The sequence below is a fragment of the Streptomyces sp. NPDC001100 genome (assembly GCF_053598575.1).
Map to the genome: position 1 here is coordinate 192,536 of NZ_JBSFKO010000002.1, position 113,122 is coordinate 305,657.

The 113,122-nt window shown below is 71.1% G+C and carries 102 protein-coding genes, 3 pseudogenes and 1 riboswitch (2 of these 106 cut by a window edge); of the genes and pseudogenes, 50 read left to right on the forward strand and 55 right to left on the reverse strand.

Annotated features, from left to right (window positions below; genetic code table 11):
- On the forward strand, positions 1–659 hold the 3' portion of the coding sequence (locus ACWDEW_RS03145; RefSeq protein WP_450509051.1) for a sigma-70 family RNA polymerase sigma factor. The gene continues 358 nt to the left of window position 1, outside the view; only the last 659 of its 1,017 coding nucleotides appear in the window; its start codon lies off the left edge, out of view; the stop codon is at positions 657–659.
- Here ACWDEW_RS03145 and ACWDEW_RS03150 read toward each other — a convergent pair.
- The gene (locus ACWDEW_RS03150) at positions 543–893 is read right to left on the reverse strand and encodes an STAS domain-containing protein (protein WP_450509053.1); all 351 of its coding nucleotides are present in this window, start codon (positions 891–893) and stop codon (positions 543–545) included. The genes ACWDEW_RS03145 and ACWDEW_RS03150 overlap by 117 nt on opposite strands.
- Positions 894–1,032: 139 nt before the next feature.
- On the opposite strand from ACWDEW_RS03150, the gene ACWDEW_RS03155 reads away from it, so the two are divergent.
- Positions 1,033–1,953, forward strand: coding sequence for an AEC family transporter (locus ACWDEW_RS03155; protein WP_450509055.1), 921 nt, complete (start codon positions 1,033–1,035; stop codon positions 1,951–1,953).
- Positions 1,954–2,149: 196 nt separating this feature from the next.
- Positions 2,150–2,902: an alpha/beta hydrolase gene (locus ACWDEW_RS03160; RefSeq protein WP_450509057.1), complete on the forward strand. Its 753-nt coding sequence runs from the start codon at positions 2,150–2,152 to the stop codon at positions 2,900–2,902.
- Between the two features lie 56 nt (positions 2,903–2,958).
- Here the strand turns inward: ACWDEW_RS03160 and ACWDEW_RS03165 are convergent, their stop codons facing one another.
- From ACWDEW_RS03165 to ACWDEW_RS03200, 8 genes are all read right to left on the reverse strand, one after another.
- Positions 2,959–4,251: a thymidine phosphorylase gene (locus tag ACWDEW_RS03165; RefSeq protein WP_450509059.1), complete on the reverse strand. Its 1,293-nt coding sequence runs from the start codon at positions 4,249–4,251 to the stop codon at positions 2,959–2,961.
- 82 nt (positions 4,252–4,333) lie between these two features.
- Entirely contained in the window at positions 4,334–4,753 is a 420-nt protein-coding gene (locus ACWDEW_RS03170) for a cytidine deaminase (protein WP_431252599.1), read from the reverse strand.
- A complete protein-coding gene (locus ACWDEW_RS03175) occupies positions 4,750–6,012 on the reverse strand; it encodes an ABC transporter permease (protein ID WP_450509061.1) in 1,263 nt (420 codons plus the stop codon). Before ACWDEW_RS03175 ends, ACWDEW_RS03170 begins: the two co-directional genes overlap by 4 nt.
- Positions 6,012–7,136 (reverse strand): ABC transporter permease, encoded by a 1,125-nt coding sequence (locus ACWDEW_RS03180; protein ID WP_450509063.1) that lies wholly within the window; start codon positions 7,134–7,136, stop codon positions 6,012–6,014. The genes ACWDEW_RS03175 and ACWDEW_RS03180 overlap by 1 nt, the downstream gene beginning before the upstream one ends.
- Positions 7,133–8,767, reverse strand: coding sequence for an ABC transporter ATP-binding protein (locus ACWDEW_RS03185; RefSeq protein ID WP_450509481.1), 1,635 nt, complete (start codon positions 8,765–8,767; stop codon positions 7,133–7,135). Before ACWDEW_RS03185 ends, ACWDEW_RS03180 begins: the two co-directional genes overlap by 4 nt.
- Positions 8,768–9,201: 434 nt before the next feature.
- Positions 9,202–10,260 carry a BMP family lipoprotein gene (locus ACWDEW_RS03190; protein WP_450509065.1) on the reverse strand — a complete coding sequence of 353 codons (1,059 nt, stop codon included), beginning with the start codon at positions 10,258–10,260 and terminating at the stop codon, positions 9,202–9,204.
- 228 nt (positions 10,261–10,488) lie between these two features.
- Positions 10,489–11,529: a BMP family lipoprotein gene (locus tag ACWDEW_RS03195; RefSeq protein WP_450509483.1), complete on the reverse strand. Its 1,041-nt coding sequence runs from the start codon at positions 11,527–11,529 to the stop codon at positions 10,489–10,491.
- Between the two features lie 278 nt (positions 11,530–11,807).
- On the reverse strand, positions 11,808–13,046 hold the full coding sequence (locus ACWDEW_RS03200) for an amidohydrolase (protein ID WP_450509067.1): 1,239 nt from the start codon (positions 13,044–13,046) through the stop codon (positions 11,808–11,810).
- Positions 13,047–13,339: 293 nt separating this feature from the next.
- Here ACWDEW_RS03200 and ACWDEW_RS03205 point away from each other — a divergent pair, with 293 nt between their 5' ends.
- Positions 13,340–14,029, forward strand: a complete 690-nt coding sequence (locus ACWDEW_RS03205) for a class I SAM-dependent DNA methyltransferase (RefSeq protein WP_450509069.1) — start codon at positions 13,340–13,342, stop codon at positions 14,027–14,029.
- Between the two features lie 241 nt (positions 14,030–14,270).
- Entirely contained in the window at positions 14,271–14,576 is a 306-nt protein-coding gene (locus ACWDEW_RS03210; RefSeq protein WP_450509071.1) for a hypothetical protein, read from the forward strand.
- Between the two features lie 21 nt (positions 14,577–14,597).
- Here the strand turns inward: ACWDEW_RS03210 and ACWDEW_RS03215 are convergent, their stop codons facing one another.
- The 4 genes from ACWDEW_RS03215 to ACWDEW_RS03230 form a co-directional block, all read right to left on the reverse strand.
- Positions 14,598–15,695 carry a hypothetical protein gene (locus ACWDEW_RS03215; RefSeq protein WP_450509073.1) on the reverse strand — a complete coding sequence of 366 codons (1,098 nt, stop codon included), beginning with the start codon at positions 15,693–15,695 and terminating at the stop codon, positions 14,598–14,600.
- 75 nt (positions 15,696–15,770) lie between these two features.
- A complete protein-coding gene (locus ACWDEW_RS03220) occupies positions 15,771–16,709 on the reverse strand; it encodes an N-acetylneuraminate synthase family protein (protein ID WP_450509075.1) in 939 nt (312 codons plus the stop codon).
- A gap of 14 nt (positions 16,710–16,723) precedes the next feature.
- The gene (locus ACWDEW_RS03225) at positions 16,724–18,025 is read right to left on the reverse strand and encodes a cytidylyltransferase domain-containing protein (RefSeq protein WP_450509076.1); all 1,302 of its coding nucleotides are present in this window, start codon (positions 18,023–18,025) and stop codon (positions 16,724–16,726) included.
- A gap of 32 nt (positions 18,026–18,057) precedes the next feature.
- On the reverse strand, positions 18,058–19,368 hold the full coding sequence (locus tag ACWDEW_RS03230; protein ID WP_450509078.1) for a DUF6716 putative glycosyltransferase: 1,311 nt from the start codon (positions 19,366–19,368) through the stop codon (positions 18,058–18,060).
- Between the two features lie 198 nt (positions 19,369–19,566).
- Here ACWDEW_RS03230 and ACWDEW_RS03235 point away from each other — a divergent pair, with 198 nt between their 5' ends.
- From ACWDEW_RS03235 to ACWDEW_RS03250, 4 genes are all read left to right on the forward strand, one after another.
- Positions 19,567–20,544 (forward strand): glycosyltransferase family 2 protein, encoded by a 978-nt coding sequence (locus tag ACWDEW_RS03235; RefSeq protein WP_450509080.1) that lies wholly within the window; start codon positions 19,567–19,569, stop codon positions 20,542–20,544.
- Positions 20,541–21,878 (forward strand): alpha-2,8-polysialyltransferase family protein, encoded by a 1,338-nt coding sequence (locus ACWDEW_RS03240; RefSeq protein ID WP_450509082.1) that lies wholly within the window; start codon positions 20,541–20,543, stop codon positions 21,876–21,878. The genes ACWDEW_RS03235 and ACWDEW_RS03240 overlap by 4 nt, the downstream gene beginning before the upstream one ends.
- 233 nt (positions 21,879–22,111) lie before the next feature.
- Positions 22,112–23,287 (forward strand): acyltransferase family protein, encoded by a 1,176-nt coding sequence (locus ACWDEW_RS03245; RefSeq protein WP_450509084.1) that lies wholly within the window; start codon positions 22,112–22,114, stop codon positions 23,285–23,287.
- A gap of 146 nt (positions 23,288–23,433) precedes the next feature.
- Complete coding sequence (locus ACWDEW_RS03250) at positions 23,434–24,330, forward strand: class I SAM-dependent methyltransferase (protein ID WP_450509086.1); 897 nt, start codon at positions 23,434–23,436, stop codon at positions 24,328–24,330.
- Here ACWDEW_RS03250 and ACWDEW_RS03255 read toward each other — a convergent pair.
- Positions 24,317–24,694, reverse strand: a pseudogene (locus ACWDEW_RS03255) (TetR/AcrR family transcriptional regulator C-terminal domain-containing protein); the annotation flags it as partial. The gene ACWDEW_RS03250 and the pseudogene ACWDEW_RS03255 sit on opposite strands and share 14 nt — an antisense overlap.
- Here ACWDEW_RS03255 and ACWDEW_RS03260 point away from each other — a divergent pair.
- Positions 24,667–25,587, forward strand: a pseudogene (locus ACWDEW_RS03260) (FAD-dependent monooxygenase); the annotation flags it as partial. The pseudogenes ACWDEW_RS03255 and ACWDEW_RS03260 overlap by 28 nt on opposite strands.
- Here ACWDEW_RS03260 and leuE read toward each other — a convergent pair.
- Both leuE and ACWDEW_RS03270 read right to left on the reverse strand, forming a co-directional pair.
- On the reverse strand, positions 25,584–26,240 hold the full coding sequence (gene leuE / locus ACWDEW_RS03265; RefSeq protein WP_450509088.1) for a leucine efflux protein LeuE: 657 nt from the start codon (positions 26,238–26,240) through the stop codon (positions 25,584–25,586). The pseudogene ACWDEW_RS03260 and the gene leuE sit on opposite strands and share 4 nt — an antisense overlap.
- Positions 26,241–26,270: 30 nt before the next feature.
- Positions 26,271–27,851 carry an acyl-CoA mutase large subunit family protein gene (locus tag ACWDEW_RS03270; RefSeq protein WP_450509090.1) on the reverse strand — a complete coding sequence of 527 codons (1,581 nt, stop codon included), beginning with the start codon at positions 27,849–27,851 and terminating at the stop codon, positions 26,271–26,273.
- A gap of 112 nt (positions 27,852–27,963) precedes the next feature.
- Here ACWDEW_RS03270 and ACWDEW_RS03275 point away from each other — a divergent pair, with 112 nt between their 5' ends.
- Positions 27,964–28,779 carry a L,D-transpeptidase family protein gene (locus ACWDEW_RS03275; RefSeq protein WP_450509092.1) on the forward strand — a complete coding sequence of 272 codons (816 nt, stop codon included), beginning with the start codon at positions 27,964–27,966 and terminating at the stop codon, positions 28,777–28,779.
- A 209-nt stretch (positions 28,780–28,988) separates the two neighbouring features.
- Here ACWDEW_RS03275 and ACWDEW_RS03280 read toward each other — a convergent pair whose 3' ends face one another.
- Complete coding sequence (locus ACWDEW_RS03280; protein ID WP_450509093.1) at positions 28,989–30,125, reverse strand: hypothetical protein; 1,137 nt, start codon at positions 30,123–30,125, stop codon at positions 28,989–28,991.
- Positions 30,125–30,787 (reverse strand): RNA polymerase sigma factor, encoded by a 663-nt coding sequence (locus tag ACWDEW_RS03285; RefSeq protein WP_431252576.1) that lies wholly within the window; start codon positions 30,785–30,787, stop codon positions 30,125–30,127. The genes ACWDEW_RS03280 and ACWDEW_RS03285 overlap by 1 nt, the downstream gene beginning before the upstream one ends.
- A 778-nt stretch (positions 30,788–31,565) precedes the next feature.
- On the opposite strand from ACWDEW_RS03285, the gene ACWDEW_RS03290 reads away from it, so the two are divergent.
- From ACWDEW_RS03290 to ACWDEW_RS03325, 8 genes and pseudogenes are all read left to right on the forward strand, one after another.
- Positions 31,566–32,672 (forward strand): ATP-binding protein, encoded by a 1,107-nt coding sequence (locus tag ACWDEW_RS03290; RefSeq protein ID WP_450509485.1) that lies wholly within the window; start codon positions 31,566–31,568, stop codon positions 32,670–32,672.
- A 20-nt stretch (positions 32,673–32,692) separates the two neighbouring features.
- Complete coding sequence (locus ACWDEW_RS03295; RefSeq protein ID WP_450509487.1) at positions 32,693–33,520, forward strand: roadblock/LC7 domain-containing protein; 828 nt, start codon at positions 32,693–32,695, stop codon at positions 33,518–33,520.
- Positions 33,513–33,899 (forward strand): DUF742 domain-containing protein, encoded by a 387-nt coding sequence (locus ACWDEW_RS03300; protein WP_019055714.1) that lies wholly within the window; start codon positions 33,513–33,515, stop codon positions 33,897–33,899. The genes ACWDEW_RS03295 and ACWDEW_RS03300 overlap by 8 nt, the downstream gene beginning before the upstream one ends.
- A 4-nt stretch (positions 33,900–33,903) precedes the next feature.
- Positions 33,904–34,464 carry a GTP-binding protein gene (locus tag ACWDEW_RS03305; RefSeq protein ID WP_431252575.1) on the forward strand — a complete coding sequence of 187 codons (561 nt, stop codon included), beginning with the start codon at positions 33,904–33,906 and terminating at the stop codon, positions 34,462–34,464.
- An 8-nt stretch (positions 34,465–34,472) separates the two neighbouring features.
- Positions 34,473–35,849, forward strand: a complete 1,377-nt coding sequence (locus ACWDEW_RS03310; protein WP_450509096.1) for a cytochrome P450 — start codon at positions 34,473–34,475, stop codon at positions 35,847–35,849.
- Positions 35,850–35,938: 89 nt separating this feature from the next.
- Positions 35,939–37,186, forward strand: a complete 1,248-nt coding sequence (locus ACWDEW_RS03315; protein WP_450509098.1) for a cytochrome P450 — start codon at positions 35,939–35,941, stop codon at positions 37,184–37,186.
- A complete protein-coding gene (locus ACWDEW_RS03320) occupies positions 37,183–38,004 on the forward strand; it encodes an enoyl-CoA hydratase/isomerase family protein (RefSeq protein ID WP_450509100.1) in 822 nt (273 codons plus the stop codon). The genes ACWDEW_RS03315 and ACWDEW_RS03320 overlap by 4 nt, the downstream gene beginning before the upstream one ends.
- 370 nt (positions 38,005–38,374) lie before the next feature.
- Positions 38,375–39,313: pseudogene (locus tag ACWDEW_RS03325) on the forward strand (metal-dependent hydrolase family protein); the annotation flags it as partial.
- Positions 39,314–39,615: 302 nt separating this feature from the next.
- Here the strand turns inward: ACWDEW_RS03325 and ACWDEW_RS03330 are convergent.
- From ACWDEW_RS03330 to ACWDEW_RS03350, 5 genes are all read right to left on the reverse strand, one after another.
- On the reverse strand, positions 39,616–40,266 hold the full coding sequence (locus ACWDEW_RS03330; RefSeq protein WP_450509101.1) for an RNA polymerase sigma factor: 651 nt from the start codon (positions 40,264–40,266) through the stop codon (positions 39,616–39,618).
- A gap of 161 nt (positions 40,267–40,427) precedes the next feature.
- Positions 40,428–41,903 carry an MFS transporter gene (locus ACWDEW_RS03335; protein WP_450509103.1) on the reverse strand — a complete coding sequence of 492 codons (1,476 nt, stop codon included), beginning with the start codon at positions 41,901–41,903 and terminating at the stop codon, positions 40,428–40,430.
- A gap of 126 nt (positions 41,904–42,029) precedes the next feature.
- Positions 42,030–42,416, reverse strand: a complete 387-nt coding sequence (locus ACWDEW_RS03340) for a hypothetical protein (protein ID WP_362975045.1) — start codon at positions 42,414–42,416, stop codon at positions 42,030–42,032.
- A gap of 147 nt (positions 42,417–42,563) precedes the next feature.
- Positions 42,564–43,124 (reverse strand): hypothetical protein, encoded by a 561-nt coding sequence (locus ACWDEW_RS03345; protein ID WP_450509105.1) that lies wholly within the window; start codon positions 43,122–43,124, stop codon positions 42,564–42,566.
- A 166-nt stretch (positions 43,125–43,290) separates the two neighbouring features.
- Positions 43,291–44,973, reverse strand: coding sequence for a beta-N-acetylhexosaminidase (locus tag ACWDEW_RS03350; RefSeq protein WP_450509107.1), 1,683 nt, complete (start codon positions 44,971–44,973; stop codon positions 43,291–43,293).
- A gap of 167 nt (positions 44,974–45,140) precedes the next feature.
- Here ACWDEW_RS03350 and ACWDEW_RS03355 point away from each other — a divergent pair, with 167 nt between their 5' ends.
- The 10 genes from ACWDEW_RS03355 to ACWDEW_RS03400 all read left to right on the forward strand — a co-directional run bounded on the left by ACWDEW_RS03355 (position 45,141) and on the right by ACWDEW_RS03400 (position 58,096).
- The gene (locus ACWDEW_RS03355) at positions 45,141–45,692 is read left to right on the forward strand and encodes a 2-oxo-4-hydroxy-4-carboxy-5-ureidoimidazoline decarboxylase (protein ID WP_450509109.1); all 552 of its coding nucleotides are present in this window, start codon (positions 45,141–45,143) and stop codon (positions 45,690–45,692) included.
- Between the two features lie 241 nt (positions 45,693–45,933).
- Positions 45,934–46,314 carry a succinate dehydrogenase, cytochrome b556 subunit gene (gene sdhC, locus ACWDEW_RS03360; protein ID WP_037750247.1) on the forward strand — a complete coding sequence of 127 codons (381 nt, stop codon included), beginning with the start codon at positions 45,934–45,936 and terminating at the stop codon, positions 46,312–46,314.
- A gap of 5 nt (positions 46,315–46,319) precedes the next feature.
- Complete coding sequence (locus ACWDEW_RS03365) at positions 46,320–46,799, forward strand: succinate dehydrogenase hydrophobic membrane anchor subunit (protein ID WP_450509112.1); 480 nt, start codon at positions 46,320–46,322, stop codon at positions 46,797–46,799.
- A gap of 30 nt (positions 46,800–46,829) precedes the next feature.
- Positions 46,830–48,584, forward strand: coding sequence for a succinate dehydrogenase flavoprotein subunit (gene sdhA, locus ACWDEW_RS03370; protein ID WP_450509113.1), 1,755 nt, complete (start codon positions 46,830–46,832; stop codon positions 48,582–48,584).
- Complete coding sequence (locus tag ACWDEW_RS03375) at positions 48,584–49,363, forward strand: succinate dehydrogenase iron-sulfur subunit (RefSeq protein WP_362975035.1); 780 nt, start codon at positions 48,584–48,586, stop codon at positions 49,361–49,363. Before sdhA ends, ACWDEW_RS03375 begins: the two co-directional genes overlap by 1 nt.
- Before the next feature lie 230 nt (positions 49,364–49,593).
- Positions 49,594–50,682, forward strand: a complete 1,089-nt coding sequence (locus tag ACWDEW_RS03380; protein WP_450509116.1) for a hypothetical protein — start codon at positions 49,594–49,596, stop codon at positions 50,680–50,682.
- Positions 50,683–50,687: 5 nt separating this feature from the next.
- Entirely contained in the window at positions 50,688–52,055 is a 1,368-nt protein-coding gene (locus tag ACWDEW_RS03385; RefSeq protein ID WP_450509117.1) for a hypothetical protein, read from the forward strand.
- Between the two features lie 10 nt (positions 52,056–52,065).
- Positions 52,066–54,012 carry a hypothetical protein gene (locus ACWDEW_RS03390; protein WP_450509119.1) on the forward strand — a complete coding sequence of 649 codons (1,947 nt, stop codon included), beginning with the start codon at positions 52,066–52,068 and terminating at the stop codon, positions 54,010–54,012.
- A gap of 4 nt (positions 54,013–54,016) precedes the next feature.
- On the forward strand, positions 54,017–55,237 hold the full coding sequence (locus ACWDEW_RS03395; RefSeq protein ID WP_450509121.1) for a penicillin-insensitive murein endopeptidase: 1,221 nt from the start codon (positions 54,017–54,019) through the stop codon (positions 55,235–55,237).
- Positions 55,238–55,348: 111 nt separating this feature from the next.
- Entirely contained in the window at positions 55,349–58,096 is a 2,748-nt protein-coding gene (locus ACWDEW_RS03400; RefSeq protein ID WP_450509123.1) for an AAA family ATPase, read from the forward strand.
- A gap of 34 nt (positions 58,097–58,130) precedes the next feature.
- Here ACWDEW_RS03400 and ACWDEW_RS03405 read toward each other — a convergent pair whose 3' ends face one another.
- Positions 58,131–58,670 carry a Uma2 family endonuclease gene (locus ACWDEW_RS03405; RefSeq protein ID WP_450509125.1) on the reverse strand — a complete coding sequence of 180 codons (540 nt, stop codon included), beginning with the start codon at positions 58,668–58,670 and terminating at the stop codon, positions 58,131–58,133.
- Between the two features lie 131 nt (positions 58,671–58,801).
- Between ACWDEW_RS03405 and ACWDEW_RS03410 the strand changes: the two genes are divergently transcribed.
- From ACWDEW_RS03410 to ACWDEW_RS03425, 4 genes are all read left to right on the forward strand, one after another.
- A complete protein-coding gene (locus ACWDEW_RS03410) occupies positions 58,802–59,212 on the forward strand; it encodes a VOC family protein (RefSeq protein WP_450509127.1) in 411 nt (136 codons plus the stop codon).
- Between the two features lie 94 nt (positions 59,213–59,306).
- Positions 59,307–59,714: a hypothetical protein gene (locus ACWDEW_RS03415; RefSeq protein ID WP_262056093.1), complete on the forward strand. Its 408-nt coding sequence runs from the start codon at positions 59,307–59,309 to the stop codon at positions 59,712–59,714.
- Positions 59,711–60,232, forward strand: coding sequence for a thiol-disulfide oxidoreductase DCC family protein (locus ACWDEW_RS03420; protein WP_450509129.1), 522 nt, complete (start codon positions 59,711–59,713; stop codon positions 60,230–60,232). Before ACWDEW_RS03415 ends, ACWDEW_RS03420 begins: the two co-directional genes overlap by 4 nt.
- Before the next feature lie 11 nt (positions 60,233–60,243).
- Positions 60,244–61,041, forward strand: coding sequence for a TetR family transcriptional regulator (locus ACWDEW_RS03425; RefSeq protein ID WP_450509131.1), 798 nt, complete (start codon positions 60,244–60,246; stop codon positions 61,039–61,041).
- Positions 61,042–61,050: 9 nt separating this feature from the next.
- On the opposite strand, the gene ACWDEW_RS03430 is transcribed toward ACWDEW_RS03425, so the two are convergent.
- Positions 61,051–63,453: an MMPL family transporter gene (locus ACWDEW_RS03430; RefSeq protein ID WP_450509489.1), complete on the reverse strand. Its 2,403-nt coding sequence runs from the start codon at positions 63,451–63,453 to the stop codon at positions 61,051–61,053.
- A 187-nt stretch (positions 63,454–63,640) separates the two neighbouring features.
- On the opposite strand from ACWDEW_RS03430, the gene ACWDEW_RS03435 reads away from it, so the two are divergent.
- Together ACWDEW_RS03435 and ACWDEW_RS03440 are read left to right on the forward strand one after the other, a co-directional pair.
- Positions 63,641–64,327, forward strand: coding sequence for a response regulator transcription factor (locus ACWDEW_RS03435; protein ID WP_450509133.1), 687 nt, complete (start codon positions 63,641–63,643; stop codon positions 64,325–64,327).
- Entirely contained in the window at positions 64,324–65,781 is a 1,458-nt protein-coding gene (locus ACWDEW_RS03440) for a sensor histidine kinase (protein WP_450509135.1), read from the forward strand. The genes ACWDEW_RS03435 and ACWDEW_RS03440 overlap by 4 nt, the downstream gene beginning before the upstream one ends.
- A gap of 52 nt (positions 65,782–65,833) precedes the next feature.
- On the opposite strand, the gene ACWDEW_RS03445 is transcribed toward ACWDEW_RS03440, so the two are convergent.
- The 4 genes from ACWDEW_RS03445 to ACWDEW_RS03460 form a co-directional block, all read right to left on the reverse strand.
- Positions 65,834–66,238: an ATP-binding protein gene (locus tag ACWDEW_RS03445; RefSeq protein WP_450509137.1), complete on the reverse strand. Its 405-nt coding sequence runs from the start codon at positions 66,236–66,238 to the stop codon at positions 65,834–65,836.
- Positions 66,239–66,334: 96 nt separating this feature from the next.
- The gene (locus ACWDEW_RS03450; RefSeq protein ID WP_450509139.1) at positions 66,335–67,891 is read right to left on the reverse strand and encodes an ABC transporter substrate-binding protein; all 1,557 of its coding nucleotides are present in this window, start codon (positions 67,889–67,891) and stop codon (positions 66,335–66,337) included.
- Between the two features lie 195 nt (positions 67,892–68,086).
- Positions 68,087–69,319: a metallophosphoesterase gene (locus tag ACWDEW_RS03455; protein WP_450509141.1), complete on the reverse strand. Its 1,233-nt coding sequence runs from the start codon at positions 69,317–69,319 to the stop codon at positions 68,087–68,089.
- Between the two features lie 4 nt (positions 69,320–69,323).
- On the reverse strand, positions 69,324–69,563 hold the full coding sequence (locus tag ACWDEW_RS03460; protein WP_450509143.1) for an SCO4848 family membrane protein: 240 nt from the start codon (positions 69,561–69,563) through the stop codon (positions 69,324–69,326).
- Positions 69,564–69,654: 91 nt separating this feature from the next.
- Here ACWDEW_RS03460 and ACWDEW_RS03465 point away from each other — a divergent pair, with 91 nt between their 5' ends.
- Positions 69,655–70,983 (forward strand): D-alanyl-D-alanine carboxypeptidase family protein, encoded by a 1,329-nt coding sequence (locus ACWDEW_RS03465; protein WP_450509145.1) that lies wholly within the window; start codon positions 69,655–69,657, stop codon positions 70,981–70,983.
- Here the strand turns inward: ACWDEW_RS03465 and ACWDEW_RS03470 are convergent.
- Positions 70,931–71,881 (reverse strand): YihY/virulence factor BrkB family protein, encoded by a 951-nt coding sequence (locus tag ACWDEW_RS03470; protein ID WP_450509147.1) that lies wholly within the window; start codon positions 71,879–71,881, stop codon positions 70,931–70,933. The genes ACWDEW_RS03465 and ACWDEW_RS03470 overlap by 53 nt on opposite strands.
- A gap of 172 nt (positions 71,882–72,053) precedes the next feature.
- Between ACWDEW_RS03470 and ACWDEW_RS03475 the strand changes: the two genes are divergently transcribed.
- The gene (locus ACWDEW_RS03475; protein WP_450509149.1) at positions 72,054–72,797 is read left to right on the forward strand and encodes a decaprenylphospho-beta-D-erythro-pentofuranosid-2-ulose 2-reductase; all 744 of its coding nucleotides are present in this window, start codon (positions 72,054–72,056) and stop codon (positions 72,795–72,797) included.
- A 6-nt stretch (positions 72,798–72,803) separates the two neighbouring features.
- On the opposite strand, the gene ACWDEW_RS03480 is transcribed toward ACWDEW_RS03475, so the two are convergent.
- Together ACWDEW_RS03480 and trpS are read right to left on the reverse strand one after the other, a co-directional pair.
- On the reverse strand, positions 72,804–73,382 hold the full coding sequence (locus tag ACWDEW_RS03480) for a 2'-5' RNA ligase family protein (protein WP_450509151.1): 579 nt from the start codon (positions 73,380–73,382) through the stop codon (positions 72,804–72,806).
- A gap of 195 nt (positions 73,383–73,577) precedes the next feature.
- Positions 73,578–74,591, reverse strand: coding sequence for a tryptophan--tRNA ligase (trpS, locus tag ACWDEW_RS03485; RefSeq protein WP_450509153.1), 1,014 nt, complete (start codon positions 74,589–74,591; stop codon positions 73,578–73,580).
- Positions 74,592–74,722: 131 nt separating this feature from the next.
- Between trpS and ACWDEW_RS03490 the strand changes: the two genes are divergently transcribed.
- From ACWDEW_RS03490 to ACWDEW_RS03505, 4 genes are all read left to right on the forward strand, one after another.
- Positions 74,723–75,325 (forward strand): RNA polymerase sigma factor, encoded by a 603-nt coding sequence (locus tag ACWDEW_RS03490; protein WP_450509155.1) that lies wholly within the window; start codon positions 74,723–74,725, stop codon positions 75,323–75,325.
- Positions 75,312–76,226 (forward strand): hypothetical protein, encoded by a 915-nt coding sequence (locus ACWDEW_RS03495; RefSeq protein ID WP_450509157.1) that lies wholly within the window; start codon positions 75,312–75,314, stop codon positions 76,224–76,226. The genes ACWDEW_RS03490 and ACWDEW_RS03495 overlap by 14 nt, the downstream gene beginning before the upstream one ends.
- 147 nt (positions 76,227–76,373) lie before the next feature.
- Positions 76,374–77,099, forward strand: a complete 726-nt coding sequence (locus tag ACWDEW_RS03500) for a hypothetical protein (protein WP_450509159.1) — start codon at positions 76,374–76,376, stop codon at positions 77,097–77,099.
- An 18-nt stretch (positions 77,100–77,117) separates the two neighbouring features.
- Entirely contained in the window at positions 77,118–77,813 is a 696-nt protein-coding gene (locus tag ACWDEW_RS03505) for a hypothetical protein (protein WP_450509161.1), read from the forward strand.
- Positions 77,814–77,858: 45 nt separating this feature from the next.
- Here the strand turns inward: ACWDEW_RS03505 and ACWDEW_RS03510 are convergent, their stop codons facing one another.
- Positions 77,859–79,313 carry a glycine hydroxymethyltransferase gene (locus ACWDEW_RS03510; protein WP_450509163.1) on the reverse strand — a complete coding sequence of 485 codons (1,455 nt, stop codon included), beginning with the start codon at positions 79,311–79,313 and terminating at the stop codon, positions 77,859–77,861.
- 31 nt (positions 79,314–79,344) lie between these two features.
- Positions 79,345–79,434, reverse strand: a riboswitch (ZMP/ZTP riboswitch).
- A 153-nt stretch (positions 79,435–79,587) separates the two neighbouring features.
- On the opposite strand from ACWDEW_RS03510, the gene ACWDEW_RS03515 reads away from it, so the two are divergent.
- Positions 79,588–80,433, forward strand: coding sequence for a hypothetical protein (locus ACWDEW_RS03515; RefSeq protein ID WP_450509491.1), 846 nt, complete (start codon positions 79,588–79,590; stop codon positions 80,431–80,433).
- A 1-nt stretch (position 80,434) separates the two neighbouring features.
- On the opposite strand, the gene pdxR is transcribed toward ACWDEW_RS03515, so the two are convergent.
- Entirely contained in the window at positions 80,435–81,838 is a 1,404-nt protein-coding gene (pdxR, locus tag ACWDEW_RS03520; protein WP_450509165.1) for a MocR-like pyridoxine biosynthesis transcription factor PdxR, read from the reverse strand.
- Positions 81,839–81,884: 46 nt separating this feature from the next.
- Between pdxR and ACWDEW_RS03525 the strand changes: the two genes are divergently transcribed.
- On the forward strand, positions 81,885–82,382 hold the full coding sequence (locus tag ACWDEW_RS03525) for a carboxymuconolactone decarboxylase family protein (protein WP_450509167.1): 498 nt from the start codon (positions 81,885–81,887) through the stop codon (positions 82,380–82,382).
- Complete coding sequence (locus ACWDEW_RS03530) at positions 82,379–83,164, forward strand: isocitrate lyase/PEP mutase family protein (protein WP_450509169.1); 786 nt, start codon at positions 82,379–82,381, stop codon at positions 83,162–83,164. Before ACWDEW_RS03525 ends, ACWDEW_RS03530 begins: the two co-directional genes overlap by 4 nt.
- 6 nt (positions 83,165–83,170) lie before the next feature.
- Here ACWDEW_RS03530 and ACWDEW_RS03535 read toward each other — a convergent pair whose 3' ends face one another.
- The 8 genes from ACWDEW_RS03535 to ACWDEW_RS03570 form a co-directional block, all read right to left on the reverse strand.
- Positions 83,171–84,118 carry an ABC transporter substrate-binding protein gene (locus tag ACWDEW_RS03535; protein ID WP_450509171.1) on the reverse strand — a complete coding sequence of 316 codons (948 nt, stop codon included), beginning with the start codon at positions 84,116–84,118 and terminating at the stop codon, positions 83,171–83,173.
- Position 84,119: 1 nt separating this feature from the next.
- The gene (locus ACWDEW_RS03540) at positions 84,120–86,066 is read right to left on the reverse strand and encodes an ABC transporter permease (RefSeq protein ID WP_450509173.1); all 1,947 of its coding nucleotides are present in this window, start codon (positions 86,064–86,066) and stop codon (positions 84,120–84,122) included.
- Entirely contained in the window at positions 86,066–87,127 is a 1,062-nt protein-coding gene (locus tag ACWDEW_RS03545) for a quaternary amine ABC transporter ATP-binding protein (protein ID WP_450509175.1), read from the reverse strand. The genes ACWDEW_RS03540 and ACWDEW_RS03545 overlap by 1 nt, the downstream gene beginning before the upstream one ends.
- Positions 87,127–88,662 (reverse strand): GMC family oxidoreductase, encoded by a 1,536-nt coding sequence (locus ACWDEW_RS03550; protein ID WP_450509177.1) that lies wholly within the window; start codon positions 88,660–88,662, stop codon positions 87,127–87,129. Before ACWDEW_RS03550 ends, ACWDEW_RS03545 begins: the two co-directional genes overlap by 1 nt.
- Positions 88,663–88,732: 70 nt before the next feature.
- Positions 88,733–90,289, reverse strand: a complete 1,557-nt coding sequence (locus ACWDEW_RS03555) for an aldehyde dehydrogenase family protein (protein ID WP_450509179.1) — start codon at positions 90,287–90,289, stop codon at positions 88,733–88,735.
- 151 nt (positions 90,290–90,440) lie between these two features.
- Complete coding sequence (locus ACWDEW_RS03560; RefSeq protein WP_450509181.1) at positions 90,441–91,490, reverse strand: hypothetical protein; 1,050 nt, start codon at positions 91,488–91,490, stop codon at positions 90,441–90,443.
- Between the two features lie 22 nt (positions 91,491–91,512).
- Positions 91,513–91,866 carry a hypothetical protein gene (locus ACWDEW_RS03565; RefSeq protein WP_450509183.1) on the reverse strand — a complete coding sequence of 118 codons (354 nt, stop codon included), beginning with the start codon at positions 91,864–91,866 and terminating at the stop codon, positions 91,513–91,515.
- Positions 91,853–93,646 carry a hypothetical protein gene (locus tag ACWDEW_RS03570; RefSeq protein WP_450509185.1) on the reverse strand — a complete coding sequence of 598 codons (1,794 nt, stop codon included), beginning with the start codon at positions 93,644–93,646 and terminating at the stop codon, positions 91,853–91,855. The genes ACWDEW_RS03565 and ACWDEW_RS03570 overlap by 14 nt, the downstream gene beginning before the upstream one ends.
- 206 nt (positions 93,647–93,852) lie before the next feature.
- Between ACWDEW_RS03570 and ACWDEW_RS03575 the strand changes: the two genes are divergently transcribed.
- Positions 93,853–94,764: a bifunctional helix-turn-helix transcriptional regulator/GNAT family N-acetyltransferase gene (locus tag ACWDEW_RS03575; RefSeq protein ID WP_450509187.1), complete on the forward strand. Its 912-nt coding sequence runs from the start codon at positions 93,853–93,855 to the stop codon at positions 94,762–94,764.
- 313 nt (positions 94,765–95,077) lie between these two features.
- Complete coding sequence (locus ACWDEW_RS03580) at positions 95,078–95,767, forward strand: siderophore-interacting protein (RefSeq protein WP_450509189.1); 690 nt, start codon at positions 95,078–95,080, stop codon at positions 95,765–95,767.
- A 31-nt stretch (positions 95,768–95,798) separates the two neighbouring features.
- Here ACWDEW_RS03580 and ACWDEW_RS03585 read toward each other — a convergent pair whose 3' ends face one another.
- The 6 genes from ACWDEW_RS03585 to ACWDEW_RS03610 all read right to left on the reverse strand — a co-directional run bounded on the left by ACWDEW_RS03585 (position 95,799) and on the right by ACWDEW_RS03610 (position 101,457).
- Positions 95,799–96,617: a hypothetical protein gene (locus ACWDEW_RS03585; RefSeq protein ID WP_450509191.1), complete on the reverse strand. Its 819-nt coding sequence runs from the start codon at positions 96,615–96,617 to the stop codon at positions 95,799–95,801.
- A 151-nt stretch (positions 96,618–96,768) separates the two neighbouring features.
- Positions 96,769–97,758 (reverse strand): malate dehydrogenase, encoded by a 990-nt coding sequence (locus tag ACWDEW_RS03590; RefSeq protein WP_450509193.1) that lies wholly within the window; start codon positions 97,756–97,758, stop codon positions 96,769–96,771.
- Between the two features lie 347 nt (positions 97,759–98,105).
- Positions 98,106–99,272 carry a DUF2690 domain-containing protein gene (locus ACWDEW_RS03595; protein WP_450509195.1) on the reverse strand — a complete coding sequence of 389 codons (1,167 nt, stop codon included), beginning with the start codon at positions 99,270–99,272 and terminating at the stop codon, positions 98,106–98,108.
- Positions 99,273–99,400: 128 nt separating this feature from the next.
- Positions 99,401–99,853: a helix-turn-helix domain-containing protein gene (locus tag ACWDEW_RS03600; RefSeq protein WP_450509197.1), complete on the reverse strand. Its 453-nt coding sequence runs from the start codon at positions 99,851–99,853 to the stop codon at positions 99,401–99,403.
- Positions 99,854–100,115: 262 nt separating this feature from the next.
- Positions 100,116–100,568: a DUF3017 domain-containing protein gene (locus tag ACWDEW_RS03605; protein WP_450509199.1), complete on the reverse strand. Its 453-nt coding sequence runs from the start codon at positions 100,566–100,568 to the stop codon at positions 100,116–100,118.
- A 34-nt stretch (positions 100,569–100,602) separates the two neighbouring features.
- Positions 100,603–101,457: a bifunctional methylenetetrahydrofolate dehydrogenase/methenyltetrahydrofolate cyclohydrolase gene (locus ACWDEW_RS03610; protein ID WP_362974943.1), complete on the reverse strand. Its 855-nt coding sequence runs from the start codon at positions 101,455–101,457 to the stop codon at positions 100,603–100,605.
- A gap of 295 nt (positions 101,458–101,752) precedes the next feature.
- Between ACWDEW_RS03610 and ACWDEW_RS03615 the strand changes: the two genes are divergently transcribed.
- Positions 101,753–102,394, forward strand: a complete 642-nt coding sequence (locus tag ACWDEW_RS03615; RefSeq protein ID WP_450509200.1) for a hypothetical protein — start codon at positions 101,753–101,755, stop codon at positions 102,392–102,394.
- Positions 102,395–102,639: 245 nt separating this feature from the next.
- The gene (locus ACWDEW_RS03620; RefSeq protein ID WP_450509202.1) at positions 102,640–103,308 is read left to right on the forward strand and encodes an RDD family protein; all 669 of its coding nucleotides are present in this window, start codon (positions 102,640–102,642) and stop codon (positions 103,306–103,308) included.
- Positions 103,309–103,392: 84 nt separating this feature from the next.
- Here the strand turns inward: ACWDEW_RS03620 and purH are convergent, their stop codons facing one another.
- Both purH and purN read right to left on the reverse strand, forming a co-directional pair.
- The gene (gene purH, locus ACWDEW_RS03625) at positions 103,393–104,958 is read right to left on the reverse strand and encodes a bifunctional phosphoribosylaminoimidazolecarboxamide formyltransferase/IMP cyclohydrolase (protein WP_450509204.1); all 1,566 of its coding nucleotides are present in this window, start codon (positions 104,956–104,958) and stop codon (positions 103,393–103,395) included.
- The gene (purN, locus tag ACWDEW_RS03630; RefSeq protein WP_450509206.1) at positions 104,955–105,584 is read right to left on the reverse strand and encodes a phosphoribosylglycinamide formyltransferase; all 630 of its coding nucleotides are present in this window, start codon (positions 105,582–105,584) and stop codon (positions 104,955–104,957) included. The genes purH and purN overlap by 4 nt, the downstream gene beginning before the upstream one ends.
- Before the next feature lie 275 nt (positions 105,585–105,859).
- Between purN and ACWDEW_RS03635 the strand changes: the two genes are divergently transcribed.
- Positions 105,860–106,654 carry a hypothetical protein gene (locus ACWDEW_RS03635; protein ID WP_450509208.1) on the forward strand — a complete coding sequence of 265 codons (795 nt, stop codon included), beginning with the start codon at positions 105,860–105,862 and terminating at the stop codon, positions 106,652–106,654.
- Positions 106,655–106,667: 13 nt separating this feature from the next.
- Here the strand turns inward: ACWDEW_RS03635 and ACWDEW_RS03640 are convergent, their stop codons facing one another.
- A complete protein-coding gene (locus tag ACWDEW_RS03640) occupies positions 106,668–108,413 on the reverse strand; it encodes a cell division protein PerM (protein WP_450509210.1) in 1,746 nt (581 codons plus the stop codon).
- Positions 108,414–108,509: 96 nt separating this feature from the next.
- On the opposite strand from ACWDEW_RS03640, the gene ACWDEW_RS03645 reads away from it, so the two are divergent.
- Entirely contained in the window at positions 108,510–109,646 is a 1,137-nt protein-coding gene (locus ACWDEW_RS03645; RefSeq protein WP_450509212.1) for a helix-turn-helix domain-containing protein, read from the forward strand.
- A 201-nt stretch (positions 109,647–109,847) separates the two neighbouring features.
- Here the strand turns inward: ACWDEW_RS03645 and sucD are convergent, their stop codons facing one another.
- The 4 genes from sucD to ACWDEW_RS03665 form a co-directional block, all read right to left on the reverse strand.
- A complete protein-coding gene (gene sucD, locus ACWDEW_RS03650; protein WP_019066811.1) occupies positions 109,848–110,732 on the reverse strand; it encodes a succinate--CoA ligase subunit alpha in 885 nt (294 codons plus the stop codon).
- Positions 110,733–110,753: 21 nt separating this feature from the next.
- A complete protein-coding gene (gene sucC / locus ACWDEW_RS03655) occupies positions 110,754–111,932 on the reverse strand; it encodes an ADP-forming succinate--CoA ligase subunit beta (RefSeq protein WP_450509214.1) in 1,179 nt (392 codons plus the stop codon).
- 363 nt (positions 111,933–112,295) lie between these two features.
- Entirely contained in the window at positions 112,296–112,478 is a 183-nt protein-coding gene (locus tag ACWDEW_RS03660) for a hypothetical protein (protein WP_450509216.1), read from the reverse strand.
- A 79-nt stretch (positions 112,479–112,557) separates the two neighbouring features.
- On the reverse strand, positions 112,558–113,122 hold the 3' portion of the coding sequence (locus ACWDEW_RS03665; protein ID WP_450509218.1) for a hypothetical protein. 305 nt of this gene lie beyond the right edge of the window; 565 of the gene's 870 nt are visible here — the last part of the coding sequence; the start codon falls outside the window, past its right edge; the stop codon is at positions 112,558–112,560.

A 113,122-nucleotide genomic window follows, 5' to 3' on the forward strand; every position in this document is an offset into this window, starting at 1 on the left:
TCGCCGACCCGGCGGAGGCCGCCGTCGCCAAGGAGTCGGTGCGGCTCGCGTTCATGGCCGCCCTGCAGCAACTGCCGCCCAAACAAAGGGCGGTGCTGATCCTGCGCGAGGTGCTGGCCTGGCGGGCCAACGAGGTCGCCGAGCTGCTCGGCACCTCGGTCGCGTCCGTCAACAGCGCGCTGCAGCGGGCCCGCGCCACCCTCGCCGAGCGGGACGAGAAGGCGGCCGACGCGGCTGTCTCCGACCCGCTCGACGAGGAGCAGAAGAAACTCCTGGAGCGGTATGTCGCGGCCTTCGAGGGCTACGACATGGCGGCCCTGACGGCGCTGCTGCACGAGGACGCCATCATGACGATGCCGCCGTTCGACCTGTGGCTGACCGGCCACGACGACATCACGGGCTTCATGACGACGATCGGCGCCGCCTGCGAGGGCTCCCGTCTGATCCCGGTGGAGGTGAACGGCCTGCCGGGCTTCGCCCAGTACAAGCCGGACCCGGAGGCGGGCGGCTTCAGCCCCTGGTCGGTGCAGGTCCTGGAGATCTCAGACGGCAGGCTCACCGGGTTCCACTTCTTCCTGGACACCAAGCGCTGGTTCCCGCTCTTCGACCTGCCCCTCCGTCTCGAAGCGGAGCCCGACCAGATCGAGGAGGGCGCGTAGTCCGGGGCTGGGCCCGCGCAGCCTGATCCGGCCACCGGCCCGCCGTGCGGTCAGCTCCAGGCGGGCCAGGAGATCGACGGTGCCGAGCCCCGGCGGCCCGGGCCCCACGGTCTCGACCGCGACGAGGACCACCCCGGCGCCGGTCGCCTCCAGCAGCCGCCGCACCTCGTCGCAGAGCCGCACCACCTCGTCACGGCTGACGGGGCGGTTCGGCACGAGTACAGCGGGTGTCATGGCGTCCACGATCGGTAGACCGGGTGGGCGGTCGTAATTCATCGGGGGCGACCGCCTAGGTTTGCTGTATGCCCCACGGATCCGCCCCGCCCTGGATACCCGACGCCCTCCCGCGCGCCGCAGCCGCCGAGGAGGCGCCGTGCAGGGGGTGTTGACCGGGTTCGCGGTCATCGGCGTCGTCATCGCTGTCGGCTATCTGCTCGGCCTGCGCGGCTCCCTCGGCGAGAACGGCCGTGACGTACTGACCAGGCTGGCCTTCAACGTGGCGTCCCCGGCCCTGCTGTTCACCACCCTCGCGCGGGCCGACCTCTCGGTGGTCTTCTCCAGCTGGCTGCTCGTGACGGTGCTGAGCACGGCGGCGGTGGCGGGCGTGTTCGTGGCGGTCGGGATGGCCCGCGGCTGGGGAGTGGGCCGTACGACGATCGGCGCGCTCTGTTCCGGCTACGTCAACTCCGGCAACCTCGGCATCCCGATCTCGGTGTACGTCCTGGGCAACGCCTCGCTGGTGGCGCCGGTGATGCTGTTCCAGCTCGTCGTGGTCAGCCCCGTCGCCCTCACGATCCTCGACCTGTCGGACCGGGGCGAGAAGGATCCCTGGTGGCTACGGCTGCTCACGCCCGTACGCAACCCGGTCGCGGTCGGCTCCCTCGCCGGGGTCGCGGTGGCCGCGTCCGGAGTGCACCTGCCCGGCCCGGTGATGGATCCCCTCACCCTGATCGGCAACATGGCGGTCCCGGCCGTACTGCTCGGCTTCGGCATCTCGCTGCGCGGAAGCGCGATGCCGGCGCGCGGTGCCGAGCGGGGGCCGGTGCTGCTGTCGGTCGCCCTGAAGTCGGTGGGACAGCCGGCGATCGCCTGGGCGCTGGCGGCGGGCGTGTTCGGCCTGCACGGGGCGGCGCTGCTCGACGTCGTGGTGACCTCGGCGCTGCCCGGTGCGCAGAACCTGTACACGTACGCGAGCCGCTATCGCGTGGGCGAGGCACTGGCCCGGGACTCGATCCTGCTGTCGACGATTCTGTCGGTGCCGGTACTGGTGGTGATCGCGGCGCTGCTCGGGTGAGCCGACCGGCGAGCCGCCGCGAACAAAACCCGTGGCGGAGGACTACGGCCGCTGCTACCTTGCCCGTGGCCGTGCGAGAGAACGAGGAGGTGGTACCCGTGAACACATCAACGACATGGGTGCTCTCCTCCGGGGTCACGGTCGGGCGATAGGTCGTCCGGGAGCGCCGTTCTGAGCTCTCCCGAAAGGCACGACCATGGACACGACCCCGCGGTTCACTTCCGAGCAGCGCCTCGACGACGGCGTCCTCGAACGCGAATTCACCCTCGGCGAGATCCCCGGCACCCTGTGGACGCCCGACTCCACCGCACCCGCCCCGCTGATCCTGATCGCCCACAACAACGGCCTGCCCAAGGCGGAGCCCCGGCTGGTGGCCCGGGCCCGGGCCACCGCGGCAGCCGGCTACGCGGCGGTCACCATCGACGCCGCCGGCTGCGGCGACCGTCCCCGTTCCGCCGCCGCCGTACAGCTCCGCGCCGACCTCGGCCGGGCGATGCGGGCCGGTGAGCCGGCCGACGAGATCTTCGAGTCCCTGGTCGGCCCGCTGGTCGAGAACGCGGCCCCGGAGTGGCTGACCACCCTGGACGCCGTCCTCGCCCTGCCCGAGATCGGCAGCCCGGTCGGCTACTCGGGCTGGACCGCCCTCGGCATCCGCCTCGCGGTGTCCGAGCCGCGCATCAAGGCGGCCGGCTTCTTCGCCGGAGGCTACGTCCCCCGCGCCCAGCGCGAGGAGGCCAAGCAGGTCGGCATCCCGCTGCTGCTCCTGCTCCAGTGGGACGACGAGGGCAACCCCCGGCAGCGGGCCCTGGACCTGTTCGACGCCTTCGGCACCCAGGAGAAAACCCTGCACGCCAACATGGGCGGGCACACGGGCACTCCGTGGTTCGAGGCGGAGGACGCTTTCCGGTTCTACGCCAGGCACCTGATGCAGGGACCGGCCGCCAAGTAGGCAAGAGGGGCCGGGACTTGAAAGCCCGGCCCCTCCCCCGCTCCCCCGACGACCGATCAGGCGATGCGCTCCAGCACCACAGGCGAAGCCGTGAACGCGGTGTCCTCGGCGCCGATGTCGTACGAGCCCTCGACCGCCTCCAGCGCGTACGCGAAGCGCTCCGGAGTGTCGGTGTGCAGGGTCAGCAGGGGCTGGCCCGCCGCCACCACGTCGCCCGGCTTGGCGTGCATCTCCACTCCCGCGCCCGCCTGGACCGGGTCCTCCTTGCGCGCACGCCCCGCGCCGAGACGCCAGGCGGCGATGCCGATGTCGTAGGCGTCGAGGCGGGTGAGGACACCGGAGGACGCGGCCTTCACCACGTGCTGCTCGCGGGCCACCGGCAGCTCCGCGTCCGGGTCGCCGCCCTGGGCCGCGATCATCCGGCGCCAGACGTCCATCGCCGAACCGTCGGCCAGGGCCTTCGCCGGGTCGGCGTCCTTGATGCCGGCCGCGTCGAGCATCTCGCGGGCCAGCGCGATGGTCAGTTCGACGACGTCGGAGGGGCCGCCGCCCGCCAACACCTCGACGGATTCCCGGACTTCGAGGGCGTTGCCGGCCGTCAGGCCGAGCGGGGTGCTCATGTCCGTCAGGAGCGCGACCGTCTTCACGCCGTGGTCGGTGCCCAACCCGACCATCGTGGACGCCAGTTCACGCGCGTCCTCGATCGTCTTCATGAAGGCGCCCGTGCCGACCTTCACGTCCAGGACCAGGGAACCAGTGCCCTCGGCGATCTTCTTCGACATGATGGACGAGGCGATCAGGGGGATCGCCTCCACCGTGCCGGTGACGTCACGCAGGGCGTACAGCTTCTTGTCGGCGGGGGCCAGGCCGTCGCCCGCCGCGCAGATCACCGCGCCAGTGCCCTCCAGGACCGACAGCATCTCCTCGTTGGAGAGCAGCGCGCGCCAGCCGGGGATCGACTCCAGCTTGTCGAGGGTGCCGCCGGTGTGGCCGAGGCCGCGGCCGGAGAGCTGCGGGACGGCCGCGCCGCAGGCGGCGACGAGGGGGGCCAGCGGGAGGGTGATCTTGTCGCCGACGCCGCCCGTCGAGTGCTTGTCGGCGGTCGGCCGGGAGAGCGAGGAGAAGTCCATGCGCTCGCCGGAGGCGATCATCGCGGCGGTCCAGCGGGCGATCTCGGAACGGTTCATGCCGTTGAGGAGGATCGCCATGTTGAGGGCGGCCATCTGGTAGTCGGCCACCTCCCCGCGGGTGTACGCGTCGATGACCCAGTCGATCTGCTCGTCGCTCAGTTCACCGCGGTCCCGCTTGGTGCGGATGACGGAGATGGCATCCATCGAGACTTGCGCCATGGCTTGGCTTTCCTTCCGAACGTTCAGAAAATGCGCGGCCCCGCTGAGGGAGATGAACCAACTCAGCGGGGCCGCACGGGAGTTACCTGGTGAGATGGTCCGGCCCGAAGGCCTGCGGGAGCATCTCCGAGAGCGGCAGGATGCCCGCCGGTGTCTCCACCAGCAGACCGGGACCGCCGAACTCGTACAGCAGCTGGCGGCAGCGGCCGCACGGGACGAGGATGTCGCCCTTGCCGTCGACGCAGGTGAAGTGCGTCAGCCGGCCCCCGCCGGTGCGCTGGAGGTCGGACACGAGCCCGCACTCCGCGCACAGGCCGAGGCCGTACGACGCGTTCTCCACGTTGCAGCCGGAGACCGTGCGCCCGTCGTCGACCCGGGCGGCCACCCCGACGGGGTAGCCCGAGTACGGCGCGTAGGCGTGGGACATCGCTTCCCGCGCCTCGGACCGCAGTTCGTCCCAGTCCACGGGGGACGCGGCGAACTCGGCGGCGGACGAGGTCACTTGCCCTGTCCCTTCCGGTACGGCAGGCCGTCCGCCTTCGGCATCCGCAGGTGCTGCGCGGAGAGCGAGAGGACCAGCAGGGTGACGATGTACGGGCTGGCGCCGACCAGTTGGGTCGGGACCTGGTCGGTGGTGGCGTACCAGACGAACATCAGGGCCGCGACGGCCGCGGTGATGCCGGCGGGGACGTACCGCTTCTTCCACACCAGGTAGACGCAGCCGGCCACCAGCAGGAAGCCGAGCAGCAGGATCAGCGCGTGGACGTTGGTGGCGCCGCCGCGCAGGTTGAGGCTGTCGGTGTAGCCGAACAGACCCGCGCCGAGGGCGAGTCCGCCCGGCATCCAGTTGCCGAAGATCATCGAGGCGAGACCGATGTAACCCCGGCCGCCGGTCTGGCCGTCGAGGTAGACGTTCGAGGCCACGATCGACAGGAAGGCACCGCCGAGGCCGGCGAAGCCGCCGGAGATGATCACGGCGATGTACTTGTACTTGTAGACGTTGACGCCGAGGGACTCGGCGGCCACCGGGTTCTCGCCGCAGGAGCGCAGGCGCAGGCCGAAGGCGGTGCGCCACAGGATCCACCAGGTGGCCGGTACGAGGGCCACCGCGATGACGGTGAGCGGGGAGAGGTCGGTGATCAGACCGCCGATCAGGCCCGCGATGTCCGAGATCAGGAACCAGTGCTTCTCGTTGAGCGTGTCCAGCCAGCTCGACAGACCGGGGATGTCGAAGGTGCCCAGGGAGTCGATCGGCGGGGACTGCTTGGCGGAGCCCTGCTCGGTGTTGGCGAAGGTGAACTTCGACAGATAGCGGGTGGTGCCCAGCGCCAGGATGTTGATGGCGACACCGGAGACGATGTGGTTGACGTTGAACGTCACCGTGGCGATGGCGTGCAGCAGCGCGCCGAGGCAGCCGCCGACGATGCCGAAGACGACACCGGTCCACGGGCCCCACTGGTAGCCGGCCCAGGCGCCGAACCAGGTGCCGAGGATCATCATGCCTTCGAGGCCGATGTTGACGACGCCCGCGCGCTCGGCCCACAGACCGCCGAGACCGGCGAGCCCGATCGGCACGGCCGCCCGCAGCGCGGTGGACATCTGGCCGGTGGAGGTGATGCCGTCCGCGCCGGTGATCAGACGGACGACCGAGGTGAGGATCAGCGCGCCCGCGATGATCAGCAGGAGCACGGGGAGCGAGAAACGGCGGCCGCCCTTGCCGGGCTGCTGCGCCTTGGGCTTGGCGATGGTCGCGGTGGACATCAGGCCGCCACCTCCTTCTTCTCGGAGTTGTCGATCGCGGCGGCGGCGAGTTCCTCACCGACGCGCTTCTGCTGGCGGCGCAGGCCCCAGGTGCGGACGACCTCGTACGAGATGACGACCGCGAAGACGATCAGGCCCTGCATGATCGTCGCGATCTCCTTCTGGTACGCGACCGGGGTCGCGTAGTCCAGGGCGGGCGACGCCTTGTCGAGGAAGGCCCAGAGGAGGGCCGCGAGGGCGATACCGCCCGGGTTGTTGCGGCCGAGGAGGGCGATGCCGATCGCGGTGAAGCCCAGGCCCTCGGGGAAGGTGAGGCTGTAGGTGTGGCTGTCGCCGAGCAGCAGCGGCAGACCGGCGAGGCCCGCGACACCGCCGGAGATCAGCATCGCGGTGAGGGTCATGCGCTTGGCGTCGACGCCGGAGGCCGCGGCGGCGGTCTCGGAGGCGCCGGTGGCGCGCAGGTCGAAGCCGAAGCGGGTGCGGTTGAGGACGAGCCAGTACAGGACGCCCATGATCACCGCGAGGAAGACCAGGCCGTAGATCTCGCCGACGTCCGAACCCAGGTCGATGCCGGGGATCCAGCCGGACTTCTTCATGATGCCGGTCGTCATGTTGTTGCCGACCTGCACGCCCCAGGTGTTGGTCTGCGTGAGGTAGAGGATCAGGCTCGTGGCGATCGCGTTGAGCATGATCGTCGCGACGACCTCGCTGACCCCGCGGGTGACCTTGAGGACACCCGCGATGCCGGCCCAGAAGGCGCCGGTGAGGATCGCGACGAGGAGCAGCAGCGGCACCTGGAGGACGGCCGGCAGGCCGATGTGCGCGCCGACGACCGCGGTCATCACGGCGCCGAGGCGGTACTGGCCGTCGACGCCGATGTTGAACAGGTTCATCCGGAAGCCGAGGGCGACCGCCAGGGCGGCGATGTAGTACATCGACGCCTGGTTGATGATCAGCACCTGGACGTCCGAGTACCCGATCTGCTGGAGCATCAGGTTGTACGGCTCGATCGGGTTCTTGCCCGAGGCGAGCAGCACGACCGAGGTCAGCAGGATCGCGGCGACAAGCGCCATGACCGGGCCGGCCACGGCGAGGAGCACGCGCTCCTTGTCGAACTTCTTCATCGGGCCTCGTCCTCCGGGGCGGTGTCGTCGGCGCCGTCTTCTGCGGACTCTTCGACGTGTTCGAGGTGACCGGACGCGGCGCCGGTCATGGCCGAGCCGAGCTCCTCCGGTGTGACGGTGGCCGGGTCGGCGTCGGCGACCAGCCTGCCGTCGTAGATCACGCGCAGGGTGTCCGACAGGCCGATCAGCTCGTCGAGGTCGGCGGAGATCAGCAGCACGGCGAGGCCCTCGCGGCGGGCCGCGCGGACGTGGTCCCAGATCGCGGCCTGCGCGCCGACGTCCACACCGCGGGTGGGGTGGGCGGCGATCAGGAACTTCGGCGTGTGGCTCATCTCGCGGCCGACGATCAGCTTCTGCTGGTTGCCGCCGGAGAGGGAGGCGGCGGTGACGTCGATGCCGGGGGTGCGGACGTCGTACTCCTCGACGATCCGGCGGGTGTCGGCCTGGGCGCCCTTGATGTCGAGCCAGACGCCCTTGGAGTTGGGGTCCTCGGTGACGTGGCCGAGGATGCGGTTCTCCCACAGCGGGGCTTCCAGGAGGAGGCCGTGGCGGTGGCGGTCCTCGGGGATGTAGCCGATGCCGTGCTCGCGGCGCCTGCGGGTGGCCCAGGGCGTGATGTCCTCGCCGAGGAAGCTGATGGTGCCGGAGTCGGCGTTCTTCAGGCCGATCAGCGCGTCGATCAGCTCGGTCTGGCCGTTGCCCTCGACGCCCGCGATGCCCATGACCTCGCCGGCGTGGATGGTGAAGGTGACGTCGTCCAGGACGCGCTTGGCGTCGCCTCCGACGGCCGCGTCGCCGACCAGTCCGCCGCCCACGGGCTCCGACTCGGGGCCGAGGGAGGCGCCGGCGGCGTAGACGGTGAGGCCCTTGACCTCGATGACGGGCTTGTCGGTGACCGTCGACTCGGCGGTCTCCGGGGTGGGCAGTTCGCTGCCGACCATCATCTCGGCGAGCTGGCGGGGGGTGGTCGCGGAGGGGACCGCCGTGCCGACCGTGGTGCCGCGCCGGATGACGGTGATCTCGTCGGCGACCGACAGGACCTCGCCCAGCTTGTGCGAGATGAAGATGACCGCGAGGCCCTCGGACTTCAGCTCGCGCAGGTTGCTGAAGAGGGCGTCGACCTCCTGCGGCACCAGGACGGCGGTGGGCTCGTCCAGGATCAGGGTGCGGGCGCCGCGGTAGAGGACCTTGAGGATCTCGACGCGCTGGCGCTCGGCGACACCGAGGCTCTCGACGAGGACGTCCGCGCGGACGTTCAGGCCGTAGCGGTCGGAGATCTCCTTGATCTTCTTGCGGGCGCCGCCGCCGATGCCGTGCAGCTTCTCGCTGCCCAGGACGACGTTCTCCAGGACGGTGAGGTTGTCGGCGAGCATGAAGTGCTGGTGGACCATGCCGATGCCGCGGGCGATGGCGTCGGCCGGCGAGGAGAAGGTGACGTGCTCGCCGTCGACGGCGATGGTGCCCTCGTCCGGCTTCTGCATGCCGTAGAGGATCTTCATCAGGGTCGACTTGCCCGCGCCGTTCTCGCCGACGAGGGCGTGCACGGTGCCTTTTCGGACACTGAAGCGGATGTCGCTGTTGGCGACGACACCCGGGAATCGCTTGGTGATCCCCACCAGCTCGACCGCGATCGTCGACTGATCGCCGAGTGGAGGGTTGCTGGACGCGTCGATGGCGAACTCTCCTCGTGGAAAGGGGCCTCTCTACGCGCGTAGCGCCCCTGCTTTAAATAGTGCCCGGACCCGATCACACTTCGATCCGTTCCGAGCATTCTGCCGCGCGAACAGGGTGCGTCCCTGCCGCCGGTCTCCCGTCGTCCGCCCGAAGGGCGGGCCGCGCGGCGTCTGGTGCGTGCGATCGCAAGGCGCCGAAGCGCCCTCGTGGCGGAGCCACCTGGGCGGTTCGGCAACGCGGCGAGCGTGCGTGCCAGACGCCGCGCGGCAGACGGGAGACCGGCGGCAGGGGCGCGAGTCGGTCATCCTCCCCGCGCCCCGTTCCGTGGCCGTAACGCTGCCATTACAGCGCTCTTTTGGCCATGGTCCTTACGGCCCAAACGACCTCGGGATCAAGAGGTCTTGACCGTGATCGAGCCGTCCTTGATGCCCGCCTCGGCCTTCGCGAGGGCGGCCTGCAGGGTGGCGTTGTTCTTGAAGGTCGGGTTGGAGTCGGCCAGGCCGACGCCGCCGTTGCTCAGCGAGCCGCGGATCTCGCCGCTCAGCGGCTTCTTGTCCTTGATGACGGACTTGGAGAGGTCGTACACCGCGCCCGCGACGTTCTTCAGCGCCGAGGTCAGGATGTAGTTCTTGTACTTCGCCAGCGCCGCCTGGTTGTACTGGTCCGAGTCGACGCCGATCGCCCACACCTTGTGCGCGGCGGCGGACTTGATGACGCCCTGGCCGGAGAGACCGGCGGCCGCGTAGACCACGTCCGCGCCGGCCTCGATCTGGCCGTCGGCGGCGGCCTCGCCCTTGTCGGGGCTGGAGAAGCCACCCTGGGCGGCGGTCTGGGTGAGGTACTGCGCCTTGACCGTGACGCCCTTCTTGGTGTCCTTGACGCCCTGCTCGAAGCCCGCCTCGAACTTGTGGATCAGGGGCACGTCCACGCCGCCGATGAAGCCGACGGTGTTCGACTTCGTGGTCAGCGCGGCGGTGACGCCGGCCAGGTAGGAGGACTGCTCCTCGTGGAAGACCATGTCGGCGACGTTGTCGGCCGTGATGGTGTTGTCGTCGATGATGCCGAAGGTGATCTTCGGGAACTTCGCGGCGGCTTCCTTGACGGCGGGGGCGTAGGCGAAGCCGACACCGATCACCGGGTTGTAGCCGGACCTGGCGAGGGTCTCCAGGCGCTGCACCTTGTCGGCGTCGGACTCGTTGTCCTGCGGCTCGACGTCACGGCCGCCGACGCCGAAGTCCTTCTCGGCCTTCTGCAGACCCGCGTAGGCGGCGTCGTTGAAGGACTGGTCACCCTTGCCGCCGACGTCGTAGGCAAGACCGATGCCCTTGGACGTGCCGGAGGAGCTGCTGCTGGAGCTGGACTCGCTGGACGAGCTGCCGCAGGCGGAGACGGTTACTGCAAGAGCTGCGGTTGCAACGCCTGCAACCGCGATTCGGGACACCCGGCGCATGGAACGAGACTCCTTAGTGCAAGCGCCCAAACCAGGCGCTGGTTCCGCCGCAGCGTAACGCGCGTAGACCAGACGGAAAACCCCATCTGTCCGGTCCGTTATAGAGCTGTGGCCACAGATGGTGGCCAGCGTACGGACAGCCTGGCGCCCCTTGCGGGAGGCAAGGGGCGCCAGGCTGCAACGATGCCCGGAGGGCGTAGTTCTCGCGCGTGGTTCCCGCGCGTCGAACTACTTCGTGTTGACGGTGACCTTGCCGTCGATGATGTCCTGCTTGGCCTTGTCGACGGCCGCCACGGCGGCGGTCATGGCCTTGTACTTCGGGTTGGAGTCGGCGAAGCCGACGCCGTCGTTGTCGAGGCCGTAGCGGATCACGCCGGTCTTGGGCTTGCCCTCGTACACGGACTTCACCAGGTCGTACACGGCGCCGCCGACGTTCTTCAGCGCCGAGCCGAGGATGGAGTCCTTGTACTTGGCGAGCGCCTTCTGGTTGTACTGGTCGGAGTCCACACCGATGGCCCACACGCCCTTGGCGGAGGCCTCGGAGATGACGCCCTGGCCGGAGAGACCGGCGGCGGCGTACAGGACGTCCGCGCCCGCGTCGATCTGGCCGCTCGCGGCGTCCTTGCCCTTGTCGGGGCTGGAGAAGCCGCCCTGGGCCGCGGTCTGCGTCAGGTACTGCGACTCGATCTTGATGCTCGGGTTGACGGACTTGGCGCCCTGGTCGAAGCCGGCCTCGAACTTGTGGATCAGCGGGACGTCCACGCCGCCGATGAAGCCGATGTGGTTCTTCTTGGTCGCCTTGGCCGCGGCGACGCCCGCGAGGTACGAGGACTGCTCCTCGTGGAAGACGAGGTCGGCCACGTTGGCGGCCTTGTCCTGCTCGTCGTCGATGATGCCGAACGTGATGTTCGGGAACTTCGCGGCGGCTTCCTTGACGGCGGGGGCGTAGGCGAAGCCCACGCCGATCACCGGGTTGTAGCCGGCCTGGGCGAGGCTCTCCAGGCGCTGGACCTTGTCCGCGTCGGACTCGTTGTCCTGCGGCTCGATGTCGCGGCCGGTGAGGCCGAAGTCCTTCTCGGCCTTCTGGAAGCCGGCGTAGGCCGCGTCGTTGAAGGACTGGTCGCCCTTGCCGCCGACGTCGTAGGCGAGGCCGATGCCCTTGCCGGTGTACTTGCCGGACGAGGACGACGAACTGTCGCTGGCCTTGTTGGCATCCTTGCTGGAGCTACCGCAGGCGGTAGCCGCGAGGGCGATGACCGTGACGGCCACCGCGGCTTGGGAGAACTTCGTCCTCCGAGATGTATGACGCACAGCAAGCACTCCTTCGTCCTCACGGCACCGTCACCGGACCGCTTCCCCAACGCGCCGCCTCTGGTGGCGATTTCCGCGCACAGTAACGCGCGTAGACGAGGAGGGGAACGGGGTTTCTCCGTGCCGTTACCGGATCGTGCCGCCGCCGCGTTACGTTCACGCGCCGGTGGTTACACCCGGGTGACACAAGGGGACGTAGGGGTACCGAACGGGCACCTCCACGCCCCCCGTCCCGCTCAGAGAGCCGCGTCGATCAGGGCGGCGGCGGTGAACAGCTCCACGCCGGCCGTGATCGCGGACTCGTCGGCGTCGAAGTCGCCCTGGTGGAGATCCCGTACGGTCCGCTCCCCCGGGGTGCGCACGCCCAGCCGGGCCATGGCGCCGGGCACGTGCTCCAGGTACCAGGAGAAGTCCTCGCCGCCCAGGCTCTGCTCGGTGTCCTCGACGGAGAGCGGCCCGCGGCGCGCGACCATCGCGTCCCGCAGCAGCTCGGTGACGAGCGCGTCGTTGACGACGGGCGGGACCCCGCGCACGTAGTCGATCACCGTCTTGGCCCGGTACAGCCCGGCGACCTCGTCGATCGCCGCGTGCACGACGTCGGGCGCCCGCCGCCAGGCGTCGAGATCGAGACACCGTACGGTGCCGGACAGCTCGGCGTGCTGCGGGATGACGTTGGGGGCGTGGCCGGACTCGATCCGCCCCCAGGTCACGGAGACCCCGCTCCGCGCGTCCATACGGCGGGCGACGAGCGCGGGGACATCGGTGGCGACCCGGGCGGCGGCGGTGACCAGGTCGGTGGTGAGGTGCGGCCGGGCGGTGTGACCGCCGGGTCCGTCGAGCGAAACCTCCAGCCGATCACAGGCGGACGTGATGGGCCCCACCCGCAACCCGATCTTCCCGCTGTCCACCTTGGGGTCGCAGTGCACGGCGATGATCCGCCCGACCCCCTCCAGCACCCCGCACTCGATGGCGTCGGCGGCGCCGCCGGGCAGGACCTCCTCGGCGGGCTGGAAGAGCAGCCGCACCGGCCGGGGCAGCAACCCCTGCTCGTGCAGCCGGGCCAGCACGAGACCGGCGCCCAGCACCACGGTGGTGTGCACGTCGTGGCCGCAGGCGTGGGCGCGGTCGGGCACGGTGGATCGGTACGCGCAGTCACTCTTCGTGTCCGGGATGGGCAGGGCGTCGATGTCGGCGCGCAGCGCGAGCATGGGTACGCCGCTCTCGCGCGGACCGATGTCACAGACGAGGCCGGTCCCGGTGGCGAGCACGCGCGGTGCGAGACCTGCCTGCTCCAGCCGGGTCTTGATCGCGGCGGTGGTCCGGAACTCCTGGTTGCCCAGCTCGGGATGCATGTGCAAGTCCCGGCGGAACGCGACGAGTTCGGCCCGCAGGGCCTCCGGCAGGGTGCCCGGAAGCACATTCCCGACGGATTCGGCCTCGGACCCTGCCTCGGATTCCTCGGACTCTGGTGACATCAATTGCTTCACCCTCTGAAGGGTAGGGCGCCCGGGTGGTCAACTGACCCTCGATCAACAAAAGTTCAACCCGTTAGACGAAGAAAATCTGACCGCCGGCCGCATAGCTGCTCGCGGGGATGGGTAAGCTTCCCGCTTCCTCTGGCATACCACGTCCCATCGAGCCCCAGCCTGCCCCGTCCGTATCCCGGAATCCTCACGGCCACGCGACGTTACGGCTACGCAGCGTGGCGTGGCCGGGTCTGGCGGGAAGCGGATCTTGGGGCCGGGAACTCTTGCTAGGGTCCGCCGACGTGACCGACCACTCGCACGCGGCGGACGCCCCCGCGGACTTCATAGAGGCCACCCGTTCCTCCTACGACGCGATCGCCCCCGCGTACAGCGCGGAACACCCCGACGGCCTGGGCGACGGCCCCCTCGAAACGGCCCTGCTGACCGCCTTCGCGGACCTGGCCCGTACGACGGCGCCCGACGCCCCGGTGGCCGACGCGGGCAGCGGCCCCGGCTATGTGACAGCCCGCCTGAACGCCCTCGGCATCCCGGCCTTCGGCATCGACATCTCCCCGCACATGGTGGCACTGGCCCGCGAGGCCCATCCCCGGCTCCGGTTCGAGGTCGGCTCGATGACGTCCCTGGACGTACCCGACGCGACACTGGCCGGCATCATCGCCCTCTACTCCACGATCCACATCCCCGACGCCGAACTCCCCGGCGTCTTCGAGGAGTTCCACCGGGCCCTGCGCCCCGGCGGCCACGTACTCCTCGCCTTCCAGGCCTCGGACGGCGAACACATCCACATGACGGAGCGCTACGGCCTGGACATCTCCCTCGACTACTACTTCCGGACTCCGGCCGAGGTTGCCGGGTTCCTCACGGGAGCGGGCCTGACCCTGGACGCGCAGGTGCGGGTGGAGCCACGGGGGACGCAGAGGCTGGGGCGGGCTTTCGCACTGGCTCACAAGCCGGGGGAGGCGGCCGGGTGACGGTCGCCTCTCAGGGCGTCCACGGAGGCGGAGAAGGCCACGACCGGGAGGACGAGGACGGCGCCGGCCGGGGCCTTGGAGTCCCGGACGGACAGGAGGGAGTGCCGTTGATCAACGACACCAGGATCGTGGGGAGGAAAGCTCGGGTCGGGCGTGCCCCCCCGAGACGGTCGGGTACTTCGCCGAGTTCCTGGAAATCAACCTGGGTAACACCCCTGCCGGGATGCAGTGGAAGGAAATCATGTCGTTCGTCAGCTACTTCCCCGGCCGGGGAACGGTCCGTGAGACGGCCTGCCTTGAGGGCAGGGCCGAAGGCGTGGCCGCAGGCCAGGCAGCGGGCAGGGACGCAGGCGAGGCCAAGGGGATTCTGTTCGTGCTGGAGGTGCGCGGCATCCCCGTACCGGACAGCGTGCGCGAGCGCATCACCACCTGTACCGATCCCGTCCGCATGGACGCCTGGTTGGAGCGTTCCCGCACGGTCGAGCGGGCGGAGGAGCTGTTCGCGGAGGACCCGGAGACTCCGGGGACCGGGCCCGAGGCGGCCTGATCCCCCGCGCCGCCGCCTCCCCTAAGCCGCCGTAACCGCCGACAACCGATGCACGTCCCTCGCCGTCCCCGTAACCCCCGACAGGAACCCCTGAGCCCGGGGCGAGGCGTTCTCCGTCAGCCAGGCGGGGTCGATGTCGCACACGGCGACCCGGACCTCCGTGCCGACCAGAGCCAGCGGCAAGGTGTGCACGACCGTCGACGGGAAGCTGAGGATCGTACGGCCGATGGGACCCCGGCGGGCGATCAGCTCCAGCGGAAGATCCGGGCGGACGATCTCCAGGCCTGTCTCGACGGCCAGCCGGTGGAGTTTCTCGGTGCTCTCCCTCCGATGCGCGAAGTAGCGCGTCGCGCCGTGGGTCTTGGCCAGGGCGGAGACCGCCTCCACATAGCGGTCGACGTCCACCACGCCCGTTTCCACCAGGGACGTGCCGACCATGTCGGCGCCCTTCGTGAGGCGGGGCGGGCCGAAGGTGGCGCGGGTCCAGGCGAACTCGTTCGCGGTGATCGTGACGCCCTTCGGGGGCTCCTCGATCGGCATCGAGGAGAAGATCTCCACTTTGCGGCGGGTGCCGGGGGTCAGGCGGCGGCGGGCCGAGGACGACACCGGGGCGAAGATCAGGTCCCTGGGGCCCTGTCGGCCGCCCTTGCGGTGCCAGCGGACCAGGCGTTCGCCGCTGGCGAGTTGGGCGACGAACTCCATCGTGGCCGTGCCGTCGTCCACCACCACCAGGTCGCGTGCACTGGTGATGGTGAGCAGGAGTTGTACGTAGCGCGAGAACGGGTCGCCCATGACGATCCGGTCCGCCTTGCGGAGGAGTCGGGTGAGACCGCCGATGGTCTGGAAGGGGGCCGCGGGTCCGCCCCGGGCCTCCTCCCAGCGCACGGTGTGGCCCTCGTCGCGGGCGAGGTCGGCCATGCGGCGCAGCTGGCCGCGGGTCATCGGGTCGGTCGGGGACAGGACCACGAGGGTGAGCCCCCCGCCGGGCGCACCGGACGCCTCCTCGGTTCGGAGCGCACTCAGGTGCGCCCACTCCAGCACGTTCAGAAGCTGTACCGGACTCTCCACGAACGCGAGAGTGTGGGGGGTGAGGCCGGCGGTGCCGGCGTGGGGGCTCATTGTCGTACGACCGTCCCGTGACCGTAAGTGACGCTGGCGCTGGCGCTTGATGGTGCAGACTCGGACCGCTGAGACTCAGACTGCGACCGGCTCGCCCGCGGCCGCGGCGATCTCCGCCTCGGCGACCACGCCGGTGACGCGGCGCAGCTTCTTCATCGGGCCCAGCTCCGAGTCGTAGACCTTCTTGACGCCGTCGCCGAGGGAGGCCTCGATGGTGCGGATGTCGCGGACGAGGCGGGTCAGGCCCTGCGGCTCGACGGAGGCGGCCTGGTCCGAGCCCCACATGGCGCGGTCGAGGGTGATGTGGCGCTCGACGAAGGTGGCGCCGAGCGCGACCGCGGCGAGGGTCGTCTGCAGGCCCGTCTCGTGGCCGGAGTAGCCGATCGGGACGTTGGGGTACTCGGCCTGGAGGGTGTTGATGACGCGGAGGTTGAGCTCCTCGGCCTGCGCGGGGTAGGTCGAAGTGGCGTGGCACATCAGGATGTTGTCCGAGCCGAGGACCTCGACCGCGTGGCGGATCTGCTTCGGCGTCGACATGCCGGTGGAGAGGATGACCGTGCGGCCCGTGGCACGGAGGGAGCGGAGCAGCTCGTCGTCCGTGAGGGAGGCGGAGGCGACCTTGTGGGCGGGGACGTCGAACTTCTCCAGGAAGGCGACGGCCTCGGTGTCCCACGGGGAGGCGAACCAGTCGATGTTCTTGGACTTGGCGTAGTCGTCGATCTGGCGGTACTCGTCCTCGCCGAACTCCACGCGGTGGCGGTAGTCGATGTAGGTCATGCGGCCCCAGGGGGTGTCGCGCTCGATGTCCCACTGGTCGCGCGGGGTGCAGATCTCCGGGGTGCGCTTCTGGAACTTGACGGCGTCGCAGCCGGCTTCGGCGGCGGCGTCGATCAGCTTGAACGCGTTCTCCAGCTCACCGTTGTGGTTGATGCCGATCTCGCCGACGACGTAGACGGGGTGGCCGGGGCCTGCGGTCTTCGAACCGAACTGGCGCAGACGGGAGTTGTTGCTCATGACAGCGGGTTTCCTTAACTGGTGAGGGAATCGAGAGAGGGGCCGAGGATCCAGCTGGCGATCTCTCGGACAGCGCCGTCGCCACCGGGCACGGTGGTGACCGCGCGTGCGGCGCCGCGTACGACGTCGTGGGCGCTCGCGACCGCCACGGGCCAGCCCACGAGGGCGAAGCACGGGAGGTCGTTGACGTCGTTGCCGACGTAGAGCACGCGCTCCGGCGCGATGCCCTGCTCCTCGCACCACTGCTTGAGTGCGAGGTCCTTCCGGTCGATGCCGTGCAGGACCGGGAGCTGGAGCTTCCGGGCCCGGGCGGCGACGACCGGGTTCTGCTCCGAGGACAGGATGAGCATCTTCAGGCCGGTCCTGCGCAGGGCCGCGATGCCGAGTCCGTCGCCGCGGTGCACGGAGACGAACTCCCGTCCTTCGGAATCGATCAGCACCCTGTCGTCGGTCTGGGTGCCGTCGAAGTCGAGTACGACCGCGTCGATGTCATCGGCGGTCGGGAGCGAACCGGGGCGGTCCGCGTCGAACAGCGGGGCCAACGCCCGTGCCCTGGCCAGCTCGTGGGGGTCGTCGATCTCCAACACCCGGGCGGGGTCGGTCCGGACGAGTTCCGTGCGGCCGAAGAAGCGGTGGCCGACCTTGCGGAAGCCGGCCGCGTCCATGCCGTAGACGGCGCCGGTCTCCAGGAAGTCCTGGGGGCGGTCCTGGCGGCGCGGGCGGAAGGACTTGTCGTGGTTGACGCCGTAACCGCCGCTGGTGACAGGCGGGTTGGCGACCTTCGTGGCACCGCCGACCTGGCCGGTGGCGGTCGCCTCGACGACCGTGGTCGCCTCGTCGTCGGCGTCGCGCCACACGAAGCCGTGGAAGGGGGCGACGGTGTGCGCGGTGTCGGCGCCGTTCGCGACGATCGCGTTGACGATGCCGTCGACGTCCTCGCGGACGATGAAGGGGCTGGTGCACTGCACCAGCAGGACCACGTCCACGGCCGCGCCGTGCAGTGCCTCGTGGGCGTCCATCGCGTGCAGGACGGCGGCCTCGGAGGTCGCGGTGTCGCCGGCGATGGCGGCGGGGCGCAGCACGACCTCGGCGCCGGCCTGGCGGGCCGCGGCGGCGATGGCCTGGTCGTCCGTGGAGACCACGACGTCCGTGACCAGTCGGCTGGCGCGGCACTCGCGCACCGCGCGGGCCACCAGCGGCACTCCGCCGACGGGCGCGAGGTTCTTGGCGGGGACGCCCTTGGAGCCGCCGCGCGCGGGGATCACCGCGAGCACCCGGCGCATCGAAACGCCTTGGCCCGCTTGCGGGTTGGACATGGGCTCTACTCCTTGAGCGGGACTGTCGGCGTTCACAGCTCCCCCATCCGGCGGATGACGGGCGCCACGCGCTGCACGCCGTGGCGGTAGGCGCCGCGTGCGGCCCGGCGGACGATCTGCCGGACGGGGCCGGGCGCCTTGTCGGCGGCGGGAGCGCCGGGCAGCGGGGTGCCGTCCGGGCCGAGGTGGTGGCGGGCGAGGATGCCGGGCAGATAGCCGGGGGCGGTCTCGGGCGTGTAGTAGGGGGCGAGGGCGGGCATCTCCTCGCCGGCCAGCAGCTTGGCGATGCGCTCCCGGGCCGCGTCGAAGGCCGTCTCGTACGACCCCTCGGCGGCGACCCCCTGCCGGGCCACCCACTCCGCGTCCGGCACCGGCGTGTACCCGGCGTCCAGTTGCTCCCAGGAGGCGAGGCACCCGGAGCCGACGAAGTGGTGGTTGCCGAGTCCCTCGCGGATGCCGAGGTCGGTCAGCACGACGGTGGGGATACGGCGGTGCAGCGACTCCAGGGCGGCCGTCGAGCTGACGGTCACCAGGAGGTCGGTGCGGTCGAGCACCTCGCCCATGTGCCCGTACACCAGGCTGAAGTTGGCGGGGAGGTCCTTGCCCTGGACCAGCTTCTGGTAGGGCAACTCCTCGATGTGCGTGGTGTGTTCGCCGGGCTTGGAGCGCAGCTTGAGGAGTACCTCGCGGTTCGGGTGGAAACGGGCGTGCTGGATGGCCCGGTTGAGCAGGTAGTCGCGGTCCCTGCGGTTGTCGGGCACCGAGGGCTGCACCGCGAACACGACGGTGTACGGGTCGTGTTCACCGGTGTAGGTGTCCCCGCCGAGGAACGGCAGGGCGACCTCGGTGACCGCGGAGGAGTCGGCGCCGACCCCTTCGTAGACCTCGCGGAAACGGTCCGCGTCCTGGCGGGAGTTGGCGAGGACGAGGTCCGCGCCGTGCCGCAGCAGCAGGCCGTCCGCGAGCTTCTCGTAGACGACCCCGACATAGCCGGTGACGACGACGGGCCGCTCGGCGCGTCCGTGCCAGACCCGTGCCAGTCCGTGCAGCATCGCCTGGACCCCGCCGCCCACGAGGGAGAGGACGAGGATGTCGTACGACTCCTGCTGCATGGCACGCAGGAACTCGACGGCGGTCACCTCGCGGAGGGAGTCCGCGGTGACGCCGACTTCCTTCAGCTGGCGGGCTGTTGGGGTGGCACGACCCCGCAGGAGATAGCCGTCCAAAGAGATGTCCGAATTCGGCGGTGCAATGCGATTCGCGGTGAGCGAACCCCATTTCCACCGGGTGTCGGAATCCGCGAGGACGGCGACTCGCAGGGTCTGCGTTGCACTTGCTGGCACACCGAAGACGCTAGGAAGCCATTCCGTTGCGCGGCCCAACCCGAGGGCAACAAACGGTTAACAGCACAACGCCGAATAGCGAACCGGCACAGGAACGGGCCTCGAAAAAACCCGGTACACAGGTTCGCCACGTGTCGTTCACCCAAAATCAAGGTGACAGTAAAGACGGATGCCGGGCCGCCGCCTAACGTCACTCCCGTGGTCAAGCTCTCCGTCATCGTGCCGTTCTACAACGTGCAGCAATACGCGCCAGACACCCTCAAGAGTCTGCGCGCGAACGCGCGCGCGGACTTCGAATTCATTCTCGTCGACGACTGCTCGCGCGACGGGACACCCGACATTCTCGCGCGCGCGGAGCGCGAGTTGCCAGGCGCGGTGCATGTCCGACACGAGAAGAACGGAGGACTGGCGACCGCGCGCAACACCGGGATCGACAAGGCCCGGGGGGAGTATCTGACGTTCCTCGACGGGGACGACTGGCTCGCCCCCGGATACTTCCCCCAACTGGTGGACGCCATCGAGGAGTTGGGCTGCGACTTCGTGCGCACGGACCATGTCCAGTGCACCGCGCGGGCCCGCACCATCCAGCGGATGCCGCACGGCAGACGCGGCGTCGTGATGAATCCGCGCGAGGCGATCCTGCCCGCCGACCGGTCCACCTCCGTCGACTACGCGTACGCCTGGGCGGGCATCTACCACCGCCGGCTGGTCGACCGCGGCCTGCTCCACTTCACCGACGGGCTGCGCACGGCCGAGGACCGGCCGTGGATCTGGAAGCTGCACCGGGAGGCGGAATCCTTCGCCGCGGTGAGCCTGCTGGGCGTCTTCTACCGGCGCGGGGTCGCCTCTTCCCTGACCCAGATCGGGGATGTCCGCCAGCTCGATTTCATTCGCGCGTTCGACCAGGTCATCGAGGAAACCGCACAGGACCGGGACGCGGACAAACTGCTCCCCAAGGCCGTCCGTACATATTGCGCAATCATTTCCCATCATCTGGGATCCATCGAAAGGTTCGAGCCGGCGGTGGCGAGAAAACTGAAGTCGATGAGCGCCGTCGCCCTGCGACGCATGCCACAGGACGTGGTGGACGAGGCGCTCGACTCCATGGACATCCAGCGCGCGACGAGGCTGCGCCGACTGCGCCGCCGTCCCGCCGCCGCGGGGGCCGCCGCGTGAGGACCCAGATCTTCCTGGCGTCGACGCTGTACGGCACCGCCACGCTGGCCGCCGCCCTCGACTCCGACTCCTTCCGCCCTGCCGACCGGCGCATCCTCCTGGTCTGCAACAACGCGGCGACTCCCGAGACCACGGCCGGCCTCGACGAGGCGCCCGGCTTCGAGCGGCTGCGCGAGCGCTTCGACGACGTGCTGTCGTGGAACGAGACCATCTCCCCCTTCCACCCCGGCGGTTGGGCCCCGCGCCTCGACGACGTCCCGCTGTGGGAGCGGCATCTGCGGCTCCTGTGGAACCTCGGCGACGACGAGGTGGAACTGGTCGTCGAGTCGATCCAGGTCAACCCGGCCCTCGGCTTCTGCCAGATCTTCACCGGCGCCCCCGTCACCGTCTACGCCGACGGCCTGATGAGCTACGGCCCGACCCGCAACAAGATCGACCCGCTGGTCGGCACCCGGGTGGACCGGCTGCTCCACCTGGACCTGGTTCCGGGCCTCACCCCGCTGCTGCTCACCGAGTTCGGTGTCGGACCGGAGATCGTCCCGACCGACGCCTTCGTCAAGGTGCTGGCCGAACTCGGCGACACCGCCGACGAGTTGCCCCCGCTCCCCGACGAACCCGCCCTGCTGCTCGGCCAGTACCTCTCCGCGCTCGACATCCTCACCGCCGAGGAGGAAGAGGACCTGCACGTCCGGATGCTCAAGGGCGTGGTCCAACTCGGCCACACCCGGGTGGTGTTCAAGCCGCACCCCTCGGCGCCAGCTCGCTGGTCGCGCGCGCTGGAGCAGGAGGCGGAGAAGCTCGGCGCCGACCTGACGGTCCTCGACACCCCGGTCCTCGCCGAGGTCCTCTACCAGCGGCTGCGGCCCGTCCTGGTCGTCGGCTGCTTCTCCACCGCGCTGCTCACCGCGAGCGCGCTGTACGGCCTGCCGGTCGCCCGCATCGGCACGTCGACGCTGCTGGACCGGCTGACGCCGTACGAGAACAGCAACCGGGTGCCGGTGACGATCGTCGACGCGCTGGTGCCCGAGCTGACGGACCGTGCGGCGGTCACCGAGCAGCGCGAGGGCATGGGCGTGGCGGTGCTCAACGAGCTGGTGCGGGCGGTCGGTTACGCGATGCAGCCGAAGATCTACCCGAACCTGCGCCGGGCCGCCGAGGCCTATCTGACCCGGCGCTTGGACGGGCACAGCTGGCGCTACTTCAAGCGCAAGCGCCTCACCTCGCTGGCGCTGCCCGGCGCGGTACCGGCCCAGCTCGCGTTCATCCCGCGCAACGCGACCGTGCGCCGGGTCGCCCGGCGGGCCCGCCTGCTGAAGCGGACCGTGAGCCGCTGACGCGGGGCGTACGACAGACCGGCGGGCCGACTCCCCAGGGGCCGGCCCGCCGCGTTGCCCGAGCGCCGTACAGGCGGGTCGTGACGGTGGCCCCACAAGGTTGGGTACGCGCAGGCGAAGCCTGGGTGAACGGACGCGGACGGGGTGACGAAGGGTCGCGGCGAGAGCGTAAACCCGGCCGGATGTCGTTCTAGTGTGCTGAGACCGAGCCAAGTCCCATCGAGGGGAAACCTGTGATCGACACGCCCGCGGACACCCGGGAGAACCCGACGGGCACCGTGGTCCGCGCCGTCCTGCCGCCGACCGCCGAGGCGGCTCCCCCGCCCGAGCCGCCGCGGCCGCCCAAGCGCCGGGAGACCCGCCTGCGCGCACTGGACGGACTGCGCCTGGTCGCCGCGCTGATGGTGGCGGCCTACCACTACGGCGGCCGTGACGGCGACGTCGTCCAGGCGTGGGGCACCTCGCCCAGACACCAGTTCCCCACCCTGCACACGCTGTTCTCGTACGGCTGCCTCGGCGTGCAGGTGTTCTTCGTGATCAGCGGCTTCGTCATCTGCATGAGCGGCTGGGGCCGCCCGCTGCGCTCCTTCTTCGCCTCCCGCGCCTCCAGGCTGCTGCCCGCGTACTGGGCGGCGATCCTCATCGTCACCGGCGTCTTCGCGCTGCCGATGGTCGCGTACAAGGCCGGTACGCCGAGCGACGTCCTGGTCAACCTGACCATGCTGCAGATGCCGTTGGGCGTCGACCGGGTGCTCGGCGTGTGCTGGACGCTGTGGGCGGAGATCCGCTTCTACGCGCTGTTCGCCCTGTGCGTCGTGCTGCCCGGCGCCAACCGACGGCGCGTGATCATGTTCTGCGCCGGCTGGACACTGGCCGCGGCGATCACGCAGGGCGCCAAGTCGCCGCTGCTCGACATCGTCCTGATGCCCGAGTACGCGCCGTACTTCATCGGCGGCGTCGGCCTCTACCTCGTGCACCGAGACCGCAAGGACGCCTACGCGTGGGGCATCGTCGCCGTCAGCTGGCTGATCGGCCAGCACTACGCGGTGGCCAAGCTGTGGCACGCGCCCAACGACACGGCCTTCTCCAACCGTTCCGCGTGGGGCATCATCCTGGTCGTCACCTTCGGCTACGTCGCGGTCGCCGCGATCGCGCTGGGCTGGCTGCGCTGGGCGAACTGGCGCTGGCTGACGGTCGCGGGCGCGCTGACGTACCCCTTCTACCTCGTCCACGAACACCTGGGCTGGGTCGTCATCAAGGCCTACCACCGGACCCTGGGCATCCCGTCGTACGCGACGATCGTGCTCACCGTCCTGACCATGCTGCTGCTGGCGTACGCGCTGAACCGCGTGGTCGAGAACCGGCTGACCCCCCGGCTGCGCGCCCTGCTGTCGACGCCGCGCAACTGACGGACTCCCGTGCACAGGTGCCGCACAGGAATTGGCCTGTCATTCATCTCCGCGCCCGTTTGACCGACCGGCGACGGGCAGATGCTGAGGAGTCCCGCACGGGCTCAAACAGGCGAGCCTGTCCGTACCAGGGAGTGTTCTCCACGATGGCCCTCGTACCAGGCACGATACGACCGCCCCGCCGGCTCGACGACGTTCCCGGCTGGTTTCCCGTTCTCGACCAGGTGCTCTTCGAATGGTTCCTGGACCGGCAGGAGGCCACGGGAACGCGGGGCGATCTGCTGGAGGTCGGGGTGTACATGGGGAAGAGCGCGATCCGTCTCGGGCGGCGCGGCCGGGACGGTGAGAACTTCACGGTGTGCGACCTCTTCGAGGGCGACGCCCTGGACGACGCCAACCGGGCCGAGTCGACGAAGTCGTACAGCGCGCTCACCCAGCAGGTCTTCGAGGAGAACTACCTCGCCTTCCACGACACCCTGCCCCGGGTCCTGAAGGGCCCCAGCAGCATCGTCCCGGCCGAGGTCGCACCGGCCAGCTGCCGCTTCGTCCACATCGACGCCTCGCACCTGTACGAGCACGTCCGCGACGACATCGGCGCGGCCCGCGAGGCGCTGCTGCCCGGCGGGATCGTGGTCCTGGACGACTTCCGCTCGGAGCACACGCCCGGTGTCTCCGTGGCGGTCTGGGAGGCGGTGCTCACCAGGGGCCTGCGCCCGATCTGCCTGAGCACCCAGAAGCTCTACGGCACCTGGGAGGACCCGGGCCCGGTCCAGGACGAGCTGCTGGCGATGGTGCGCGGGCGCGAGGACTGTCACCTGAGCATCCAGCAGGCCGCGGGGCACCGCATCGTCCGCCTGAAGTCGAAGAAGGGCATGCAGGCCCCGCCCTTCCCGCCGTCCCGGTTCGCGCGCCGCGCGGACGAGGTCGCGCCGGCCAAGGCCCCGTCCCGCGGCCGCACCACGGCCCGGGCCCGCCGCTTCGCGGCCGACCTGCTGCCGCCGATCGTCACCCGCGCGATCCGCAACGGCCTCAGCCGCTCCTGAACCGGGCCTCGATGCCCGCGATCACCAGGTCGAGCCCTTCCTCGAAGTGCCGGCCGTAGTCCTGGAAGATCTCCGCGCCCGCCGCGGCCGACATCGGGAAGTCGGCCATCAGGCGGGCGCGTTCGTCCATGTCGTAGCCCTCGCGGCGCTCGTCCGGCAGTGGCTGGACGCCCTGTTCCTCGCTGACGAAACCGATCGTGTAGAGGTACGAGGTCGAGGTCGCGCGGACCGCCTGGGCGAGGGTGAAGCCGGCCTCCGTGAACAGCCGCAGCGTGTCCTCCATCTGCACCGCATGCAGGGTGCCGGTGAAGCGTGAGCCGCTGAAGACCTTGGCGCCGTCGCGGTAGCCGAGCAGTGCGGAGCATCGGCATGACCGGCGAGACCGTCGACCCCAGCCCGATGCTGGTCGCGGACGTCCGCGTCACCGGCCTGGACCGCGACAACGTGCACGTCTTTCCACCGCACGGCGACGTCGGCTTCCTCGCGGTCTTCCCGCTGGCCGGCACCGAGGACTTCCAGGTCATCGCCCAGTTCCCGGAGGGCACCGACGTCGACCTCTCGCTCGACGGCATCCGCGAGACCGTGGCCGCCCGCACCCACCTCACCCCCGGGGACGTGACCGAACTCCGCTGGGCCTCGAACTTCCGGCCGCGCGCCGCACTCGCCGACCGCTTCCGCGCCGGGCGGGTCTTCCTCGCCGGGGACGCGGCCCACGTCCACTCACCGGCCGGCGGACAGGGCCTCAACACCAGCGTCCAGGACGCCTACAACCTCGGCTGGAAACTGGGCGCGGTACTGCGTGGCGGCGCCCCGGAGTCCCTGCTCGACACCTACGAGGAGGAGCGGCTGCCCAACGCCGCCGACATGCTCGGCATCTCCACCCGGGTCCACCGCGGCGAGGTGCAGCGCGGCAAGGCCACCCAACAACTCGGCCTCGGCTACCAGAACCGCTCGCTCTCGGTGGAGACCCGCGCGGACCTGTCCGAGGACGCGCTGCGGGCGGGCGACCGCGCCCCGGACCGCACCGTCGACGGCGTCCGCCTCTTCGACGCCTTCCGCGGCCCGCACTGGACCCTGCTGGCCCTGGACGCCAAGCCCCCGGCGGCCGTCCCCGCCTCGGTCCCCGTCGTAGAGGGCCCGGCCGTCGAGACGTACGGCACGGGTCTTTTCCTGATCCGCCCCGACGGTTACGTCGGCTGGGCGGGCGCCACGGAGGACGGCCTCGCGGAGTACGCGGAGCGCTACGGCCTCCGCTAGACGGAACTGGCGAGCGACAGCTTCACCGCGAACCCCAGGAACAGCGCGCCCGCCGCCGAGGTCGCCCCCGCCGAGAGCCGCCTGCGCCGCCGGAATGCGGTCGCCAGCCGGGTCCCGCCGAAGATCAGCGCACTGAGGTAGAGGAAGCTCGCCACCTGCGCGAAGAAGCCGAGCACGACGAACGACAGCGCGGGGTAGGCGTAGCCCGGGTCGACGAACTGCACGAAGAAGGCGACGAAGAAGAGGATCGCCTTCGGATTGAAGAGACTGACGACGAAGGCACGCCGGTACGGCCGCTCGTCGGCGGCCTCCGCGGCGGGGGCCGACTCCACGGCCGCCCGCTCCTTCCGGGTCCGCCACATCGCCCACGCGGCCCGCAACATTCCGAACGCGAGCCAGGTCAGATACCCGGCCCCCGCGTACTTCACGATCCCGAACAGCACGGCATTGGCCTGCAGCAGCGAGGCGACCCCGGCCGCGGACAGCGTCATCAGCACGGTGTCCCCGCACCAGACACCGGCGGCGGCGGTGTACCCGGCCCGGGTCCCGCGCCGGGCGGCGACCGAGAGGACGTACAGCGAGTTGGGGCCGGGCAGCAGGACGATCAGGACCAGGCCGGCGAGGTAGGTGGGGAGGTCTATGACACCGAACATGAGCACGAGTGTCGCACGGGGCCGGGCGGGTCAGAAGGTGTCGTTCGGGACGTAAGCCCCCCACACCTCCCGAAGGACCCCGCACACCTCCCCCACCGTTCCCCGCGCCCGCAGCGCCTCCTTCATCGGATACAGCACGTTGTCGGTACCGGCCGCCGCCTCCCGTAGCGCGTCCAGCGCCGAGTCCACCGCCTTCTGGTCGCGTCCGGCGCGGAGCCTGGCGAGGCGCTCCACCTGCTGGGCCTCGATGGCCGGGTCGACACGCAGCGGCTCGTACGGTTCCTCCGTGTCGAGGCGGAAGCGGTTGACGCCGACGACGACCCGCTCGCCGGAGTCGGTCTCCTGGGCGACGCGATAGGCGCTGCGCTCGATCTCGCCCTTCTGGAAGCCGCGCTCGATGGCGCCGACCGCGCCGCCCAACTCCTCGACGCGCCGCATCAGTTCGACGGCGGCCCGCTCGACGTCGTCCGTCATCGTCTCCACCGCGTACGAACCCGCGAAAGGGTCGACCGTCGCGGTCACGTCCGTCTCGTACGCCAGGACCTGCTGGGTGCGCAGGGCGAGGCGGGCGCTCTTGTCCGTCGGGAGCGCGATCGCCTCGTCGAAGGAGTTGGTGTGCAGGGACTGCGTGCCGCCGAGGACCGCGGCCAGGCCCTGGACGGCGACGCGGACGAGGTTCACCTCCGGCTGCTGGGCGGTGAGCTGGACACCCGCGGTCTGCGTGTGGAAGCGCAGCATCAGGGATTTCGGGTTCCGCGCGCCGAACTCCTCCCGCATCACCCGGGCCCAGATCCTGCGCGCCGCGCGGAACTTGGCGACCTCTTCGAGGAGTGTCGTACGGGCCACGAAGAAGAACGACAGCCGGGGTGCGAAGTCGTCGACGTCCATGCCGGCCGCGAGCGCGGTGCGGACGTACTCGATGCCGTCGGCGAGGGTGAAGGCGATCTCCTGCGCGGGCGAGGCACCGGCCTCCGCCATGTGGTAGCCGGAGATCGAGATCGTGTTCCACTTCGGGATCTCGGCCCCGCAGTACCGGAAGATGTCCGCGGTCAGGCGGAGGGACGGCTTCGGCGGGAAGATGTACGTCCCGCGCGCGATGTACTCCTTGAGTACGTCGTTCTGGATCGTGCCCGTCAACTGCCCTGCCGCCACGCCCTGTTCCTCGCCGACCAGTTGGTACATCAGCAGGAGGAGAGCCGCGGGGGCGTTGATCGTCATCGACGTCGACACCTTGTCCAGCGGAATGCCGTCGAACAGCACCCGCATGTCGTCGACCGAGTCGACGGCCACTCCCACCTTGCCGACCTCGCCGTGTGCGAGGGGCGCGTCGGAGTCGTGGCCCATCTGGGTGGGCAGGTCGAAGGCGACGGACAGGCCCGTGGTGCCGTGGGCGATGAGTTGCCGGTAACGGGCGTTGGACTCCGCCGCCGTGCCGAAGCCGGCGTACTGCCGCATCGTCCACGGCCGGCCGGTGTACATGGACGGGTACACGCCCCGCGTGAAGGGGTACTCCCCCGGCTCGCCCAGCCGCTCGGCCGGGTCCCAGCCGGCGAGTGCCCCGGGGCCGTAGACGGGTTCGACGGGCAGGCCCGACTCCGATTCGCGCACCATGGTGTGCACCTCCGGACACCACGATGCCGCGCCGTTCGCGGCCCGTCATCCGGGGGTACGTGTCCGGGTGACACCGGTGAGACGGCGGGGGTCCGGGATGCGTACTACGGGTATGGGGAGAGCGATCGTCGCCACGGCGGCCCTGTCGGCGCTGCTGGCGGTGTGCGGCTGCACGGTGCAGGGCACGGACGCGGACGGCAAGCACCACCTGCCGGTGCGCATCGAACTGCCGGGAGCCAAGTCCAGTCCCTCGGCCACGGCGAGCACCCCGGGCACCCCCGCCGCCACGCCCGCCGCGAACGTGCTGTGGTCGCGCGGCGACAGCGGCTCCGGAGTACGCGAGCTGCAAGCGCGGCTACGGCAGGTCGACTGGCTCTTCGACGGGCCGACCGGGACCTACGACGACCTCACCGAGCAGGCCGTCGCCGGTTTCCAGGGCAAGCGCGGGCTGCCGAAGACCGGCGAGACCGACAAGGTCACCTGGCAGCGGCTGGTGAAGATGACCAGGAAGCCGGGGAAGTGGGACCTGTATCTGATGGGCGGCCAGCCGGCCGGCGCACCCGACCCGCGCTGTCTGACCGGCCGGGCGCTGTGCATCGACAAGACGACCCGCACCCTGCGCTGGATGATCGACGGGCGGACGGTGTCGACGATGTCGGTGCGCTTCGGCGCGCAGTACACCCCGACCCGGGACGGTGTGTTCCACGTCTACTGGAAGGCGCGGAACTGGGTGTCGACGCTCTACCACTCCCCCATGCCGTATGCCATGTTCTTCAGCGGCGGCCAGGCGGTGCACTACTCCTACGACTTCTCGATGCGGGGCTACGCGGGCGGCTCGCACGGCTGCGTCAACGTACGGGACGAGGCGGCGATCGCGAGTCTGTTCGCGCAGGTGCGGACCGGCGACAAGGTCGTCGTCTACTGGTGAGTGGTTGTTCATCGGTGAGATGTGCGGGGCGCGGGCGGGACCGGGGGAACGTGTCCCGCCCGCGCCGAGTGCACGAGCCGTAGGTACGGGGGGAACCCCCGGCTCTGTGCGACGGCCGATGACCAGTCGGCTCACTCAGTACTGCGCCACCGGGCCCGAAAACGTCACACCCCGCGCGAAAAAAGTTCCGCGCGTCATGAAATCGCAGGTCAGAGGATGCTGTACGACGGGGCCGGCGCCGGTGTCCGCGAGGAGTCGGGGGTGGACGGCGTCCGCCGGGCGAGCGGGGTGAAGACGGAGGGGAGCGGAGTGGCGACCACGCCGCTGCCCTTGTGACCGCCCGCGCTCCCGCCGACGCCACTGCCACCGCCTGTGTTGCCGTCGCCCGGGGCGAGCGGGGCCATGGTCCCGTTGCCCGCGTCGTCACCGCCCTGACTGCCGCTCTGGTCGCCCTGGCTGCCGCCGGGACCGCTCTGGTCGCCGCCCTGGGAGCCGCCGTTCTTGTCGTTGCCGTCCTGGTCGTCCGAGCCGCCGCCGGTCTTCTTGAGCAGGCCCTTGCAGTACGTCCACACATGGGAGGTGCCGCCCGCCGCGCCCTCCAGGGCGCGCTTGCGGCCGGCCTCCAGGGACTTGCCGTCGCGCACGGCACGGCAGGACGAGGCGACGGCCTTCCACCAGCTGCCCGAGTGGGCGGACCCGTCCTCGCCCGAACCGGCGGCGGGGGTACGGTCCGTGCCGCCGCCGACCGCCTCGCCGGAGGAGTCGCCGGAGCCGGCCGTGGCACCGCCCGCCGAGGGCGTACCCGAACCGAAGGTGCCGCTGGGCGACGGCGAGATCAGCGGGCGGTCCGGGGTCGCGGCGGCGGAGATCGAGGCGGCGGGCGCCGGATCGTCGAACGGCGACGGCAGTACTCCCGTACCGGCCGCGACCGCGCCCCCGCCGGCCAGTCCGACGGCGAGCGCCGCGGTCAGCCCGAACCACGCGGGTCTGCCCGGGCGCGGTCCCCGTACGGTCTCCACGGGCCGCCCGAGCCGGACGAGCCCGGCGTCGGAGGGGTGCGCGCGGCCGGGCCTGCCGACGGCGGACCGCTCGACATCGTTGCCGGTGCGCGCAGCCCTGAAGGCGGCCAACGCGGCTTCCTCGCCCGGGAGTTCGGCCTTGTCCGAGGTGGGTTCCACGGACAGCGCGCCGAGGGTCCTGGCAAGCCGTTCGGCCTGGTCGCGGGCGGCCGGGTCGACGGCTTCGAGGGACTCGCCGCGCAGCAGGAGTTCAGCGGTTTCGCGGTCCAGCCATCGGCGGGGGGTCCGGGGGGTGTCCCCCGGCACAGCAGAGCGCTCGTCGGCCATCACATGTCCTTCTGCGTCCGCGCGCGCGTATGCGTCACAGTGGCGGACGTCACCGCGCGGTCGCGCGGGTCTCGCTGGGGTGGCAGGGCGTCGAGGGCCGCGGCCGATTCCGGGTCGCCGCCGAGCAGTTCCGCGAGCCGTTTCAGCCCGCGGTGCGCGGCCGTGCGGACGGCGCCGGGCCGCTTGCCGAGGGTCTCCGCAGCTGTCTTGGCGTCGAGGCCCATCACCACCCGCAGGACGACGGCCTCGGCCTGGTCCTGCGGGAGTTGGGCGATGAGGGAGAGGGTGCGGTCGGTGGCCAGCGCCTCGATGGCCTCGCCGGCCGTGTCGGACTCGGCGGCGCGGCCGGTCAGCTCGGTCTCGTCGCCGCCTATGGCGGGGCGGCGGCCACGCATCCGTATGTGGTCCAGGGCGCGGTTTCGCGCGATGCGGGCCGCCCATCCCCGGAACCGGTCCGCGTCCCCGCTGAAGCGGTCCAGGTCACGGGCGATCTGCAGCCAGGCCTCGGACGCGACGTCCTCGGCGTCGGGTTCGCCGACCAGCGTCCGTACGTATCCGAGCAACCGTGGGTGCACCGTGCGGTACACAGTCCGGAACGCGGTCTCGTCCCCGTCCTGTGCCGCAAGCACCGCGGCGGTCAGCTCCGCGTCGTCCCCCAGCACGTGGTCCCTCGAATTTGTCGGTCGCGGCCGCACTCCGGCGCGAAAGGCACGTTACGACCTGAAACTGCTCCTCGTCCATGTCCGTACAACCCGCAACTACCGGCTTCCCGCGCGCGGTGTGACAGAAAACGCACTCCTGACGCTGTAGAGAGTACGGGCCGCCGCGCGGCCCGTGCCGCGCGACGGCCGGGGCCTCTCCTGTGGGGGGTGGCGGCCCCGGCCGTTGCCGCGACGGCGGCCGCTTCGACGCGGCGACGCACACTTCTCGGCATCTCTGCCGGCCTCTACCACGAACACGAACGAGCACTCGTCGCCGATGCTGCGGAGGCGGTCCCGGAGTGGGCCCCGATAACGATCCGGTCGCCGTCCGACGATGCCTCGGGAGAACGACGACTCACTGGAATCCGGCAGCGGCGGCGGCTCCTGAAGGCCCAGCCTGCGGCGCCGGGGACCCCGGCGACTCCGTACGGTCAACACCCCTTACGCAGCAGGCGTGTTAACTCCGTGAAACCCGATGGAGTGGCCTCCGGCGGGCCCGGTTGACGGTGATAGCATTCCGCCGTCTGCGACCTTGATCCACTTTTGTTCGGGCCTTGAGTCCGAACGCGGTCACCTCTCCGCGTAGATCAGTCATGCAGTCCCCTGGACGGGTTGCGGATCCTTGCAAGGCGTACCCCCGATGACGCCTGCGTGCCACGCGCCGGGAAAGGTTTCCATGACTCAAGACGTGCTTCTTTGGTGCCTGGTTGCGATAGCGGTGACAGCCGTAGCCGCAGTCGTGGCGCTCGTACTCCGCAGCAGAGCCCTGGGGAGGAGGAAGAGGGAGTCCGAGGCCACGCTGGAGGCGCGGCTGCGGTACACGCAGGGTGAACTCGACCGCGCCCAGGCCGCCTTGACCACACTGCGGGACGAGCAGGACGAAGTCATCCGCGAGGCGGAGCAGGCCGCCGAGGAGAACACCAAGTCGGTTCTCAAGGGCGCCGCCCGCTTCCTGCAGAGCCTCGCGGCCGAGCAGACCACGCTGCTGGACGGGGTCCAGCGCGAGTACGGCGGCCACGCGGTCCTCTCCGACCTGATGGACATCACCCACGCCAACGCCCAGATGGCCCGCAAGGCGCAGGGCATCGCCGTGATGTGCGGCGCGCCGCTGGGCCGCCGCAACCAGCCCGCCAGCGTCTACGACGTCGTGCGCAGCGCCCAGAGCCAGATCCGCAACTTCCAGCGGGTCGAGATCATGCAGCCCAGCGGTATCGCGCTGAAGGCCTCGGCCGTCGCGCCGGTCGCCCTGGCGGTGGCCGAACTCCTCGACAACGCCGCCAGCTTCTCCCAGGCGGACGCCCCGATCGAGGTCACGTTCCGCCAGGCGCAGAAGAACCTGTGCATCGTCATCGACGACGCGGGCGTCGGCATGGGCGACGAGGACCGGCAGCGGGCGAGCGCGATGCTCTCCGGCGAGGGCCTGCCCCGGCTGTCCCAGCTGGGCACGCAGCCGAAGTTCGGCTTCCCGGTGATCGGTCTGATCGCCCGTCAGCACGGCTTCACGGTGGATGTCACCGGTGTCTCCCGGTACGGCGGCGTACGGGCCGTCGTACTCCTGCCCGAGGAGCTGTGGACCATGGAGGAGACCCTGCCGCCGGCCACCGAGGCGCCCGTGAGCAGCATCCGGCCGATGGAGACGGGACGGTCGGCGCGTACGGCGGGCGGTCTGCCGAAGCGTGGTTCCCGTATCTCGCCCACCGGTGTCCCCACCGGCGGGGAGCAGACGCCCCGGCGCAGTGCCCGGCGCGGCACCGGCAGCCTGGCGGCCCTGCAGCGCGGTACGCAGTCCGCGCGCGACACGGCCTCCTTCGACATTCCGACGCCCGGAGGGTCCGAAAACGCATGAGTACAGGAGACCTGTCCTGGATGGTCCAGGACATCGTGGACAACGTGCCGAGAGCACGGCACGCCGTGGTGCTGTCCGCGGACGGCGTCCCGCGCGGGTCCACGGACGACCTGTCCGGCCAGGACGTGCGGACCATCTCCGCGGCCATGGCGGGGATGCAGTCGCTCAGCCGGGCCACCGGCCACTTCGCCGGACTGGCCCCGAGCCGGAACTGGATCCAGACGGTCATCGAGTTCCAGCACGGCTGGGTGTTCCTGATCGGCGCCGGGCAGGGCGCCTATCTGGCCGCCGCCGCGGAGCCCGACGTGGACATGGAGCAGCTGTCGTTCCGGATGAACCGGCTGGTCTCCCGGCTGGGCAACAACCTCACGGTCCCGGCGCGGGTGACCGGAAGCGAGGTGGCCCACCCCGGGGACGGTGCGGGGGCAGCGCTGGACGGCGGGGGCGGCGGGGTCTTCCTGCTCGCGGAGCTGGACAAGGCGGTGGCGTCGGTGCCGGGCGCGCTGCACGCGCTGCTGCTCGGCGCGGACGGTCTGCCGCGCGGGGCGAGTTCGGGGATCGGCAGGAATCTCGCGGACACCATCTCGGCGGCCATGACCGGCATCCACGCCTACAGCCGGGCGACCGCGCCGTTCGCGGGCGGGCAGCAGGACGACGAGTGGATGCAGACGGTCATCGAGTTCGAGCACGGCTGGGTGTTCCTGATCGCGGCGGGCGAGGGCGCCTTCCTCGCGGCGGCGGCCGAACACGGCTGTGACATCGAGGAGTTCACCGTACGTCTGGGCGACGCGATGCCGGCGCTGACCGCCGGGTCGGCGGCCCGGGGAGGAAGGACCGGCGATGAGTGACGAACTGGACGGCGAGCTGGAGCTGACGGCCCCATTAGTCCCACTCTTCGTCATCGCGCAGGGTCGCGCGCTGCCGCGGGAGAGCGAGTACGAGCACACCACGATCATCACGGCCCAGGACGGTGCCGTGGCGGCGGCCCGGACGCTCGCCCCGGAAGCCCGCACGGTCATGGATCTGATCGCGGACGGCTTCCTCTCGGTCGCCGAGGTCGCGGCCCACACCCGGCTGCCCCTGGGCATCGTCCGCATCCTGCTGGCGCAGATGGCCGAGGACGGCCTGATCCATGTGCGCAATCCGGTGCCCCATGCCGAACGCCATGATCCCGTCCTGCTGACCGCCGTGCTCGACGGCCTGATGCGAATTCGAACCGGAGCGTAGTCCCGTGTATCTGGATCCCGACGTCTCCCGCTCCGTGAAGATCCTGGTCGTGGGCCACTTCGCGGTCGGGAAGACCACGTACATCGGAAGTGTCTCCGAGATAGAACCGCTCCAGACCGAGGAGGAGATCACCGAAGCCAGCGAGGGGATCGACGACCTCTCCGAGACCCCCGACAAGACGACCACGACCGTGGCGATGGACTTCGGGCGGCTCACCCTCGGCGAAGACCTGGTCCTCTACATCTTCGGAACCCCCGGGCAGGAGCGGTTCAAGCAGATGTGGGAGGGGCTGTCCCGGGGCGCGCTGGGCGCGCTGGTCCTGGCGGACCCCGAGCGGCTGGAGGAGACGTTCCCCGTCCTCGACCTGGTCGAGGCGTTCGGCCTGCCCTACGTCATCGGCGTCAACACCTTCGAGGGGAAGCACCAGTTCCCGCTCGACGAGGTGTGCGAGGCGCTCAACATCTCCGAGGACACCCCGGTCATCCACTGCGACGTGCGCGACCAGGACTCCTCGATGCAGGCACTCATCACGCTCGTGAAGCACCTCTTGTCCTCACTCGGCTAGGAGCCAGCATGCAACAGCCCTTCGAGCCGTCCGGGGCACCGGCCGGCTGCCCCGCGCACGGCAACGTCCCGCTGTACGGGTCCGAGTTCGGCTCCGACCCCGAGAACATGTACGCCCAGCTGCGCACGCTGGGGCCCAGCGCCCCGGTCGACATCGCGCCGGACGTCGAGGTCGAGCTGGTGACCAGTTACGACGCCAGTCTCTACATCCTGCAGAACCCGACCCTTTTCGTGCGGGACTCGCGCCGCTGGAACGCCCTGAACAGCGGGGAGATACCGGCGGACAGCCCGGCGCTGCCGATGATGGGCTACCGGCCCAACGCCCTGTTCAGCGACGGCGCGGCGCACGCCCGGCTGCGGCAGGCGGTCACGGACAGTCTCGCGACCGTCGACCAGAGCCGGATCGTCCGGCTGACGCAGCAGTCGGCCGACTACCTGATCAGCCAGTTCAGTTCCGAGGCCCTGGGCCAGGCGGAGCTGATGTCCGCCTACGCGCAGCCGCTGCCGCTGCTGGTCTTCGGCGAGCTGTTCGGCTGCCCGCCCGAGCTCGGCGACCGGGTCATCGCCGGGATCACGGGCATCTTCCAGGGCACCCCGGGTGCGGACGAGACCCTGGGCGGCGCGCTCGCCGAGCTGATCGCGCTGAAGCGCCGGCAGCCCGGCGAGGACCTCACCACCCGGCTGATGGTGCACTCCTCCCGGCTGACCGACGAGGAGGTGCTGCACCAGCTGGTGACGCTGCTCTCCGGCGGAACCGCGCCCCTGACGGCCTCGATCGGCACCAGCGCCGCGCTGTACCTCAGCGACGACTGGCCGAGCGGGCTGCCGGTCGAGGACGCGGTCGTCAAGACGCTGTGGAACTACGCGCCGATCGCCAACTACGCGGCCCACTACCCCACTCAGGACGTCGAGTTGGGCGAGCGGACGCTGCACGCGGGCGACCCGGTCCTGATCTCCTTCGCCGCCGCCAACACCGACCCCAAGCTGACCGCGCACCGCGAGCAGCTCAGCTCCAAGGCCCACCTGGCCTTCGGCGCGGGCCCGCACGCGTGCCCGGCCAAGGACCCGGCGTTCATGATCGCGGCCACGGCCGTCGAGTCCCTGCTCAACCGGCTGCCCGACGTCGAGATGCGCGTCCCCTTCAAGGAGCTCGCCTGGGTGCCGGCGCCGTGGAGCCGCCAGCTGGTGACCGTGCCGATCCGGTACACCCCCCGTGCGGTGCCGTCCGCGGCCAAGCCCCGCCCGGCGCGGCCGGCTCCCGCCGAGGTCGCGCCGTCGCCCGCCGTCATGCCGCAGCAGGCCGGGTTCAGTCGGCCCTCGCACGCCGCTCCGAAGCCCAAGGGCGGGATGTTCAGCCGCTTCCGGGCCTGGGTGAATGGCGAGTGATGTAAGTAACCCTATGAAAGCACTGTGTTATTGGATGATTCAAACACCCCACGGGTACGGATGGCGGCTGGCAGAGAGGAGCCACCATCGTGGGAAGCGTCACGACTCCGTCCACGGACCGTCGGGCCACCATCTCCCTGTTCTCCCGTCTTCGGACGGCTGAGGGACAGGCCGATCCCTTCCCCATCTACGCAGAGCTCAGGGCGCGCGGCTCGGTCAGCCCCGCGCCCTGGGGCGGTCACCTGGTGACCAGCTACGGCACCTGCGATCAGGTACTGCGCAACGGCGTGTGGCTCGAACCGGACACCGACTGGCGGGCACGGCAAGGCGCCCGCACCCGCTGGAGCGCCGCCTCCGCACGGGAGATCAGCCGGACCATGCCGGCGCTCAACCCTCCGGAGCACACCCGGGTGCGCCGGTCGGCCGGTTCCTTCGACCGCTCCACCATCGAACAGATCGGCCGCCGGGTGAGCCAGGTCGTCGACCGGCTGCTCGACACTCTGCACGAGCGCCTGCACGCGGGAGAGGCCGACTTCTCGGCGCTGGTCAGCGAGGAACTCCCGGTCGCCACCATCGGCGACTGGCTCGGGCTGCCCAGCGCGGACTGGCCCCGGCTGCGTGAACTGACCCACGACCAGGTCTTCACCCAGGAGCTGCTTCCGAACGCCAGCCAACTGGCCCGTTCCGACGCCGCCATGGTGGAGCTGCGTGCCTACTTCCTGGAGCTGATCCGCGACCGCCGCGAACACCCCGGGGACGATCCCGTCTCCCGGTGGATCAGCACCTGGGACGAACTCGAACCGGACCGGGACAAGGCCGACGAAGCCGTCTACTTCCTCGCCCTGTTCGTCCTGCTGGCCGCCCTGGAGACGACCTCGACACTGCTGTCGACCATGACGCTCCTGCTGGTCGAGGACCCCGGCCGCTGGAGTCTGCTCGCCGAACACCCGGACCTGGTCCCCGCGTTCGTGGAGGAGACCCTTCGCTACGACTCCCCCACCCACGTCATCAGCCGGGTCGCCTCCGAGGACTGTCTCCTTGAGGGCACCGAGGTCCAGGCCGGGGAGATGATCCACCTCATGGTGGGCGCCGCCCATCACGACCCCGCCCGGTTCACCGACCCCGGCTCCTTCTCCCCCCGGCGCAAGCCGACCCATCTGGCCTTCAGCGGAGGCATCCACTACTGCCTGGGCGCACCACTGGCCCGGCTGGAGGCACAGACCCTGCTCCGCCGCATGATCGCCCGTCTGCCTCGACTCACCCTGGTCCGCCGCCCCGTGCAGGCACCCCGGGTGGCGTTCAGGCGACTCCTCAACCTGGACGTTTCACTGACATGAACCCGCCAATAACCTCCCGTGCCACAGTGCACACCCCCGCGTCGGAGCCCGTGGCCGACACGGATACCGCACCCCCCACCGGCCCCGTGAGCCTCACCCGGACCGGATCCGTCCTCCACGTACGGCTCAACCCCTCCACTCAGGCCGACGACGTCCTGAGCTCCGCCGCCCTCGACGCGCTCATCGCCGTACTCGACGGCCTCCACGACGAGCCGGACATCCAGATCCTGGTGCTCTCGTCCCTGGGCGAGGACTTCTGTCTGGGAGCGGACCGCCGGGAGTACCAGGAGGCGCTGGCCGGCGATCCGACCGGGACCGCGCTGCGGCGCATCGCGGACAAGGCCCACCGGCTGTGCCAGGCACTGGAGAACACCCACGCCGTCACCATCGCCCGCCTCCACGGCAGGGTCATCGGCGCCGGCCTCGCACTCGCCGTCCACTGCGATCTGCGCGCGGGGGCGGACACCTGCCGCTTCCGGATGCCGGAGATCGGCCTCGGCCTCGCACCCGCGTGGGGAGGCGCGATGGGGCGCCTCATCACGGAGGCCGGTGCCGCCCGGATCCGTGAACTCATGCTCACCTGCGACGAGTTCGACGCCCCCACCGCCCAGCACCTCGGGCTCCTGCACAAGGTCGCCCCCCTCGACCAGCTGGACGACGCCGTCACAGCCTGGACCAGACCCCTCGCCCGGCGCTCCCCGCAGGCACTCGTCCTGACCAAACGCATGCTCGCCGGCTACGCGAAAGCCGCCCGCACCAGCGACACCGCCCTGCTCGACTCCCACCTCCTCGCCGCGCAACTCGCCCAGCCGCGCTGAGTGTCACGCCCGTGCCGTCCGGGGTGGGCCCGCCCCGGACGGCACGGGCGTCGGTGTATGCGGCGTATCCGGCTCGATGTCCCGGCCAACGGACCACCGCGCGAGCCGGGTTCGGTCCGTGCGGGATACCCGTGGGTCATGCCCGACAACAGTGAACGTCGCCCGTCGGCCCCCGTCGTGTTCACCGGAGTCCGTCTGGTCGACGCACCGGGGGCCGCCCGTCGAGTCGGCGGCCGTGGTCGTGGAAGACGGCAGATTCACCTACGCCGGGCCGGAGCACGCCAGGTCGCGGATCCCTGAGGCGACCGTCGCCGACTGCGGCGGACGTACCCTGCTGCCCGGGTTCTTCGACCGCCATCTGCACTTCCTCATGGACAGCAACGCCGACTTCACCGGACGGCTGCTGACCAACCGGCCCACGGTCACCGTCTTCGAACGGGCCCGCCGTATGCGCGAGACCCTGCACGCCGGTATCACCACGGCGCGGGATCTCGGCGGAATCGACGCCGGTTACCGCGACGCCGTCGCGCTCGGCCTGATCGAGGGACCCCGGCTGCATGTCGCGCTGCGGCTGATGAGCCACACCCGCGGACACGCCGATTTCAGCATGCCCAGCGGCTACGACCCCTCGGCCCTGCTGGAACCGTTCAGCGAGCCGGCCGACGATCCCGGCCAAGTGCGGCTGGCCACACGGCGGTTGCTGCGCGACGGCGCGGACGTCATCAAGGTCTGCGCGACCGGGGGCGTCAACAGCCCGAACGACCAGCCCGAGGACGAGGGCCTGACCGTGGAGGAGATCGCGACCGTCGTGGACGAGACCCGACGGCACCGCGGCCGGCCGGTCGCCGCGCACGCGCAGGGCACGGTGGGCATCAGGAACGCCCTGCGCGGCGGGGTGACCAGTGTCGAGCACGGCTACCTCATCGACGACGAGGGCATCGATCTGATGCTGGAGAAGGGCGCGTTCCTGGTCCCGACGCTGTCGACCTTCCATATCGAGCGCGACCGCTTCACACCCGCCGCCCACAAGAAGAAGGCCCGGCTCGCGGAGGCGGCGACGAACCGGCTGAGCGAGGCGGTGCGGCGCGGGGTGAAGGTGGCGCTCGGCACGGACGCGGGCGCCGTTCCGCACGCCCGGAACCTCCAGGAGCTGGGCCACATGGTGGGGTTGGGCCTGTCCCCGCTGGACGCCATCCGCGCGGGGACCCTGACCGCCGCCCAACTCCTCGGCCTGGACGCGTCGTTGGGCACGGTCGAGGTCGGGAAGATCGCCGATTTCGTGGTCTGCGAGGGCGATCCGGTCGCCGGCATCGGGCTGCTCGGGGATCCGGCGAACGTGGTGCCGGTCATGCAGGAGGGCCGGATCGTCACGCGGGGCAGCGCGGTTGGCCAAGCGGGGCAGCGCGGTTGGCCAAGCGGTCCAGCCGCGGTTGCCGGGCTCACGCGGACCCGGGGCGCCAGTCGTCCTCGCGCCGGGGGCTGGTCGCGCGGTCGCCGGAATCCCTGGCCAGCCGGAACGCGGCCACCGCCCGCCGCTCCGCCTCGTCGTCCACGACGACATCGCGCAACGCGGCGCCCAGCAGGGCCGGGAAGCCGTCGCCGTTCCGCTGCTCAGCCATCTCCATGTCCATCCGTCCGCAACCCGCCGTCCGACTCCCCCAGCGTCCTGGTGCCGCCATCCGTCACACCCTCCGCGGCGAGTTCACGGGCCAGCCGCTTCAGCCCCCGGTAGGCCGCCGTGCGTACCGCGCCCGGCCGTTTGCCCAGGACCCGGGCCGCGGCCGGCCCGTCGAGGCCCACGACGACCCGGAGCAGGACCGCCTCCGCCTGGTCGCGGGGCAGGCCGCGCACCAGGTCGAGGGCGTGTTCGGTGGAGAGGGACTCCAGTGCCTGGTCATGGGTGCTGTGCGGACCCGGGAGTTCGAACACGTCCTGTTCGAGCGCCGCCGACCGGGGCCGCACCCGCTGTCTGCGCAGGTGGTCGAGGGCCCGGTGCCGGGCGATGGTCGCCGTCCAGCCGCGGAAGCCCGCCCCGTCGCCCCGGAAGCGGCCCAGGTCGCGGGCGATCTCCAGCCAGGCGTCGGCCGCCACGTCCTCGGCCTCGTCGCCGACCAGCCCGCGCAGATACCCGAGCAGCCCGGGCTGCACGATCCGGTACGCGACCGCGAAAGCGCCGTCGTCGCCCTCCTGGGCGCGCGCGACAGCGACACCCAGTTCCCCGTCGTGCGCGTGCCCGCGGCGGGGCTCGCCTGTCTGGCCCAAGGACTGTCCTCGTCCGTACGTCCCACGTGACGTACCGAGTTCGCGAAGAATCCGTACCGGGCGCGGCGGTCCCCCCGCACCCCCCATCGCCATCAGCGCCGGGCCTCACAGAAGTGTCACAGCGTCCCCGCGGCGGGGCACCGCCCCTCGGTCCCATCTCCCTAGAGCGTTGTGTCCACCGGCTGTTGGGGCGTCTCCGCCGCCACCGCTCCCGACGACGGCACCCGGTCCGTGTTCACCAGGACGCCCGCGATGAGCGCGGCCAGCAGGAGGGAGCCCATCGCCCACCAGGTGGCGACGTTGAAGCCGTGCACCGCGGCCTTGGCCTCAAGGAGTTTCTTGTTGACGCCGGGGCCCGCGTGGGCGGTGGCGTAGCGGGTGGTGACCGTGGCGGCGATCGTGTTGAGGAGGGCCGTACCGATCGAACCGCCCACCTGCTGGGCAGTGTTGAAGGTGGCGGAGGCGGCGCCGGAGTCGCGCGGGGCGACGCCTCCGGTGGCCAGGGACACCGAGGTCATCATCGCCGTACCCATGCCGAGGCCGAGCATCAGCATGCCGGGCAGGATGTACTCGGCGTACGCGGGCTCCACCCCGACCTGGGCGATCAGCGCGAGCGCGCCCGCCGCGATCAGCAGGCCCGGGACCATCAGGGTGCGCGGCGGGACCCGGTACACCAGCCGGGCCGCGATCTGCGTGGAGCCGGTGATCATGCCGACGGTGATGGGGAGATAGGCGACGCCCGTCTTGACCGGCGAATAGCCGAGGACGCGCTGCATGTAGTAGGTGAGGAAGAGGAACACGCCGAACATGCCGATGGTGACGAACAGGATGGTGAGGAACGCCCCGATCCGCTGGCGGTCCTTCACCACCGTCATCGGGAGCAGCGGAACCCGTGCCCGGGTCTGCCAGAACCCGAACGCGAGGAGCAGGACGACACCGGCGGCGAGCAGGCCGAGGACGAGTCCGTCGCCCCAACTCCTCGACTCCGCCTCGGAGAAGCCGTAGACGAGGGTGAGCATGCCGGCCGAACCGAGCAGGGCGCCGGGGATGTCGAGGTGGGCCTCCGGGTGCCGGGAGCTGTCGCTGAGCAGCACCCAGGCGCCGGCGAACGCGACCAGCGCGATGGGCACGTTGACGTAGAGGCACCAGCGCCAGTCCAGGTACTGGGTGAGGAAACCGCCCGCGAGGAGGCCGACCGCAGCGCCCGCGCCGACGATCGCGCCGAACACGCCGAAGGCCTTGCCGCGGTCCTTCGGGTCGGTGAACGTCGTCGTGAGCAGGGACAGCGCGGAGGGGGCGAGGAGCGCTGCGAAGACTCCCTGCAGCGCCCGGGCGCCGAACAGCATGCCCTGGTTGGCGGCGGCACCGCCGAGCGCGGACGCGGCGGCGAAGCCGATCAGGCCGATCATGAAGGTGTTCTTGCGTCCGGCGAGGTCCGCGATCCGGCCGCCGAGCAGCAGCAGTCCGCCGAAGGCGAGGGTGTAGGCGGTGATGACCCACTGCCGGTTCCCGTCCGACATCCCCAGGTCGGTCTGGGCGGACGGCAGTGCGATGTTGACGATGGTCATGTCGAGAACGACCATCAACTGCGCGAGCGCGATGACGACCAGCGCCCACCAACGACGGTTCTCGGCCATGTGCCCTCCCCGGTCCGGCAGTTGCTCTCATCGTCCTCCCGGACCTCCCCCTTGGGGAACGCAGGCGTCTCTTATTACGCCGATTTTGCCGTCCGGCGGGCACCCCGGGGCGCCCGCCGAACTCCCCTACCTCTGCACGCCGTTGATCGCGTCCCGGCACAGCAGCCGCAGCGAGCCGTGCCCGCCGAAACACCGCCGCGCCTCGTCGACGGGGTCCCAGAGGCGCCCGTCCGGCGTACGCAGCCAGTGCTCACCGCCGGTCGCCCACCACTCGGCGCCGGTCTGCCGCGCGATCACCTCGCCGGCGTACGCGCCGAATCCGCGCAACTCGCTCTCCACGGCGGCGTACGGCGCGCCCTCCCGCCGTATCTCCTCGATCATCCGGTCGACGCGCCACAGGCTCCGCGCCGAGTAGTCCAGGCGCACCCGCGCGCCCTCGCGCATCATCGCCACCGCGTCCGCGGCCCACCGCACGGGCTGCGTCGCGGCCCTGGGGCGCGACCGCTCCCTCATCAGATCTGTCACCACACCAGGAGAAGCACGGCCGGGCACTCTTCCGGCACCACGATCCGGACATTCCCCCGGACCGGCGCAGGACCGCCCCATCCTCACCGCAGGACACTCACAGACTTCGCCGGAAACGGAGGGTCCCGGCCCCGCTCACGCCCGTCCGCGGGCCCGGCGCGACACCACCGCGCGCAGTACCCGGCGGCCCTCCGTGGACACGGCCAGTGCCTGGCGGATGCCGCCCGGGGCCGGGCCGGAGAGGAGTTCGAGGACGGTGATCTGGCGGCGCAGTTCGGCGGCGACGAGCGGCGAGACCCCGTCCGTACGGCCGGCCCGGCGGGCGTCGACCGGGGAGCCGTCGTCGGCGGGGTCGAGGAGCTGGTGGATCCGCAGCGAGGCCACGGAGCAGACGTCGGCCCACTCCCGTACCGCGGGGTCGGCCGGTGCGTCCGGGGCGGTGTCGAGCATCCGCCGGGCGAGCGGCGCGGCCAGGTCCTCACCGGGTTCCTCGAAGAGGGCGGGCAGTTCACCGCGCGCCTTCTCCAGCCGCTCGCCCCACTCCTCCCCCGCCGCGCCGTCCGCGAGGCCGGCCCACAACGGCCGCAGCACCTCGTCGACACCGCCCAGCAGCGGCACGCACCGATCCAAACAAGCCAGCCCGCTGACGGCCAGCGCGCGTTCGTCGGCCCGAGCGATCAGTTCCACCAGACTCATCCGAACCTCCCTCTGCGGGGCCCCTCCCCTATGAGGCCCGCGTTTCCCCTGACTGCGTGCCGCACCCCGGGAGTGTCACACGGGACGACCGCGCGCAGGTCAAGAAAAGGGAACAAGAGGTTTTCGGCCAACGGGAGGCAACCCGTCGGCCCGGGCAACGCCCCGCTCAACCCACCTTGTCCGCAAGGGACTTGAACTGGGCCCAGGTGAGGGCCGGTGTTCCCGGGTCCCACAGCTTCTGGACCGTGGCCCGCAACGGCATCCGGATCCCGGCCGCGACCTGCGCCTGCGTCTGCGAGTTGGCGAGGTCGCACCAGACCGCGAAGGAACCGCCGAGGATCTGGGCGTCGTACTTCGCCGGGACGGCCTGGGTGCCGCGCAGCACGCGCGGGGTCCACTGCTCGTAGATCCGGCGCCCGGTCGGGTAGACGAAGGTCTGCGGCTCGCCGAGGACGTAGTACAGGTACTCGTCGTTGTAGTTGAGGACCTTGCGCCCCGCGCCCAGATACGCGACGGGCTGCCGCGCACCGATCTCCTTGCCCGTCCAGTACGCCACTTGCAGGTCCTTGGCGGCCCGCACGGACGTCCCCGCGAAGAAGCCGTCGTTCCACACCCGCATCGTCCGGTCGTGGTTGCGGACGGTGTCGGCGCGGTCGTTGAGCCAGCCGGTGGTGAGGTCGGCGACGGTACCGCCGGAGCCGTAGGCCTTCGTCGCGGCGGCGGCCAACTGCGGGAAGGACGCCTGGGGGTTGGCGACCGTCAGCGCCTGGTACTCGTCGCCGCCGAGGTGCCACTGGTCGCCGGGGAACAAGCCCGCGTACTCGTCGAGGAGTTCGTCGACGATCGCGGCGGACGCGTCCTTGGAGATGTCGATGGCGCCGCGCGTGGCGAACCCGGACGCGTTGCGCAGCTGCAGATCCGGATGGGCGGCGATGACCGCGCCGAGATGCCCCGGCGAGTCGATCTCGGGCACGACGGTGATGTGCCGGGCGGCGGCGAGATCGACGATCCGCTTCACCTGGGCCTTGGTCAGGTGGTCCTTGGACACGACCTCCGGATGGGTCGTCGACTCGATCCGGAAACCCTGGTCGTCGGAGAAGTGCAGCCCCAGCTCGTTGAACTTCAGGTCGCCCAACTCCCGGACCCGGTCCTCGATCCAGGACGCGGTGAACGGCTTGCGCGCGATGTCCAGCATGAACCCGCGCCGCGGCTTGGCCGGTTGGTCGTGCACGACACCCTCCGGCGCCGAACCGCCGCCGTGCACCTCCTGCTTGAGCGTGCGGGTGCCGTAGAACACCCCCGTGTCCGAGGGCCCGCTGATGGTGACCCGCCCACCGCGCACGGTCATCGCGTACGACTCCGGGTTCGCGCCCTCGTCGTCGTTCAGCGCCAGTCGTACGTCCCCGGCCCGCACGTCGCTCGCCTCGCCGGCGTACGTCAGCCCCAGCTCGCCGGCGATCAGCCGCCCCTCGTCGACGAGGTCGGCGTCGTCGACGACGACCCGCTCCCCCTTGGCGGGGCGCCAGCCGGGGCCCCGCGCGGGGGTGTGCGAGCGGACGGCGGGAATCGTGCGGGGCGTCCGCGACAGCGGATAGACGCGGGTGGGGCTCGGGGTGGGCGTGGGGGTGCGCGGGTTCGCGGCCCGCGAGGAGGTGGAGGTGGAGTCGGAGGGACTCAGCGCGGCGCCGACCGGGCTCCCGCCGTCCCCGGACGAAGCCCACAGCCCGAGGCCGACACCGGCCCCGACCACCGCCGTGGCCGCGGCGACGGCGATCAGCCCCCGGCGCTGCTTGAACGGCTTCGACGGCTTCAACGGCTTCGCCGACGAGCGGCGCCTGTGCTGGCTCACGGCGCCAACCTACGGCCCCGGGCGGACCGCGAGTGTCCACCACACGTTCCGAAACTCTCCCGTCCGGGTGAAATTCGGGCATCCAACGGACACGTCATGACCACTCCCGATAACGTGGTGACGCACCTCTCACCACACCTTTCACCGCATCCCCTGCCGCACCATCCGTGACGCGAGGATCCACACTGCCTGCGCACCGCCTTCCCCACCTTCCCGGCCGACTGGCCATACCGGCGCTGCCCGAGCAGTCCCGCACCTCGCCGTCCCCGACATCACTGGCGACCTTCAACACCGCGCCCCCCGAGGACGCCCGCCACACCCTCCTCGCCTGCCTCCACAGCCACCGCTGGTCCCACCGCCTCACCGACCACCGCCCCTACCCCGACCTCGATGCCCTACTCGCGGCGGCCGACGAGGCGGCGTACGACCTCACGGCGGGGGACCTGGCGGAGGCGCTGGCGGGCGAGTCGCTACCGGTCCTGCCGGACGATACGTACGAGGCCGCCCACATGGCTCTCGACGCGGCCCACGCGGCGTACGAGGCCCGCTTCGGCCACGTGTTCGTCATCTGCGTGGACGACGTACCCCCGGACGAGGTTCTGGACCACGTACTGGCAGAAATCCGGTCACGGCTGACAAACGATCCCGAGGAGGAGCGGGTAGTGGTGGCAGAGGAACTCCGGCGCCTCGCAAGAGGGCGGCTGGCCACAGTCTTTTAGGGGCGCGGGGAACCGCGCGACCAGCCACAACGGACCCACACCCGACATTCAACACAATCCCCCCACCCAGTAGCCCGTCCGTGCCTCTTTCCGTGCCAGTTTGATCACACCGGCAGACCCGCTGTAAGGCTCGTGTCAGCACCTGGTTACGATGCTGAGGGCCGGTGGACCGTACCCGGCCGGGCCCGACCGACAGAGAAGCCGGCGCGGCCCTAAATCCCCGCTCCCGGAGGGTTCTTCCGTGCCGGCTGGAACGCTGTACCGCGGCCGGGAAGGAATGTGGTCATGGGTGGCTCATCGAGTCACCGGCGTCCTCATCTTCTTCTTCCTGTTCGTACACGTGCTGGACACCGCTCTTGTGCGTGTCTCCCCCGAGGACTACGACAAGGTCGTAGCCACCTACAAGACGCCGATCGTCGCACTGCTGGAGTACGGCCTCGTCGCCGCGATCCTCTTCCACGCCCTCAACGGCCTGCGCGTCATCGCCGTCGACTTCTGGTCGAAGGGCCCGCGCTACCAGAAGCAGATGCTCTGGTCCGTCGTCGGCCTGTGGGTCGTGCTCATGCTCGGGGCGATCTACCCCGTGCTCGGCCACGCCGCTCGTGTTCTCTTCGGGAGCTGACGCAGATGTCCACGACTGAAACCGCGTCGGGCATCGGCCCCGTCGAGAGCGCGTCCGTCTACACCGTAGACAACCCCGCGCCCCTCATCGAGGCCCCCCGCAAGCGCACCAAGAAGACCCCGAAGTCGACCCGGGGCAATTTCGAGATGTACGGCTGGCTCTTCATGCGCCTGTCCGGCGTCGTGCTGGTCGTCCTGGTCCTCGGCCACCTGCTGATCCAGCTCGTGCTCGACGGCGGCGTCTCCAAGATCGGCTTCGCCTTCGTGGCCGGCCGCTGGGCCTCGCCGTTCTGGCAGGTCTGGGACCTGCTGATGCTCTGGCTGGCGATGCTGCACGGCGCCAACGGCCTGCGCACGGTCATCAACGACTACGCGGAGCGCGCGAACACCCGGCTGTGGCTCAAGGGCCTGCTCTACACCGCCACGGTGTTCACCATCCTGCTGGGCACGCTGGTGATCTTCACCTTCGACCCGAACATCCGCTAGGCCATCGGGCTGAGGGACTGAGGAATTCTGATGAAGATCCACAAATACGACACCGTCATCGTCGGCGCGGGCGGCGCCGGTATGCGCGCCGCGATCGAGTCGACGAAGCGCAGCCGCACCGCGGTCCTGACGAAGCTCTACCCCACCCGCTCCCACACGGGCGCCGCGCAGGGCGGTATGGCCGCCGCGCTCGCCAACGTGGAGGAGGACAACTGGGAGTGGCACACCTTCGACACGATCAAGGGCGGTGACTACCTGGTCGACCAGGACGCCGCCGAGATCCTGGCGAAGGAGGCCATCGACTCCGTCCTCGACCTGGAGAAGATGGGCCTGCCGTTCAACCGCACGCCGGACGGCACGATCGACCAGCGCCGCTTCGGCGGTCACAGCCGCAACCACGGCGAGGCCCCGGTCCGCCGGTCCTGCTACGCGGCCGACCGCACCGGCCACATGATCCTCCAGACGCTGTACCAGAACTGCGTGAAGGAGGGCGTGGAGTTCTTCAACGAGTTCTACGTCCTCGACCAGCTGATCGCCGACGTCGACGGTGTGAAGACCTCGGTGGGTGTGGTCGCGTACGAGCTGGCGACCGGTGAGATCCACGTCTTCCAGGCGAAGGCCGTGATCTACGCGTCCGGTGGCTGCGGCAAGTTCTTCAAGGTGACGTCGAACGCGCACACCCTGACCGGTGACGGCCAGGCCGCCGTGTACCGGCGCGGGCTGCCGCTGGAGGACATGGAGTTCTTCCAGTTCCACCCGACCGGCATCTGGCGCATGGGCATCCTGCTGACGGAGGGCGCCCGCGGTGAGGGCGGCATCCTCCGCAACAAGGACGGCGAGCGCTTCATGGAGAAGTACGCGCCGGTCATGAAGGACCTCGCGTCCCGTGACGTCGTGTCGCGCTCCATCTACACCGAGATCCGTGAAGGGCGCGGCTGCGGTCCCGAGGGCGACCACGTCTACCTCGACCTCACCCACCTCCCGCCGGAGCAGCTGGACGCCAAGCTCCCGGACATCACGGAGTTCGCGCGCACCTACCTCGGCATCGAGCCGTACACGGACCCGATCCCGATCCAGCCCACCGCGCACTACGCGATGGGCGGCATCCCGACGAACGTCGAGGGTGAGGTCCTCACGGACAACACCACCGTCGTCCCGGGCCTGTACGCGGCCGGCGAGGTCGCCTGCGTGTCGGTCCACGGCGCCAACCGCCTCGGTACCAACTCGCTCCTGGACATCAACGTGTTCGGGCGCCGGGCGGGCATCGCGGCGGCGGAGTACAGCCAGAAGGCGTCCTACGTCGAGTTGCCGGAGAACCCCGCGCAGCAGGTCGTCGACCAGGTCGAGCACCTGCGCAACTCCACGGGCACCGAGCGGGTGGCGGTCCTGCGGCGCGAGCTGCAGGAGACCATGGACGCGAACGTCATGGTGTTCCGCACCGAGCAGACGATCAAGACGGCGGTCGAGAAGATCGCGGAGCTGCGCGAACGCTACAAGAACGTCTCGATCCAGGACAAGGGCCGCCGGTTCAACACGGACCTCCTTGAGGCCATCGAGCTGGGCAACCTGCTCGACCTCGCCGAGGTCATGGCGGTCTCGGCGCTCGCCCGCAAGGAGTCCCGCGGCGGTCACTACCGCGAGGACTACCCGAACCGCGACGACGTCAACTTCATGCGCCACACCATGGCGTACCGCGAGGTCGGCGACGACGGCACCGAGTCCATCCGTCTCGACTACAAGCCGGTCGTCCAGACCCGCTACCAGCCGATGGAGCGTAAGTACTGATGGCAACCCCTGTTCTGGACAAGGAAGAAGCGGCCGGCCAGCCCGAGCCCGGCTTCGCCGACTCCCCCTACATCACGGTCACCTTCCGGATCCGCCGCTTCAACTCCGAGGTCTCGGCGGAAGCGGTCTGGGAGGACTTCCAGCTGGAGATCGACCCGAAGGAGCGCGTCCTCGACGGTCTCCACAAGATCAAGTGGGACATCGACGGCACGCTGACCTTCCGCCGCTCGTGCGCGCACGGCATCTGCGGTTCGGACGCGATGCGGATCAACGGCAAGAACCGTCTCGCCTGCAAGACCCTGATCAAGGACCTCAACCCCGAGAAGCCGATCACGGTCGAGCCGATCAAGGGTCTGACGGTCCTGAAGGACCTGGTCGTCGACATGGACCCGTTCTTCCAGGCGTACCGCGACGTGATGCCGTTCCTGATCACGAAGGACACGAACGAGCCCACGCGCGAGCGTCTGCAGTCCGCTGAGGACCGCGAGCGCTTCGACGACACCACGAAGTGCATCCTGTGCGCCGCGTGCACGTCCTCGTGCCCGGTCTTCTGGAACGACGGCCAGTACTTCGGCCCGGCCGCCATCGTCAACGCGCACCGCTTCATCTTCGACTCGCGCGACGAGGCGGGCGAGCAGCGCCTGGAGATCCTCAACGACCGTGACGGCGTGTGGCGTTGCCGCACCACCTTCAACTGCACGGACGCCTGCCCGCGAGGCATCGAGGTCACCAAGGCGATCCAGGAAGTGAAGCGGGCACTGATCACGCGCCGCTTCTGAGGTTCCTTCCGCTACGGCCGTGAGGGCCCCGTTCCCGGGTGGGAGCGGGGCCCTCGGTCGTACCCCCGTCCCCAGCCCCCAGGGACCCTGGGCACGGCCGGGTCAAGGGTCTTCCCCAGCCCTCTCCCTGGCGACGCCGTACCCGGCGCGCTGCCAACGTTGCGGTTCCAGGCCCTGGTTCGGGGGTCTGGACAGGTCGCGTCGGCTCACTGCCGGGAGGGGCTGGTCTCATGCAGCCGTACGAAGAGGAATACGGAAGGCGTTACCGGGAGGAGGAAGAGGAGTTCGGTGCCGAGGGCCGCCGCGAGGAGCGGTTGGCCGAGTCGCTGGAGAGCCCCTTCGACGAGGAGGAGGAAGTCCAGCTGGCCACCGAGCTGTTGGGGGTCACCTCCGAGGAGGAGCTGGAGGAGTTCCTGGGCAAGTGGCTGAGGGCGGCCGCGCGGAAGGCCAACGGCTTCCTGGGGTCCGCGACCGGCAAGGCGGTCGGCGGCATCCTCAAGAACGTCGCCAAGCAGGCGCTGCCCGCCATCGGAGGCGCCTTCGGGACGGCGATCGGCGGACCCGGCATCGGCACCGCGATCGGCGCCAAGGCGGGCGACTGGGCGAGCAACCTGTTCGAGGTCGAGGGCGAGGGCATCGACCACGAGGAGTACGAGTTCGAGACTGCCCGGCGTTTCGTCGCCCTGAGCGGTGCCGCCGCGCGGAACGCGGCGTTCGGCTCGCGCCGGATAGCTCCGCGGGCGCTGGCGCAGCGGGCCGTCCACTCGGCGGCGCGCCGCTACGCACCGGGTGTGGCCCGGCGCTTCAGGTTCTTCGCCATGCCGGCGGTCTGGTCCTGGCCGGGACAGCCCTTCCCCGCGCCCGTCGAGGAGCCGGCCCTGGCGCCGGCCGCCCCCGCCGCCAAGGAGGAGTGGGGCGCGTCCCCGGCGCTGGAGGAATGGCGGCACGGCGAGGAGCGGCGTGAGGAGGGGCGCCGCGAGGAACAGCGCGGAGAGTGGGGCAACCGCGAGGAGCGACGCGAGTTCGGCGCGGAGCGGCGCGAGTCCGGGCGGGAGTTCGGCGAGGAGCGGCGAGAGACCGGGCGGGAGTTCGGCGAGGAGCGCGGCTGGGAGCACGCCGAGGAGGAAGAGGAGGAGTGGGGCCGCGCCGAGGAGGAGCGGCGCGCCCGGGAGGAGGGCTGGGGCCACGAGGAGCGGTCGCACCACAACGGCCATCACGAGGGCCACCACGAAGGTCATCACGAGGGCCACCACAACGGCCGTGCCCGGTCGGGTCGTTGGGTCCGGCAGGGCCGCAAGATCGTCATCATGGGGGCCTGACCGCCATGGACCTGCGGCCGGCAGCCACCGCGCTGCTCGAAGGCGAGGCCCGCGCTCTGCTGACCCGTCTGAACCGGGTCAGGCCGTTCGCGCTGCACGAGACCATGGTGCCTGCCGCCGCACCGTCCGCCGCCGCCCAGGGTGCGATCGAGCGCTTCCTCATGGAGGGTCGGAGCAGGCTCCGGCACCGGGTCGGCGCGTATCTGGAGTGGCTGGAAGGTCCGGGCGGCGACCAGGACCCCGAGTGGCAGCAGCACCGATTCTCCTTGCTGCGCTGGGAGTTCAACTCCGTACTCAGCCACTTCGACGTCTTCTCGGAAGCCGTCACCCAGCGCAGCGAGCACGACGTCGGGGTGCAGCTCGCCGGGCTGGACGTCGCGGCGGTCGACGCGCTCGTCACACCGGGCACGCCGCTCGCCGACCCGCCGCCCATCATCTGCTACCTCGCCCGCGGTCCGGGCGGCGCGATCCGCCGGGTGCACACCCGCATCCCCGGCGGCGGACGCAGCCCGGTCTCCCTGATCCGGATCCCTCGTGAGCGCATGGTGGGGTACGGGATCGGCTCCTCGCTGGTCCACGAGGTCGGGCATCAGGCGGTGGCCCAGCTCGGGCTGCTCGGTTCACTGCGGCCCGTGCTCTACGACATCGAGCGGCACGCGGGCACGGCGGCCGAGCGGACGGCCTTCCACTACTGGGGGCTGACCCTCTCCGAGGTGCTCGCGGATCTCTTCGCCGTGGGGAAGCTCGGCATCGGCGGCACCCTTGGTCTGATGGCCGTGGTGAGCCTGCCGCGCCGGCTGGTGCTCGCGCCGGCTCTCGACGACCCGCATCCGTTCCCGTACATCAGGGTCCGGCTCAGCTGCGCGATGGGCGACGCCCTGTACCCGCATCCGCAGTGGCGGCAGCTGAGCGCGCTGTGGGCCGCGCTCTATCCGCCGCACCGCGCCCCGCGCGAACTGCGCGAGCTGACCACAGTCCTCGAACGGTCCGTGCCCCGCTTCGTACGGCAGCTGGTGAACCACCGTCCGCCCTCGCTCAGCGGAGCCCGGCTGGCCGACCTGATGCCCCGCTCCAGCCGTACGCCCGCGCTGCTGCTGGCCCACCACCGACGCTGGACACGGCAGCCCGAGCTGCTGCGCACGGCCCCGCCCACGCTGGTCCTGGCGGTCCTGGGCCAGGCCAGGGCCGCGTCCCTGATCACACCTGAGGAGGAGAGCGGCCTACTGGGGGAGCTGATCACCCACTGGGCCCTTTCCAACACCCTCGACAACCTCGCGCCCCAAAGGGGCGCGAGGAACTGCGCGACCAGCCACAACGCGCCCGCAGACACCATCGCATACCCCGCGGAGCTCTCCGCGTACGACAGCCGTTGAGGAGGCCGTCATGGCCACGATCGAAGTACGGCCCCACCAGATCCAACAGGGCGGACGCGTCTCGCTGTTCGCCACACCCGACCAGCCGGCCCCGCCCGGGACCACCACCACCTGGGAAGTCCTCGGCTTCGGGTCGTTGCCGGCCGACCCGCAGGATGCCGCCCGCGCCGTCTGGGACGTTCCGGACGACCAGCGGCCCGGCGGGTACACCGCCCGGGTGACGTTCCATCTCCCGAACGCGGCGAACGACGTGGCGTCGGCCGACCTCACCGTGCAGGTGCGGCCGATCGCCGCCGGCGACAGCATCAACGTCCAGCTGCGCAGGGCGGGTTCGGACCCGACGGACGACCAGGCCCTGTGGACGGCGATCCGCCGCTCCACCGACCGGATCTCGTTCAACGAGTACACCGCGTTCATCGACCCGATCATGTCCCACGTCACAAAGCCGCCGGCCCCCCAGGAGCCGCGCAAGAAGATCGGGCCGCGCGCCCTGCCGTTCGCCGGCGTGGACGCCTACCGGCTGCTGAAGGTGGCCACCGAGGTGTTCCTCCTCGTACGCTGCGGGGTCCGCGTCGACGGCGCCGACCTGACGTCTCCCTTCGACGGCGTCGACCTGGAGGAGGAGCGGCGCCGCTACGGCGAGTCGGGCGACGTGGACGGCGACGCCTTCGCGCGGGCCATCCAACAGCGCTGGCTGCGCTACATCTCGGCCCACTCACCCGGTGAACGCCGCCCGGACGAACAGGACTTGGCGCTGCTGCCCTACCTCGGGGTGATCCGGCTGAAGCTGGGCGAGCTGGCGATCACGGAGGCGGACAAGTTCGGCGTGGAGGCCTTCGGCATCCTGCGCGACAAGCTGACCTTCCCCTGCTTCCTCGAACTGATCTGGTCGTACTGGCACGAGGAGGGCATGCTGGTCCAGTCGGCCGAGGCGATCGCCGCGCGCTTCCAGAACGTGCACGGCCCCGGCGACTACGACCCGCTGGCCCATGTCGACATCGATCCGCTGCGCGCCCTCAGCCAGCTGATGTGGGGCTATGTGCAGGACGAGCAGCACCGTCTGTCGCCGCTGCGCCGGGCCTACGAGTACGACCACCAGTACGGGGTCACCCAACTGGCGCCGGGCGCACCGCCGATCAGGTCGGTGGACAGCCGGCCGCGGTTCCTTGAGGCCTTCCACACGCTGCTGAGCCTGACGTCCGTGTTCTTCCGCGAGGACGACGACACCACGATCATCGCGGACGGCTTCCCGGTGCTCAACGCGGTCAAGGACGTCCATCTGCTGCTGACCGAGGGACAGCACAACCAGTACGGCGACCTGTCCTGGACCGCCCGCCAGGAGATGCTGATGGAGGAGTGGCTGCTGGCCCGCCCGGAGATGCGCGAGTTCCTGCCGGGCCGCACGATGGTCGCCTACCCCGAGCAGTGGATGGACCGCGTCGACACCATGAAGCGGCTCCAGGGCTGGACCCCGGACACCGTCATCCACTTCCGCGACCTCGGCCGGTTCGGCGAGCAGCTGCTGCTGTCGATCCGCTACGGCAACTGGAACGCGGTCAACGACCGTACCCAGGCGGCGAACTGGGCCCGCTACTGGCGCTCGGAGATCCAGGGGTACCTGCACTCGTACCGCTCGGTGACCGGGGTCGACCTCGGTCTGGAGCGCACGGACGGCCGCGTCGACGCCACCATGCCCGCCGTACACCTGCGCCGCAGGCTGCTGGAGCAGCAGGGCCGGCACGCCGTCGGCGCGGGCTCCGAGCAGCGGGGCGCGCGGCAGCTGGGCCGGGCCGAGCCGAGGGAGTCCCTGGGCCGGGCCGAGCCCAGGGCCCAACTGCCCCGAGCCGCCGGTGCGCCGAGGGAACTGCCCCGCGGCAGGCAGCCCGAACGACGGCCCGCCGGCCTCCCGCCGGGGCGTTCCGCCGCGGCCCGGCGTGGCCGCCCGGAAGGGGAGTGAGGTCATGCCGACGACCTCGACCGCGGTACGGGACGGGACGGTGCGCCCGCCCGCCGGGGACCCCGCGATCAGCTCTCACCTCCCGCACCACGGGCCCGGTTTCCGGGCGGCGGGCCGGCCCGCGCACCGGTTCGGGCGGCCGGAGACCGTCCGTGCCCTGCTGGCCGTCGCCGCCGCCTGGCACCGGGCCCATCCGCAGGGGCCCGTGCTCGACGTCCGGGATCTCGGGCGCCGGGGCGGCGGCCCGCTGCCCGGGCGCACCTCGCACCGGCTCGGCCTCGAAGCGGACCTCTACCCGGTGAAGTCCGGCCGCCGTCAGGGACCGACGCACTGGCGTCACGCCTCCTACTCACGGGCGCTCACCCAGGAACTCGTCGACCTGCTGCGGAACAACGGCGTGCTGCCGGTCCACGCGATCTTCTTCAACGACCCGGAGGTGCACGGCGTACGCCCCTCGGAGAACCACGACAACCATCTGCACGTGCGCTTCGCGCCACCGCCGGCACCGAAGTCGGCCACCACCCATGGGAGTCACTCCCCTGTCCTGGAGGTCACCGCACCCCCACGGCTCGGTGTCCTGACCGCCCAGGGCAAGCCGCCCTACCCATTCACCACCGAGGACGCCGAGTGGACCGCCCGCTTCATCATCGGGGAGTCCGGCGGCCGGGACGACGCCGACAGCCATGCGGTCATCTGGGCGATGTTCAACCGGTACGCGCTGCTCACCCGCCCCTACTACCGGACGTTCAACGCCTTTCTGCGGGCCTACTCGACCCCGCTGCAACCGGTCCTGAAGAGCTGGGGGGCGAGCAGACGGAACATGGACCGGGCCGACTTCGTCCGCACGGGCGGCACCTTCGGACCGCCCGCCCCGCCCGGCATCCCGCGCGGTCAGCGCCGCGCCTATCTGGACCTCCAGCAACGACCGTGGGCCCAACTGCCGTCCGCGGCAAGGTCGGTGGCCGTGCGGGCGCTCGGCGGGGCGATCGCGAACCCGATCGGCAACGCCACGGAGTTCGGTTCCACGTACGTCTACTTCCACGACGCCAACCGGAGGTACCCGAACCCCGACGAGTGGCGGCGCTTCACCGAGCAGTACGCCGCCGGGATGGGCTGGAAGTGGATCGGCCCGGTGCCGGGCCTGGACCAGAACAAGAACACCTTCTTCGTCCAGCGCAGGCTCACCGCACTGCCGGTGCCGGCGGTACGCGTCCTGGCGGGATGAGCAGCGGAATCCGACCGGCCGGACCGCTCAACGGCACACGCGTTGAACCGTCATGACAGGGCGAGCACCATGGCCCGGAACACCGACGCAACTACGGGGGTAGACGTCGACATGCCGGTGAACACACTGCTGCACCATGCCCACCCAGCGGCCGAGGCCCGGGAACCGTCCTTCTACGGCCGGGAGCCGCAGCTCAGGGAAATGGAGAACAGGTTGCGCGAGGCCCGTGCCGGGGCATCGCGTCTGATGGTCGTGGAGGGTCCGCCCGGCATCGGGAAGACCGCCCTGGTCCGCCGCTTCCTGCGGACGGCGGACCGGGTACGCGTGCTGGAGGCCAGCGGCGCCGAGAACGAGACGGCCCTGGCCTACGGCGTACTCGCCCAGCTCCTCAGTCAGACCTCGGTGGGCGAGGCGGCGCCGGGGCCGGGGCCGGGGGACGAGCCCGGCGCGGTCGGCGCGCGGCTGCTCGCCCTCGCCCACCGGATCCCCGCGGACACCGTCGTCGTGCTCGTCATCGACGACGCCCACTGGGCGGACGCGCCGTCGCTGGACGCGCTCACCTTCGTCCTGCGCCGGCTGCTGTCCGAGCCGGTCCTCACCGTGCTGGCCGTCCACGCGCCGGCCGATGCCCAACTCCCCAAGGGGCTGGGGAGGTTGCTGGCGGACGACGAGACCCTGCGCCTCGCGCTCGACGGCCTGACCGCCGAGCAGACCGGCGCGCTGTGCGACGGGCTGCTGCCCGCGGGCCTGCCGCCGCACGCCGTCGGCCGACTGCACGCCCACACCCGCGGCAATCCGCTGCATCTACGCGCGCTGATCCGGGAGGTGGAGCCGGAGGTCCTGGCCGCCGCCGACTCCCCGCTGCCCGCGCCCCGTTCGTACCAGTCGCTGGTCCGGGACCGCCTCGCCCACTGCGACCCTCCGGCCCGCGATCTGGTGGCCGCGGCCAGTGTGCTCGGGCCGCGCGCGCCGCTGCACCGGGTGGCCCAGCTGGCCGGTCTGGAGAACCCGCTGCCCGCTGTCGAACAGGCCGTGGGACAAGGGCTGTTGGAGGAGGGACCGGCGGGCGGCCCACCCGAACTGGCCTTCCCGCACCCGCTGGTCCAGGCCGCCGTCTACCACCAGCTGGGGCCGGCCCGGCGGGCCGAACTGCACACGGGGGCGGTGCGGGCCAGCAGGGACGCCGCCAGCCGCACCTGGCACCAGCTGCTCGCGGGCCGCAGTCCGGACCCGGCGCTCGTCGCGGACCTCGCCACGGGCGCCCGCAGGCAGGCCGCCGCCGGTCACTGGGCGAGGGCCGCGTCGATGGCCGCGCACGCCTCCCGGCTGGCGACGACCCGGCCCGAACGCGAGCGGCTGACCGTGGAGGCGGCGGACGCGCTGCTCTGCGAGGGGCGGGTGGAGGAGGCCGCCGACCTGGTGCGCGCCCTGCCGGGCGACAGCACACGGGCCGCCCATCGCTACGCGCACGGCCAACTCGCGTTCGCCCGGGGCGAGACGCCCAGCGCACGGCTGCTCCTGGACGACGCGTGGCGGCACTGCGACCCCGCCCTGGACCCGGCGCTGGCCCGGCGCATCGCGGAACGGCTCTCCCTCGTCGGCCTCCTCCAGGGCGAGGCGGCAGCCGCCGTACGGTGGGCGCAGCGGGCCGGGGCGCTGCCGCCCGTGCCGTTCACCGGCGGAATGCTGCGCTACGCCCAACTGGCCGCCCTGGGCCTGACGGACGCCGTGGAGGAGGGCATCGAGCGGGCGGCCGGGCTGCCGGAGTCGGTGCTCGTCCAGTCCGGCGACGTGGACCTGCTGCTCGGCCGCAGTGCGCTCAGGCTCGGCTTCGACGACCTGGAGGGCAGCCGGGCGGACCTGCGCTCGGCCGCGCCGCTGTGCCGGAGCGGTCCCGCGCCGCTGCGGGCGACGGCCCAGCTCCTCCTGGGCGAGACCGAACTCCGCCTCGGGAACTGGGACGTGGCCCTGCGCGAACTCGAATCGGCGGCGCAGACCGCCGTCACCCGCGGCCTCGCCTGGCTGGCGCCGGTCGCGTGCGCGGACGCGGCCGGGGTGCTCGCGCTGCGGGGGCGGACCGAGCGGGCCGCCGAGTACCTCGCCAAGGCCATGGGCAGCGGCGGATACGGCCACGGCGCCTCGGGCTTCGCCCATGTGGCAAGGGCGCGGGCCCAGTTGGCGGCGGCCCGGGGAGCGCAGGACGAGGTGGCGGGCGCGCTGCTGCCCCTACTGGAGCGGGAGCCGGTGGCGCGGACGCTCGTGGCGCCCTGGCGTGATCTGCTGGTGGACGCGCTCACCGCGCTCGGGGAACACCGGCAGGCCGAGCGGATCCTGGACGGCCTCGACGCGCCCTCCGTCCACCGGGGCCGGCACTCCCGGCTGGCGGCCGCGGCCCGGGCGCGCGGCACCCTGCTGGCGGCGCGCCGGTCGCCGGGTGCGGCGGAGCTGTCGTTCCGCACGGCACTGGGCCACGCGGAACAGGTGCCGGCCCCCTTCGACCGGGCCCGCGTCCAGCTCGCCTACGGCGTGTTCCTGCGGCGCGCGGGCAGGCGCACCGACGCGACCGGCCAACTGCGCCGGGCCCTGCGCACCTTCACCGAACTGGGCGCCGCCCCCAGCGCGGCCCTCTGCGAACGCGAACTGGCCGCCAGCGGCGGGGCGTCCGCGTCCGACTCCCCCCTCACCCCCCAGGAACTGGTGATCGCCCGCCTGGCCACGTCCGGCCTGACCAACCGCCAGATCGCCCGCCAACTCGTCCTCAGCGTCAAGACGGTCGAGTTCCACCTCAGCCACGCGTACACCAAGCTGGGCATCACGTCCCGGATGGGGTTGCCGGCCAAGCTGCCGGCCGGCTCCTGACTCGGCGCCGCCCCGGCCGGTGCGGCCGCGTCGGTCAGGGGCGCCGTCGGTTGATCACCGTCAGGTCGATCTCGATGTCGAAGGGCACGGAAAGCCTGAGCCGGTCGTGGAAAATGCCGGCGAGGCCGTAGGACCTGGTGGCGGGGTCGAGTTCGTAGACGTGGACGACGGGGAGGCCCTTGTTCTCGTCCTGCTCGACCCGCCAGCAGTGGCGTACGCCCGCCGCCGCGTACTTGCGGGGCTTGGTCTCCCGGTCCCGCTCCAGGGAGTCGGCGGACACGACCTCGACGGCCAGGAGCACGTCCTCGGGCTTGTGCCAGGCCTGGTCGACATCGAGGCCGTCCGGCGCCTGCTCCAACAAGCCGTTCTCCAGCAGACGCAGACAGCGTCCCTGAAAAGCGGTCTGCGGACTCCTGAAGACGAGAGTCCCGTCCATCAGCTCCGTGTGCGGCGGAAGGCCCGGAATCCGGTCGAGGTCGTCCGCGGTCCAGCCCTCGGGGGGTGGGACCGGCCGGCGAGACGCCCACTCGCCGTCCGGCCCGCTCTCGGATCCGGTGCTCGTCCTTGCTTCCATGTCGCGGAGTCTCGCGTGGCCGATCAGATGCCCAGGCGCGATCAGAAGTGCTTCGCCTCAACGAGTGATCACATGGTCAGCCCGCGGTCGCCTCCCGATGAGACCCGCACCCACCCACCTAATCTGACGGAATGTCAGATGAAGAGTCGTACGAACTGCTCGGCTTCGACAACCTCCTCCTCCCCGTCGGGGACCTCGCCGAGGCCGTCCCCTTCTACGAACGTGCCGGATTCACGGTCGGGTTCCGGCTCGACGAGGCCGGGATCGCGATCCTGAAGGTCGGCGGCGAGACGCCGGGGGTGCTCCTGCGGCTGGAGGACGGGCTGGGGCACCGGCCACCGCCCTGGCCCGCGCCCCGCGTGTGGCTGGAGGTCCCGGACGCGCGGAAGGCCGCGGAGCGCCTCACCGCCGCCGGAATCCCCCTCCTTGACGCACCCTTCTCCGTGGCCACCGGGTGGACCGTCGAGATCGCCGACCCCTGGGGCAACGTCATCGGCTTCACGGACTACACGAAGCGGCCGGAGCTGGCGCGGCGGGTGTGACGCAGACCCCAGCCCAAGCGAGTTGAACACGTTCAAAAATGCGTCTACATTCTCCCTGTAAGCGTTTTGAACGCGTTCAAGAAGGGGGAGGCGCATGGACCGCACGGTCGTCGCCTACGTCATCTATCTGATCGTCAGCATCGGACTCACCGTCTGGGTGGCCCGCACCCTCAGCCGCAACGGGCGGATCTTCCTCGCCGACGTCCTACGGGGGAACGAAAAACTCGCGGAGGCCGTGAACCACCTCCTCGTAGTGGGCTTCTACCTCGTGAACCTCGGGTTCGTCGCCCTGTACCTCAGCGGGGACGGCACCATCGAGGACACCCGGGGCATCTTCGAGGCCCTGTCGACCAAGGTGGGCGTGGTGCTGCTGGTGCTCGGGGTGATGCACCTGGGGAACGTGTTCGTGCTGAACAAGATCCGGCGGCGCGGGGTCATGGAGCGGGAGCAGGTGCCGCCCATCGCGCCGCAGGGGTGGGTTCCGCCGACGGCCGGGGCGTGACGGGGGTGGCCCCGGACGTCGGCGGAACCCAGGACCGGGACGCCTCGCGCGTCCCGGTCCACGGGCTCACCGTCCTCTACGACGCAGACTGCTCCCTGTGCACCTTCTTGCGCGACTGGCTCGTACGGCAGCCGCAACTGGTGCCCCTGGAGCTGGTACCGGCGTCCTCCGAGGAGGCCCGGCGGCGCTTCCCCGGGCTCGACCATCGCGCCACCCTCGACGAGATCACCGTCGTCGGCGACTCCGGGCAGGTCTACCGGGGCGCCGCCGCCTGGATCGTCACCCTGTGGGCGCTGCGCGAACAGCGGCCCCTGGCGCACCGGTTGAGCACCCCGGCGGGCGCCCGGCTCGCCAAGGGCGCCGTGCTCGCCGCCGCGAAGTGGCGCGGGGCGCAGTGGGGCCCCGGCGGGTGGGGCGGCGGTGTGTACCGGCAGAGCGACGGGTGGACGTACGACCCGAGCCGCGGGTGGTCGTACACCGGGCCGGGCTGCGTCGGCGGTTCCTGTCCCACTGGATAGGCTCTCTTCCCGTGCCCGCGAAGAACGACAGCCCCGAAGAGGACGGCGGTACGCCCGCCAGGTCCGCGAAGTCCGAGCAGACCCGCGCGCTCATCCTGGAGACGGCCATGCGGCTGTTCCAGGAGCACGGCTACGACAAGACGACGATGCGGGCGATCGCCAAGGAGGCGGGCGTCTCGGTCGGCAACGCCTACTACTACTTCGCCGGCAAGGAGCACCTGATCCAGGGCTTCTACGACCGGATCGCCGAGGAGCACCGGCTGGCGGTCCGCGAGGTGCTGGACCGGGAGACCGACCTGGAGGCACGGCTCGCGGGCGTGCTCCGGGTGTGGCTCGACATCGCTACGCCCTACCACGAGTTCGCGGTGCAGTTCTTCAAGAACGCCGCCGACCCGGACAGCCCGCTCAGCCCGTTCTCCCCGGAGAGCGAGCACGCGCGCGTGCAGGCCATCGACGTCCACAAGGAAGTGCTGTTCGGCGCGAAGACCAAGGTGGCACCGGAACTGCGCGACGTGCTCCCGGAGTTGATGTGGCTCTCCCAGATGGGCCTGGTGCTGTACTGGGTGTTCGACCGGACCGAGGGGCGCGAGCGGAGCTACCGGCTCGCCGAGCGCGGCGCCCGGCTCACCGCGCGCGGTGTGTCGTTGGCCCGCTTCCGGGTGCTGCGCCCGCTCGTCCTTGAGGTGCACGAGCTGTTCACGGACTTCCTGCCGGGCATGACCCACGCGCTGCCCGACCCGGCGAAGAAGAAGCGGGGGGACAAGCACGGGGCGTCCGCCGCCGGTCCCGCCGACGGCGAACGCCCCTGAGCGCTCGGGTCAGTTGACGGCGTCGACCTCACCTTCGGCCAGCTCGACGTCGTAGACCAGCGGATCGTCCGTCACGGTCAGCTGCCGAGCGGTCGAGCCGTACGACGGTGCCGTCGTCGCCAGGAGGTAGGTCCCCGGGCCCGGCACCGACACGATGTACGAGCCGTCCGCCAGGGACTCGACGCGGTCCAGTTCGCGTCCACCGGTCGTCCGCAGGGTGACGGCGGCGCCCTCCACGGGCTCCCCGTCGGTCGTACGGACCAAGCCGTGGACGGCCGAGGACGGGCCGTCGGGGACGGCGGGCACGGGCTCCTCCGCGGGCTCCACCGCGAGGTGCGGCAGGCTCTTGTCGAGCCAGGCCGGGAGCCACCAGTTGGAGTTGCCGAGCAGGTGCATCGCGGCCGGCACCAGGGCGGTACGCAGGATGAAGGCGTCCAGGGCGACCGCGGCGGCCAGGCCGACGCCCGCCGTCGCCGCGCCCGTGTTGCCGCTCAGGACGAAGGCCAGGAAGACGCAGACCATGATCAGGGCGGCGGAGTTGATGACGCGACTGGTCTCCGCGAGGCCGACGCGGACCGCGCGGGCGTTGTCCTTGGTGTGAACCCACTCCTCGTGCATCCGGCTCACCAGGAACACCTGGTAGTCCATGGAGAGGCCGAACAGCAGGGACAGCATGATGACCGGCAGGAAGGCGTTGATCGGGCCCTCCTTGCCGAGGCCCAGCATGTCCAGGCCCCAGCCCCACTGGAAGATCGCCACCAGGACACCGAAGGAGGCCGCCGCCGCGATGAGGTTCATCAGGGCGGCCGTCAGCGGGACCACGAGCGAGCGGAACGCGAGCAGGAGCAGCAGGAAGCTCAGGCCGATGATCGTCGCGACGAACAGCGGGAGTCGGTCGCCGGTGACGGACGCGAAGTCCTTGGAGATGGCCGTCACCCCGCCGACGTGACCGGTCGCGCCGGCCTCGGGTATCACCTTGCCGCGCAGGGTGTCGATCAGGTCGTCGGTCTCCACGGACTGCGGTGAGGTCTTCGGGACGACCTGGATCACCGTCACCCCGCCCGTGGGCGGCAGCGCAGCGACCCGGGCCACGTCCTTCGTCGCCTCGATGTCCTTGACCAGGGTGGCGGTGTCACCGCTCGAAGTGACCACCTGGAGCGGGCCGTTGAAGCCGGGGCCGAAACCGTCGGCCAGGAGGTCGTAGGCCTTCCTGGTGGTCGTCGAGGCGTTGTCGTTGCCCTGGTCGGTGGCACCGAGGCGCAGCGACAGCACGGGGAAGGCGAGTACGGCCATGACGACGAGGGCGAGGGCGGCGATGCGGCGCGGGCGCTTCTGCACGGCGGCCGACCAGCGGACCGCGAGGTTGTCGGTGCGCTCCGGCTCGGGCCCGGTCGCGGCCAGCTTGCGGCGCTGCTTGCGGCTGAGCACGCGCGGGCCCAGGAAGCCGAGCAGCGCGGGCAGCAGGGTCGTCGCCGCGAGGACGCTCAGGACGACCGTGAGCGAGGTGCCGATGACCACGCCGTCCAGGAAGCGCAGCTGCGTCACCAGCATGCCAGCGAGCGCGATGCACACCGTGCCGCCCGCGAACAGCACCGCACGGCCCGAGGTGTTGAGGGCGATGACCGCCGACTCCTCGGGATCGAGTCCGCGTTGGAGGCCGCGCCGGTGCCGGGTGACGATGAACAGGGCGTAGTCGATGCCGACGCCGAGTCCGATCAGGGTGGCCAGCAGGGGTGCCAGGTCGGGGATGTCGGTGGTGTGGCTGAGGAGCTGGGTGGAGAACAGGCCGGTGCCGACGCCGAAGATGGCGATGCCGATCGGGAGCAGCATCGCGTAGAACGAGCCGAAGGCCAGGAACAGGACGATCGCCGCCGCGAGGATGCCGACGCCCTCGGCGATGCCGCCGGGCGGCTCCTCGACCCGCTGGACGGCCTGGCCGCCCAGTTCGACGTGGAGGCCGTCGCTCCTGGCGGCCTGCGCGGTGTCGACGACCTTCTGGACGAGCTCCTTGGGGACGGCGTTCGCCTGTTCGGCGAAGGTGATCTGCGCGTAGGCGATCGTCCCGTCGGAGCTGATCTGGGCCGCGCCCCGGGCGCCCGAGTAGGGGCCTGTGACCTCACCGACGCCCTTCATGCCCGCGATCTTGTCGAGGGCGGGCTGGATACGGGTCTGTACGGACTGGTCCTTGACCGAGCCCGAGTCGACCTTCCAGACCACCGTGTCGGTGTCGCCCGAGCTGTTCGGGAACGCCTTCTGCATCAGGTCGTACGCGCTCTTGGAGTCCGTGTCCGGGAGGGAGAAGACGTTCGCGTAGTCCGTCCCCGCCGTCGTCGCCGAGAAGCCCAGGCCGAACAGTGCCCCCACCCACAGCAACAGGACCACCAGCCGGTGCCGATAGCACCACCGTGCCAATGCCGCCACGCTCAACACTCCTTATGCAAAACCGAGTTGACTCGGTCGATCGGTCGGATGGTCCCCCAGGTCCTGGGCTACACAATTGGCGGTGGCACGCGCGCGTGGACACGTTCTGGCCATGACTCTCAAGGAACTCCAAAGACCGGACGGCCCCGATGTCAGTGGTGCCGCCGATACTGGGGGCATGACGGCTCCAGGAACCGTGCTGGTGGTGGAGGACGAACCGAGCATCGCCGACGTCCTCGCCATCGCGCTGCGCTACCACCGCTTCGAGGTCATGACCGCGGGCACCGTCCGCGAGGCGCTCGCCCTCGCCGAGCGCACCCGCCCGGACTGCGCGCTGCTCGACGTGATGCTCCCGGACGGCGACGGCCGCGCGCTCGGGCAGGAACTGCGCGCCCGCAGGCCCGAGCTGGCCCTCGTCTTCCTCACCGCGCGGGACGCGCCGGCCGAGATCGTCGGCGCCCTCGGCTTCGGCGACGACTACATCACCAAGCCCTTCGACATCGACGTGGTCGTCGCCCGCATCACCGCCGTCCTGCGCCGCACCCGCCCCGCCGACGTCCTCCCCCAGCGCCCGCCGCTGCGCTACGGCGACCTGGAGCTGGACGAAACGACGTACTCGGTGCACCGCGCGGACCGCTCGGTCGAGCTGACCCCCACCGAGTACGCCCTGCTGCGCTTCCTGGTGCGCAACGGCGGCCGGATCGTGCCCAAGGAGCAACTGCTGCGCCATGTCTGGCAGTACGAGCACACCCCGCCGGAGTCGACCGTCGTCGAGACCTACATCAGCTATCTGCGGCGCAAGCTGGAGACCCTGGGAGCACCGGTGATCACCACCCGGCGGGGCGTCGGATACGGGCTCGCATGAAGGTCCGCCTGCCGAACTGCGAGCGCGGCGCCCACTCGCTGCGCGCCAAGCTGACCCTGGCCAACCTCGCGCTGCTCTCCCTCGGCATCGTCATGGCCACCGCCGTCAGCCTGATGGGCATGCGGCACTACCTGCTCGCCCAGGTCGACGCGGAGCTCACCAAGTCCCGTGACTCGCTGAGCAGTTCGCAGCTCACCATGCGGCAGATCAACGTACTGAGCTCCCTGGCCGGCATCGGCGACCGGCTGGTGCCCCAGCAGCAGCCCGGCTCCCCCAAGCCGGACACTGTGTTCGCGGCGGTCGACCGTCAGGGCAAGGTGCTCACCATCGCCGGGTACGCCCCGACCGCGGCACAGCGGGCCCTCGCCGACGCCTTCGGCGACCCGGCGAAGCTCACCAAGAACCGCACACCGCGCGACATCTCGCTGCGCGGCGACTCCTACCGCGCGACCGGAACCCAACTCACCGACGGCACGTACATCCTGATCGCCGCCTCCACCGGGGGCCTCCACCACGGCATGGCCAAGGCCCTCAAGCTGGACCTCGCCTTCGGCAGCCTGCTGCTCGTGCTGCTCGCCACGCTCACGATGATCAGCGTGCGGCGGCGGCTGCGGCCCCTGGAGGACATGGTGGAGACCTCGACGGCGATCGCCGAGGGCGACCTGACCCGGCGCGTGCCCTCCAGCCACCATCCGACCCAGGAGGTCGAGCAGCTGCGGCTCGCCCTCAACTCCATGCTCCACCAGGTGGAGTCGGCCTACCGCACGCGCGAGCGCACGGCGGCCCAGCTCCGTCGTTTCGTCGCCGACGCCTCGCACGAACTGCGCACCCCCCTGTCGGCGATACGCGGCTACCTCCAGCTCTACGACAAGGGCATGCTGACCGAGCCCGACGAGCGCAGACGCGCCTGGGACCGGATGAACGCGGAGGCCGACCGCATGGGCCGTCTCGTCGACGAGCTCCTCACCCTGGCCCGCCTGGACCAGCGGCCCGAACTGCGCTTCAAGAACGTCGACCTGAGCCGTCTGGTGCGCGACGCCGCCGAGGACCTGCGGGTCCAGCAGCCGGAGCGGCCGGTCACCGTCGGCGCCGACGGCTCCCTGTTGGTGCGCGCCGACGAGTCGGGCCTGCGCCAGATACTCGGCAACCTGGTGACCAACGTCCGCACCCACACGCCGGCGGACGTGCCCGTGCGGCTCGGGCTGGAGCGCGAGGACGGGGTCGTACGGCTGTGTGTCGCGGACGAGGGCCCGGGACTGGAGGAGGACGACGCGGCCCGGATGTTCGACCGCTTCTTCCGGGCGGGCGGCGGTGCGGGCAGCGGACTGGGGCTGGCGATCGTGCAGGGCGTCGTCCAGGCGCACGGCGGGGACGTGGCGGTACGGACGGCCCCGGGCGAGGGGCTCGCGGTGACGGTGACCCTGCCGACGTGGGCGGCGCCCGTGCCGTCGTAGGACAGCGGGCAGGTCGTGCGGGCACCTGTGCCGTCGTAGGACAGCGGGCGTCTTACCGGATGTCGGCCTGCACGAGGGCCCACACCGTCTTGCCGTGCGCGCCGCGGCTCCACACGCCCCAGGCCGCCGCGACGCTCTCCACGAGGTGCAGCCCGCGGCCGGCCTCCGCCGCGTCCGTGACGACCCGCAGCCGGGGTTCGACGCGGCCCTCGTCCGACACCTCGATGAGGCAGGAGCCGTCCGCGAGGGCCGTCACCGCGACCTCGAACTCCCGCTCAAGGAGCGGCCCGTGGCGTACGACGTTGGTGGCCAGCTCGGACACCAGCAGCACCGCGTCCTGGAGCGCCGGATCGTCGCCCGCGTGCCCCCAGTCGGCCAGATGGTCCCGGACCCGGCGCCGGGCGAGCCCCACCGAGGCCGGGTGCCGGGGCAGCCGGAACGAGTTGCGTCTGACCACGTCGGCTCCTCACCCCGCGCACGCCTCCGTCACATGGTGCTGCGTGCGCGGGCCGTCCGGCGTCACTCGGCCGAGGCCGGCCCCTGAGGACGGGGCTCAGATCCAGTCCAGCGCCCACAGCCGGAACACGCCGGTGCCGTCCGTGAGATAGGAGATGCCGCCGATGTCCTCGCTGCTCACGACGTACTCCTTGCGCTGCCACAGCGGGATCAGCGGCACGTCCTCGGCGACGTCCGTCTGGATGTCGCGGAAGTCGTCGTCGACGCGGCTGCGGTCGGCGAACGTCTGGCTGTTGAGGATGAGCTGGTCGACGAGCTTGTTGCTGTAGCCGGTGTTCATGGTGGAGCCGGTGCCGACGAGCGAGGAGCCGAAGGTGTCCGGGTCGGGGTAGTCCGCGACCCAGCCGACCGCCCACGCGTCCAGCTTGCCGGTGGCCCAGCGCTTCTGGAAGTCGGTCCACTCGTAGCCCTTGACGTCCACCTTGAACAGGCCGCCCGCCTCCAGCTGCTTCTTCAGCTCGGCGGCCTCCTCGGCGCCGGAACCGTGCCCGATGCCGTAGCCGTAGGTGAAGCGCACCGGGAGGGAGACACCGGCCTCTTGGAGGAGCGCCTTCGCCTTGCTGACGCTCTCGGAGGGGTAGGCGTCGAAGAAGGACGTCGTGTGGCCGACGATGCCCGCCGGGATCAGCGAGTACAGCGGGTCGACCGTCCCGTCGTACACCGTGGCGGCCAGCTCGTCGCGGTTGATCAGCCAGGCCATGGCCCGGCGGACCAGGACGTCGTGCAGGGGCGTGCCCTTACGGGTGTTGAGGTACAGGTTGCGGGTCTCGGAGCTGTCGGCCTCCGACACCCGCTGGTCGGGGTCGCTGGCGGAGAGCCCGGAGAGCATCTTCGGCGGCAGCTGCCGGGTCGCGACCTGGACCTGCTTCGCCTTGTACGCCTTCTGCAGCGCGTCCGAGTCGGCGTAGTACCGCAGCTCGATCGGGCTCCCGGTGTTCTTGACCGCGCCCTTGTAGTGGCTGTTGGGCTTCAGGACGGCCTTCTTGTCCTTCGTATACGTCGACAGGATGTACGGCCCGGTGCCGTCGGCCTGGAACCCGTTGCGCGGGGCGTCCTTCGGGTACTTGCTGCTGTCGACGATCGCGCCGGCGCCGGTGGCCACCTTGAACGGGAACGTGGCGTCCGGCGACGACAGATGGAAGGTGACGGTCATCCCGGAGGCGGTGACCGAGCCGAGCGTGGAGAGCAGGGACGACGGACCCACATCCGAGTTGATCTTCTTGACCCGGTCGAAGGAGTACTTCACGTCCGCGGCGGTCATCGTGCGCCCGCTCGGGAAGGTGAGCCCGTCGCGCACCACACAGCGGTACGTCCTCAGCCCGCTGCCCACGAAGCCGCAGCTCCTGGCCGCGTCCGGGACGGGCGTCGTACCGCCCGAGTCGAACGTCATCAGTGACTGGAAGACGTTGCTGTACAACGCCCAGGAACCCGCGTCGTACGCGGCGGCCGGGTCGAGCGACGTGACGGCGTCCGTCGTCCCCACCGTGATCGTCCTGTCCTTGTTCCCGTCCGACGGCAGCAACTGCCAGCCGCCCACTCCCACGGCCGCCAGAACCAGCAGCGTCGCGAGAATCCGTATGCGAACCGACCGCATCGGTGTGCCCTCCCCAGAACCCTCCCGGGTTCCTGCGCATTGCCACTCCCCTAGTGGCGCGGATCACCTAACCACAGGAGTTTCGTCCTGGGGAAGAGAGTTCTGCCGAGATGAGAAAGAACTTACCGACGAGTGTTAATCGCCCGTTTCACAGACACTTCCCAGCCAATCCTCAGCCCTGCCCCGACACGGCAACTAGGCCTGTTTCGACGCAAGCTCGACCATCGTGATGTCCGACGGGGCCCCCACCCGGGTGGGCGGTCCCCAGGCGCCCGCGCCCCTGCTGACGTACAGCTCGGTGTCCCCGTAGCGCGCCAGGCCCGCGACCGTCGGATTGGCGGCGGCGGCGATGAAATTGCCGGGCCACAACTGACCGCCGTGCGTGTGCCCGGAGAGCTGGAGGTCGACGCCGTGCTTCACGGCCTCGTGGATCTGCACGGGCTGGTGCGCGAGCAGCACGCACGCGCGCGTGGCGTCACGGTCCCCGAGCGCCATCCCGAAGTCGGGCCCCTGGCCCTCGCTCTCGCCCTGGAGGTCGTTGACCCCGGCGAGGTCGAACCCGGGGAGTTCGGTACGGGCGTTCTCCAGGGTGTGGATGCCGAGCCTGCGCACTTCTTCCAGCCACTGTTCGGCGCCGGAGAAGTACTCGTGGTTGCCCGTGACGAAGAACGACCCGTGCCGCGCCCGCAGTTGAGCAAGCGGCGCCGCCGCCGGTCCCAGGTTCTTGACGCTGCCATCCACCAGGTCGCCCACCACCGCGATCAGATCGGGCTGCGTCGAGTTGATCGTGTCGACGACCTTCTGCGCGAAGCCCCGCCCCAGGACCGGTCCCAGATGGATGTCACTGACGACCGCGATCCTGAACCCGTGGGCGGACCGCGGCAGTCTCGCCAACGGCACGGTCACCCGCCTCACTCCCGGCCCGCGCAGGACGCCGTAGGTGCCGTATCCGACGGTCCCCACGGCGGCAGCGGCGGCCGCGCCTCCGACGACCCGGGAGACGAAGAGGCGGCGGGAGGGGGCGCGCTGCGGCTCTTCGGGGGTCTCTTCGGAGGCTGCGGATTCGGTCTCTTCCACGACCGCCCCGGTCCGCCCGCGCCGTTCGACGAACCGTCGCAGCAGCGGCCGTAGGACCTCTCCCGCGAGGACGGCCAGCAGCAGGTAGATCGCCAGGGCCATCCACAGGAAGCCGGGCCAGCCCAGGACGCGCTGGAGCCAGAAGGGGGCGCCACCGCGCTCGGCGGCCAGGGCCGCGATCATCAGGACCGGGCCGGCGATCACTACCACCGTGCCGGTGACCCGGGCGGGGCCCCACGCGCGCGTGGTGTCGCGGACCAGGCGGCGCCAGACGTACCAGTGCGCGCCGCCGAGGACGGCCACCGCGGCCACCGCGACCAGGGCGACGAGCGCGATGACGACGATGGCCACTTCTTTATGACGTCTCGCGCAGTGCGCGCAGTCCACGCAACCCGAGGCCCCCAATGACCGTCCCCCATACGAAGGACACGACGGCCAGGGTCAGATGCACCCAGAAGTAGGCCGTCGGCCGGCCGTCGTCGAAGGCCAGTCCGCTGCCGTCCGCGACGAGATTCTTGACGAAAGTGATCCAGATGACCCAGCTCCACACCCCGAAGGCGAGCAGGAACCAGGAGACGGGGCGGCTGAGCTTCATGAGTCCAGTATCGCCGTCGTCCTCCGGGGCCGGTGGCCGGGGTGGGGCCGGTGACGGGACTTCGGGTCCCCGGACATGTACGTTCACGTGCGTGCCCGCTCCACAGCAGACCATCAGGCGATCCCTGCTGGTGCTTTCCGCCGCCCTGTCGTCCCTCGCGCTCACCGCGCCGCTCGCCCTCGCGGCTCCGAGTCCGACCCCGAACCCGACTCCGGGTTCGTCGGCCGGTTCGTCGGCGAGTCCGGGTACGAGTCCTACGGCCACTCCCCCGGCGCACATGTCGTCCGTGGGCGGCGCCCGGCTGGCGCAGGCGGGGACGCAGGTCAATCTGGCGTCCGGTGTGCCGGTCGTACCGAAGGACCTGACCGCGCGGTCGTGGATCGTGTCCGACGCCGAGTCGGGCGCGGTGCTCGCCTCGCACAACGCGCACTGGCGGCTGCCCCCGGCGAGCACCCTGAAGATGCTGTTCGCGGACACCGTGCTGCCGAAGTTCCCGAAGACGACCGAGCACAAGGTGGTCGCGTCCGACCTGGCGGGCATGGGCGCCGGTTCCAGCCTGGTCGGGATAAAAGAGGGCGAGAGCTACACGGTCCACGACCTGTGGCTCGGTGTCTTCCTGCGCTCCGGCAACGACGCCGTGCACGTCCTGTCCCACATGAACGGCGGCGTCGACAAGACCGTCGCCGACATGAACGCGCACGCCCAGGACCTCCAGGCGCTGGACACGCGCGTGGTGACGCCGGACGGCTACGACGAGCCGGGGCAGGTCTCCTCGGCCTACGACCTGACGCTGATCGCCCGATCCGGGCTGCAGAAGAAGGACTTCCGCGAGTACTGCTCGACGGTGAGCGCGAAGTTCCCGGGCGAGACGACGAAGAAGAAGGGCAAGTCGGTCCGCGGGACCTTCGACATCCGCAACACCAACCGGCTGCTCAGCGGCGACTCGGACGTCTCGGTGTACCCGGGCATCGCAGGGGTCAAGAACGGCAACACCACCAACGCGGGCGCCACCTTCACCGGGGTCGCCGAACGCGGCGGCAAGGTGCTGCTGGTGACGGTCATGAACCCGGAGAAGGACGAGCACAACGAGGTCTACAAGGAGGCCGCGAAGATCCTCGACTGGGGCTTCCAGGCGGCCGGCAAGGTGCAGCCGGTGGGTGAGCTGGTCGCGCCGAAGAACGCGGCGCAGGCGAGCGCCCAGCCGGGTGCGACGGCCAGCGGGGAGGCGGGCGGCGACACGGCGGGCACGAAGTCGGCCGCGTCCTCCACGCCCGTGGCCGCCGAGGAGGACGGTTCGGGCGGGGTGGGGATCGCGCTCGCGATCGTCGGCGGGCTGCTGGTGCTGCTGGCCGGCGGTGTCTTCCTGGTCAACCGGCGCTGGCCGCTGCCGGATCTGGTCCGTCGTCGCCCGCGTCCCTGACCTTGGGATCCCCGGCGTCGTCGGCCGGGACGTAGTCGTCGTCCTCGTCCGCACTGCTCGGGGTCGCCGTCCAGGCGGCGCAGAACAGGACCAGCTTCGAGGTGAAGTTCATCCACAGCAGGAGCGCCACGGGGACGCCGAACGCGCCGTACATGCTCTTCGCGGCCACGCCCTGGATGTAGCCGCTGAGCAGCAGCTTCAGCAGTTCGAAGCCGATCGCGCCGATCAGCGCGGCCACGAAGAGGCGGCGGCGCGGGGGCTCGACGCCGGGCAGCAGGGTCAGGACGTACAGCAGGAGCAGGAAGTCGGCGAGTACGGCGACGGCGAACGCGGCGATCCGCAGCAGGATCCCGCCCCAGCCGCCCTGGGCGATGCCGAGTTGGCCGTTGATCCAGTCGACCAGTGCGGAGGCGACGGTGGAGACGGCGATCGTCGCGAGGACGGCGCCGCCCAGGCCGATCAGCACCCCGGTGTCGATGAGCTTGCGCAGCAGCGGGTTCTCGTCGCGGTCGGGCAGCTCCCACACCGCGCGCAGGCACTCCCGCATCGAGCCGACCCAGCCGATGCCGGTGAACAGCAGGACGGCACCGGCGATGAGCCCGATGGTGCCCGCGTTGTCCACCAGGGAACCGATGTTGAGCTGGTCGGAGATGCCGGGGACCTGCTCGGCGATCTTGTCCTGGAGTTCGCGCTGCTGGTCGGTGCTGAGGGTGGCGGCGGCGATCGCGGCGGCCACGGTCAGCAGCGGGAACAGCGCGATGAAGCTGATGAAGGTCATGGCGGCGGCGAGCTGCGACCACTTCACCCGGTCGAGGCGCTCGTACGACCGCCACGCGTGCGTGGCGGTCAGGCGCGCCACCAGCGGCCCGACGACGGGGAGCTTCTTCAGCCAGTCCATGATCCGATTCTGCCCCCGTCCACCGACACCGATGTGCGGGTACCCCACAAACACGCGCGCGTGGCGCCCCATTTGAACAGCGACGGAACGGCATCCGATTAATCGCCCATTTCAGGGAGGACACCGATGCCGTACGACCAACCGCCCATAAGTGGGCGATACGGTCACGGGCATGCGTCCTCCACAGTCCCTCCTCGTCCTCGGCGGTACGTCCCGGATCGCACTGGCCACCGCCCGCAGGCTCATCGCCCGCCGCACCCGCACGGTGTGGCTCGCGGGCCGCCCCTCGCCCGCCCTGGAGAGTGCCGCTTCACAACTGCGCGCCCTGGGGGCCGAGGTCCACACCGTCGCCTTCGACGCGCTCGACCCCGGCTCCCACGAGACGGTGCTCGGGAAGGTCTTCGCGGAGGGCGACATCGACCTGGTGCTGCTCGCCTTCGGCACCCTCGGCGACCAGGCCCGCGACGAGCGCGACCCGGCGGCCGCGGTGCGGGTCGCGCACACCAACTACACCGGCGCCGTCTCGTCCGGCCTGATCAGCGCCCGGGCCCTGCAGGCCCAGGGCCACGGCTGTCTGGTGGTGCTCTCCTCGGTGGCCGGCGAACGGGCCCGCCGCTCGAACTTCATCTACGGCTCCAGCAAGGCCGGCCTCGACACCTTCGCGCAGGGCCTGGGCGACGCGCTCCACGGCACGGGCGTGCGCGTCATGGTCGTACGGCCCGGGCTCGTCCGCTCACGGACCATGGCCGACCCGCGGGCGGCCTCGCTCACGACCACCCCCGAAGCCGTCGCCACAGCCATCGAACTCGGCCTGCGCCGCGGCTCGGAGACGGTGTGGGCACCGGGGACACTGCGCGTGGTGACCTCGGTGCTACGGCACCTGCCGCGGGGGCTGTTCAGACGGTTGGCCGTGTGACCGAACTCAGTGGCTGGGGATCGTTCCACGATCCGTGCGGGCCGCCTGGGGTGGTACGACGGCGCCGCCGAAGGTGAACTCGCGGAGCTTGCGCCAGACCTCGTCGGCGCCCTGTTCGTAGAGTGCGAAGCCGGTGCAGGACCACTCCGCGCAGTAGTCGGCGAGCGCTTCGAAGGCGCGGTCCATCGACTCGTCGTCGATGCCGTGCGCGACGGTGACGTGCGGGTGGTACGGGAAGTGCAGCTCGCGCGCCACCGGGCCGGAGGCGGCACGGATCTGCTTCTGCAGCCAGGTGCAGGCGGCGCCGCCCTCGACCACCTGGACGTAGACGACCGGGGACAGCGGCCGGAACGTGCCGGTGCCGGACAGCCGCATCGGGAAGGAGCGGCCGGCGGCGGCGACCGAGACGAGATGGTCCTCGACCTCGGACAGCCGCGAGGCGTCCACCTCGGTCGGCGGCAACAGCGTGACGTGCGTGGGGATGCCGTGCGCAGCGGCGTCGCCGAAGCCCGCGCGCCGCTCCTGGAGCAGGCTGCCGTGAGGCTCCGGGACCGCGATCGACACACCGATCGTTACGGTCCCCACGTCGTCTCCTGTCGTCCTGTCGGTGGTCGTGATGATGCTGTCCGGTGGTCCCGATATCGCGCGGGGCGGCCACGCGCGCGGCCACCCGGCTATCGACTGTACGGCCACACCTGAGTTGTGGGCAGGCGCAACCGTAGTGATGTGCAGCGCTCTGTCCAGTGGTACGCGGTCGGTACTCGGGTGCGGGCGTACGCCTCAGTGCTTGGCGGGCAGGAAGCCGACCCGGTCGTACGCCTGGGCGAGGGTCTCGGCGGCGACGGCCCGCGCCTTCTCCGCGCCCTTGGCCAGGATCGCGTCGAGTGTCTCCGGGTCGTCCAGATACTGCTGGGTGCGCTCCCGGAACGGCGTCACGAACTCGACCATGACCTCGGCGAGATCCGTCTTGAGCGCGCCGTACATCTTGCCCTCGTACTCCCGCTCCAGCTCGGCGATCGACCTGCCGGTGAGGGTCGACTGGATGGTGAGGAGGTTGCTGACGCCCGGCTTGTTCTCGGCGTCGTAGCGGATCACGGTCTCCGTGTCGGTGACCGCGCTCCTGACCTTCTTGGCGGTCGCCTTCGGGTCGTCGAGGAGGTTGATCAGGCCCTTCGGGGTGGACGCCGACTTGCTCATCTTGATCGACGGGTCCTGAAGGTCGTAGATCTTCGCCGTCTCCTTGAGGATGTACGGCTTCGGGATCGTGAAGGTCTCGCCGAAGCGGCCGTTGAAGCGCTCGGCGAGGTCGCGGGTGAGCTCGACGTGCTGGCGCTGGTCCTCGCCGACCGGGACCTCGTTCGCCTGGTAGAGCAGGATGTCCGCGACCTGGAGGATCGGGTACGTGAACAGGCCTACGGAGGCGCGGTCCGAGCCCTGCTTGGCGGACTTGTCCTTGAACTGGGTCATGCGGGCGGCCTCGCCGAAGCCGGTCAGGCAGTTCATGACCCAGGCGAGCTGGGCGTGCTCGGGGACATGGCTCTGGACGAAGAGCGTGCACCGGTCGGGGTCCAGGCCGGCGGCCAGCAGCTGGGCCGTGGCCAGCCGGGTGTTGGCGCGCAGGTCCGCCGGGTCCTGCGGGACCGTGATCGCGTGCAGGTCCACGACCATGTAGAACGCGTCGTGGGACTCCTGGAGGGCCACCCACTGGCGCACGGCGCCGAGGTAGTTGCCGAGGTGGAACGAGCCTGCGGTGGGCTGGATTCCGGAGAGCACGCGAGGACTGTCAGAGGCCATGTTCACCATTCTCTCAGGTCCCGGGACCCGGTCAGGAACCGGTCGGGACCGGGTGGAGACGGAGTGGGAACCGGCTCGGAAGACTGAGGAACGGGTGGGAACCGATCCGCCTCGGGCGGTGTACCAGATATGTGAAGACGCGGGAGGGGGGCCGCATCGTCGATGAGGTCGCGGTGATCGCACGCGTACGCGCCGGAGAGCCGGAGGCGTACGCGGAGCTGGTGCGGGCCCACACGGGCATCGCGCTCAGGGCGGCTGCGGCACTCGGGGCGGGTGCGGACGCGGAGGACGTGGTGCAGCAGGCCTTCGTCAAGGCGTACTGCGCGCTGGGCGGGTTCCGGGAGGGCTCGGCGTTCAAGCCGTGGCTGCTGTCGATCGTCGCCAACGAGACGAGGAACACCGTGCGTACGGCGGCACGCCAGCGCACGCTCGCGGGCCGGGAGGCAGCGTTCGTCGAGGCCGAGCCACTGATACCGGAATCGACGGATCCGGCGGTCGCCACGCTGGAGACGGAGCGCCGTACGGCCCTGTTGTCCGCCCTGGAGCAGCTGAGCGAGGAGCACCGCCTGGTCGTGACCTACCGCTATCTCCTGGAGATGGACGAGCCGGAGACGGCCCAGGCCCTGGGCTGGCCACGCGGGACGGTGAAGTCCCGGCTGAGCCGCGCACTGAAGAAGCTCGGGCGGCTGCTGCCGGACTTCCAGCCTCGGGAAGGGGGTGATGAGTGTGAGTGACGGACGGGAGTCCTACGAGGGTGAGGGCACCGGGGCCGTTTCCCGGCTGCCGGAGGAGCTGCGGGCGCTGGGGCGTTCGCTGGACGCGCGGGGCGGTGGTGAGGGCGGGGCCGCCGGGGCCGAGACGATGGTCGAGCGGGTGCTGGCGCAGATACTGGCCGAGCAGATCCCGGTCCCCGTCCAGGAGGCCGGGTCGGGCGGGGTTCGGGCGCGGCTGCGCGCCGTGCGGCACTGGGTGCGGCTGCGCCGGCGCGCGCTGACGGCGGCCCTGTGCGGTCTGCTGACGGTGCTCGTGCTCACGCCTCCGGTACGGGCGGCGGTCTTCGACTGGTTCGGCTTCGGCGGGGTCGAGGTGCGCTACGACCCCTCCGCGGTGCCCTCGGCCGGTGCCGAGGTGCCCGGGTGCGGCCGGTCGGTGACCTTGGCGCAGGCCCGTCGGCAGGCGGGGTTCGAGCCGCTGGTGCCGGACGCGCTGGGTGTTCCGGACGCGGTGACGGTGACCGGCGAACCGCGTGGGCGCTTTCTGGTCAGCCTGTGCTGGCGGGAGGGTGGGCGCACGGTCCGGGTCGACGAGTATCCGGCGCGGCTGGACATCGGCTTCGCCAAGACGGTGAGCCGACCGCCGGAGTGGCTGTCGCTGGACGCGTCAGTCCCGCCGGACGGCATACAGAACCCGGCACTGTGGTTCGCGCGGCCGCATCTGCTGAGTTTCTGGCTGGTGGACGGGGACGGGGACCGTTACACGCGGGCGGAGCGGACGGCAGGTCCGACGCTGCTGTGGACGCATCCGGTCGACGGAGTTCCCGGTGGTGATCTGACGTTCCGTCTGGAAGGGGTGGCGTCGAAGCAACGGGCCGTGGAGATCGCCAAGTCCCTCGACCGGCACGGGTCGGGCGAATAGGGCGGACGGAGTGGGAACCCCGGCGGGTCGGGCGGTGTACCAGAAGTGACAGGCGGCTCGCGGGCGGGCCGTACGGGGATCGGCTGGTTGGGGGTTCGGATGTCCGGAGTCGGAAGTGCGGTCAGGACAAGCGGGAGCGCGGGCAGGATGCGCGAACTGGCGTCTCTGAGCGGGGCGTTGGCGACGACGCTGTCGCTGATGGTGTGGGGCGCGTCGGGGGCGGCGGCGGGCGGGCCGACCAGCGTGCTCGTCACCTCGCCGACGAGCGGCCAGGCTGCGGCGCTGTACTACTCGGACGAACAGTACGGAAAGCTCCAGCGGTTGCTCGGCCCCGAGGGCAGGGGCACCCGTGACAAGCCGCCCGAGGCCGATCTGGACCACGCCCGCCAGATCAATGTCACCTGGCTGGCACACGACATATCGCCGTGGCGGATCGACCGGGTCTTTCCCGTCGAGTCCCGTCCGCAGGCGGTGTGGATCCACACAGCGGCCGACGTGCCGGAGAACGCGAGCCTGAACGGCTATTGGCATCGAGCCGCGCAACCGGCCCAACTGCGCTCCCTCCTGCGGAAGTTGGGAGTGACGGGCACGGGCAGCGGGTCCGGCGGCTATGCGGGCATCTTCCCGGCACCGTGGCAGCCGACCGAGTCCGCTCCGTCCGTCGCCGCGCCTGACACCGACGCGGAGACCAGCACGGTGCGGGTCACCGTGGGGGACAAGGGCGAAGGCACCGACCGGTGGTGGGCGATACCCGGCGCGGCGGCCGGAGCGGTACTGGCCCTCGTGCTGCGGCCGTTCGCGGTGCGGTTGCCGCTGGACCGGTGGCGGAAGGGGCGGGACCCGGGGCCCAGGCAGGAGTTGCGGGACGTGTGAGGGATGGAGGAGCGCGGGATGGAACGCGGGAGTTTGCAGGGCATGTGTCTGGTGGCGGCGTCGGTGGTGATGGCTCTGGCCGGGGCGGCTCGGGTCCAGGCTGCCGGGACGGCTCAGGTGCGGGTCCAGGATCCGTACCGGGACATCCCGGATCTGGCGCTGGTGGTGGCGGGTGACACGGGCCGGACGGAGGCGTGGCACTCCGGGGAGCCGTCGTTCGGGCGCCTGTGGACGTTGTTGCAGCCGACGTACGCGGGGACGGAGCGGGTGCCGCGGGAGTGGGAGGCGGGCCGGTATCCGGCGGTGCGGATCACCGTGGTGTGGGGGCTCACCGGGGTCGGGGGCTGGCCCCTGACGAGTCGGGCTCTCGGTGGTGATGTGGCGGTGGAGCGGGAGGACCAGCTCTTCGTAGCAGCGGACGGCACACCGTGGGTGCGGACGGATCCGGCGCCGGAGGTGGCGGACGACGACATCCGTTGGCATCGGGCGCCGCGCCCGGTCTTCACACGGATGGAGCGGGCGGGGCTGCTCGGCGAGGTCAGGGGCGACACGGGAACGGTGAAGGATGCGCCCGGTCCTGCCGAGCAGGTCGGTTGGGCAACCGCGGGTCTCGCCGTCGGAGTCGGCGGCACGCTGCTGATACGCCGCGCGGCGGCCCGGCGTGAGGCCGGACCGCCGCGCGAGGAACCACGACAGGAACTCATTGACCTGTGAGAGTGGCCGATCTTTGACAACTCAACAGAGGGTGCGGACCGGCCGTCAGCCGAGGTCGATCTCCGGGTACAGGGGGAAGCCGGACACCAGGTCCGTCGCCCTGCGGGAGATCTCGTCGGAGACCTTTTCGTCCAGGACGTGGGAGGCTTTGCTCGGCGCACCCGACTTCGTCGTGCCGGGCTCGGCGGTGGTGAGGACGCGGTCGATGAGAGCGGCGACCTCGTCCATCTCGGCGGTGCCCAGACCGCGGGTGGTCAGCGCGGGGGTGCCGATGCGGATGCCCGAGGTGTACCAGGCGCCGTTCGGGTCGGCCGGGATCGCGTTGCGGTTGGTGACGATGCCCGAGTCGAGCAGCGCGGACTCGGCCTGACGGCCTGTGAGGCCGTACGACGTCTCGACGTCGATCAGGTTGAGGTGGTTGTCCGTGCCGCCGGTGACGAGGGTGGCACCCCGGCGCATCAGGCCGTCCGCCAGTGCCCGGGAGTTGTCGACGATCCGCTGGGCGTAGTCCTGGAAGGAGGGCTGCCGGGCCTCGGCGAGGGCGACGGCCTTGGCCGCCATGACGTGCGGGAGCGGGCCGCCGAGGACCATCGGGCAGCCGCGGTCGACCTGGTCCTTGAGGGAGTCGTCGCACAGGACCATGCCGCCGCGCGGGCCGCGCAGCGACTTGTGGGTGGTGGTGGTGACGATCTGGGCGTGCGGGACCGGGTCGAAGTCGCCGGTCAGGACCTTGCCCGCGACCAGGCCGGCGAAGTGCGCCATGTCGACCATGAGGGTCGCGCCGACCTCGTCGGCGATCTCGCGCATGATGCGGAAGTTCACCAGGCGGGGGTAGGCCGAGTAGCCGGCCACGATGATCAGCGGCTTGAAGTCGCGGGCCGTCGCGCGCAGGGCGTCGTAGTCGATGAGGCCGGTCGCCGGGTCGGTGCCGTAGGAGCGCTGGTCGAACATCTTGCCGGAGATGTTCGGGCGGAAGCCGTGGGTGAGGTGGCCTCCGGCGTCCAGGGACATGCCGAGCATGCGCTGGTTACCGAAGGCCTGGCGGAGTTCGGCCCAGTCGGCGTCGGAGAGGTCGTTGACCTGGCGGACGCCCGCCTTCGCGAGGGCGGGGACCTCGACGCGGTCGGCCAGGACCGACCAGAAGGCGACGAGGTTGGCGTCGATGCCGGAGTGCGGCTGGACGTAGGCGTGGCGGGCGCCGAAGAGTTCGCGCGCGTGCTCGGCGGCGAGGGACTCCACGGTGTCGACGTTGCGGCAACCGGCGTAGAAGCGGCGGCCGATGGTGCCCTCGGCGTACTTGTCGCTGAACCAGTTGCCCATCGCGAGCAGCGTGGCCGGGGAAGCGTAGTTCTCGGAGGCGATCAGCTTGAGCATCTCGCGCTGGTCGGCGACTTCCTGGCCGATGGCGTCGGCGACGCGCGGCTCGACGGCACGGATCACGTCGAGGGCGGCGCGATAGGCGGTGGACTCGTTCGAGAGAGGCGCGGAATTGTCGGGCATGGGGACCTCCGGACGTGGCGTTCGGCGTTCACGGTACGGCCCAGGCGCACGGCACACATTGCAGCTCGGGCCGCTCCCCGATGGTCGGTCCCATCCCAGCGCGCCAGTCACGGCCCGCCGGTCAGCCTACCGGGCGGGCCGGACGGCCCGGCTCCCGCGTCCACCATGCGGGCGAGGACGGGAAAGGGGCACCCGCACCCGGGGAGACGCCGTAACCAGTACTGAAAGCCCGTGCCGATCTCCCCTCCCCTAGAGTCCCTTTGTGCTCTTTGGAATGGTGTGCGCGCTCGGCGCGGCGATCTGCTTCGGTACGGCGACGGTCCTGCAGGCGGTCGCCACGCGGGCGGCGACGACGGGTGGGGGCGGGGACGCGGCGCTGTTGCTGCGGGCGCTGCGGCAGTGGCGGTACATGGCGGGGCTCGGGCTGGACGGGCTGGGGTTCGTGTTCCAGATCGCCGCGCTGCGGTCGCTGCCCATCTACGCGGTCGGAGCGGCCCTGGCGTCGAGCCTCGCGGTGACGGCCGTGGTGGCCGCACGGCTGCTGAAGGTGCGGCTCAGCGGCGTGGAGTGGGCGGCCGTCGGCGTGGTGTGCGCGGGGCTCGCGATGCTGGGGCTGGCGTCCGGGGCGGAGGGGGACCGGGCCGGGTCCACGGCGTTGAAGTGGGCGATGCTGGGGACGGCCTGTGCGGTGCTGCTGCTCGGGCTGGTCGGTGGGCGACTGCCGGAGCGGGGGCGGGCGTTGACGCTCGGGCTCGGCGCCGGGTTCGGGTTCGGGGTCGTCGAGGTGGCGGTGCGGTTGATCGACTCGCTGGAGCCCTCGGCGCTGGTCGCCAATCCCGCGACGTACGCGCTGCTGGTGGGTGGAGGCGCCGCGTTCCTGCTGTTGACGACGGCTCTGCAGCGGGGGTCGGTGACGACGGCCACGGCGGGGCTGGTGATCGGGGAGACGATCGGGCCGGCGGCGGTGGGGGTGGTGTGGCTCGGGGACCGCACGCGGGAGGGGCTGGAGTGGCTGGCGGTGCTGGGGTTCGCGGTGGCGGTGGTGGGGGCGTTGGCATTGGCGCGGTTCGGGGAGGCGCCGGAGGAAGCATCGGACGAAGCCACCGTGGAGACCGTGTAGGTCACGGCAGCACCCTGCACAGCGCCTCCACCGCTCCCGCCCACGCGTGGTCCGGCGGGGTGCCGTAGCCCACCACCAGGGCGTCGAGGGGGTCGGCCTGGGCCTGGGCGTGGCGGTAGGAGGAGAGCGGGTGCAGGGCCAGGCCTTGCCAGGCCGCGGCCTGGACCACGGACTGTTCGGTGGCGGGTGGAAGGCTGAGGACGGCGTGGAAGCCGGCGGCGATGCCGGTGACGTGGACCTCGGGGGCGTGCTGGGCGAGGGCCTCGACGAGGCTGTCGCGGCGGCGGCGGTAGCGCAGGCGGGCGGCGCGGACGTGGCGGTCGTGGGCACCGGAGGTGATGAACTCGGCGAGGGTCAGTTGATCGAGGACGCCACAGGTGTCGACGCCGCCCTTCGCCTTCACGACCTCCTCCGCGAGTGACGGGGGCAGGACCAGCCAGGCCAGGCGGAGGCCCGGGGCGAGGGACTTGCTGGCGGTGCCGAGGTAGACGACGTGGTTGGGGTCGAGACCCTGGAGGGCGCCGATCGGCTGGCGGTCGTAGCGGAACTCTCCGTCGTAGTCGTCCTCCAGGACCAGGCCGCCGGTGCGCCGGGCCCACTCGACGACGGCGGAGCGGCGGTCGTGGCGGAGCGGGACGCCCATGGGGAACTGGTGGGCGGGGGTGACCAGGACGGCCAGCTCGTCCGTCAACTGCCCCGGGTTCGTGCCCAGTTCGTCGAAGGGGAGCGGGCGGGTGCGCAAACCGGCCCCGTCGAGGATCTGCCAGTGCGCGGGCAGGCCGTAGGACTCCACCGCGATCGTGTCGGCGCCGCGGGCCCGTAGTGCGGTGCCGATCAGTCGCAGGCCGTTGGAGATGCCCGCGCTGATCACGATGTGCTCGGGGTCGGCGCGGACGCCTCGGGCTCGGGCGAGGTAGGCGGCGAGGGCGGTGCGCAGTTCGGCCCGGCCGCGGGGGTCTCCGTAGCCGAGGGCCTGGTACGGGGCGGAGGTGAAGGCACGGCGGGCGGCCTTGAGCCACTCGGTGCGGGGGAAGGAGGCGAGGTCGGGGGTGCCGGGGACGAGGTCGTAGGCGGGGCGGGTGTGCAGGCGGCGGGGCGGGGTGGTGTCGGCGGGCGGGACGACCGCGCGGTCGGCGACGCGGGTGCCGGAGCCCTGGCGGGCGGTGAGCCAGCCCTCGGCGACCAGGTCGGCGTAGGCGTCGGCGACGGTGTTGCGGGCCACGCCCAGGTCGGCGGCGAGGGAGCGGGAGGAGGGCAGCCGGGTGCCGGGGGCGAGGCGCCCCGTACGGACGGCGTCACGCAGCGCGTCCGTCAGACCCCGGCGGACGCCGGGGCCCGCGCCGGTGGTGGTGCCGGTCGGTTCGAGGTGAAGGTCTACGCCCAAAGTGGCCCACGATTTCGCCATGGAAATGGACCATACTCCTGGGCTGCCTGGCTTCTAGGGTCGAGACATGACCACAGCACAGGAAGCTCCTTACGCCCCCGAACACAGCCCCCGTCTCAACTGGGCCGAGCACGCCCCCGAGGTCTACAAGGCGATGGTCCGTCTCGACGCGGCGGCCCGTCGGGGGCTCGACCCGAAGCTGCTGGAGCTGGTGAAGATCCGCGCCTCGCAGCTCAACCACTGCGCGTTCTGCCTCGACATGCACACCAAGGACGCGCTGGCGGCGGGTGAGAGCGTGGAGCGGATCATCCAGCTGGGGGCGTGGGAGGAGTCGCGGCACTTCTACACCGAGAAGGAACTCGCGGCGATCGAACTGACCGAGGCGATCACGGTCCTCACGGACGGTTTCGTACCGGACGAGGTCTACGACCGGGCCGCCACGCAGTTCGAGGAGGCCGAACTGACCCAGCTGATCGCCGCGATCACGGTGATCAACGCCTGGAACCGGTTCGGGGTGAGCACGCGGATGGTGCCGGGGCACTACAAGGCGGGACAGCACAAGTGACCTTGCGGACACGGGTGTGGGACGGCAGCGGGGTCGAGTTGTTCCGGAGTCTGCATCTGCGGCGACTGCCCGCCGATCCGCTCGTGTTGCCCGGGCCCTGGGACGCCGTGAGTGCCCGGGTGTTCGTCGACGCCGGGTTCACGGCGCTGGCCACGCCCAGTGCCGGGGTCGCGGCCTCCTTGGGGTACGAGGACGGGGCGACTCCCGTGGACGAGATGTTCGCGGCGGTCGCGCGGATCGTGCGGGCCGTGGACGTTCCGGTGTCGGCCGATGTCGAGGGCGGATACGGGCTCGCGCCCAAGGAGTTGGTGGAGCGGCTGCTGGAGGCGGGTGCCGTGGGGTGCAATCTTGAGGACTCCAACGGGGGTGTCCTCAAGGACCCACGGCACCACGCCGAATGGCTCGCCGAGGTGCGGGCCGCGGCGGCGGACCGGTTGTTCGTCAACGCCCGCGTCGACACCTTCCTGCACGGCGACGGAAATCCCGAACGGGCCATCGAGCGGGCCGCGTTGTATGTCGCGGCGGGTGCCGACTGTGTCTATCCGATCGCGGCGCCCACTGCTGTGCTGCCGTTGCCGCGGTCCGGTATCCAGGGGCCGGTCAATGTGTTCGCGCGGGCGGACGGCGAGGGCCCCTCGCCCACCGAACTCGGTGAACTCGGGGCCACGCGCGTCACGTTCGGCCCGGGGCTGCAGCGGTGGGCGGCACGCGCGTTGCAGGGGATGGCCGCCGGGCTCAAGCGCGGCGAGCCGCGGGGGACGGCGACCCGGCCGAGGCCGTGAGCGGGGTCAGGACAGCCATGCCTTCCAGGTGGCGGGGTGGCTGTCCACCCACTTCTTCGCCGCGTCGGCCGGGGACAGCTTCTGGTCGGCGATCATCAGGGAGACCTCGTTCTGGTCCTCGGTCGTCCACTTGAACCTCTTCAGGAAGGCCGCCGCCTTGCCGCCGCGGCGCGCGAAGTCCGCGTTGAGGTACTTCTGCAGCGGGGTGTGCGGATAGGCGCAGGCGACCTTGGCCGCGTCGGCGTCACAACCCTCCTTGTAGGCGGGGAGTTTCACCTCGGTCATCGGGACCTTCTTGAACAGCCACTGGGGTGCGTACCAGTACGTGAGGAAGGGCTTCCTCTCCTTGGCGAACTGTTTCATCTGGGTGATCTGCGCGGCCTCCGAACCGGCGAACACCACTTGGTAGTTCAGCTTCAGGTTGGTCACCAACGCCTTGTCGTTGGTGACGTAGGAGGGCGAACCGTCCATCAGCTGGCCCTTGTTGCCGCTCTCGGCGGTGCGGAACAGCGAGGAGTACTTGTCGAGGTTCTTCCAGTTCGTGATGTCGGGGTGCTGCTTGACCAGGTAGGTCGGGACGTACCAGCCGATGTGCCCGGTCACCCCGAGGCCGCCCGCCCGGGTGATCGTCTTCTTGTCGTCGACGTAGCGCTTCTCCTGGTCGGGGTGGCCCCAGTCCTCCAGGATCGCGTCGACCCGGCCCTGGCTGAGCGCGTCCCAGGCGGGGACCTCGTCGACCTGGACGGTGTCGACGCGGTAGCCGAGCTTGTGCTCCAGCAGGTACTGCGCGACGGCCACGTTGGCCTGTGCGCCCACCCAGGACTGGACGGAGAGGGTCACGGTCTTCGCGCCCTGCGCGTTGGCGAAGGGCGAGGCCTGCTTGGTCATGTCGGCGGCGCCGCAGCCGGTGAGCAGCACCAGCGACGCCGCGGCGGCGGTCGTACGGACTCGCATGTCAGGCTCCCTTCCTGGTGCGGCGTTCGGTCGGCTGGGTCACGCGGTCGAGCATCAGGCCGAGGCAGACGATCGCGGCGCCCGCGACCAGGCCGGTCGCCAGGTCGCCCTGGGCCAGGCCGAACACGGCGTCGTAGCCGAGCGCGCCGCCGCCGACCAGACCGCCGATGATGACGACGGCGAGGACGAGCACCACACCCTGGTTGACGGCGAGGAGCAACGCCGGGCGGGCCAGCGGGAGTTGGATCTGCCGCAGCTGCTGGGAGCTGGTCGCGCCGAGCGAGCGGGCCGACTCCAGGGCGGCCGGGTCGACCTGGCGCAGACCCTGGGTGGTGATGCGGACGACGGCGGGGAGGGCGTAGACGACGGCCGCCGCGACGGCGGGGGCGCGGCCCACGCCGAACAGGGCGACGACCGGGATCAGGTACACGAACTGCGGCATCGTCTGGCAGACGTCGAGGACGGGGCGCAGGGCGCGTTCGAAGCGGTCGCTGCGGGCGGCGGCGATGCCGGTCGCGAAGCCGAGGACGAGGGTGACGGCCACGGCGGCGAGCACTTGCGACAGCGTGTCCAGCGACGGCTTCCACACACCGAGGACACCGATCGCGGCCATGGCGAGGACGGCGGTGAGCGCGGTGCGCCAGGTGCCGATCACCCAGGCGAGGGCCGCGACGATCAGGAGGACCGCCCACCAGGGCAGCCATTGCAGTCCGTCGCGTACGGGGTCCAGGACCCAGGTGGTGAAGTGGCCGGCCCAGTCGGCGGTGCCGCCGAGGTAGGGGACGCCGGAGTAGAGGTGGGCGGTCATCCAGTCGACGACTCGGTTCACCGGTTCGGCGATGTCCAGGGTCCAGCCGGAGGGCCAGTCGAGGGCGCCGACGAGACGGACGGCCACCGCCACGGCCACGGTGGCGCCGAGCGCGTACAGCCACCGGCGCGGGTCCGAGGCCGTGGGTTCGTCGGTCTGCTCCCCGGCCGCCGCGGTGACCCGGTCGAGTACGACGGCCAGCAGCACGATCGGGATGCCGGCGGCCAGGGCAGCGCCCACGTCCACGGAGGCGAGGGCCTGGTAGACGCGGTCGCCGAGGCCTCCGGCGCCGATGACGGAGGCGATGACGGCCATGGAGAGGGCCATCATGATCGTCTGGTTGAGGCCGAGGAGGAGCTGCTTGCGGGCCAGCGGGATGCGGGCGGTCACCAGGCGTTGGCGTCCGGTGGCGCCCAGGGACTCGACGGCCTCCAGGACCTCCGGGTCGGCGTCGCGCAGGCCGAGCGCGGTCAGGCGGGCCATGGGCGGGGCGGCATAGACGACGGTGGCGAGGACGGCGGCGGGGACGCCGATGCCGAAGACGAGGACGACGGGGAGGAGGTAGGCGAAGGCCGGGAGCACCTGCATGGTGTCCAGGACCGGGCGCAGTGCGCGGTCCGTCCGTTCGGAGAGTCCGCCGGCCAGTCCGAGCAGCGCGCCCACGACGACCGAGGTGAGCACCGCGACCACCATGAGGGCGAGCGTCTGCATGGTCGGCACCCACATGCCGAGCAGCCCGCAGACGAGGAAGGCGACACCGGTCCCGACCGCGAGCCGGACGCCCGCGACCCGCCAGGCGACGAGGGCGCCGAGCGCCGTGACGCCCGCCCAGCCCGCGGCGAGCAGTACCAGATAGACGGCGCGGACGGACAGGACGACGGCGTTGCTGATGTAGCCGAAGAAGTAGAGGAACAGCGGGTGGCTGTCGCGGTTGTCGATGATCCAGTCGTTGGCCCGGCCCAGCGGACCGGACAGGTCGACGGTGAGCGCGCCCGGCCAACTCCCGCTGGACCAGTGGGCGTTGGCGAGCGGCACGAGGACGGCGGCGGCGAGCGCGAGCAGCAGGAGCTTGTGCGCGGCGCGGTGCCGGAGGACGCCGGGGAGGGCGAGGCGCGGGACGGATGCGGTGACCGTTGCCATCAGACCGCCTCCTTGTGGAGCTCCGCCCCGGCCACGACGTCCAGCAGCCGTGCCTGGTCGACCACGCCGAGACAGCGGCCGTCCTCCACGACACAGGCAGGCTTTCCGCTGCGGGACACGACCTTGATCGCCTCGGCGACGACCGCGTCGGCCGCGAGCGCACCGGGGTGCTCCGCTCCCCCGCAGTCCCCGGCCCGCATCGCCGTACGGACCGTCATGACGTCCGCGCGCGGTACGTCCCGTACGAACTCGCGGACGTAGTCGTCGGCCGGGGAGCCCACGATCTCCTCGGGGGTGCCGAGTTGGACGATTCGGCCGTCGCGCATCAGGGCGATGCGGTCGCCGAGTTTCAGCGCCTCGTTCAGGTCGTGGGTGATGAAGACCATCGTGCGGCCCTCCTCGTGGTGCAGCCGGACGACCTCCTCCTGCATGTCGCGCCGGATCAGCGGGTCGAGCGCGCTGAACGGCTCGTCGAAGAGGAGGACTTGGGGATCCACCGCCAACGCCCGGGCCAGGCCCACGCGTTGGCGCTGGCCGCCGGAGAGCTGACCGGGGCGGCGCTGCTCCATCCCCTCCAGGCCGACCTTGGTGACGACCTCGGCGGCCCGGCGGCGACGCTCGGCCTTGCCGATGCCCTGGATCTCCAGGCCGTAGGCGACGTTGTCGAGGACCGTGCGGTGCGGGAGGAGGCCGAAGTGCTGGAAGACCATCGCGGCCCGGTGGCGGCGGAGTTCGCGCAGCCGGGACCTGTCCATGGCGCGGACGTCCTCGCCGTCGATGGCGATCGAGCCGGCGGTCGGTTCGATGAGGCGGGTGAGGCAGCGGACCAGGGTGGACTTGCCGGAGCCGGACAGGCCCATCACCACGAAGACCTCGCCCTTGCGCACGTCGAAGGAGACGTCGCGGACGGCGGCGGTGCAGCCGGTGCGGGTGCGGAGTTCGGCGGTGCCGAGGGCGGCGAGTTGGGGGTCGGCGGGGATGTGGTCGGCCTTCGGGCCGAAGACCTTCCAGAGGCCGTCCACGGAGAACACGGGAGCGTTCGCGGCAGTGGAGGTACTCATCACGCACCGCCCCCGATCAGATCGACGGCCCGTTCGCCGACCATGAGCACCCCGATCATCGGGTTCACGGCGGGCATGGCCGGGAAGACGGAGGCGTCGGCGATACGGATGCCGTCCAGGCCGCGGACCCTCAACTCGGGGTCAACCACGGCCAGTTCATCGGTCTCGGCGCCCATGCGGCAGGTGCCCGCCGGGTGGTAGACGGTGTGGGCGACCTTGCGGGCGTACTCGCTCAGCTCTTCGTCACCCGTGATGTCGGGGCCGGGGCACACCTCGCGCTTCAGCCAGCCGGACAGCGGTTCGGTCGCGGCGATCTCGCGGGCGATCCGGATGCCGTCGACCAGGGTGCGGGCGTCGTAGTCGTCCTCGTCGGTGAAGTAGCGGAAGTCCAGGGCGGGTTTGACGGACGGGTCGGCGCTCTCCAGGTACAGGCGCCCCCGGCTCTTCGGCTTGGGGATGTTCGGGGTCATGGAGACGCCGAACTCGGGGCGTTCGTAGCCGATCCGCTCGGGGTTGTCGGTGAAGGGGACCTGGTAGAAGTGGAACATCAGGTCGGGGCCCGGCTGCCCGGGATCGCGGCGCACGAACAGGCCCGCGTCGGAGTCCATCGCGGAGTTCTCCGGGATCGGCCCGTCGGTCTCCCAGACGATCACCGACTCGGGGTGGTCGAGGAGGTTCTCGCCGACGCCGGGAAGGTCGTGGGCGACCGGGATGCCGAGTGCTTCGAGGTCCGCGCGGGGGCCGATGCCCGAGTGCAGGAGCAGGCGCGGGGAGTCGACGGCCCCGGCGCAGAGGACGACCTCGCGACGGGCGCGTACGAGGAGCTCCTCGCCGTCCTTGGTGCGGACGTGCACACCCTCGGCGCGGGTGCCGTCCAGCTCCAGCCGGTGCGCCCAGGTCTCAAGGAAAAGGGTCAGGTTGGGGCGCTCATCCATGACCGGGTGCAGATACGCCACGGACGCGCTGGACCGCTTGTTGTCCTCCGGGTGGTAGGCGAGGTCGAAGAAGCCGACGCCGTCCGTGAAGGGGGCCTTGTTGAAGCCCTCGATGCGCGGGACGTCCAGTGCCTCCTGGGCCGCGTCGACGAAGTCGCGGGCGATGGCGTTCCGGTCCTTCTCGTCGACGGGGACGATGTTGTTGAGGAGGCGGGCGTAGTAGGCCTCCATCGAGATCGCGCCCCAGCCCTTGGCGCCGGCCGCCTCCCACTCGTCCCAGTCGGAGGGCAGCGGCTTGAAGGCGATGAGGGTGTTGTGCGAGGAGCAGCCGCCGAGGACGCGGGCGCGGCTGTGCCGGATGTGGGAGTTGCCGCGCGGCTGCTCGGTGGTCGGGTAGTCGTAGTCCAGCTCGCCGCCGAGGAGGCCCGTCCAGCGGCGCAGGGTCAGTACGTCCTCGCGGCCGACGTCGCTGGGGCCGCCCTCGATGACGGCGACGGTGACGTCGGGGTTCTCGGTGAGGCGGGAGGCGATGACGGAGCCTGCGGTGCCGCCGCCGATGACGACGTAGTCGTACGAGTACGAGCTCTCGTGCTCGGGCATGGGGGTACTCACTCCAGTGGGGGCTGGGGGGTTGAAGGGGACGTGGGACGGTCCGCGAAGCGGGTGGGGCTCAGCCCGCGAACCAGCGCACCGGCGTCGGCGCCAGGTTCTGGTAGACGTGCTTGGCCTCGCGGTACTCGGCGAGTCCGGCGGGGCCGAGCTCCCGGCCCACACCGCTCTTTCCGAAGCCGCCCCACTCCGCCTGCGGGAGGTAGGGGTGGAAGTCGTTGATCCAGACGGTGCCGTGCCGCAGCCGTCCGGCGACACGGCGTGCGCGGCCCGCGTCGGCGGTCCAGACGGCGCCCGCGAGGCCGTACTCGGTGTCGTTGGCGAGTGCGACGGCCTCGTCCTCGGTGCGGAAGGTCTCGACGGTGAGGACCGGTCCGAAGACCTCCTCGCGTACGACGGTCATCTCGCGGTGGCACTGGTCGAGGACGGTCGGCTCGTAGAAGTAGCCGGTGGCGGGGCGGGTCGCGGAGGGCTCGGGGCGCCTGCCGCCGGAGCGGAGCACCGCGCCCTCGGCGAGGGCGCCGGCCACGTACGCCTCGGTCTTGGCGCGCTGCTGTTCGGAGACGAGGGGGCCGCACTCGACGCCGTCCTCGGTGCCCCGGCCGAGCCTGATCTTCGCGGCGCGGCGGGCGAGTTCGGCGACGAAGCGTTCGCGGACGGTCTCCTCGACGATGAGCCGGGAGCCGGCCGAGCAGACCTGGCCGCTGTGGATGAAGGCGGCGTTGAGGGCCTGGTCGACGGCGGTGTCGAAGCCCTCCTCGGTGGCGCAGGCGTCGGCGAAGACGACGTTGGGGTTCTTGCCGCCGAGTTCGAGGGCGACCTTCTTCACGGTCACGGCGGCGGCCTGGGCGACCTTCGTGCCGCTGACGAGGCCGCCGGTGAAGGAGACGAGGTCGACGTCGGGGTGTTCGGCGAGCCGGGCGCCGACCGTGTGGCCGGGGCCCGTGACGAGGTTGGCCACACCGCTCGGCAGTCCCGCCTCGACGAGCAGGTCGATGAGGGCGATCGTCGTCAGCGGGGTGATCTCGCTGGGCTTGACGACGAAGGTGTTGCCGGCCGCGAGCGCGGGCGCGATCTTCCAACTCGCCTGGAGGAGAGGGTAGTTCCAGGGGGTGATCAGCGCGCAGACACCGACGGGCTCGTGCACGACGACGCTGTGGACGTCGGGCGTGCCCGCGTCGACGACCCGGCCGGGGGCCTCGGCGGCGACGAGGTCGGCGAAGTAGCGGAAGGCGTCGGCGACACAGTCGATGTCGACGCGGCCCTCTTCGACGGTCTTGCCCGCGTCCCGGCTCTCCAGCAGGCCGAGCCGCTCGCGGTCGCGCACCAGCAGGTCGGCGACGCGGCGCAGCAGGGCGGCGCGCTCGGCGACGGGGGTGCGCGGCCAGGCGCCCTCACCGCGAACCCCCGCACCGCCGCCCGCCTCACCGCCGTCGAAGGCTGCGCGGGCGGCGGCGACGGCTATGTCGGTGTCCTTCTCGTCGCCCTCCGCGACCACGGCGAAGGGCAGCGCGTCCGCGGGGTCGATGATCTCGCGGGTGGCACCGGAGGCCGCTTCCAGCCACTCTCCGCCCGCGTGAATGGTCTTTCCCGCCTGCTGTTCCGTCTTGTCCGCCATGATCGGCATAGCCTTCCGTTCCTGTTCAGCGCCCGAGCATCACCCAACTGTCACTCTCGGGGACTGCGAGCGCCTGCCCGGACCGTCCGTATGCATGCGCGATCCATGGCCGAAAGTGGGCCGGGTCACTGAACATAGGAACAAAAGGCGACTAAACGGAACAATCGGCATCGGGTGGGCAGAACCAGCCCAGGGCAGTGGTGAGCAGTTCCAGCTCGTCGGCCGAGCCGTCCGCGTCGGGGCCGTAGACGGCGATGGCGTATCTCTTGCCGTCGGAGGCCACGAACCGCTCGTCGTAGACGTGCCAGATGCCGATGTCGGGCTCGTTCTTGATGGAGGTGGCGGTGTACTCCAGGCGGGAGGCGGTGCCGTCGTCCAGGTTCTCCAGGGCGATCTCCTGGAAACCGGGCGCCTTCGCGGTGCGGTCCGACAGGAACTCGTCGAACGAGGCCTGCGGGGACGATTCCTCGACCTGGTACACCTGCACACGCTGTTCACGGTCCGCGCTGCGGTAGTTCACCACGTCCATGCCGTACGACGACGGCGCCGTGGAGCGGGTCCAGCCGTCCGGGTAGGCGATCCGGAAGCGCTCGGGGTCCTCGTGCAGCTGGTAGCCCACGGGAAGTCCGGTGGCAGAGGCGGACGGGGACGCGGTCCCGGTGTCGACCGACGGGGACGGAGACGGGGACACGTCCGTGGGCCCCGGCGATGTCGAACCGGCGGCGAGCGTGTGGCTGCCCTTGCCGTCGTCGTCCCCCGAGTCGACCACCCGGGTGAGCACCAGACTGACGACCACGCCGACCACGGCGGCGCCGACGACCACGGACCAGACGACTCGCCGGCTGAACCCGGAACGGGGCTGGGCGGCGGGCACACCGGTGCTGATCAACGGCTCGGGTGAGGGCCGGACACCGGTCCCCGTGTCGGCGCCGACGGCCGTCGGCCCGTGCCAGGAGCTCTCCTCGGCGGGCCAGGGCGCCGGGCCCGGCGGCGGGGTGGGAGGCGGAGTCGCAGGCGCCGTACCGGTGTGATCCGGCACGTCCGCGGTGGTCCACTCCGGTACGAAGTCCGGGAGCGGCGGTGGCGGAGGCGTCACGGGGGCCGTCGGAGCCACCGGGCTCACCGCCCCCCTGTCCCCCTCGGCGGCCTCCCAGCGCTGGGTCTCCTCGTTCCAGTGGCGCGGTCCCGGTCCCCCACTCATCGCGTCCCTCTCCTGGTCCCGCTCACAGTCCCACCAGCCCGGCCACGGCTCCGGCCGACGCGAGCACGGTCAGCAGGGCCTGCGAGTCGGCGAGCAGTTCCCGCAGGCGCTCGCGGCGCGTCGGGGCCGCCTGTCCGGTGCGGGTGATCTCGTCCTCCGTGTCGGCGAGCGCCGCGTCCAGCGCCGCCGTCCGCTCGGTGCCGCGCACCCGGGCGAGGTCGGCACGCAGTTCGCGTACGGCCTTCAGCAGCTCCTCGGCCGCCTCGTCGCGCTGCGGTGCCGTGCCGTGGTGGCTGACGGCCTGCGCGTTGCTGCCGACGGCGAAGGTGCTGTGGGAGACGTTTCCGAAGCTGACGTTCGGCTCATCCGTTGCCATCGGGGGCGGGTCCCTTCGTAGCGGTCGAAGCCTGGTTCGTGGTGTGGGTGGAGGAGGCGGACCCGTGGTCACCGACCACGAAAGTGCTGCCCTCCACCTTGTCCGCGTGGACGGTGTTGTTGCTGATGTTCGTGATCTTCTGGACGAACTCGCCCGTCAGATAGCCGGCTTCGGAGAGCGCGTTGCGCACACCGTTGGCGACCCGGTCCTGCACGTTGCGCAGATACCGCTCGACGTCCATGTCCTGGAACGTCGACCCGGCGGACGCCGCCCCCAACTCCCTTACCGACAGGGCCGGTCCGTCGGGCAGCGCGCCCGCATAGCCGCCGGTCAGCAGCCGCCAGCCGTAGAGCACGGCCCGGCCGAGGACGGCCACGGAGCCGACCGCGGAGCGGGGCACCCGGGCGAGCGCCCAGGAGGCTTTGCCGAGCACGTTGTTGTGGCGGAAGCGGTGGGCCGTACGGTCCGCGTTCTTGAAGTCCTCGCGGACGGGCAGCAGGACGTGCGGGGCGATCTCCAGGGTGAGCATGCGGCCCTGGGTGTGGATGCGCACGAACACCGTGACGACCAGCTCCTCCTCCCAGCCGCCGACGCGGATGCGCAGGAAGTGCCGCCGTTTCTCGGCACCCTCCTCGACCGCGCGCGCCCGGTGGTCCTCGAAGGTCTGCGGGTGGTACGGCGCCTCCTCACGCCGCAGCAGTCCCTCGACGGGCAGGAACACGCACTCGTCGATCTCCAGCCTGCGCAGCCGGTCGCGTCCCAGGTGGACGGCGTAGTCGGCGGGCAGCCGCAGCTGGGCCAGCAGGGGGCGGATCGTCTCCAGGACCGTACGGTTGCTGATCGGCCGCTGCTCCTTCTCGGGATCGGGCCGGAGTTCGACCGCGAGCACCCAGGTGTCCTCAGGCACACCGGCCCCGCAGAACGGACGGGCCTCGTGGTACATGACCAGCGGCGCGTGCTGCTCGATCCGCACCCGGTCCCTGAGCCTCCGGAAGCGCTGCTCCTCGCTCTGCTCGGCGGGATCGCTCGCGACGTCCGGGAAGCGCTCCGGGGACAGCTCGGCGGCCAGCACCCGGACGAACCGGTCGCGTTGGGCGACCAGGCAGAGCGCGATCAGCGCGAACAGGGCGAGGGTGAGCCAGGCCTGCCAGGGCTTGAACAGATGGGTGTAGTCGCCGGTGTCGGGGACCAGCAGGTCGGAGGCGCTGGTGGAGCCGTCGCCGTAGAGACCGGGCGAGCCCGAGGAGCCGTAGGAGCCGTAGGCCGAACCGTACGAGGACGAGTCGTCCGAGCCGGCGCCGAAGGCCACCATCACCATGACGACCAGCAGGAACGCGAACGTCAGCCGGCCCCACCAGCGGAACAGGAAGGCGGGCACCAGCCGGTACAGCGGCGGCTGCGGGGCCCGGCCCCTGATCCAGCCGCCGATCGCGATGGAGAGGCCGGGGATCAGGAACTCGGCCAGCAGCCAGCCGCTGAGCACCGAGCCCACCACCCACAGACCCAGGATCGCCCCGGCCCACTGCAGCTCCTGGCGGCGGGCCCGCAGCGCGTGCGCGAGGACGCGGGCCGCGTCGAAGCCGAACGAAGGAGCCACGATCCGCTGCTCGTTGAGGTGCAGTTCCTCGATGACCCGGTCACGGTAACCGGAGTCGAGGTACGTGCCCGCACACAGCAGCCGGGTGGCTTCGCTGGCGTGCGGCGGAATGTGCGGAGGTCCTGACGGACCCCCTGTGCCGGTGGCCGGCTGCGGTTGTTGCGGCACGAAAGCGGTACTCACGCGGCTCCCCCGATGCGTGGACTGACCTGGCACTGCCTCTGCGGAACGAACAACCGTGTCCCAGCAGTCAATTGACGAAGAATCAGCATAGGGGGACGAACGTTGCCTGGGAAAGCGAAATGTCAAGAGGGATTCCCTGTGACCTGCACTGCACAACACTGGATTCCTTTGACTCCCCTAAACCCTTTGACTAAAGTCAAAGAAATATGGAGCCAGTAACGGAATCCGCACCGGTACGGCCGGAGGACATCGCCGCCCTCCGCCGCTTCAACCGCTACTTCACCCGCCGCATCGGTGCCCTCGACGACCACTACCTCGGCCAGGACCGCCCGCTCGGCGAGGCGCGGCTGCTCTTCGAGATCGGTGACGGCGCCTCCCTGCGCGAACTGCGCGGCCGGCTGGCCCTGGACGCGGGCTATCTGAGCCGGATGGCGAAGTCCCTGGAGGCGCAGGGCCTGGTCCGGCTGACCGTGCCCCCGCACGACACCCGGCTGCGCCTGATCGAGCCGACCCCGGCCGGACGCGCCGAGGTCGAGGAGCAGCACCGCCGCGCGGACGCGCTCGCCACCGGTCTCCTCGCCACCCTCACCGCCCCCCAACGCGCCGAACTCACCCACGCGTTGGCGACCACCCAGCGCCTCCTCCGGCTGGCCGGCATCACGGTCGCCCTGGTCGACGGCGCCACCGAGGACGCCCGCGCCTGCCTCGACGCCTACGCCGCCGACATCGACGCCCGCTTCCCCGAGGGCTTCGACAAGACCGATCTCGTACGGCCGGAGGAGGTCACCGGTGACGCGGGCGCGTTCTTCGTCGCGTACGAGGAGGGGCGGCCGGTCGCATGCGGGGCACTACGGACCCTGGAGCCCGGGGTCGGCGAGATCCGGCACGTCTGGGTCCACCCCGACGCCCGCCGCCTGGGCCTCGCCCGCCGCATCCTGACCGAACTCGAACTCGCCGCCTCGGCCCACGACTTCACCGTCGTACGGCTCGACACGCATGCGACGCTCACGGAGGCGCAGGCGATGTACCGGGCGTGCGGCTACACCGAGATCCCGGCCTACGTCGACCACGTCTACGCGTCCCACTGGTTCGAGAAGCGACTGACCGGCACCGGCTGACCCGCCCCCCAGCAACTCCCGTACGCAGGACCGCAACCACACGTGCGCCGAGTCGGTGTCATGCCGTGGATGCCGGGCCAACCTCAGCCCCAGCCCCAGCCGCGCCCCGCCATCGGCATCGGCACCGGCACCGGTCTCGCCCTCACGGTCGGCGTCGTCACCGCGCCGCCGCCGCGCCGGACGGGCCCCGACTCAGGCCTGGGCACCTCGACCGACCCACCACACGCACTATCGCGTCCGGCGGGAAACGCGTAATATCGCGTCGCGTCCGTTCATCAACTCCCCTCGCGCACAGCCCAGTTGAGGAGCCCCCGTGCCCACCGCCCTCCTGAACCCCGTCCTCGACCTGCTGACCCTGCGAGCCACCGTCACCTCCGCCGAGCCGATCACCGCCCGGATGCGCCGACTGCGCGTCGAGGGCGACACCCTCGCCGGACTCGACGTCCGTCCCGGCCAACAGGTACGCGTCCTGGTCGGCGGCCTGACCCTTCGTACGTACTCGGTGTGGCGCTACGACCCGTCCGGCGCCGTCGAGTTGTGCGTGCTGGACCACTCCGAAGGGGGACCCGGGGCGCGCTGGGGAAAGAGCGTCGGCGTCGGTGAGCAGGTGCGGCTGCGGAAGCCGGAGGGCACCTTCACCCTCCGGTCCGACGCCGCCCACCATGTCTTCGTCGGCGAGGAGACGGCCTCCGTCGCCTTCGGCGCGATGCTGGCCGCGCTGCCCGAGGGGACGCGGGTCTCCGGTGCCGTGGAGACGGAGTCGGACGCGGACCGGCTGCCGCTGACCCACTCCGACCACCTCAACTGGCTTACCAGGGGCGGGACTTCACTCCGGAACGCGGTGCGGGACCTCGCCCCCGAGCCGGGCGGGATCGCCTATGTCGCCGGGGAGGCCCGGACCGTGCAGGCCGTACGGCAGGTGCTCGTAGGGGAGTTGGGCTGGGACCGGAGGTCTGTCCTCACCAAGCCGTTCTGGGCGCCGGGGAAGCGGGGGCTGGAGTAGGGGCAGCGGGTCGGCAAGTCACCCCCGCCGGTCAGCAGTTCGCGCCCGCCGGACAGAAGGAACCGATCGCGGTGGTGAGCGGCGCGCGGACCAGCGCGGGATCGAGGGACTCGGGGCCACTGGACCGGATCGCGTAGAGCGAGCCGTCCGCCGCCTCGAAACGGTGGTCGATCACCCGGCGGGCGCCCTTGTCCTGGTCGTCGTAGCGGTAGGTGAGTTCGGCCCAGGTGGGGCCGGAGGCACGGTCGAGGACCTGGTAGCCCGACTGGCGGGCGAAGCCGTAGCCGGGGTCGTTCTCGGCGAGGTCGAGGGACAGGGCCGGGGAGTTCTCGGTGATCCGGAAGATCTGCAGGCGGCGCGTGCCGTCCGGGGAGTCGTAGGAGATCACCGGGGCCTTGGCTCCCTGCCGTTGGGCCCGGGTCCAGCCCCGGGGGATCTCGACGGTGTAGCCGGTGGGGTCCTGGGCGGTGCGGTAGGACGATCCGGGTCCGGTCGCGCCGCCACTCGTGCCCGCGCCGGTCCCCGCGCTCGTCCCCGTACTCGCGCCCGCGCCCGCGCTCGTGCCCACGTGGTCGTGGGTGACGCGCCCGTGCGTGACGTACCAGAAGCCGCCGCCCGCGCCCGCGCCCAGCACGACCGCGGCGACGACCGCGAGGGCCACCCGCCGGACCCGATGGTCGGTGACGGGTGCGGGAGCCGGAGCCGGAGCCGGGACAGGGGCCGGCGGCGACACCCATGCCGGAGGGGTCAGCGAGGTCTGTGTCTCCGCCGTCGACCACACCGACCAGGGCGCCTGCCCTCTCTCCTCGCTCGGCCCGCGCTCCGCCCCGAAGCCGTTCCAGTCGCTCATCACGAACCCCCCGAATCACCCCACCGGGCACCTCTTCGTACCGCTCCCGAAGGTAGCGGCGGAAAAGGGGACGGGCCCCGCTCCGGCCGTAACCGGAACAGGGCCCGCGCAAGCTCGTGACAGAGCCGTCGAGAACGGCCCGCCGAGTGGCTCAGATGAGGCCGAGGGAGCGGACCGCCTCGCGCTCCTCCTCCAGCTCCTTCACCGACGCGTCGATGCGGGCGCGGGAGAACTCGTTGATGTCCAGGCCCTGGACGATCTCGTAGACGCCGTCCTTCGTGGTGACCGGGAAGGAGGAGATGAGGCCCTCGGGGACGCCGTAGGAGCCGTCCGACGGGATGCCCATGGAGGTCCAGTCGCCGTCCGCCGTGCCGTTGACCCAGGTGTGGACGTGGTCGATGGCGGCGTTCGCGGCGGAGGCCGCCGAGGACGCGCCGCGGGCCTCGATGATCGCGGCGCCGCGCTTGGCGACGGTCGGGATGAAGTCCTCGGCGAGCCACTTCTCGTCGTTCACGGTCTCGGCGGCGTTCTTGCCGGCGACCGTGGCGTGGAAGATGTCGGGGTACTGGGTGGCGGAGTGGTTGCCCCAGATGGTCAGGCGCTTGATGTCGGCGACCGTGGTGCCCGTCTTCTTCGCGAGCTGGGTCAGCGCGCGGTTGTGGTCCAGGCGGGTCATCGCGGTGAAGCGGTCGGCCGGTACGTCCGGGGCCGCGGCCTGCGCGATGAGCGCGTTGGTGTTGGCCGGGTTGCCGACGACGAGGACCTTGATGTCGTCCGCGGCGTTGTCGTTGATGGCCTTGCCCTGCGGCTTGAAGATGCCGCCGTTGGCGGAGAGCAGGTCGCCGCGCTCCATGCCCTTGGTGCGGGGGCGGGCGCCGACGAGGAGGGCGACGTTGGTGCCGTCGAAGGCGACGTTCGGGTCGTCCGTGATGTCGATGCCCTGAAGGAGCGGGAAGGCGGAGTCGTCGAGCTCCATCGCCGTACCCTCGGCGGCCTTGAGCGCCGGGGTGATCTCCAGGAGACGCAGCCGGACCGGCACGTCCGCGCCGAGCAGCTGGCCGGAGGCGATGCGGAAGAGCAGGGCGTAACCGATCTGGCCGGCCGCGCCGGTGACGGTGACGTTCACGGGAGTGCGGGTCATGGCGTTCTCCGTTATGACAGCTGGCGGTGGGGCGGCACTGCCCCGGGGTGCGGGACGTACAAATGATCGATCTCTTGGCATCAAGAGATCCACCGGTCAGGCTATCGCGCATCCGGGATCGCGGACTGCCGGGCCCGTGTGGCCCACCCCACAGCGCCCGGATCGCGGCACGGAAAAGGCGGCCGTCCGGCTCGGGAGAGAAACACCGGACGACCGCCGTGGGGGGTACCGGGGGTCCGGACTCCCGTGGGGGTGATGACCGCCTGCCCCCGATCCGGGACGGCCATTCCCTACGTTCACCGAATCCCCACATACGTGTCCTACGTGCGCCGCGTGCCGCACGTGCCCTAGGTCGTGCACCCCTTCTGACCCGACGCCAGCGTCACGCAGGCCTTCGCCTCGCCGGCGTCCTTCACCGCGACCATCGGGGTGTAGGCGATGTTGTCGCCGGCCGCCGTGATGCTGTCGCTCTCCTTGACGGTGCCCGCGCTCACCTGGACGGAGTCCCCCTGCGCTCCGGCGGTGATCCGGCCCCAGGCGGCGCCGCAGGTCTTGCTGTAGCGGACCTCGACGACGGTCGTGCCGACGGTCGCGGTCCTGGCGGTCGTCGCCGCGCCCGCGTCCGTGGTGCAGCCCATGGCCTCGGCGTCCTTGCCGGTGCAGCCCGCGCCAACGCACTTCACTCCGGCCGGCAGGTCGGGGTTCGTGCTGACGGACGGCGAGGCCGAGGTGTGCGTGGCGCTCGTCTTCTTGTCCCCGTCACCCTTGTTGGTGAACAGGAACACGGCCGCGATCACGACCACCACCCCGACGACCCCGGCGGCGAACATCAGGAACCGCCGCCTGGCACCGGCCAGTCCGTCCGGCGGCCCCGGCCGGGGCGCCCGCGGCAACTCGCCGTGCGGCATCACGGCCTCCGGCACCTGCCCGGCTCCCGGCCGCGAAGCCGCGCCACCGGACTGCCCCGCCGGCCTCGAATACCCGGCCGGCCCCCACGAGTTGCCGACCTGCGAGGCACCTTCCCGTACGTCACTCCCGGGCGCCGCGGGCTGCGGCGGCACCGTCGGTGACACCCCCGCCGGGCCCGCGATCCCCGGGGTCGCGGTGACACTGCCACCCTTGCGCGGCGACGTGCCGCCCTCGGGTTTCCCGCCCTCGGCCTTGCCGCTCTGTGCGTTCGCCGGAGGCGCCCCGAACTCGCCGAGCGCGGCACGCGCCTGGGAGATCCGCATCGCCTCCATGGTCATGTCGTGCCGCATCTCCGAACGGCTCCAGGCCCGCTCGGCCAGCTCCCACATCGTGGTCAGATGGACGGGATGGGTGCCGGTGACCTCCGCGAGGGCGACGATCGCCCCCTTCGGCGCGAGGAGCCGGCCATTGAGATAACGGTCCCAGGACGTCTTGCTGTAACCCGTGCGGTCGGCCACCGCCGCGACGCTCAGGCCGCTGCGGTCCACGAGCCGGCGCAGCTGACCTGCGAACTCCTTGACCTGCGGATCGAGTTCATCCGGCAAGGCCCTCCAACGAGGCATTGCTTTCCCCCCTCTGCCCTGAATTGCCCACGCTAACGCGGTTGTTGGTCGAGTTCGTTGCAAATCCGCAAACTTGTCAATACATCGACACACTGGGCACATACCGGCCTTCACCCGAGCACGACGGCCCCCACGACAGTCACGAGAAGCATCAGAACCAGCAGCAGCACCGCGTACCGCAGCAGCCGTCCGCCGGGCCCGCGCTCCCCCTTCTCGGGCGGTGTGTCCCACCAGGGCAGGGTCGGATCGTCCCGGTACTCGTCCCCGTCCGCCGCCCGCTCCGGGACGGTGACCGGGCGGGGCCAGGCCTGGACCGCCAACTCCCAGCGCACCCCGATGCGTTCGGGATCGGCGCCCGCCACCCGGCACAGCGCGACGACCGCCTGCCGGGGCGGGGGCTGGCCCGCGTTGAGATAGCGGTGCCAGGAGGACTTGCTGTACGCGGTGCGGGCACCGAGCGCGGCCAGGCTCAGCCCGGTGCGGTCCTTGAGGAGGCGCAGGTGTTCCACGAAGTGCCGTACCTCCGCCGGCAGTTCGTCCGGCAGCGGCTGCCAGCCGCTCATCGCACCTCCACCGCCCGCCCGCTCGCCCGCCGGCTCGCCCTACTTGCCCGTTCCGAGCGAAATGACGACGCCGGAAGGGGAACGGTTCCCTCGTCGCGGCGGGGTGCGGAGCGCGTAGCGAAACGGTCACCTCCCTGCCACAGCGCGCTGACAGCCGTTGAACAGCCCGCTCACCGCGCGGCACGCTGAAACGCAGACGGCGGCGCGTCCTTGCTCGGGGGAGGGGACGGGCCGCCGTCGTGTGTCGTGAACCGACCGGCTGTCAGCCGGTGTTGACCGTGTAGTGCAGCGTGTCCTTCAGGAACGGGATGACCAGCCACGGCTTCGGCTGCGCCATCATCGCCAGCAGGACGATCGCGAGGCCGAGCACGCAGTAGGTGACGACGTCGGTGAAGCGGGAGCGTACGGCGAGCATGCCGACGTCCGGCAGGACCCAGCGCAGGACGGCGCCGGCCAGCAGGGCGGCGCCGATGAGCAGGGTGCCGTAGCGGAAGACGTCGAAGGCGGTGAGCAGGAGGCCGAGGCCGACCGTGCCGAGCACCGCGAGGATGGGCCACTGGCGGGCCGGTGCCGGGGCGGCGCCGGACGCGGCCCGGCCGCCGCCCTCGGGGCGGGCGGTGTCGCGGGTGAAGAGGGGGAAGCGGCGGGTGGTGCGGCGCGGGACGCCGTCGGCGCCGGGGGCGCTGACGGGGTCCGTCACCTCGATGTCGTCCACGGCGTCCGTCCTCCTGCCGGCCGGTTCCTTGCTGTCAGGCGACACTGCGCTCCGCCGCCTCGACCACGTTGACGAGCAGTTGGGCGCGGGTCATCGGGCCGACTCCGCCGGGGTTCGGGGAGATCCAGGCGGCGACCTCGGCGACACCCGGGTGGACGTCGCCCACGATCTTGCCGTCGGCGTTCCGGGAGACCCCGACGTCGAGGACGGCGGCGCCCGGCTTCACGTCCTCGGGCCGGATCAGATGGGCGGAACCGGCCGCGGCGACGATGATGTCGGCGCGCTTGAGGTGGGAGGAGAGGTCGCGGGTGCCCGTGTGGCACTGGGTCACGGTCGCGTTCTCGCTGCGGCGGGTGAGCAGGAGCGGCATCGGGCGGCCGATGGTGACGCCGCGTCCGACGACCACGACCTCGGCGCCCTTGATCTCCACGCCGTAGCGGCGCAGGAGGGTCAGCACGCCATTCGGGGTGCAGGGCAGCGGGGCGGGCTCGTTGAGGACGAGGCGGCCGAGGTTCATCGGGTGGAGGCCGTCGGCGTCCTTGTCCGGGTCCATGAGTTCCAGGATGCGGTTCTCGTCGATGCCCTTGGGGAGCGGGAGTTGGACGATGTAGCCGGTGCAGGCCGGGTCCTCGTTGAGTTCCCGGACGACCGCCTCGATCTCCTCCTGCGTCGCGGTGGCGGGCAGTTCGCGCTGGATGGAGGCGATGCCCACCTGGGCGCAGTCGCGGTGCTTGCCCGCGACGTACTTCTGGCTGCCGGGGTCGTCCCCGACCAGGATCGTGCCGAGGCCGGGCGTGACGCCCTTCTCCTTCAGCGCCGCCACGCGGGCGGTCAGATCGGACTTGATCGCGGCTGCGGTGGCCTTGCCATCGAGAATCTGGGCGGTCATGTCCCCATCCTCGCGGATGACCGGGCCCCGATTCCAATCAGGCTCCTCCACAACCCGTACGGAAGATGCGGAATATACGCAATATGCGGAATTCCGCTGGACGGGGGCAGCCGCCTCCAGAACCATGGGGACACAGTGCCGCGTGCAGTACCGGGGGAACGCAGCGCGTCCGTATCAATCGCACCAACCGCACCAACCGCTCGATCCACTTGATCTACTTGATCCACAGGGCTTTCCTCCAGTCGGTGCCGCACGTCGTCCCCGCACTCGTCGAGGCAGACGGAGGAGAGACGCCATGAGTTTCGGCGACCCGAACAACCCGTATCCGTATGGGCAGCCGCCCCAGCCGTCGCAGCCGCCCCCACCGCCCCAGCAGCCCCCCACCGCTCCCGGCTACACCTACGGGTACGGCTACCCCCAGCAGCAGCCGTACTCCGGCCACGGCTACGGCTACCCGGGCGGCGCGATGATGCCCGCGCAGTCGATGCCCGGACTGCTCATGACGGCCCGCGTCTTCCTGTTCATCATCTCCGCGACGCAGATCCTGGCCGGTGCGGCCTGGCTCTACTTCGGGGCCTTCGTCAGCGATGTGACGGACGACGCGACCTCCGTGGTCCCGCTGAAGTCGGTCGACGACGCCGGTCACGCGCTGGCCGGGATCCTCGTGTTCTTCGGGCTCGTCAGCCTCGCCTTCGCCGCCCTGTCCATCACCCTGGGCGTCAAGTTCAGCCGCGGCGGCCAGGGCATCCGCGTGACCACGGTGGTCTACGGCGCGCTCGGCACGATCGCCGGCTTCGTCGTCCTGATCGCCGCCCTCGACAACGGACCGGCCGCGGCGGTCCTCTACGCGCTGCTGTGGGTCGGTTTCGGCGCGGTCATCACGGCGGCCCCGATGGTCGCGAGCGGCACGGCGTGGTTCGCGCGCCCGCGCTACTGACCCGCTCGCACCACCGCTGAGAGACCGTAAAGAGCAGACGAACACATTCGGTCGCCCAGCGAAATTGATGTTTCGCTTACACAACACATGAGGATTCCAACTGGACAAAAAGTGATCACCCCCACGAGCATGAGCGGCGCAGTACCGCGGTTCATGTTCGGGGGGAAAACCGCTCAAGCAACGACGTTCCTCCGCACAACCCGCATCGTCCCCACCTGAGACAGTGCAGACGGAGGAACCTCGCCATGAGCTTCGGCGATCCCAACAACCCTTACGGGCAGCCCCAGAACGCCCCGCAGGGCCAGGCCGGTTACGGCTATCCCCAGCAGCCCCCGCAGCAGGGCTACGGCTATCCCCAGGGCGGCCAGCCCGGCTACGGCTACCCCCAGCAGCCCGGCTACCCGGGCGGCCCCGGTGTGCCCGGCGCCCCGCGCATAGCCTCGATGGGCCGGCGTTTCGGCGCCCGCCTGATCGACGGACTGATCCTCTTCGTCATCTACTTCGTGCTCTCCCTCGCGGGTGTCGCCGGCTCGATCAGCGCCATCAAGGACTGCGACCCGAACGCCTCCGACTACCAGTCCTGCGTCGACAACGCGGCGAGCCACATGGTGGGCGCGATCGGCGCGGTCGTCGGCGCCCTGATGGTCTGCAGCCTGCTCTACGAGTGGCTGATGGTCGGTCTGGTCGGCGCGACCCTGGGCAAGATGGCCGTCGGCCTGCGCGTGGTGAAGGCCGACACGGGCCAGAAGCCGGGCCTGGGCTCGTCGATCATCCGCTGGGTCATCCCGGTGGTCGGCAGCTTCGCCTGCGGCATCGGCCAGCTCGTCGTCTACTTGTCCCCGTTCTGGGACAAGTCCGGCCGCCAGCAGGGCTGGCACGACAAGGCCGCGGGCACGATGGTCATCCAGAACTGACGGTCCCCATACGGCTCAGGGCCGTGCCACCCGATTCCTCGGGGGCACGGCCCTGAGCCGTATACGAGGCCGCAGCGGGTGACCTCAGTGGAAGAAGTGCCGCGTCCCGGTGAAGTACATCGTGACGCCGGCCTTCTTCGCGGCCTCGACCACCAGCTCGTCACGGACCGAACCGCCGGGCTGGACAACGGCCTTGACGCCGGCCTCGGTGAGGATCTCCAGCCCGTCCGGGAACGGGAAGAACGCGTCCGAGGCCGCGAACGAACCCTGGGCGCGCTCGGCGCCCGCCCGCTCGACCGCCAGCTTCGCGGAGTCCACCCGGTTGACCTGGCCCATGCCGACGCCGACCGAGGCACCGTCCTTGGCCAGCAGGATCGCGTTGGACTTCACCGCGCGGCAGGCCTTCCAGGCGAAGGCGAGGTCGGCCAGCTCCGACTCGGACAGCGCCTCGCCCGTCGCCAGCGTCCAGTTGGCCGGGTCGTCGCCGTCGGCCTGGAGCCGGTCGGTGACCTGGAGCAGCGCCCCGCCGTCGATCGCCTTGAACTCGACCGCGTTCGCCGGACCGCCCGGGGCCTTCAGCACCCGGATGTTCTTCTTCTTGGCGAGGGCCTCCAGCGCGCCCTCCTCGTAGTCCGGCGCGACGATGACCTCGGTGAAGATCTCGGCGACCTGCTCGGCCAGCTCCTTGCTGACCGGCCGGTTGACGGCGATCACCCCGCCGAACGCCGACAGCGGGTCACAGGCGTGCGCCTTGCGGTGCGCCTCGGCGACGTCCGAACCGACCGCGATACCGCAGGGGTTGGCGTGCTTGATGATCGCGACACAGGGCTCGGCGTGTTCGTAGGCGGCACGGCGCGCGGCATCCGTGTCCGTGTAGTTGTTGTACGACATCTCCTTGCCGTGCAGCTGCTCGGCCTTCGCGAGACCGCCGCCCGAGGCGTCGACGTAGAGGGCGGCCGGCTGGTGCGGGTTCTCGCCGTAGCGCAGGGTGTTCTCGCGCTCCCAGGTGCCGCCGAGGAAGTCGGGGAACCGCGACTCGTCGACCGGCGCGTACGAGGACGCGAACCAGCTCGCCACGGCCACGTCGTACGCGGCCGTGTGCTGGAAGGCCTCCGCGGCGAGCCGCTTGCGGGTGGTGAGGTCGAAGCCGCCCTCGGTGACGGCCTTGAGGACGTCGGCGTACCGCGCGGGGCTGGTGACGATCGCGACGGAGGGGTGGTTCTTGGCGGCGGCGCGGACCATGGAGGGGCCGCCGATGTCGATCTGCTCGACGCACTCGTCGGGCGTGGCACCGGAGGCGACGGTCTCGCGGAACGGGTAGAGGTTGCTGACCACGAGGTCGAACGGCTCCACACCGAGCTCTTCGAGCTGCTGCCGGTGGTCTTCGAGACGCAGGTCGGCGAGGATGCCCGCGTGCACCTTCGGGTGCAGGGTCTTGACCCGGCCGTCCAGGCACTCGGGGAAGCCGGTCAGCTCCTCGACCTTGGTGACGGGGACACCGGCAGCGGCGATACGGGCGGCCGTGGAGCCCGTGGAGACGAGTTCGACGCCCGCCTCGTGCAGGCCGCGCGCCAGCTCTTCGAGTCCGGTCTTGTCGTAGACGCTGATGAGCGCCCGTCGGATGACTCGCTTGTTGCTCTCGGCGGTCACTGGATAACTACCTTTCGTCCCTCGATGCGATAGCCGTTGCGGGCCAGCCGCCCCACGACATCGACGAGCAGCCTTCGCTCGACTTCCTTGATGCGCTCGTGCAGAGCGCTCTCGTCGTCCTCGTCCAGGATCTCGACCACGCCCTGAGCGATGATCGGCCCGGTGTCGACGCCGTCGTCGACGAAGTGGACGGTGCAGCCGGTGACCCGGGCGCCGTACGCGAGCGCGTCCCGTACGCCGTGGGCCCCCGGAAAACTGGGCAGCAGGGCGGGGTGCGTGTTCACGACCCGGCCGCCGAAACGGGCGAGGAACTCCTTGCCCACGATCTTCATGAACCCGGCCGACACGACCAGATCGGGCTCGTACGCCCCGGTCGCCGCCGTGAGCGCCGCGTCCCACTCCTCGCGGCTCGCGAAGTCCCTCACCCTGCACACGAAGGTGGGCAACCCGGCGCGCTCGGCGCGGGCCAGGCCCTCGATGCCCTCGCGGTCCGCGCCCACGGCCACGATCTCGGCTCCGTAGGCCTCGTCGCCCTCGGTCGCGATGGCGTCGAGCAGCGCCTGCAGATTCGTACCGGAACCGGAGACCAGCACGACAAGGCGCTTGGCCACGGGCTTGGCGGCCACGGCGGGGCCCTTTCTCGGGGGAGCGGGGTGCGTGCGGCCGGCCCGTTCGTGCATTCATACGAATGCTTCGCGCCCCGGGATACGGGGAAGTCTACGAAGCGGCCGACCGTCAGCAACGATACCGGCACACCGGACAGCCCCCACGGGACGGGGGCGTGGCCGGAAGGTAGCGTCTGGGGAGAGCGGGTTCGGGAACGCCGTTGTCGTGCGACGCGTTCACGAAGTGACAGCTCATGTCGGAGAGACGTATTCAACAAGGGGAAGACGCTCACTTGATGCCGGACCGCAGTCCCCGACTCCTCGCGTTCCCCCCGCAGTCCTTGCAGGGAGGGGAGCGCGGCACCGTGCTGCTCCGGGAGCGGCCCTCCTCGCCGCCCGACGCGCCCTCGGAGGGACAGAGCGGTGCGGGGTCGGACGACAACCCGTTCGCCCCGCCGCCCGAGGGCACCCCGGACCGGCCGTGGCAGCCGCGGCGCCCGGAGGGCCGTGACGGCGGTGACGACTCCTCGCAGGGTGACGGCGGCCGTTCGCCGTGGGGCAGTCAGTGGAGCGACCGGCAGCCCGGGCGTTCCCAGGGCGGCTTCGGCGACCGGCTCGGCGGACAGGGCGGGCCGGGCAACGGTCCCGAGGGCCCGAACAACGGCCCCGGCCCCGGCCAGGGCATGCGCTGGGACCCGACGGACCCGGCCCAGCGGCGCGCCCGCTACGCCCTGCTGAGCGGCATGTGGGCCTTCTTCTTCGCCCTCTTCAGCTGGCCGTACGTGGCCCTGCTGCTCGGCGCGCTGGCCCTCTACTGGGGCGGCAGCGCGCTGCGCGCCAAGCCCCGCACCGCCGACCCGGACACCCCGGCCGCGCCCGAGGCACCGGGCCGCCCCCAGACGACGGCGGCGGTGAGCGGCCTGGTCACCGCGTCGCTGGCCATCGTCCTGGTCGCCGGGATGTTCATCGCGCAGCTGGCCTACAAGGACTTCTACACCTGCACGAACGACGCCCTCACGAACGAGGCGAAGCAGTCCTGCAACCAGCTGCTGCCGAAGGATCTGCGGGGCCTGCTGGGGACCGCCAACTGAAGCACGACGCCGGTCAGTTGGGCTCGGGCCCGTCCGGGTGCTCCGGGTGCTCCGGGTGCTCCGGGTGCTCCGGTGGAGTCGCCGCCTCCCTCAGGGCCGCCCAGCGCGCCTCGCGGGAGGTGTCGTCGTACCAGGGGGTCGGCGAGGACCCCGACGGGACGTCGACGGGCAGGAAGTCGTACGGGTCGAACGTCGGGTCGTGGTCGTAGGCGAGGTACGGCTGGTCGACGGGAGCCTGGACCGGCACAGGTACCGGCGTCTCCTTCGGCTTGCGGGTGAACCGGCGTCGGCCGACCGTGAACGGCTTCCGGAACCGGCGTTGCGGCGGAGCGTCCGGCGCCTTCTCGGCCGCGCCCTCCCGCGGTTTCGCGATCGTCGGTTTCGGCACCCTGGGCTCCCGCAGTCGCCAGGCCCGCAGCCCCGTCGCCGTGGGCACCGCGACCACCGCGAGCCACGCCAGCGCCGCTCCCCCGGTCTGCCACCACACCGGCCCGAACCGCGCGAGCGCGGCACCGCCGAGCGGACCGCCCGACAACTCCGCGAACAGCGCCAGCGCTGCGGCGCACAGGGCGGCGGCGAGCAGCGCGGTGGCGGCGGTACGGCCCTGCGGCCAGGATGCCGACGCCGGACCGCCCGCGCCCCCCGACTTCGCCAACCGGCCCTCGCCGTCGCCCCGTTGCCCTCCCGCGACCCGCGCCACGAACCACCCGACCATCACCCCGGCGGCCAGCGGCACCAGTACCGCCAGCCAGTTCAGCGGGGTTCCGGTGCCCGCGTCCGGAACCGCCGCGAGGAGCGGGAACGGGGGAAGCAGCGGAGCCGGGGCCGAGTTGAGGGGGTCCACCGTGTGGTGGGTGCCGAGCGCGAAGCCGGGGCCGAGGGCGTAGGCCGCCGACCAGACCGCCGCGTTCGGGATCAGCGCCAGGCAGAGCAACAGGACGGCGAACCGGCCCGACAGCGCCTCCGTCAGCCGCAGGAACGACGTCTGCGCCGCACCGCCGTGCCAGACCAGGGACGCCGTGAGCAGCAGCGCGCCGCCCCCGACGAACACCGCCGTGCCGATACCGGCGGCACGCGCGGCGGTGCCGATCCGGGCCCGGGACTCGCGGGCCTCGGGGCCCAGGACGAGCCGCCGCAGCCCGGCCGGCAGCAGGACCAGCACGCTCAACACGGGTTCCCGCGGGCGCCCGTACGCCGTCCACACACCCGACCCGGCCGCGCCCGCCGCGAGCAGCGGCAGACACACCGCCGTCCAGCTCCAGGACGGGGAGAGTTCGCCGCCGGACGCGTAGAGCGCCGCGGCGGTGCCGACGGCGAGGTAGCCGAGGGCGACGCCGGTCCAGGCGGTGCGGGCCGGGACCGGCGGGATGTCGGTGTCGGTCTCGTCGTCTCCCCCGCCCAGCACCGCGTCCCGGGCCGCCCGGTGCAGCAGCCAGACCGGCAGGACGAGGAGGAGCAGCGGGGTCACGCCGACGGGGGCGGGGATTCCGGAGAGGGTGTCGGTGCGGACCAGTTCGACGCCGTGCGCGAGGAGCCAGAGCGCGGCGGCCATGTGCAGGGCGCCGCCGGGTCCGCTGTCGGGGTACGGCGAGCTGATCCACAGCATCATCACGAGCACGGCGAACGAGCCGAGTCCGAGCCCCGCCGCGACCGCACCACCCAAGAGGCTGGCGGCCAGTCCGGGGGATCGGTCGCGCATCCGGGTGAGGAGGGGCGACAACGACGGTCGGCGGTGGGTCATCGGCATCACGACCGCCATGCTCCCAACGACACGCGCTTTCTCGTCGTAACAGGCGAACCTCCGAAGTGTCGCCCAATATACATTTATGTACTTTTTCGTACGAAGGGGCATCCGGTGACGCAGACCCCTGCAACCCCGCTCCCGCCACCCAAGGAACGCCGACGACTGCGCGAGGCCGCGTCCCTGACGCAGGCTCAGCTCGCCACGCGGGTCGGCGTCAGCCGCGAGACGGTGCGCGCGTGGGAGACCGGCCGCACCTCACCACGCGGCCGGAAACGGGAGGCGTACGCGAAATTGCTCAACGACCTGGCCGAGGACACCCCCACAGCGGAAGAGACGGAGGCAGCGGTGGAAACCGTCGCCGCAACGGTGCCGGAGGCTCAACCGGAGCCGCCGCAGGCCGACATCGTCGTGGTCGAGATCCCCGTACCGCACACGGATCCGGCGCCCGCGCCCCTGACCCCCGCTCAGGCCTTCGACGCGCTCTACGCGTTCTGCGCGCCCTCCCTCGTACGGCAGACCTATCTGCTCACCGGGCGGCGCGAGTTGGCGCGGGAGTCCGTGGAGCGGGCCTTCCAGACCGCGTGGCAGCGCTGGCCCGAGGTGGCGGTCGACCGCGACCCGGCCGGCTGGGTGCGCTCGGTCGCGTACGAGTACGCGCTCTCCCCCTGGCACCGCTTCCGCCCCAGATACCGCCACCCGGAACCCCCGCCCCCGGCCCCCGCCGACCGCGCCCTGCTCACCGCACTCCTCAGACTCCCCCCGTCGTACCGCCGCACGCTTCTCCTCTACGACGGTGTCGGGCTCGGTCTCGCGGAGCTGGCGGCGGAGACGGAGGCGAGCACACCGGCCGCGGCGAACCGGCTGCTGCACGCGCGCGAGGCGCTGGCCGCGCGGCTCCCGGAGCTCTCGGACCCTGCCGAGCTGCACCGGCGGCTGACCGAACTGGCCTCCACGGGGCGGCTGCACGCGGCCAAGCCGCCGGTGGTTCGTTTCGTGGGTGAACGCCGAACCGTGTTCTGGAGCCGGGCGGCGATCGCGTTCACCGTCACGATCATCGGCGCGACGACGCTCACGTTGCGCACGGCGCCGACCCACTACGAGCCGCCGGTGCCGTTGGGACAACGGGTGGAGGGGGTGCCGGCGCGGGTGGTGCAGGGTTCTTTGTCCGAGGAGGAGGTGCGGCTCCGGGATCGATTGCGGACCGGGATGACTGCCGGGCCCGAAAGACTGCATCCGTTGAGTCGTTAGGTGCGGGCCGGCGGGGGCTGGTCGCGCAGTTCCCCGCGCCCCTAGAAGAGACAGCGGGCCGGCGTTTCAGGGGCGCGGGGAAAGGCGCGAACGGCCACGACGCACCCGCACCCGCCCGACAACCGAACCCGGCACCCCATGACGCGTCGATGGGCCCGCCCCCATAACGGGAACGGGCCCATCGACGTTCAGCTGAGAAACTCAGCCGGCCAGAATCTCGCGCGCCAGCTTCGCCGTCTCGGTCGGCGTCTTGCCGACCTTGACGCCGGCGGCCTCAAGGGCCTCCTTCTTCGCGGCGGCCGTGCCAGAGGAACCGGAGACGATGGCGCCGGCGTGGCCCATGGTCTTGCCCTCGGGCGCGGTGAAGCCCGCGACGTAACCGACGACCGGCTTGGTCACGTTCTTCGCGATGAAGTCCGCGGCCCGCTCCTCCGCGTCGCCACCGATCTCACCGATCATCACGATCAGGTCGGTGTCGGGGTCGGCCTCGAACGCGGCGAGCGCGTCGATGTGCGTGGTGCCGATGACCGGGTCGCCACCGATGCCGACGGCGGACGAGAAGCCGATGTCACGCAGCTCGTACATCATCTGGTACGTCAGCGTGCCGGACTTCGAGACCAGGCCGATACGGCCCGGCTTCGTGATGTCGCCCGGGATGATGCCGGCGTTCGACTGGCCCGGGGTGATGAGACCGGGGCAGTTCGGGCCGATGATCCGGGTCTTGTTGCCCTTCGCGACCGCGTACGCGTAGAACGCGGCCGAGTCGTGGACGGCGATGCCCTCGGTGATGACGACCGCGAGCGGGATCTCGGCGTCGATCGCCTCGACGACGGCGGCCTTGGAGAAGGCCGGCGGTACGAAGAGGACGGATACGTTCGCGCCCGTCTTCTCGATCGCCTCGGCGACCGTGCCGAAGACCGGGATCTCGGTGCCGTCGACGTCGACGGACGTGCCGGCCTTACGGGGGTTGACGCCACCGACGATGTTGGTGCCGTCCGCCAGCATGAGCTTGGTGTGCTTCATGCCCGTGGAGCCGGTCATGCCCTGGACGATGACCTTGCTGTCCTTGGTGAGGAAGATAGCCATGGCTGTTTTGTCCCTCGTCCCTTACTTCGCAGCCGCGAGCTCGGCGGCCTTGTCGGCCGCGCCGTCCATGGTGTCCACGCGCTGGACCAGCGGGTGGTTGGCGTCGGAGAGGATCTTGCGACCCAGCTCGGCGTTGTTGCCGTCGAGGCGGACGACGAGGGGCTTGGTGACTTCCTCGCCCCTGTCCGCGAGCAGCTGCAGCGCCTGCACGATGCCGTTGGCGACCTCGTCGCACGCGGTGATGCCGCCGAAGACGTTGACGAAGACCGACTTGACGTCGGGGTCGCCCAGGATGATCTCCAGGCCGTTCGCCATCACGGCCGCGGACGCGCCGCCGCCGATGTCGAGGAAGTTGGCCGGCTTCACGCCACCGTGCGCCTCACCGGCGTACGCGACGACGTCCAGGGTGCTCATGACGAGACCCGCGCCGTTGCCGATGATGCCGACCTCGCCGTCGAGCTTGACGTAGTTGAGGTTCTTGGCCTTGGCGGCCGCCTCAAGCGGGTTGGCGGCGGCGTGGTCGACCAGCGCCTCGTGCTCCGGCTGGCGGAACTCGGCGTTCTCGTCCAGCGAGACCTTGCCGTCGAGGGCGATGACACGGCCGTCGGCGACCTTGGCGAGCGGGTTGACCTCGACGAGGAGGGCGTCCTCCTTCACGAAGGTGTCCCACAGCGTCACCAGGATCTCGGCGACCTGCTCGGCGACGTCGGCCGGGAACTTCGCCTGCGCGACGATCTCGCGGGCCTTCTCGATGCCCACGCCCTCGTTGGCGTTGACCGGCACCTTCGCGAGGGCCTCGGGGTTCTCCTCCGCGACGACCTCGATCTCCACGCCGCCCTGGACGGACGCCATGGCGAGGAAGGTGCGGTTGGTGCGGTCGAGGAGGAAGGAGACGTAGTACTCCTCGACGATCTCGGGCGCGGTCTCGGCGATCATCACCTTGTGGACCGTGTGGCCCTTGATGTCCATGCCGAGGATGTCCGTCGCACGCGCGACGGCCTCGTCCGGGGTGGCGGCGAGCTTCACGCCACCGGCCTTGCCACGGCCGCCGACCTTCACCTGGGCCTTGACGACGGACTTGCCGCCGAGCCGCTCTGTGGCTGCGCGGGCCGCCTCAGGCGTGTCGATGACTTCACCGGCCAGCACCGGTACATCGTGCTTGGCGAAGAGGTCCCTCGCCTGATACTCGAACAGGTCCACGCGCTTCCGTCCTCAGTGATCTCGCGGTTCGTTGGATGCGTGGGCGTGCCGCGAAGGGCAACGTGACGTCCGCTGTCACAAGGGAGGCGCACACGGTGACCGAGCGCGCGGCATGTCCGTCTCGCAGGTTATCGCTGCTTGCAGGGGGCCCCTAAATCGAGGGTCACACCTGAGCGGTGATACCTGTCACATGATGCCGGATTCCGTGACACGGAGTGCCGTGGACGGGGCTCACGGGCGGGCTGTTCGGGCGGGGTCCCCGCCGGGTTGGGGCTGGCCCGGCGAGGATCCCATACCGCGAGACGCGCCCCCGGACAGACCGACGGCATTCGGCCGTCCGGGGTCACTGCCTCACGGAGTCTGTTACTCCCAGTGCCGGACGGTCCGGGCGCACACAGTGTGTGCGGCGCGTGCGGCCAGTGCGCCCTGGATGGCCGCGGCGGCCCTGACCCGGGACTCTCGCGGGACGGAGACCACGGCATCGACGAGACGTCGTCGGACTTCGGCCGGGGTGATGTCGGTGCTCGTGCTCATGTTGTTGCTCATGGGTACGTCGGTTCCTCAGGCGTTCCAGAAAGGGAGACATGGCGACTTTCCGGGCAGACCAACTGCCGGAGGAGCCTGCCTAGCCTGGGAAAACGGGAACGTCCCGGTACCTGTCCCGGGTCTTCGCCGCGTCCGCGCCCTCGGGGACACCGGGCACGAACCGCACGGGCACCCGGTTGTCCAGGGTCACGGCCTGCGCGTCACAGTGCCGCGCGGTGCCGCCGTCCACGGCCTGCTGATCGCGCGGGGCGCCACCCGGGTCACCGTTGGGTGCCTGACGCGCCGGGGCGTGCCTGACGGACGGCACATGACGTACGGCCGCATGTCCTGCGGCGGCGCCCTCATCGACGGCGGCGACGCGCGGCCCGTACGTCACGCCGCGGACTGCGGCCGCCTCGGCGGGCCTCGCCTCCGAACGATGTCCACCACTCGCGGGCTGCCGGGCCGACCGGACGGGCGTCGGCACCGCCACCGGCGCCGTGTGCGCCGGAGGCTCCTGGACCGGGGGCACGGGCTGACTCGGCACCACGGGGACCGAGGGCACGGTGGGCAGCGAAGGTAACGAGGGCAACGGGGGCAACGAAGGTGCCTCGGCCAACACCGCGGTCACCGTCTTCGTCAGCACGTCGCTCACGGGCCGCACG

What these genes read in the sequence shown, in the direction of transcription:
- ACWDEW_RS03150 (WP_450509053.1), bottom strand. Translation starts at nt 893, where the DNA reads ATGACACCCGCTGTACTCGTGCCGAACCGCCCCGTCAGCCGTGACGAG.
- ACWDEW_RS03160 (WP_450509057.1), top strand. Translation starts at nt 2,150, where the DNA reads ATGGACACGACCCCGCGGTTCACTTCCGAGCAGCGCCTCGACGACGGC.
- ACWDEW_RS03165 (WP_450509059.1), bottom strand. Translation starts at nt 4,251, where the DNA reads ATGGCGCAAGTCTCGATGGATGCCATCTCCGTCATCCGCACCAAGCGG.
- ACWDEW_RS03175 (WP_450509061.1), bottom strand. Translation starts at nt 6,012, where the DNA reads ATGTCCACCGCGACCATCGCCAAGCCCAAGGCGCAGCAGCCCGGCAAG.
- ACWDEW_RS03180 (WP_450509063.1), bottom strand. Translation starts at nt 7,136, where the DNA reads ATGAAGAAGTTCGACAAGGAGCGCGTGCTCCTCGCCGTGGCCGGCCCG.
- ACWDEW_RS03190 (WP_450509065.1), bottom strand. Translation starts at nt 10,260, where the DNA reads ATGCGCCGGGTGTCCCGAATCGCGGTTGCAGGCGTTGCAACCGCAGCT.
- ACWDEW_RS03200 (WP_450509067.1), bottom strand. Translation starts at nt 13,046, where the DNA reads ATGTCACCAGAGTCCGAGGAATCCGAGGCAGGGTCCGAGGCCGAATCC.
- ACWDEW_RS03210 (WP_450509071.1), top strand. Translation starts at nt 14,271, where the DNA reads ATGTCGTTCGTCAGCTACTTCCCCGGCCGGGGAACGGTCCGTGAGACG.
- ACWDEW_RS03215 (WP_450509073.1), bottom strand. Translation starts at nt 15,695, where the DNA reads ATGAGCCCCCACGCCGGCACCGCCGGCCTCACCCCCCACACTCTCGCG.
- ACWDEW_RS03220 (WP_450509075.1), bottom strand. Translation starts at nt 16,709, where the DNA reads ATGAGCAACAACTCCCGTCTGCGCCAGTTCGGTTCGAAGACCGCAGGC.
- ACWDEW_RS03225 (WP_450509076.1), bottom strand. Translation starts at nt 18,025, where the DNA reads ATGTCCAACCCGCAAGCGGGCCAAGGCGTTTCGATGCGCCGGGTGCTC.
- ACWDEW_RS03250 (WP_450509086.1), top strand. Translation starts at nt 23,434, where the DNA reads ATGGCCCTCGTACCAGGCACGATACGACCGCCCCGCCGGCTCGACGAC.
- leuE (WP_450509088.1), bottom strand. Translation starts at nt 26,240, where the DNA reads ATGTTCGGTGTCATAGACCTCCCCACCTACCTCGCCGGCCTGGTCCTG.
- ACWDEW_RS03270 (WP_450509090.1), bottom strand. Translation starts at nt 27,851, where the DNA reads ATGGTGCGCGAATCGGAGTCGGGCCTGCCCGTCGAACCCGTCTACGGC.
- ACWDEW_RS03275 (WP_450509092.1), top strand. Translation starts at nt 27,964, where the DNA reads ATGGGGAGAGCGATCGTCGCCACGGCGGCCCTGTCGGCGCTGCTGGCG.
- ACWDEW_RS03280 (WP_450509093.1), bottom strand. Translation starts at nt 30,125, where the DNA reads ATGGCCGACGAGCGCTCTGCTGTGCCGGGGGACACCCCCCGGACCCCC.
- ACWDEW_RS03295 (WP_450509487.1), top strand. Translation starts at nt 32,693, where the DNA reads ATGGTCCAGGACATCGTGGACAACGTGCCGAGAGCACGGCACGCCGTG.
- ACWDEW_RS03300 (WP_019055714.1), top strand. Translation starts at nt 33,513, where the DNA reads ATGAGTGACGAACTGGACGGCGAGCTGGAGCTGACGGCCCCATTAGTC.
- ACWDEW_RS03310 (WP_450509096.1), top strand. Translation starts at nt 34,473, where the DNA reads ATGCAACAGCCCTTCGAGCCGTCCGGGGCACCGGCCGGCTGCCCCGCG.
- ACWDEW_RS03320 (WP_450509100.1), top strand. Translation starts at nt 37,183, where the DNA reads ATGAACCCGCCAATAACCTCCCGTGCCACAGTGCACACCCCCGCGTCG.
- ACWDEW_RS03335 (WP_450509103.1), bottom strand. Translation starts at nt 41,903, where the DNA reads ATGGCCGAGAACCGTCGTTGGTGGGCGCTGGTCGTCATCGCGCTCGCG.
- ACWDEW_RS03340 (WP_362975045.1), bottom strand. Translation starts at nt 42,416, where the DNA reads ATGAGGGAGCGGTCGCGCCCCAGGGCCGCGACGCAGCCCGTGCGGTGG.
- ACWDEW_RS03345 (WP_450509105.1), bottom strand. Translation starts at nt 43,124, where the DNA reads ATGAGTCTGGTGGAACTGATCGCTCGGGCCGACGAACGCGCGCTGGCC.
- ACWDEW_RS03365 (WP_450509112.1), top strand. Translation starts at nt 46,320, where the DNA reads ATGTCCACGACTGAAACCGCGTCGGGCATCGGCCCCGTCGAGAGCGCG.
- sdhA (WP_450509113.1), top strand. Translation starts at nt 46,830, where the DNA reads ATGAAGATCCACAAATACGACACCGTCATCGTCGGCGCGGGCGGCGCC.
- ACWDEW_RS03375 (WP_362975035.1), top strand. Translation starts at nt 48,584, where the DNA reads ATGGCAACCCCTGTTCTGGACAAGGAAGAAGCGGCCGGCCAGCCCGAG.
- ACWDEW_RS03380 (WP_450509116.1), top strand. Translation starts at nt 49,594, where the DNA reads ATGCAGCCGTACGAAGAGGAATACGGAAGGCGTTACCGGGAGGAGGAA.
- ACWDEW_RS03385 (WP_450509117.1), top strand. Translation starts at nt 50,688, where the DNA reads ATGGACCTGCGGCCGGCAGCCACCGCGCTGCTCGAAGGCGAGGCCCGC.
- ACWDEW_RS03390 (WP_450509119.1), top strand. Translation starts at nt 52,066, where the DNA reads ATGGCCACGATCGAAGTACGGCCCCACCAGATCCAACAGGGCGGACGC.
- ACWDEW_RS03395 (WP_450509121.1), top strand. Translation starts at nt 54,017, where the DNA reads ATGCCGACGACCTCGACCGCGGTACGGGACGGGACGGTGCGCCCGCCC.
- ACWDEW_RS03400 (WP_450509123.1), top strand. Translation starts at nt 55,349, where the DNA reads ATGCCGGTGAACACACTGCTGCACCATGCCCACCCAGCGGCCGAGGCC.
- ACWDEW_RS03405 (WP_450509125.1), bottom strand. Translation starts at nt 58,670, where the DNA reads ATGGAAGCAAGGACGAGCACCGGATCCGAGAGCGGGCCGGACGGCGAG.
- ACWDEW_RS03410 (WP_450509127.1), top strand. Translation starts at nt 58,802, where the DNA reads ATGTCAGATGAAGAGTCGTACGAACTGCTCGGCTTCGACAACCTCCTC.
- ACWDEW_RS03415 (WP_262056093.1), top strand. Translation starts at nt 59,307, where the DNA reads ATGGACCGCACGGTCGTCGCCTACGTCATCTATCTGATCGTCAGCATC.
- ACWDEW_RS03435 (WP_450509133.1), top strand. Translation starts at nt 63,641, where the DNA reads ATGACGGCTCCAGGAACCGTGCTGGTGGTGGAGGACGAACCGAGCATC.
- ACWDEW_RS03440 (WP_450509135.1), top strand. Translation starts at nt 64,324, where the DNA reads ATGAAGGTCCGCCTGCCGAACTGCGAGCGCGGCGCCCACTCGCTGCGC.
- ACWDEW_RS03450 (WP_450509139.1), bottom strand. Translation starts at nt 67,891, where the DNA reads ATGCGGTCGGTTCGCATACGGATTCTCGCGACGCTGCTGGTTCTGGCG.
- ACWDEW_RS03460 (WP_450509143.1), bottom strand. Translation starts at nt 69,563, where the DNA reads ATGAAGCTCAGCCGCCCCGTCTCCTGGTTCCTGCTCGCCTTCGGGGTG.
- ACWDEW_RS03470 (WP_450509147.1), bottom strand. Translation starts at nt 71,881, where the DNA reads ATGGACTGGCTGAAGAAGCTCCCCGTCGTCGGGCCGCTGGTGGCGCGC.
- ACWDEW_RS03475 (WP_450509149.1), top strand. Translation starts at nt 72,054, where the DNA reads ATGCGTCCTCCACAGTCCCTCCTCGTCCTCGGCGGTACGTCCCGGATC.
- trpS (WP_450509153.1), bottom strand. Translation starts at nt 74,591, where the DNA reads ATGGCCTCTGACAGTCCTCGCGTGCTCTCCGGAATCCAGCCCACCGCA.
- ACWDEW_RS03495 (WP_450509157.1), top strand. Translation starts at nt 75,312, where the DNA reads ATGAGTGTGAGTGACGGACGGGAGTCCTACGAGGGTGAGGGCACCGGG.
- ACWDEW_RS03500 (WP_450509159.1), top strand. Translation starts at nt 76,374, where the DNA reads ATGCGCGAACTGGCGTCTCTGAGCGGGGCGTTGGCGACGACGCTGTCG.
- ACWDEW_RS03505 (WP_450509161.1), top strand. Translation starts at nt 77,118, where the DNA reads ATGGAACGCGGGAGTTTGCAGGGCATGTGTCTGGTGGCGGCGTCGGTG.
- ACWDEW_RS03510 (WP_450509163.1), bottom strand. Translation starts at nt 79,313, where the DNA reads ATGCCCGACAATTCCGCGCCTCTCTCGAACGAGTCCACCGCCTATCGC.
- ACWDEW_RS03515 (WP_450509491.1), top strand. Translation starts at nt 79,588, where the DNA reads ATGGTGTGCGCGCTCGGCGCGGCGATCTGCTTCGGTACGGCGACGGTC.
- pdxR (WP_450509165.1), bottom strand. Translation starts at nt 81,838, where the DNA reads ATGGCGAAATCGTGGGCCACTTTGGGCGTAGACCTTCACCTCGAACCG.
- ACWDEW_RS03525 (WP_450509167.1), top strand. Translation starts at nt 81,885, where the DNA reads ATGACCACAGCACAGGAAGCTCCTTACGCCCCCGAACACAGCCCCCGT.
- ACWDEW_RS03535 (WP_450509171.1), bottom strand. Translation starts at nt 84,118, where the DNA reads ATGCGAGTCCGTACGACCGCCGCCGCGGCGTCGCTGGTGCTGCTCACC.
- ACWDEW_RS03540 (WP_450509173.1), bottom strand. Translation starts at nt 86,066, where the DNA reads ATGGCAACGGTCACCGCATCCGTCCCGCGCCTCGCCCTCCCCGGCGTC.
- ACWDEW_RS03545 (WP_450509175.1), bottom strand. Translation starts at nt 87,127, where the DNA reads ATGAGTACCTCCACTGCCGCGAACGCTCCCGTGTTCTCCGTGGACGGC.
- ACWDEW_RS03550 (WP_450509177.1), bottom strand. Translation starts at nt 88,662, where the DNA reads ATGCCCGAGCACGAGAGCTCGTACTCGTACGACTACGTCGTCATCGGC.
- ACWDEW_RS03555 (WP_450509179.1), bottom strand. Translation starts at nt 90,289, where the DNA reads ATGGCGGACAAGACGGAACAGCAGGCGGGAAAGACCATTCACGCGGGC.
- ACWDEW_RS03560 (WP_450509181.1), bottom strand. Translation starts at nt 91,490, where the DNA reads ATGAGTGGGGGACCGGGACCGCGCCACTGGAACGAGGAGACCCAGCGC.
- ACWDEW_RS03565 (WP_450509183.1), bottom strand. Translation starts at nt 91,866, where the DNA reads ATGGCAACGGATGAGCCGAACGTCAGCTTCGGAAACGTCTCCCACAGC.
- ACWDEW_RS03575 (WP_450509187.1), top strand. Translation starts at nt 93,853, where the DNA reads ATGGAGCCAGTAACGGAATCCGCACCGGTACGGCCGGAGGACATCGCC.
- ACWDEW_RS03585 (WP_450509191.1), bottom strand. Translation starts at nt 96,617, where the DNA reads ATGAGCGACTGGAACGGCTTCGGGGCGGAGCGCGGGCCGAGCGAGGAG.
- ACWDEW_RS03590 (WP_450509193.1), bottom strand. Translation starts at nt 97,758, where the DNA reads ATGACCCGCACTCCCGTGAACGTCACCGTCACCGGCGCGGCCGGCCAG.
- ACWDEW_RS03600 (WP_450509197.1), bottom strand. Translation starts at nt 99,853, where the DNA reads ATGAGCGGCTGGCAGCCGCTGCCGGACGAACTGCCGGCGGAGGTACGG.
- ACWDEW_RS03610 (WP_362974943.1), bottom strand. Translation starts at nt 101,457, where the DNA reads ATGACCGCCCAGATTCTCGATGGCAAGGCCACCGCAGCCGCGATCAAG.
- ACWDEW_RS03615 (WP_450509200.1), top strand. Translation starts at nt 101,753, where the DNA reads ATGAGTTTCGGCGACCCGAACAACCCGTATCCGTATGGGCAGCCGCCC.
- ACWDEW_RS03620 (WP_450509202.1), top strand. Translation starts at nt 102,640, where the DNA reads ATGAGCTTCGGCGATCCCAACAACCCTTACGGGCAGCCCCAGAACGCC.
- ACWDEW_RS03635 (WP_450509208.1), top strand. Translation starts at nt 105,860, where the DNA reads ATGCCGGACCGCAGTCCCCGACTCCTCGCGTTCCCCCCGCAGTCCTTG.
- ACWDEW_RS03640 (WP_450509210.1), bottom strand. Translation starts at nt 108,413, where the DNA reads ATGGCGGTCGTGATGCCGATGACCCACCGCCGACCGTCGTTGTCGCCC.
- sucD (WP_019066811.1), bottom strand. Translation starts at nt 110,732, where the DNA reads ATGGCTATCTTCCTCACCAAGGACAGCAAGGTCATCGTCCAGGGCATG.
- ACWDEW_RS03660 (WP_450509216.1), bottom strand. Translation starts at nt 112,478, where the DNA reads ATGAGCAACAACATGAGCACGAGCACCGACATCACCCCGGCCGAAGTC.